Annotated in this window: 107 protein-coding genes, 2 tRNA genes and 1 other RNA gene (2 of these 110 only partly in view); 31 read left to right on the forward strand and 79 right to left on the reverse strand. The window is 58.6% G+C overall.

Annotation, left to right across the window (positions count from 1 at the left end; translation table 11 throughout):
• Together RYA97_RS12215 and RYA97_RS12220 are read left to right on the forward strand one after the other, a co-directional pair.
• Positions 1-804, forward strand: partial view of a sensor histidine kinase gene (locus RYA97_RS12215; RefSeq protein WP_005780979.1) — the 3' end only. 1,233 nt of this gene lie to the left of the window's left edge; the window shows 804 of its 2,037 coding nt (coding positions 1,234-2,037); its start codon lies off the left edge, out of view; the stop codon is at positions 802-804.
• Positions 805-819: 15 nt separating this feature from the next.
• The gene (locus RYA97_RS12220) at positions 820-1,398 is read left to right on the forward strand and encodes a cob(I)yrinic acid a,c-diamide adenosyltransferase (RefSeq protein ID WP_002555034.1); all 579 of its coding nucleotides are present in this window, start codon (positions 820-822) and stop codon (positions 1,396-1,398) included.
• Positions 1,399-1,580: 182 nt separating this feature from the next.
• On the opposite strand, the gene RYA97_RS12225 is transcribed toward RYA97_RS12220, so the two are convergent.
• From RYA97_RS12225 to secA, 4 genes are all read right to left on the reverse strand, one after another.
• Positions 1,581-2,531 (reverse strand): Nudix family hydrolase, encoded by a 951-nt coding sequence (locus tag RYA97_RS12225; RefSeq protein WP_316892354.1) that lies wholly within the window; start codon positions 2,529-2,531, stop codon positions 1,581-1,583.
• A gap of 2 nt (positions 2,532-2,533) precedes the next feature.
• Positions 2,534-3,160, reverse strand: coding sequence for a glutathione S-transferase family protein (locus RYA97_RS12230; protein ID WP_002555036.1), 627 nt, complete (start codon positions 3,158-3,160; stop codon positions 2,534-2,536).
• A 57-nt stretch (positions 3,161-3,217) separates the two neighbouring features.
• Entirely contained in the window at positions 3,218-4,435 is a 1,218-nt protein-coding gene (gene argJ, locus RYA97_RS12235; RefSeq protein ID WP_316892357.1) for a bifunctional glutamate N-acetyltransferase/amino-acid acetyltransferase ArgJ, read from the reverse strand.
• A 109-nt stretch (positions 4,436-4,544) separates the two neighbouring features.
• Entirely contained in the window at positions 4,545-7,286 is a 2,742-nt protein-coding gene (gene secA, locus RYA97_RS12240; protein ID WP_316892359.1) for a preprotein translocase subunit SecA, read from the reverse strand.
• Positions 7,287-7,590: 304 nt separating this feature from the next.
• Between secA and RYA97_RS12245 the strand changes: the two genes are divergently transcribed.
• Positions 7,591-8,046 (forward strand): DUF721 domain-containing protein, encoded by a 456-nt coding sequence (locus RYA97_RS12245; RefSeq protein WP_316892361.1) that lies wholly within the window; start codon positions 7,591-7,593, stop codon positions 8,044-8,046.
• 117 nt (positions 8,047-8,163) lie between these two features.
• Here the strand turns inward: RYA97_RS12245 and lpxC are convergent, their stop codons facing one another.
• The 18 genes from lpxC to rsmI all read right to left on the reverse strand — a co-directional run bounded on the left by lpxC (position 8,164) and on the right by rsmI (position 27,609).
• Complete coding sequence (gene lpxC, locus RYA97_RS12250; protein WP_002555040.1) at positions 8,164-9,075, reverse strand: UDP-3-O-acyl-N-acetylglucosamine deacetylase; 912 nt, start codon at positions 9,073-9,075, stop codon at positions 8,164-8,166.
• Positions 9,076-9,187: 112 nt separating this feature from the next.
• Positions 9,188-10,375 (reverse strand): cell division protein FtsZ, encoded by a 1,188-nt coding sequence (gene ftsZ / locus RYA97_RS12255; RefSeq protein ID WP_002555041.1) that lies wholly within the window; start codon positions 10,373-10,375, stop codon positions 9,188-9,190.
• A gap of 100 nt (positions 10,376-10,475) precedes the next feature.
• The gene (gene ftsA, locus RYA97_RS12260; RefSeq protein ID WP_002555042.1) at positions 10,476-11,732 is read right to left on the reverse strand and encodes a cell division protein FtsA; all 1,257 of its coding nucleotides are present in this window, start codon (positions 11,730-11,732) and stop codon (positions 10,476-10,478) included.
• Positions 11,733-11,746: 14 nt separating this feature from the next.
• Positions 11,747-12,616, reverse strand: coding sequence for a cell division protein FtsQ/DivIB (locus tag RYA97_RS12265; protein ID WP_004666180.1), 870 nt, complete (start codon positions 12,614-12,616; stop codon positions 11,747-11,749).
• Between the two features lie 3 nt (positions 12,617-12,619).
• Positions 12,620-13,579, reverse strand: coding sequence for a D-alanine--D-alanine ligase (locus RYA97_RS12270; RefSeq protein ID WP_004666181.1), 960 nt, complete (start codon positions 13,577-13,579; stop codon positions 12,620-12,622).
• Positions 13,576-15,036, reverse strand: coding sequence for a UDP-N-acetylmuramate--L-alanine ligase (gene murC / locus RYA97_RS12275; RefSeq protein ID WP_005745009.1), 1,461 nt, complete (start codon positions 15,034-15,036; stop codon positions 13,576-13,578). The genes RYA97_RS12270 and murC overlap by 4 nt, the downstream gene beginning before the upstream one ends.
• A complete protein-coding gene (gene murG, locus RYA97_RS12280) occupies positions 15,029-16,099 on the reverse strand; it encodes an undecaprenyldiphospho-muramoylpentapeptide beta-N-acetylglucosaminyltransferase (protein ID WP_004666182.1) in 1,071 nt (356 codons plus the stop codon). The genes murC and murG overlap by 8 nt, the downstream gene beginning before the upstream one ends.
• The gene (ftsW, locus tag RYA97_RS12285) at positions 16,089-17,303 is read right to left on the reverse strand and encodes a putative lipid II flippase FtsW (RefSeq protein WP_055006907.1); all 1,215 of its coding nucleotides are present in this window, start codon (positions 17,301-17,303) and stop codon (positions 16,089-16,091) included. The genes murG and ftsW overlap by 11 nt, the downstream gene beginning before the upstream one ends.
• Complete coding sequence (murD, locus tag RYA97_RS12290) at positions 17,300-18,646, reverse strand: UDP-N-acetylmuramoyl-L-alanine--D-glutamate ligase (RefSeq protein WP_117140067.1); 1,347 nt, start codon at positions 18,644-18,646, stop codon at positions 17,300-17,302. Before murD ends, ftsW begins: the two co-directional genes overlap by 4 nt.
• A 5-nt stretch (positions 18,647-18,651) precedes the next feature.
• Positions 18,652-19,734, reverse strand: a complete 1,083-nt coding sequence (gene mraY, locus RYA97_RS12295) for a phospho-N-acetylmuramoyl-pentapeptide-transferase (RefSeq protein ID WP_002555049.1) — start codon at positions 19,732-19,734, stop codon at positions 18,652-18,654.
• Positions 19,734-21,104: a UDP-N-acetylmuramoyl-tripeptide--D-alanyl-D-alanine ligase gene (locus tag RYA97_RS12300; RefSeq protein WP_005745005.1), complete on the reverse strand. Its 1,371-nt coding sequence runs from the start codon at positions 21,102-21,104 to the stop codon at positions 19,734-19,736. The genes mraY and RYA97_RS12300 overlap by 1 nt, the downstream gene beginning before the upstream one ends.
• On the reverse strand, positions 21,101-22,561 hold the full coding sequence (locus RYA97_RS12305; protein WP_005745004.1) for a UDP-N-acetylmuramoyl-L-alanyl-D-glutamate--2,6-diaminopimelate ligase: 1,461 nt from the start codon (positions 22,559-22,561) through the stop codon (positions 21,101-21,103). The genes RYA97_RS12300 and RYA97_RS12305 overlap by 4 nt, the downstream gene beginning before the upstream one ends.
• The gene (locus RYA97_RS12310; RefSeq protein WP_004666184.1) at positions 22,561-24,288 is read right to left on the reverse strand and encodes a peptidoglycan D,D-transpeptidase FtsI family protein; all 1,728 of its coding nucleotides are present in this window, start codon (positions 24,286-24,288) and stop codon (positions 22,561-22,563) included. Before RYA97_RS12310 ends, RYA97_RS12305 begins: the two co-directional genes overlap by 1 nt.
• The gene (gene ftsL / locus RYA97_RS12315; protein ID WP_002555053.1) at positions 24,288-24,581 is read right to left on the reverse strand and encodes a cell division protein FtsL; all 294 of its coding nucleotides are present in this window, start codon (positions 24,579-24,581) and stop codon (positions 24,288-24,290) included. The genes RYA97_RS12310 and ftsL overlap by 1 nt, the downstream gene beginning before the upstream one ends.
• A complete protein-coding gene (rsmH, locus tag RYA97_RS12320) occupies positions 24,578-25,519 on the reverse strand; it encodes a 16S rRNA (cytosine(1402)-N(4))-methyltransferase RsmH (RefSeq protein ID WP_002555054.1) in 942 nt (313 codons plus the stop codon). The genes ftsL and rsmH overlap by 4 nt, the downstream gene beginning before the upstream one ends.
• A 2-nt stretch (positions 25,520-25,521) precedes the next feature.
• Complete coding sequence (mraZ, locus tag RYA97_RS12325) at positions 25,522-25,977, reverse strand: division/cell wall cluster transcriptional repressor MraZ (protein WP_002555055.1); 456 nt, start codon at positions 25,975-25,977, stop codon at positions 25,522-25,524.
• 307 nt (positions 25,978-26,284) lie between these two features.
• An RNA gene (rnpB, locus tag RYA97_RS12330) (RNase P RNA component class A) lies at positions 26,285-26,642 on the reverse strand.
• Positions 26,643-26,739: 97 nt separating this feature from the next.
• Positions 26,740-27,609 (reverse strand): 16S rRNA (cytidine(1402)-2'-O)-methyltransferase, encoded by an 870-nt coding sequence (rsmI, locus tag RYA97_RS12335; RefSeq protein WP_162882964.1) that lies wholly within the window; start codon positions 27,607-27,609, stop codon positions 26,740-26,742.
• Between the two features lie 281 nt (positions 27,610-27,890).
• On the opposite strand from rsmI, the gene RYA97_RS12340 reads away from it, so the two are divergent.
• The 4 genes from RYA97_RS12340 (at position 27,891) to RYA97_RS12355 (ending at position 31,414) form a co-directional block, all read left to right on the forward strand.
• Positions 27,891-29,705: a penicillin-binding protein activator gene (locus tag RYA97_RS12340; RefSeq protein WP_004666185.1), complete on the forward strand. Its 1,815-nt coding sequence runs from the start codon at positions 27,891-27,893 to the stop codon at positions 29,703-29,705.
• Positions 29,705-30,076 (forward strand): YraN family protein, encoded by a 372-nt coding sequence (locus tag RYA97_RS12345; protein WP_005745001.1) that lies wholly within the window; start codon positions 29,705-29,707, stop codon positions 30,074-30,076. Before RYA97_RS12340 ends, RYA97_RS12345 begins: the two co-directional genes overlap by 1 nt.
• Positions 30,077-30,245: 169 nt before the next feature.
• Entirely contained in the window at positions 30,246-30,839 is a 594-nt protein-coding gene (locus tag RYA97_RS12350; protein WP_002555059.1) for a phosphoheptose isomerase, read from the forward strand.
• Positions 30,836-31,414, forward strand: a complete 579-nt coding sequence (locus RYA97_RS12355; RefSeq protein WP_002555060.1) for a BON domain-containing protein — start codon at positions 30,836-30,838, stop codon at positions 31,412-31,414. Before RYA97_RS12350 ends, RYA97_RS12355 begins: the two co-directional genes overlap by 4 nt.
• Before the next feature lie 60 nt (positions 31,415-31,474).
• Here RYA97_RS12355 and RYA97_RS12360 read toward each other — a convergent pair whose 3' ends face one another.
• From RYA97_RS12360 to rplM, 4 genes are all read right to left on the reverse strand, one after another.
• Positions 31,475-31,885: a ClpXP protease specificity-enhancing factor gene (locus RYA97_RS12360; protein ID WP_004656546.1), complete on the reverse strand. Its 411-nt coding sequence runs from the start codon at positions 31,883-31,885 to the stop codon at positions 31,475-31,477.
• Positions 31,886-31,902: 17 nt separating this feature from the next.
• Positions 31,903-32,520: a glutathione S-transferase N-terminal domain-containing protein gene (locus RYA97_RS12365; protein ID WP_004656548.1), complete on the reverse strand. Its 618-nt coding sequence runs from the start codon at positions 32,518-32,520 to the stop codon at positions 31,903-31,905.
• A 281-nt stretch (positions 32,521-32,801) separates the two neighbouring features.
• On the reverse strand, positions 32,802-33,194 hold the full coding sequence (gene rpsI / locus RYA97_RS12370) for a 30S ribosomal protein S9 (RefSeq protein ID WP_002555064.1): 393 nt from the start codon (positions 33,192-33,194) through the stop codon (positions 32,802-32,804).
• Between the two features lie 14 nt (positions 33,195-33,208).
• A complete protein-coding gene (gene rplM / locus RYA97_RS12375) occupies positions 33,209-33,637 on the reverse strand; it encodes a 50S ribosomal protein L13 (protein ID WP_002555065.1) in 429 nt (142 codons plus the stop codon).
• Positions 33,638-34,090: 453 nt separating this feature from the next.
• Here rplM and RYA97_RS12380 point away from each other — a divergent pair, with 453 nt between their 5' ends.
• Positions 34,091-35,038, forward strand: coding sequence for a GlxA family transcriptional regulator (locus tag RYA97_RS12380; protein ID WP_161937917.1), 948 nt, complete (start codon positions 34,091-34,093; stop codon positions 35,036-35,038).
• Between the two features lie 58 nt (positions 35,039-35,096).
• Here RYA97_RS12380 and zapE read toward each other — a convergent pair whose 3' ends face one another.
• The 3 genes from zapE to RYA97_RS12395 form a co-directional block, all read right to left on the reverse strand.
• A complete protein-coding gene (gene zapE, locus RYA97_RS12385) occupies positions 35,097-36,191 on the reverse strand; it encodes a cell division protein ZapE (protein WP_002555066.1) in 1,095 nt (364 codons plus the stop codon).
• A gap of 62 nt (positions 36,192-36,253) precedes the next feature.
• Complete coding sequence (locus RYA97_RS12390; protein WP_057405157.1) at positions 36,254-37,603, reverse strand: tryptophan--tRNA ligase; 1,350 nt, start codon at positions 37,601-37,603, stop codon at positions 36,254-36,256.
• Between the two features lie 39 nt (positions 37,604-37,642).
• Positions 37,643-38,272, reverse strand: a complete 630-nt coding sequence (locus tag RYA97_RS12395; protein ID WP_316882612.1) for an alpha/beta hydrolase — start codon at positions 38,270-38,272, stop codon at positions 37,643-37,645.
• 145 nt (positions 38,273-38,417) lie between these two features.
• Between RYA97_RS12395 and RYA97_RS12400 the strand changes: the two genes are divergently transcribed.
• Entirely contained in the window at positions 38,418-38,861 is a 444-nt protein-coding gene (locus RYA97_RS12400) for a YhcB family protein (protein ID WP_004656562.1), read from the forward strand.
• 202 nt (positions 38,862-39,063) lie between these two features.
• Here RYA97_RS12400 and cysN read toward each other — a convergent pair whose 3' ends face one another.
• The 3 genes from cysN to RYA97_RS12415 all read right to left on the reverse strand — a co-directional run bounded on the left by cysN (position 39,064) and on the right by RYA97_RS12415 (position 42,802).
• Positions 39,064-40,962, reverse strand: coding sequence for a sulfate adenylyltransferase subunit CysN (gene cysN, locus RYA97_RS12405; RefSeq protein WP_005744998.1), 1,899 nt, complete (start codon positions 40,960-40,962; stop codon positions 39,064-39,066).
• A 10-nt stretch (positions 40,963-40,972) separates the two neighbouring features.
• A complete protein-coding gene (gene cysD / locus RYA97_RS12410; RefSeq protein WP_002555071.1) occupies positions 40,973-41,890 on the reverse strand; it encodes a sulfate adenylyltransferase subunit CysD in 918 nt (305 codons plus the stop codon).
• 153 nt (positions 41,891-42,043) lie between these two features.
• Positions 42,044-42,802 carry a Nif3-like dinuclear metal center hexameric protein gene (locus RYA97_RS12415; protein WP_002555072.1) on the reverse strand — a complete coding sequence of 253 codons (759 nt, stop codon included), beginning with the start codon at positions 42,800-42,802 and terminating at the stop codon, positions 42,044-42,046.
• Between the two features lie 111 nt (positions 42,803-42,913).
• Here RYA97_RS12415 and algW point away from each other — a divergent pair, with 111 nt between their 5' ends.
• Positions 42,914-44,074 carry a Do family serine endopeptidase AlgW gene (algW, locus tag RYA97_RS12420; RefSeq protein ID WP_002555073.1) on the forward strand — a complete coding sequence of 387 codons (1,161 nt, stop codon included), beginning with the start codon at positions 42,914-42,916 and terminating at the stop codon, positions 44,072-44,074.
• 489 nt (positions 44,075-44,563) lie between these two features.
• On the opposite strand, the gene hisC is transcribed toward algW, so the two are convergent.
• The 10 genes from hisC to RYA97_RS12470 all read right to left on the reverse strand — a co-directional run bounded on the left by hisC (position 44,564) and on the right by RYA97_RS12470 (position 52,555).
• Positions 44,564-45,616 carry a histidinol-phosphate transaminase gene (gene hisC / locus RYA97_RS12425; protein ID WP_005780953.1) on the reverse strand — a complete coding sequence of 351 codons (1,053 nt, stop codon included), beginning with the start codon at positions 45,614-45,616 and terminating at the stop codon, positions 44,564-44,566.
• Positions 45,616-46,962, reverse strand: coding sequence for a histidinol dehydrogenase (gene hisD, locus RYA97_RS12430; protein WP_004666188.1), 1,347 nt, complete (start codon positions 46,960-46,962; stop codon positions 45,616-45,618). Before hisD ends, hisC begins: the two co-directional genes overlap by 1 nt.
• A 124-nt stretch (positions 46,963-47,086) precedes the next feature.
• Positions 47,087-47,722, reverse strand: a complete 636-nt coding sequence (hisG, locus tag RYA97_RS12435; RefSeq protein WP_002555077.1) for an ATP phosphoribosyltransferase — start codon at positions 47,720-47,722, stop codon at positions 47,087-47,089.
• 154 nt (positions 47,723-47,876) lie between these two features.
• Entirely contained in the window at positions 47,877-49,142 is a 1,266-nt protein-coding gene (gene murA / locus RYA97_RS12440) for a UDP-N-acetylglucosamine 1-carboxyvinyltransferase (protein WP_002555078.1), read from the reverse strand.
• Between the two features lie 22 nt (positions 49,143-49,164).
• On the reverse strand, positions 49,165-49,404 hold the full coding sequence (locus tag RYA97_RS12445; protein ID WP_002555079.1) for a BolA family protein: 240 nt from the start codon (positions 49,402-49,404) through the stop codon (positions 49,165-49,167).
• Between the two features lie 114 nt (positions 49,405-49,518).
• Entirely contained in the window at positions 49,519-49,824 is a 306-nt protein-coding gene (locus tag RYA97_RS12450) for a lipid asymmetry maintenance protein MlaB (protein WP_005744995.1), read from the reverse strand.
• Positions 49,821-50,471, reverse strand: a complete 651-nt coding sequence (locus RYA97_RS12455; RefSeq protein WP_005744994.1) for a phospholipid-binding protein MlaC — start codon at positions 50,469-50,471, stop codon at positions 49,821-49,823. Before RYA97_RS12455 ends, RYA97_RS12450 begins: the two co-directional genes overlap by 4 nt.
• 10 nt (positions 50,472-50,481) lie before the next feature.
• Positions 50,482-50,949, reverse strand: coding sequence for an outer membrane lipid asymmetry maintenance protein MlaD (mlaD, locus tag RYA97_RS12460; protein WP_003313587.1), 468 nt, complete (start codon positions 50,947-50,949; stop codon positions 50,482-50,484).
• The gene (mlaE, locus tag RYA97_RS12465; RefSeq protein ID WP_005734541.1) at positions 50,949-51,746 is read right to left on the reverse strand and encodes a lipid asymmetry maintenance ABC transporter permease subunit MlaE; all 798 of its coding nucleotides are present in this window, start codon (positions 51,744-51,746) and stop codon (positions 50,949-50,951) included. The genes mlaD and mlaE overlap by 1 nt, the downstream gene beginning before the upstream one ends.
• Positions 51,746-52,555, reverse strand: coding sequence for an ATP-binding cassette domain-containing protein (locus RYA97_RS12470; RefSeq protein WP_004656592.1), 810 nt, complete (start codon positions 52,553-52,555; stop codon positions 51,746-51,748). Before RYA97_RS12470 ends, mlaE begins: the two co-directional genes overlap by 1 nt.
• A 304-nt stretch (positions 52,556-52,859) precedes the next feature.
• Between RYA97_RS12470 and RYA97_RS12475 the strand changes: the two genes are divergently transcribed.
• The 10 genes from RYA97_RS12475 (at position 52,860) to RYA97_RS12520 (ending at position 59,900) form a co-directional block, all read left to right on the forward strand.
• Positions 52,860-53,834 carry a KpsF/GutQ family sugar-phosphate isomerase gene (locus tag RYA97_RS12475; RefSeq protein ID WP_002555085.1) on the forward strand — a complete coding sequence of 325 codons (975 nt, stop codon included), beginning with the start codon at positions 52,860-52,862 and terminating at the stop codon, positions 53,832-53,834.
• A complete protein-coding gene (locus tag RYA97_RS12480; protein ID WP_316892368.1) occupies positions 53,834-54,373 on the forward strand; it encodes an HAD family hydrolase in 540 nt (179 codons plus the stop codon). The genes RYA97_RS12475 and RYA97_RS12480 overlap by 1 nt, the downstream gene beginning before the upstream one ends.
• A gap of 8 nt (positions 54,374-54,381) precedes the next feature.
• Positions 54,382-54,954, forward strand: coding sequence for an LPS export ABC transporter periplasmic protein LptC (gene lptC / locus RYA97_RS12485; RefSeq protein ID WP_002555087.1), 573 nt, complete (start codon positions 54,382-54,384; stop codon positions 54,952-54,954).
• Positions 54,941-55,489 (forward strand): lipopolysaccharide transport periplasmic protein LptA, encoded by a 549-nt coding sequence (gene lptA, locus RYA97_RS12490; RefSeq protein ID WP_002555088.1) that lies wholly within the window; start codon positions 54,941-54,943, stop codon positions 55,487-55,489. Before lptC ends, lptA begins: the two co-directional genes overlap by 14 nt.
• Positions 55,490-56,215, forward strand: a complete 726-nt coding sequence (gene lptB, locus RYA97_RS12495; protein WP_002555089.1) for an LPS export ABC transporter ATP-binding protein — start codon at positions 55,490-55,492, stop codon at positions 56,213-56,215. It abuts the gene before it with no gap.
• A gap of 182 nt (positions 56,216-56,397) precedes the next feature.
• Positions 56,398-57,891, forward strand: coding sequence for an RNA polymerase factor sigma-54 (locus RYA97_RS12500; protein ID WP_004656600.1), 1,494 nt, complete (start codon positions 56,398-56,400; stop codon positions 57,889-57,891).
• Positions 57,892-57,966: 75 nt separating this feature from the next.
• Complete coding sequence (hpf, locus tag RYA97_RS12505) at positions 57,967-58,275, forward strand: ribosome hibernation-promoting factor, HPF/YfiA family (RefSeq protein ID WP_002555091.1); 309 nt, start codon at positions 57,967-57,969, stop codon at positions 58,273-58,275.
• Positions 58,276-58,286: 11 nt separating this feature from the next.
• The gene (ptsN, locus tag RYA97_RS12510) at positions 58,287-58,751 is read left to right on the forward strand and encodes a PTS IIA-like nitrogen regulatory protein PtsN (RefSeq protein WP_005744990.1); all 465 of its coding nucleotides are present in this window, start codon (positions 58,287-58,289) and stop codon (positions 58,749-58,751) included.
• Between the two features lie 2 nt (positions 58,752-58,753).
• Positions 58,754-59,611 (forward strand): RNase adapter RapZ, encoded by an 858-nt coding sequence (rapZ, locus tag RYA97_RS12515; RefSeq protein ID WP_002555093.1) that lies wholly within the window; start codon positions 58,754-58,756, stop codon positions 59,609-59,611.
• A 16-nt stretch (positions 59,612-59,627) separates the two neighbouring features.
• Positions 59,628-59,900, forward strand: a complete 273-nt coding sequence (locus RYA97_RS12520; RefSeq protein WP_002555094.1) for an HPr family phosphocarrier protein — start codon at positions 59,628-59,630, stop codon at positions 59,898-59,900.
• A gap of 184 nt (positions 59,901-60,084) precedes the next feature.
• Here the strand turns inward: RYA97_RS12520 and RYA97_RS12525 are convergent, their stop codons facing one another.
• The 5 genes from RYA97_RS12525 to pmbA form a co-directional block, all read right to left on the reverse strand.
• Complete coding sequence (locus tag RYA97_RS12525; RefSeq protein ID WP_005744989.1) at positions 60,085-60,696, reverse strand: superoxide dismutase; 612 nt, start codon at positions 60,694-60,696, stop codon at positions 60,085-60,087.
• Between the two features lies 1 nt (position 60,697).
• Positions 60,698-61,159, reverse strand: coding sequence for a tetratricopeptide repeat protein (locus RYA97_RS12530; protein ID WP_005744988.1), 462 nt, complete (start codon positions 61,157-61,159; stop codon positions 60,698-60,700).
• Between the two features lie 34 nt (positions 61,160-61,193).
• Positions 61,194-62,570 carry a class II fumarate hydratase gene (locus RYA97_RS12535; protein WP_005744987.1) on the reverse strand — a complete coding sequence of 459 codons (1,377 nt, stop codon included), beginning with the start codon at positions 62,568-62,570 and terminating at the stop codon, positions 61,194-61,196.
• Positions 62,563-62,958 carry a hypothetical protein gene (locus tag RYA97_RS12540; protein WP_005744985.1) on the reverse strand — a complete coding sequence of 132 codons (396 nt, stop codon included), beginning with the start codon at positions 62,956-62,958 and terminating at the stop codon, positions 62,563-62,565. The genes RYA97_RS12535 and RYA97_RS12540 overlap by 8 nt, the downstream gene beginning before the upstream one ends.
• Positions 62,959-64,116: 1,158 nt before the next feature.
• Positions 64,117-65,463, reverse strand: a complete 1,347-nt coding sequence (gene pmbA / locus RYA97_RS12545; RefSeq protein WP_005744984.1) for a metalloprotease PmbA — start codon at positions 65,461-65,463, stop codon at positions 64,117-64,119.
• Between the two features lie 107 nt (positions 65,464-65,570).
• On the opposite strand from pmbA, the gene yjgA reads away from it, so the two are divergent.
• The gene (gene yjgA, locus RYA97_RS12550; RefSeq protein ID WP_003364101.1) at positions 65,571-66,092 is read left to right on the forward strand and encodes a ribosome biogenesis factor YjgA; all 522 of its coding nucleotides are present in this window, start codon (positions 65,571-65,573) and stop codon (positions 66,090-66,092) included.
• 48 nt (positions 66,093-66,140) lie between these two features.
• On the opposite strand, the gene tldD is transcribed toward yjgA, so the two are convergent.
• From tldD to mreB, 8 genes are all read right to left on the reverse strand, one after another.
• Complete coding sequence (gene tldD, locus RYA97_RS12555) at positions 66,141-67,580, reverse strand: metalloprotease TldD (RefSeq protein WP_002555101.1); 1,440 nt, start codon at positions 67,578-67,580, stop codon at positions 66,141-66,143.
• 2 nt (positions 67,581-67,582) lie between these two features.
• Positions 67,583-68,428: a carbon-nitrogen hydrolase family protein gene (locus RYA97_RS12560; RefSeq protein ID WP_117140061.1), complete on the reverse strand. Its 846-nt coding sequence runs from the start codon at positions 68,426-68,428 to the stop codon at positions 67,583-67,585.
• 48 nt (positions 68,429-68,476) lie between these two features.
• The gene (locus RYA97_RS12565) at positions 68,477-72,292 is read right to left on the reverse strand and encodes a YhdP family protein (RefSeq protein WP_117140060.1); all 3,816 of its coding nucleotides are present in this window, start codon (positions 72,290-72,292) and stop codon (positions 68,477-68,479) included.
• Positions 72,293-72,473: 181 nt separating this feature from the next.
• On the reverse strand, positions 72,474-73,931 hold the full coding sequence (gene rng / locus RYA97_RS12570; RefSeq protein ID WP_004666200.1) for a ribonuclease G: 1,458 nt from the start codon (positions 73,929-73,931) through the stop codon (positions 72,474-72,476).
• Positions 73,928-74,530, reverse strand: a complete 603-nt coding sequence (locus tag RYA97_RS12575; RefSeq protein WP_002555105.1) for a Maf family protein — start codon at positions 74,528-74,530, stop codon at positions 73,928-73,930. Before RYA97_RS12575 ends, rng begins: the two co-directional genes overlap by 4 nt.
• 67 nt (positions 74,531-74,597) lie before the next feature.
• On the reverse strand, positions 74,598-75,089 hold the full coding sequence (gene mreD, locus RYA97_RS12580) for a rod shape-determining protein MreD (protein ID WP_003364106.1): 492 nt from the start codon (positions 75,087-75,089) through the stop codon (positions 74,598-74,600).
• Positions 75,082-76,149 carry a rod shape-determining protein MreC gene (gene mreC, locus RYA97_RS12585; protein ID WP_002555107.1) on the reverse strand — a complete coding sequence of 356 codons (1,068 nt, stop codon included), beginning with the start codon at positions 76,147-76,149 and terminating at the stop codon, positions 75,082-75,084. Before mreC ends, mreD begins: the two co-directional genes overlap by 8 nt.
• Positions 76,150-76,380: 231 nt before the next feature.
• Positions 76,381-77,418, reverse strand: coding sequence for a rod shape-determining protein MreB (mreB, locus tag RYA97_RS12590; protein ID WP_002555108.1), 1,038 nt, complete (start codon positions 77,416-77,418; stop codon positions 76,381-76,383).
• Positions 77,419-77,623: 205 nt separating this feature from the next.
• On the opposite strand from mreB, the gene gatC reads away from it, so the two are divergent.
• The 6 genes from gatC to RYA97_RS12620 all read left to right on the forward strand — a co-directional run bounded on the left by gatC (position 77,624) and on the right by RYA97_RS12620 (position 83,168).
• Positions 77,624-77,911, forward strand: a complete 288-nt coding sequence (gatC, locus tag RYA97_RS12595; RefSeq protein ID WP_002555109.1) for an Asp-tRNA(Asn)/Glu-tRNA(Gln) amidotransferase subunit GatC — start codon at positions 77,624-77,626, stop codon at positions 77,909-77,911.
• A gap of 14 nt (positions 77,912-77,925) precedes the next feature.
• Entirely contained in the window at positions 77,926-79,377 is a 1,452-nt protein-coding gene (gatA, locus tag RYA97_RS12600; protein ID WP_004666201.1) for an Asp-tRNA(Asn)/Glu-tRNA(Gln) amidotransferase subunit GatA, read from the forward strand.
• Between the two features lie 10 nt (positions 79,378-79,387).
• Positions 79,388-80,833: an Asp-tRNA(Asn)/Glu-tRNA(Gln) amidotransferase subunit GatB gene (gene gatB, locus RYA97_RS12605; protein ID WP_002555110.1), complete on the forward strand. Its 1,446-nt coding sequence runs from the start codon at positions 79,388-79,390 to the stop codon at positions 80,831-80,833.
• Between the two features lie 442 nt (positions 80,834-81,275).
• Entirely contained in the window at positions 81,276-81,644 is a 369-nt protein-coding gene (locus RYA97_RS12610) for a septal ring lytic transglycosylase RlpA family protein (RefSeq protein WP_002555111.1), read from the forward strand.
• A 77-nt stretch (positions 81,645-81,721) separates the two neighbouring features.
• Positions 81,722-82,753, forward strand: coding sequence for a calcium/sodium antiporter (locus tag RYA97_RS12615; protein WP_117140059.1), 1,032 nt, complete (start codon positions 81,722-81,724; stop codon positions 82,751-82,753).
• Positions 82,754-82,784: 31 nt separating this feature from the next.
• A complete protein-coding gene (locus RYA97_RS12620; protein ID WP_005733046.1) occupies positions 82,785-83,168 on the forward strand; it encodes a carboxymuconolactone decarboxylase family protein in 384 nt (127 codons plus the stop codon).
• Here the strand turns inward: RYA97_RS12620 and RYA97_RS12625 are convergent.
• Together RYA97_RS12625 and RYA97_RS12630 are read right to left on the reverse strand one after the other, a co-directional pair.
• Positions 83,165-84,106 carry an AEC family transporter gene (locus RYA97_RS12625; protein ID WP_004656635.1) on the reverse strand — a complete coding sequence of 314 codons (942 nt, stop codon included), beginning with the start codon at positions 84,104-84,106 and terminating at the stop codon, positions 83,165-83,167. The two genes, RYA97_RS12620 and RYA97_RS12625, sit on opposite strands and share 4 nt — an antisense overlap.
• Positions 84,107-84,211: 105 nt before the next feature.
• Positions 84,212-85,786, reverse strand: a complete 1,575-nt coding sequence (locus tag RYA97_RS12630) for an alkaline phosphatase D family protein (RefSeq protein ID WP_117140058.1) — start codon at positions 85,784-85,786, stop codon at positions 84,212-84,214.
• A gap of 157 nt (positions 85,787-85,943) precedes the next feature.
• Between RYA97_RS12630 and RYA97_RS12635 the strand changes: the two genes are divergently transcribed.
• The 3 genes from RYA97_RS12635 (at position 85,944) to RYA97_RS12645 (ending at position 90,390) form a co-directional block, all read left to right on the forward strand.
• The gene (locus RYA97_RS12635) at positions 85,944-86,960 is read left to right on the forward strand and encodes a class I SAM-dependent rRNA methyltransferase (RefSeq protein WP_005780930.1); all 1,017 of its coding nucleotides are present in this window, start codon (positions 85,944-85,946) and stop codon (positions 86,958-86,960) included.
• Between the two features lie 123 nt (positions 86,961-87,083).
• Positions 87,084-90,056 (forward strand): DUF748 domain-containing protein, encoded by a 2,973-nt coding sequence (locus RYA97_RS12640; protein ID WP_316892372.1) that lies wholly within the window; start codon positions 87,084-87,086, stop codon positions 90,054-90,056.
• The gene (locus RYA97_RS12645; protein ID WP_057402165.1) at positions 90,016-90,390 is read left to right on the forward strand and encodes a DUF2845 domain-containing protein; all 375 of its coding nucleotides are present in this window, start codon (positions 90,016-90,018) and stop codon (positions 90,388-90,390) included. The genes RYA97_RS12640 and RYA97_RS12645 overlap by 41 nt, the downstream gene beginning before the upstream one ends.
• 138 nt (positions 90,391-90,528) lie before the next feature.
• Here RYA97_RS12645 and RYA97_RS12650 read toward each other — a convergent pair whose 3' ends face one another.
• From RYA97_RS12650 to rlmE, 16 genes are all read right to left on the reverse strand, one after another.
• On the reverse strand, positions 90,529-90,882 hold the full coding sequence (locus tag RYA97_RS12650; RefSeq protein WP_004656644.1) for a BON domain-containing protein: 354 nt from the start codon (positions 90,880-90,882) through the stop codon (positions 90,529-90,531).
• A 288-nt stretch (positions 90,883-91,170) separates the two neighbouring features.
• Entirely contained in the window at positions 91,171-93,276 is a 2,106-nt protein-coding gene (pnp, locus tag RYA97_RS12655; RefSeq protein ID WP_005733040.1) for a polyribonucleotide nucleotidyltransferase, read from the reverse strand.
• Between the two features lie 175 nt (positions 93,277-93,451).
• Complete coding sequence (gene rpsO, locus RYA97_RS12660; protein ID WP_002555121.1) at positions 93,452-93,721, reverse strand: 30S ribosomal protein S15; 270 nt, start codon at positions 93,719-93,721, stop codon at positions 93,452-93,454.
• Positions 93,722-93,880: 159 nt separating this feature from the next.
• Positions 93,881-94,798 carry a tRNA pseudouridine(55) synthase TruB gene (truB, locus tag RYA97_RS12665; protein ID WP_004656648.1) on the reverse strand — a complete coding sequence of 306 codons (918 nt, stop codon included), beginning with the start codon at positions 94,796-94,798 and terminating at the stop codon, positions 93,881-93,883.
• A gap of 3 nt (positions 94,799-94,801) precedes the next feature.
• Positions 94,802-95,218, reverse strand: a complete 417-nt coding sequence (gene rbfA, locus RYA97_RS12670; RefSeq protein WP_057453249.1) for a 30S ribosome-binding factor RbfA — start codon at positions 95,216-95,218, stop codon at positions 94,802-94,804.
• Positions 95,219-95,377: 159 nt separating this feature from the next.
• Entirely contained in the window at positions 95,378-97,909 is a 2,532-nt protein-coding gene (gene infB, locus RYA97_RS12675; RefSeq protein ID WP_005733039.1) for a translation initiation factor IF-2, read from the reverse strand.
• Between the two features lie 27 nt (positions 97,910-97,936).
• Positions 97,937-99,418, reverse strand: a complete 1,482-nt coding sequence (gene nusA / locus RYA97_RS12680; RefSeq protein ID WP_002555125.1) for a transcription termination factor NusA — start codon at positions 99,416-99,418, stop codon at positions 97,937-97,939.
• A 59-nt stretch (positions 99,419-99,477) separates the two neighbouring features.
• A complete protein-coding gene (gene rimP, locus RYA97_RS12685; RefSeq protein WP_002555126.1) occupies positions 99,478-99,936 on the reverse strand; it encodes a ribosome maturation factor RimP in 459 nt (152 codons plus the stop codon).
• Between the two features lie 130 nt (positions 99,937-100,066).
• Positions 100,067-100,143, reverse strand: a tRNA-Met gene (locus RYA97_RS12690).
• Positions 100,144-100,238: 95 nt separating this feature from the next.
• Positions 100,239-100,324: transfer RNA gene (locus RYA97_RS12695), tRNA-Leu, on the reverse strand.
• Between the two features lie 45 nt (positions 100,325-100,369).
• Positions 100,370-100,750 carry a preprotein translocase subunit SecG gene (gene secG / locus RYA97_RS12700; protein ID WP_003313628.1) on the reverse strand — a complete coding sequence of 127 codons (381 nt, stop codon included), beginning with the start codon at positions 100,748-100,750 and terminating at the stop codon, positions 100,370-100,372.
• A gap of 4 nt (positions 100,751-100,754) precedes the next feature.
• Entirely contained in the window at positions 100,755-101,510 is a 756-nt protein-coding gene (gene tpiA / locus RYA97_RS12705) for a triose-phosphate isomerase (protein WP_316892378.1), read from the reverse strand.
• A gap of 66 nt (positions 101,511-101,576) precedes the next feature.
• On the reverse strand, positions 101,577-102,920 hold the full coding sequence (gene glmM, locus RYA97_RS12710; protein ID WP_005744973.1) for a phosphoglucosamine mutase: 1,344 nt from the start codon (positions 102,918-102,920) through the stop codon (positions 101,577-101,579).
• A gap of 16 nt (positions 102,921-102,936) precedes the next feature.
• Positions 102,937-103,788, reverse strand: a complete 852-nt coding sequence (folP, locus tag RYA97_RS12715; RefSeq protein WP_057404296.1) for a dihydropteroate synthase — start codon at positions 103,786-103,788, stop codon at positions 102,937-102,939.
• An 8-nt stretch (positions 103,789-103,796) separates the two neighbouring features.
• Positions 103,797-105,701 carry an ATP-dependent zinc metalloprotease FtsH gene (ftsH, locus tag RYA97_RS12720; RefSeq protein WP_316892382.1) on the reverse strand — a complete coding sequence of 635 codons (1,905 nt, stop codon included), beginning with the start codon at positions 105,699-105,701 and terminating at the stop codon, positions 103,797-103,799.
• 193 nt (positions 105,702-105,894) lie between these two features.
• A complete protein-coding gene (rlmE, locus tag RYA97_RS12725; RefSeq protein WP_004666214.1) occupies positions 105,895-106,545 on the reverse strand; it encodes a 23S rRNA (uridine(2552)-2'-O)-methyltransferase RlmE in 651 nt (216 codons plus the stop codon).
• Between the two features lie 103 nt (positions 106,546-106,648).
• On the opposite strand from rlmE, the gene RYA97_RS12730 reads away from it, so the two are divergent.
• Positions 106,649-106,960, forward strand: coding sequence for a YhbY family RNA-binding protein (locus RYA97_RS12730; protein ID WP_002555133.1), 312 nt, complete (start codon positions 106,649-106,651; stop codon positions 106,958-106,960).
• An 81-nt stretch (positions 106,961-107,041) separates the two neighbouring features.
• Here the strand turns inward: RYA97_RS12730 and greA are convergent, their stop codons facing one another.
• The 6 genes from greA to dnaK all read right to left on the reverse strand — a co-directional run.
• Entirely contained in the window at positions 107,042-107,518 is a 477-nt protein-coding gene (gene greA / locus RYA97_RS12735) for a transcription elongation factor GreA (RefSeq protein ID WP_002555134.1), read from the reverse strand.
• Positions 107,515-110,736 carry a carbamoyl-phosphate synthase large subunit gene (gene carB, locus RYA97_RS12740; protein WP_316892384.1) on the reverse strand — a complete coding sequence of 1,074 codons (3,222 nt, stop codon included), beginning with the start codon at positions 110,734-110,736 and terminating at the stop codon, positions 107,515-107,517. Before carB ends, greA begins: the two co-directional genes overlap by 4 nt.
• Before the next feature lie 136 nt (positions 110,737-110,872).
• A complete protein-coding gene (carA, locus tag RYA97_RS12745; protein WP_005733031.1) occupies positions 110,873-112,009 on the reverse strand; it encodes a glutamine-hydrolyzing carbamoyl-phosphate synthase small subunit in 1,137 nt (378 codons plus the stop codon).
• 216 nt (positions 112,010-112,225) lie between these two features.
• The gene (gene dapB / locus RYA97_RS12750) at positions 112,226-113,029 is read right to left on the reverse strand and encodes a 4-hydroxy-tetrahydrodipicolinate reductase (protein ID WP_054098148.1); all 804 of its coding nucleotides are present in this window, start codon (positions 113,027-113,029) and stop codon (positions 112,226-112,228) included.
• A 21-nt stretch (positions 113,030-113,050) separates the two neighbouring features.
• Entirely contained in the window at positions 113,051-114,193 is a 1,143-nt protein-coding gene (gene dnaJ / locus RYA97_RS12755; protein WP_002555138.1) for a molecular chaperone DnaJ, read from the reverse strand.
• 326 nt (positions 114,194-114,519) lie between these two features.
• Positions 114,520-115,343 carry the end of a molecular chaperone DnaK gene (dnaK, locus tag RYA97_RS12760; protein ID WP_005733029.1) on the reverse strand. It continues 1,093 nt past the right edge of the window, so the window shows 824 of its 1,917 coding nt (coding positions 1,094-1,917); the start codon falls outside the window, past its right edge; its stop codon occupies positions 114,520-114,522.

Below are 115,343 nucleotides of genomic sequence, written 5' to 3' on the forward strand. Positions count from 1 at the left end.
TCTGTCGGCGGTCTGGCAGCGGGCATGGCCCACGAGATCAACAACCCGTTGGGCGCCATTCTGCACAATGTGCAGAACATCAGGCGGCGTCTGTCCCCGGAACTGCCGAAGAACATTGAGCAGGCCGAAGCCGACGGTATCGATCTGGCGCAGGTCAATCATTATCTGGAAAGCCGCGAAGTACCAAAACTGCTCGATGGCATCCAGCAAGCGGGTGCCAGGGCAGCAAAGATTGTCAGCCACATGCTCAATTTCAGCCGCTTGAGCAGTCGTCAGCTGTCAGCCTGCGACTTACCGGCATTGATCGATCAGGCAGTGGAAATTGCCAGCAACGATTTTGACCTGACAGTCGGTTTCGACTTCAAGGGCCAGCACATCATCCGTCAGTTCGACCCGGAACTGGGTCCGGTACCGTGCATCGCCAACGAACTGGAGCAGGTGCTGCTGAACCTGCTGAAGAACGCCGCCCAGGCCATTCACCAGCGCCCGGAGAGCGAGGAGCCTGGACGCATCATCCTGCGTACCCGTCTCAACCCGCCCTGGGCCGAAATTCAGGTGGAGGACAACGGCATCGGCATGTCCGAAAACGTCCGAAAACGTACTTTCGAACCGTTCTTTACCACCAAGGAAATCGGCCAGGGCACCGGGCTGGGTCTGTCGGTGTCGTATTTCATTGTTACCAATAATCATAAAGGCCAGATGGAGGTGCATTCCTCTCTCGGCACAGGCACCTGCTTTACGCTGCGTCTACCGTTGGTGGCCAACCAGGTAAGCGTTCAGCAGCAGGTTATTTCCAAGTCTTGATCAGGAATCGCAGCAATGGGCTTTCGTTTGTCGAAGATTTACACACGCACCGGTGATGCCGGAGAGACCGGTCTGGGCGACGGTCGACGGGTGTCCAAGGATCATCCGCGCGTCGAGGCCATTGGTGAGGTCGATACGCTCAACAGCCAGCTCGGCCTGTTGCTGGCCGGACTGATTGATGAGGCCAAAAGCGTGCCGGCTCTCAACGAAGTGATCGAGGTGCTCGCGCCTTGCCAGCATCGGCTGTTCGATCTGGGCGGTGAACTGGCGATGCCAACTTACAAAGCGCTGAAGGACGCTGAGGTCGAGCGGCTGGAAGCGGCAATCGATGTGTGGAATGAAGAGCTGGGGCCGTTGGAAAATTTCATCTTGCCAGGCGGCTCATCGCTTATCGCTCAAGCGCACATCTGCCGCAGCCTGGCGCGCAGTGCCGAACGCCGTTGCCAGCATCTGAATGCGGTCGAGCCACTGGAAGGCGCCGGGCTGGCGTACATCAACAGGTTGTCGGATTTGCTGTTCGTCGCTGCTCGATTGATCGCCAGAAGACAGGGCATTGCGGAAATACTCTGGCAGCCCGCGCCCAAGCCGGTTTGATGAGCATCCGAATGGCTGCGCGGCGCAGATTTGTGACGCGGAGCGTTTTCACGTTGAAGCGTAGGGGCATTTGTGGGGAGCGGACCGGGCGACGCTTCGCGGACAAGTCCGCTCCCACGGCCTTCGGCCATAGTCAAAAGCGGACGTGTATAACGATGAGTGCTCTGGGTCAGCTGTGCGACTCAGACGATTTCGTCAGGCCAGAACGCGCGGATCCCGGCCACGCCCTGTGCGCCGCTTTCCCAGGCCTGCTGACGCTCGGAAGGGCCAACGCCGCCCAGCAGAAAAACCGGTTTGTTAAAGCCTGCAATCAGTTGCGCCGCCTGCTGCCAGCCCAGCGGCTGTGCATCGGGATGAGTCAGGGTGGGCTGAACCGGTGACAGGGTGACGAAATCCACGCCCATCTGCTCTGCCAGGGCCAGCTCTTCGGCGTTATGGCACGACGCCGCCAGCCAGCGGTTCTCAGGGAACGGACGTCCACGACTGGCGTACTTGCGCAGTTGCTCCGCCGTCAGGTGCCAACCGGCGGACGGAAAGTCGCCCAGCCACTCCAGAGGCCCTTTGAGCATAAGCTGCGCCTTGCCCGCACACAGCCCGGCCGCATCCACGGCCAGATCGCGATACTTCGGGTCATAGCCACCCGGGGCCCGCAACTGGACCAGCTTGATACCGCCTGCGATGGCTTTCTGCATACCGCGCAACAGCTCGATATTGTCCAGCCCGTCAGGCGTGATCAGATACTCGCCGGGCAAACGTGCCGCAGCGACAATCGGCTGGTTGGCGGCCGGAAAGTCGTAGTCAGGCAGCTCTCGCGGAGCCGCCCAGACCAGTGGCTGCCCTTCTGCACCATGCGGCTCGCCGGTAAATGCCGAGACTTCCCAGACGTCCAGCAGCACCTGCTTGTCCGGATAGTCGTGACAAACCTTGATCAGCGGACGTGCCGCCGTCACCAGGATGCCCAACTCTTCCTGAAGCTCACGTGCGAGCGCGGCCTGAACGGTCTCACCCTCTTCGACCTTGCCGCCGGGAAACTCCCAGAGGCCACCTTGATGCTGAGTGTCGGCACGTCGGGCAATCAATACACTGCCGTCAGCGCCACGAATGACGGCGGCAGCCACATGAACTCGTTTCACGATCAGGACTCCTGCAGGCCTGCCTGCTGCCAGCGCTTGAAGGCGGGCCACTGGTAGATGGTTTCGATATACGCCAGTGCCTCTGCCGGCAACTGGACGTGATAGCCGCGCAGACGAATAGCCACCGGTGCGAAGAACGCATCAGCAATGCTCGGCTTGCCAAACAGAAAAGGACCACTTTCGGCAGCAGCAGCGCGACATTCGGCCCACAGCTCGACGATACGGTCGATATCGTTCTGGGTATCGACGGTGATCACTTCCAGCGCCTTATCCTGACGCAGGTCCATTGGCATGTTCGAGCGCAGATTGACGAAACCGCTGTGCATCTGCGCACACGCCGAACGGGCCTGGGCACGGGCAGCGATATCACGCGGCCACAGCTCGACGTCCGGGAAGCGCTCGACCAGATATTCACAGATCGCCAGCGAATCGATGATCGTGCCGTGCTCACACTGAAGCGCAGGCACCTTGCCGGTCGGCGAATACTTGAGAATATTCTCGCGGGTGTCCGGCAGGTTCAGGCGGATGACTTGATCGGTGAACGCAGCACCGGTCATTTCCAGCACCAGCCAGGGACGCAGCGACCAGGAGGAATAGCGTTTGTCGCCGATAATCAGATGCAGGCTCATGGTTCAGCTCCATTGAGCCCGGCGCGAGGGCAGGATGCCCGCGCGCCGGGCATTGAATCAGGTGCGATATTCCGCGTTGATCTTCACGTATTCGTGAGAAAGGTCGGTGGTCCAGATGGTTTCGCTGCAATCACCGCGACCCAGCTCGATACGAATGGTGATCTCTTCTTCGGCCATTACCGCCGAGCCCTGCTCTTCGGTGTAGGTCGTGGCGCGGCAGCCCTGGCTGGCAATGCATACGCCGCCTAGGAATACGTCGATCTTGCTCACGTCCAGGTTCGGCACGCCAGCGCGGCCGACAGCCGCCAGAATACGTCCCCAGTTCGGATCGGAGGCGAACAGCGCGGTCTTGATCAGCGGCGAGTGGGCCACGGCATAACCGACGTCCAGGCACTCCTGATGATTGCCGCCACCGTTGACTTCTACCGTCACGAACTTGGTCGCACCTTCGCCATCACGCACGATGGCCTGAGCGACATCCATGCACACGTCGAACACGGCTTTCTTCAACGCGTCGAACAACGGGCCCTTGGCCTCGGTGATCTCGGGCAGATCAGCCTGACCGGTGGCAATCAGCATGCAGCAATCGTTGGTCGAAGTATCGCCATCGATAGTGATGCGATTGAAGGATTTGTTGGCTCCGTCGCGAATCAGGTCCTGCAGTACGCTCTGCGACACTTTGGCGTCGGTAGCGATGTAGCCAAGCATGGTCGCCATGTTCGGGCGAATCATGCCTGCGCCTTTGCTGATGCCGGTTACTGTGATGGTTACGCCATCGTGGGTGAACTGACGGCTCGCGCCTTTGGGCAGGGTGTCGGTGGTCATGATGCCGGTCGCCGCAGCGGCCCAGTTATCCACAGACAGATCATCAAGCGCGGCTTGCAACGCGCCTTCGATTTTTTCCACAGGCAACGGCTCGCCGATCACGCCCGTTGAGTAAGGCAGCACTGCTGATGCATCGACGCCGGTCAGTTGCGCCAGCTTTTCGCAAGTACGTCGCGCAGCAACCAGACCTGGTTCGCCCGTGCCCGCGTTGGCATTGCCGGTGTTGGTCAGCAAATAACGCACCGTCCCCTGAACACGCTGTTTGGCCAGAATGACCGGCGCGGCGCAGAACGCATTCAAGGTGAATACACCGGCAACGCTGGAGCCTTCGGCACAGCGCATGACCACAACATCCTTGCGCCCCGGGCGTTTGATGCCGGCAGAAGAAATGCCAAGTTCAAAACCGGGAACCGGGTGCAACGCAGGCAAAGGACCAAGACCAACAGCCATCGGGGTGCTCCTCAAGGAGTATGGCGCCGTCCGCATCGGTACGGCGATCAATGAAAAAACGCCGCGACGGGCAAGCCGGTCGCGGCGCAGGTATTACACAGTCAAAGGCTTAGTTGATCTGGCCGTGACAGTGTTTGAATTTCTTGCCCGAACCACACCAGCACAGCTCGTTGCGACCCAGTTTCTGGTCGTTGCGGACCGGCTCGGATACGACGGCTACAGGCGCTTCGCCACCCTCTTCATCCGGCAGCGGCTGGTCGATGCCCGGCGCAGGAGCGTGTTCGAACTGCATGCGGCTGGCCAGTTCTTCGGCTTCCTGACGCAGGCGCGCCTCTTCTTCCTCTGGATCTTCGCGACGAACCTGAACATGCGAAAGTACACGGATGGTGTCGCGCTTGATCGAATCGAGCAGCTCCTGGAACAGCGTGAAGGACTCGCGCTTGTATTCCTGCTTCGGGTTCTTCTGAGCGTAGCCGCGCAGGTGGATACCGTGACGCAGGTGGTCCATGGTCGACAGGTGATCTTTCCACAGGTCGTCCAGCACGCGCAGGAGGATCTGCTTCTCGAAGGAACGCAGGGCTTCGGCGCTGGCCTGGTCTTCCTTCTCGTTGTACGCCACCAACAACTGCGCCATGATTTTTTCGCGCAGGCTGTCTTCGTGCAGGTTGTCGTCTTCGTCCAGCCACTGCTGGACGGGCAGTTTGACGGCAAAGTCGGTGTTCAGCGCGGCTTCCAGACCGGCAACGTTCCACTGCTCCGGCAGGGATTGCGGCGGAATATGCTGACTGATGAGATTGTTGAGCACTTCCTCACGGAAGTCAGCGATGGTCTCACCAATGTTCTCGGCAGCCAGCAGCGTGTTACGCATGTGATAGATCACTTTGCGCTGCTCGTTGGCCACGTCATCGAACTCGAGCAATTGCTTGCGGATGTCGAAGTTGCGACCTTCCACTTTGCGCTGCGCTTTTTCGATGGCGTTGGTCACCATGCGGTGCTCGATAGCCTCACCGGACTGCATGCCCAGCGCCTTCATGAAATTCTTCACGCGGTCCGAGGCGAAGATACGCATCAGGCTGTCTTCGAGCGACAGGTAGAAACGGCTGGAACCGGTGTCACCCTGGCGGCCGGCACGGCCACGCAGCTGGTTGTCAATACGGCGCGATTCGTGGCGCTCGGAGGCAATAACGTGCAGGCCGCCCGCCTCGATCACCTGCTGATGGCGTTTCTGCCAGTCAGCCTTGATCTGTGCGATTTGCTCAGGGGTTGGGTCTTCCAGATTGGCGACTTCAACTTCCCAGTTACCACCCAACAGGATGTCGGTACCGCGACCGGCCATGTTGGTAGCAATGGTCAAAGCCCCCGGACGACCGGCCTGCGCGATGATTTCTGCTTCTTTCTCGTGGAACTTGGCGTTCAGAACCTTGTGATCGATGCCTTCCTGCTTGAGCAGATTGGACATGTGTTCCGAGGTTTCGATGGTCGCCGTACCTACCAGCACCGGGCGGTTTTCTGCAATGCAGGCCTTGATGTCGGTAACGATGGCTGCGTACTTCTCTTCCGCCGTCAGATAGACGAGGTCGTTGAAGTCTTTACGCGCCAACGGCTTGTTCGGCGGGATGACCATGACGGCCAGGTTGTAGATCTGGTGGAATTCGAACGCTTCGGTGTCAGCCGTACCGGTCATGCCGGACAGTTTGTTGTACAGACGGAAGTAGTTCTGGAACGTGGTCGATGCCAGGGTCTGGCTTTCGGCCTGAATGTTCAGGTTTTCCTTGGCTTCGATGGCCTGATGCAGGCCCTCGGACAAGCGACGGCCCGGCATGGTGCGGCCGGTATGCTCGTCGACCAGCAGAACCTGGCCGTCTGCAACGATGTACTCGACGTTGCGGTTGAACAGTTTGTGCGCACGCAGACCGGCATAAACGTGAGTCAGCAGGCCCAGGTTGTGAGCCGAGTACAGGCTCTCGCCTTCAGCCAGCAAGCCGACTTCGGTGAGCATTTCCTCGATGAACTGGTGACCGGCTTCGTTCAGCTCAACCTGACGGGTTTTCTCGTCAACGGTGAAGTGGCCCGGTTTGGTGACTTCGCCTTCCACTTCCTCGATATGCTGCTCGAGCTTGGGGATCAGGCGGTTGATTTCGGTGTACAGCTTGGAGCTGTCTTCGGCCTGACCGGAGATGATCAGCGGCGTACGCGCTTCGTCGATCAGAATCGAATCGACTTCGTCGATTACGGCGAAATTGAGTTCGCGCTGGAACTTGTCGTCCATGCTGAACGCCATGTTGTCGCGCAGGTAATCGAAGCCGTATTCGTTATTGGTGCCGTAGGTGATGTCGGCAGCATAAGCAGCGCGTTTTTCTTCCGGCGGCTGGAATGGTGTGACGATGCCTACGGTCAGACCGAGGAATTCGTACAACGGACGCATCCAGTTGGCATCTCGGCGAGCGAGATAGTCGTTCACGGTGACTACGTGAACGCCCTTGCCGGAAAGCGCATTTAGGTACACAGCCAACGTACCGACCAGGGTTTTACCTTCACCGGTACGCATTTCCGCGATCTGACCTTCGTGCAGGGTCATACCGCCGATCAACTGAACGTCGAAGTGGCGCATGCCCATGACGCGCTTGCCCGCTTCACGAGCGACAGCAAAGGCTTCCGGCAGTAATTGATCGAGGGTCTCGCCTTTGGCTATGCGGGCCTTGAACTCTTCGGTCTTGGCGCGCAATTGCTCGTCCGAAAGGGCCACCATTTGCTCTTCGAAGGCATTGACGATCTGTACCGTCTTGAGCATGCGTTTTACTTCACGCTCGTTCTTGCTTCCAAAAAGTTTTTTCAACAAAGGCGCAAACATATCGACAGGATCTTCCACACATAGGAATGGAGGGCGGCCCCGTGAGTCGCCCGTGCAGCCCAGATGGCCGCATGCGAACGAGCATTCTACCCGGAAACGATGGTGAGGAAAGTGGCGTTATTCCACGATGCTGGCACAGCGCTGTTATGGGGCAGGTTTACAATGGGGCCAATTTCAAGCACTTCAACCCATAATCCGGGGAAGTTACTCATTGATTTGCATATGAAAGCACGGAAATGCCCTGAAAAGCAGCCGTTAGAACGCTTTCTGTTAAGATGTTCATCTTGTTACCAGGCACTCCACCATGGCCTTTCGTCCTCTGAACGCCCGCCCGCCCGCGGTTCTGCTGCGTGAAGCCAAGCCTCTGAAGGCTATCTTTCGTCACGCCGAACGCCTTAGCCATTTGCAGCGCCTGCTCGAAAGTCAGCTGCAACCAGCCGCGCGCGAGCACTGTCGTGTGGCCTCGTGGCGCGAAGGCACCTTGTTGCTGATCGTGACGGATGGTCACTGGGCCACGCGCCTGCGCTATCAGCAGAAGCGCCTGCACCGGCAACTGATGGCCTTCGACGAATTCATCAACCTGATGCGCATTGTCTTCAGGGTGCAGCCACCTGAAGCCCCGCGCGGAGCGGCCACGCACACCATCGACCTGTCTTCGATTGCCGCCGAGAACATTCAGGCCACCGCCGAGGGCATCACTGATCCCAAGCTGCGGGCAGCACTTGAGCGGCTGGCCAGCCATGCCAAGGACAAGGAATGACGTCTGAGTGATTTTCGCCAGATCCTCTGCGCAACTGGCTTTGCCCAATGAAGCGGATAAAAAAAGGCCACCCGAGGGCAGCCTTTAAAGAACAAAAGGAAAGAGAGTAAAGCTTGCCTACACGGCCGCGACAGGGCGCATGTAGGAAATAGGTGCCGTACTGGCATCCTCGAAAGTCACCACTTCCCAAGCGTCTTTCTGCTCGATCAACGTGCGCAGGAGACGATTGTTCAGTGCATGCCCCGATTTGAAGCCACGGAACTCACCGATCAGGCTATTGCCCAGCAGGTAAAGGTCACCGATGGCGTCGAGGATTTTGTGTTTGACGAATTCGTCCTCGTAACGCAGGCCGTCTTCGTTCAGTACGCCGTCCTTGTCGACCACGATGGCGTTTTCCACACTGCCGCCGAGTGCGAGGTTGTGCTTGCGCAGGTACTCGATGTCACTCATGAACCCGAAGGTCCGGGCACGGCTGACTTCCTTCACGAAGGAAGTGCTGGAAAAGTCCACGCTTGCACTTTGGGTGCGATCACGGAAGACGGGGTGATCGAAATCGATCTCGAAACTGACCTTGAACCCTTCGAAAGGCACGAAAGTAGCGCGTTTACCGCCCTCCTCCACTGTGACTTCACGCAGGATGCGGATGAATTTCTTCGGCGCGTCCTGTTCTTCCAGGCCAGCCGATTGAATCAGGAATACGAAAGGGCCTGCGCTGCCGTCCATGATAGGAACTTCGGAGGCAGAGAGCTCGACGTAGGCGTTATCGATGCCAAGGCCAGCCATGGCCGAGAGCAGGTGTTCTACCGTGTCAACTTTGACATCACCATTGACCAAAGTGGTCGACAGAGTGGTGTCGCCGACGTTTTCCGCACGCGCAGGGATCTGCACGACGGGGTCAAGGTCAGCTCGGCAAAACACAATGCCGGTATTCACAGGTGCGGGCTTGAGGGTCAGGTAAACCTTCTCCCCGGAGTGCAGGCCTACACCTGTGGCACGGATAATATTTTTCAGGGTGCGTTGTTTAATCATGGCATGGGCCGCTTCAGCGCAAGTTGCGAACTGGTATCAACAAAGGCTGGCGATGATAGCAGACCATGCCTTTGCTGAACACCAATCACCCTAATACCCCTGATACATTTCATCAATCGGCCTGACGACGCAGGAAAGCCGGGATATCCAGGTAATCCAGATCATCGTTAGGGTTCATCTTCGCCGCTGCCGTAGCGCCTGCGTGTGCCTGATTGCGCATCACGGTAGGACGGTCCAGATCGCGGTAGTTGACCGAAGGTGCTTCCTGGCGCGACGCCTGCTGGGCAGGAGCCTGCTGGGTGGTCTGCAGCGTGTTGTCGATGACCTTGACCGGCTTCTCGATTTTCGCGCCCAGGCCGGTGGCAACCACAGTCACGTGCAACTCGTCACGCATGTCCGGATCGATAACCGTACCGACCTTGACCATCGCGTGCTCGGAAGCGAACGCTTCGATGATGCTACCCACGTCCGAGTACTCACCCAGCGACAGGTCAGGACCGGCAGTGATGTTGACCAGGATGCCGCGAGCGCCCTGCAGGTTGACGTCTTCGAGCAACGGGTTGCGAATGGCCGCTTCGGTGGCTTCACGCGCACGGTTAGGACCGCTGGCGCAGCCAGTACCCATCATCGCCATGCCCATTTCGCTCATCACGGTGCGGACGTCGGCGAAGTCGACGTTGATCATGCCCGGACGCTTGATGATGTCGGAGATACCGCGAACGGCACCGGCCAGTACATCGTCAGCCTTGGCGAAAGCCGACAGCAGGCTGGCGTCCTTGCCCAGGATGGTCAGCAGCTTCTCGTTGGGGATGGTGATCAACGAGTCGACGCTTTCGGACAGCATGCGGATGCCTTCATCGGCGATCTGCATACGCTTGCGACCTTCGAACGGGAACGGACGGGTCACGACTGCGACCGTCAGAATGCCCATTTCCTTGGCCACTTCAGCAATGATCGGTGCTGCACCGGTACCGGTACCGCCGCCCATGCCAGTGGTGATGAAAACCATGTTGGTGCCCTGCAGAACTTCTGCAATGCGCTCACGATCTTCCAGTGCGGCCTGACGACCGACTTCAGGGTTGGCGCCAGCGCCAAGGCCTTTGGTCACGCCGGTGCCCAGTTGCAGAATGGTCCGCGCGCCAATGTTTTTCAGCGCTTGAGCATCTGTGTTGGCGCAGATGAATTCCACGCCTTCGATGTTGCTCTTGACCATGTGATTGACAGCGTTTCCGCCACCACCGCCTACACCGATAACTTTGATAACCGGGCTTTGCGGGACGTTGTCTACGAGTTCGAACATTTCTCTCTCCTTCCGCTTTCTAGTTAGTTTTGCCTACTGCCTGCCGATATTGCTTTTGAAGCCCTGAATCTGAAGCTGTGAAACTTTTAAACGTTGAAACTTAGAAATTGCCCTGCACCCAACGCTTGATACGCTCAAGCACCGGTGCCTTGGTTTCGTCGCTGTAACTGCTGTTGCCGACCATCCCGGACAGTGAAATGCCGTCCGACTGTTTTTGCAGCCCGTACATCAACAGGCCTACGCCGGTCGAGTAGATAGGGTTGCGCACGACATCAGCGAGCCCTTTGACGCTGTGCGGCACGCCAAGGCGCACCGGCATGTGGAAGATTTCCTCGGCCAGTTCGACCGCACCTTCCATTTTCGCTGTGCCCCCGGTCAGCACGATGCCAGCCGGGATCAGGTCTTCGTAACCGCTGCGGCGCAGCTCGGCCTGGATCAGGGTGAACAGCTCGTCGTAACGAGGCTCTACCACTTCGGCCAGGGCCTGACGCGACAGCTCGCGAGGTGGACGGTCGCCCACACTCGGTACTTTGATGGTTTCACCGGCACCGGCCAGTTTGGCCAGGGCGCAGGCGTAGCGAATCTTGATTTCTTCGGCGTACTGGGTCGGGGTACGCAACGCCATGGCGATGTCGTTGGTGACCTGATCGCCCGCAATCGGGATAACCGCCGTGTGACGAATGGCGCCTTCGGTGAAGATCGCGATGTCGGTCGTACCGCCACCGATATCCACCAGGCACACGCCCAGCTCTTTCTCGTCATCGGTCAGTACGGAATACGCCGACGCCAGTTGTTCCAGAATGATGTCGTCGACTTCCAGGCCGCAGCGACGCACGCACTTCTCGATGTTCTGCGCGGCATTCACTGCGCAGGTCACGACGTGAACCTTGGCTTCCAGACGTACACCGGACATGCCCAAAGGCTCACGCACGCCTTCCTGGTTATCGATCACGTAATCCTGAGGGAGGGTGTGCAGCACGCGCTGGTCGGCAGGAATGGCCACCGCCTGAGCAGCATCGAGCACACGCTCCAGGTCCGCAGAACTGACTTCGCGATCACGAATCGCCACGATGCCGTGCGAATTCAGGCTGCGAATGTGGCTGCCTGCAACGCCGACAAATGCCGAGTGGATACGGCAACCCGCCATCAGCTGCGCTTCTTCGATTGCACGCTGGATCGACTGCACAGTCGACTCGATATTCACTACCACGCCCTTCTTCAGGCCGCGGGAGGGATGGGTACCGATACCCACGATTTCCAGCGAGCCATCGGCCGCGACTTCGCCTACCAGTGCCACCACCTTGGAGGTACCGATATCCAGCCCGACGATCATTTTGCCGCTTTGCACGTTTGCCATGGTCCTGCCTCTTATCAATTCTTCGCGACGGCGGGTTTGTCCGTCGTTGCCGCTGCCTGTTCGCGCCAACCGACCGCAAGGCCGTTGGAGTAACGCAAGTCGACGCGCGCGATATTCGTGATTTGTTCTTTCAGCGTTTTGTCGTAAATCGCGATGAAACGGCGCATTTTTTCGACGAGATGGTCGCGTCCAAGCAACAATTCGATTCCCGGGCCAGCACTACCGGCGCCTGTCGTCAGGAACCAGCTGCCGCGCTCGCGCAGCTCCAGGCGCACGATGGAGAAGCCCAGCGGGCGCAACATCTGACTCAACACCTGATACTGCTGCATCACCTGCTGCTGGGCCCGCTGCGGGCCGAACAACTGGGGAAGATGTTCGTAATTGGACAGTTCACGCGGCGTGAAAGCCTGCCCCTGGTTATTCAACAGCGCTTCATCACCCCAACGGGCAACCGGCAACTGCTCTTCAAGACGAATCACAACCTGATCCGGCCATACACGACGAACTTCGGCGTGGGCGATCCAGGGCATCTGCTCAAGCTCGGTGCGCATGCCGGTCAGATCGATCTTGAAAAAGCTCGACGCCACATAAGGCGCAATCCGCTGTTGCACAGCCTGCTGGCTGATGTAACTCAAATCGCCCTGCACATTGATGCGGGTAATCGGGCGGTCGGCGTACGGCAGCAGACGTTGTGCGGCCTCATAGGTGCCGAAGCCCAGAACCACCAGCAACACAGGCCAGAGCAGACGCTTCAGAACACTGAAGTTAGCCTTGGGCAGGCGCGCCGACAGAGGCTCCTTGGCCACCATTCGGCTGGCGCCACGCGGCACCGGCTTGTTGCGGCCGGGTGCAGGTGGCTGAGGACGTGCCGACGCGCCGTACATGCCTTACCCTCTCGCCTGAACACTGTCGGCCAGAATCGCCAACACCAGTTGTTGAAAATCCAGACCTGCAGCACGCGCAGCCATTGGCACCAGACTGTGATCGGTCATGCCGGGCACGGTATTCACTTCCAGTAACCAGAACTTGCCTTGTGCGTCCTGCATGACATCCGTGCGCGCCCACCCTGCAATACCGATGGCGTCGCAAGCGCGTGCTGCAAGTTGTTTGAGTTCCTGTTCCTGCGCATCGCCAAGCCCGCAAGGGATCCGGTACTGAGTATCGGACGCCAGGTACTTGGCATCGTAATCATAAAAACTGTGAGGAGTGCCCAGGCCAATGGGAGGCAACACCTGGCCACGCAGAGACGCCACAGTGAACTCAGGTCCCTGAATCCACTGTTCGACTAATACTTGCGAATCGTAGGTACTGGCGGCTTTCCAGGCGGCGATCAATTCATCGACGCTGTTCACCTTTGCCATACCGATACTTGAACCTTCATGGGCCGGTTTGACGATCAAAGGGAAGCCCAGTTCCGTCGCTGCGCAAATACAATCGCTCTCGTTTCCAAGAACAGCATGCAAGGGCGTTGCAAGGCCGAGACTCTGCCAGACCTGCTTGGTACGCAACTTGTCCATCGCCAGCGCGGAAGCCAGTACACCACTACCGGTATAAGGGATTTCCAGGCATTCCAACAGGCCTTGCATGGTGCCGTCTTCGCCGCCTCGCCCATGCAGAACAATGAAGGCACGGTCGATCTTTTCACTGACCAGTCGCTGCAGGAAGTCATCGCCCACGTCAATGCCGAACGCATCCACGCCAGCATCGAGCAGTGCCTTGAGCACGGCATTACCCGAGTTCAGGGAGACTGCACGCTCGGCACTCTTGCCACCAAAGAGCACGGCGACACGACCGAAGCTTTTCGGCTCGAGTGTCGAGCGCAGGGAAGACAGGGTGACGGCTGTCATTTCAGCTTCCCTTCGGTAGGGGCCGCTTTTGCGCCAGCGAACAGCGGGCTTTTCAGTAGTTGTGGAGCAAGACCGCCGATATCGCCAGCGCCCTGGCACAGCAGAATGTCGCCAGCGCGCAGCAGCGGCTTGACCAGCGGTGCCAGCTCGACGCCGCGCTCGATGTAGATCGGGTCCAGCTGACCGCGCTGACGAATGCTGTGGCACAGATTGCGGCTGTCGGCGCCGGGAATAGGCTCTTCACCCGCCGGGTAGACTTCCATCAGCAGCAACACATTGGCGTCGGCCAGAACCTGTACGAAATCGTCGTACAGGTCACGGGTGCGGCTGAAGCGGTGCGGCTGGTAGACCATCACCAGACGACGATCCGGCCAGCCGCCACGTACGGCGCTGATCACAGCAGCCACTTCACGCGGATGGTGACCGTAGTCATCGACCAGCATCACATTACCGCCTTCGACCGGCAGCTCGCCGTACACCTGGAAGCGACGACCGACGCCCTGGAACCCCGAAAGGCCCTGCACGATCGCCTCATCGCTGACACCTTCGTCGGTAGCGATAGCGATGGTCGCCAGCGAGTTGAGTACGTTGTGATTGCCGGGCATGTTCACCGACACATCCAGCGGCTCGCGGTCGCGGCGCAGTACGGTAAAGAATGTCAGCATGCCGTCCTGACGCACGTTGATCGCACGTATGTCGGCAGACTCGCTGAAGCCGTAGGTCAGCGTCGGGCGCTTGACCTGCGGGAGAATTTCACGCACCACCGGATCGTCGATGCACATGACCGCCAGGCCATAGAACGGCAGGTTATGCAGGAACTCGACAAAGGTCTTCTTCAGTTTGTTGAAGTCGCCTTCGTAGGTCGCCATGTGATCGGCGTCGATATTGGTGACCACCGCCACAAGAGGCTGAAGGTGCAGGAAGCTGGCGTCGCTTTCATCGGCTTCGGCGATCAGGTAACGGCTGGTGCCCAGCTGGGCGTTGGTGCCCGCGGCGTTCAAACGGCCGCCAATCACAAAGGTAGGGTCCAGGCCACCAGCAGCGAACACCGAAGCGATCAGGCTGGTGGTGGTGGTCTTGCCATGCGTACCGGCGACAGCGATGCCGTGGCGATAGCGCATCAGTTCGGCGAGCATCTCGGCACGAGGCACGACTGGAATACGGCGTTCCAGCGCGGTAGCGACTTCCGGGTTGGAAGTATTCACAGCGCTGGACACCACCAGTACGTCGGCACCCACAGTGTTCTCGGCACGATGGCCGACAAAAATCTGCGCGCCGAACGATTCCAGACGCTCGGTCACGGCCGAGCCCTTGAGGTCGGAGCCCGAGACTTCGTAGCCCAGGTTCAACAATACTTCGGCAATCCCGCACATACCGACGCCGCCGATACCGACGAAGTGGATGCGACGGATACGGCGCATTTCAGGTTGTGGCATGGCGCGTTGATTCTCAACCATGGGCCACCTCCACGCAGACGTTGACGACGGTGTTGGTTGCATCAGGCTTGGCCAGGCTACGTGCAGTGCGGGCCATGCTGTTCAATTGTTCGGGTTGCATCAAAACCTCTTTCAGGCGTGCTGCCATCTCGGCGGCGCCAGTTGTCGCTTGCGGCATGACGAAGGCTGCGCCTTCGCGAGCCAGATAGTCAGCGTTACGTGACTGATGGTCATCAATCGCGTGGGGCAGCGGTATCAGCAACGACGGCAGACCGGCGGCGGCCAGTTCGCTGATGGTCAATGCGCCTGCGCGGCAGACCACCAGATCGGCCCAGCTATAGGCTTGGGCCATGTTCTGGATAAACGGCGCAACCTGCGCCTCGACGCCCACGTTGCGATAACGCTCGGCGGTGACTGCGTCGTGATTCTTGCCCGACTGATGAAACACTTCGGGCTGGATGTCCTGAGGCAACCGGGCCAGCGCCTCGGGCAGCAATTTGTTCAATGGCTCCGCGCCCAGGCTGCCGCCCAGTACCAGCAGACGCGCCTTGCGTCCGGCCAGCGCCTGACGCGGTGTTTCCAGAAACAGCTCGACACGCACCGGGTTGCCGGTGGTGCGGCGTTTGGACGAGGCCGCAAAGGTGTTCGGGAACGCCTCGCACACGCGGCTGGCGAACGACGCCAGGCTGCGATTGGCTGTACCGGCGACGGCATTCTGCTCGTGAATGATCAAAGGTACGCCTGCCAGCTTCGCCGCCAGGCCGCCAGGGCCGGTGACATAGCCACCAAAGCCAACCACGCAGACCGGTTTCACCTGACGCACAACCTTGCGCGCCTGCATCAGGGCCTTGAGCAACATGAAAGGCGCCTTGAGCAGTGACAGCCGGCCTTTGCCACGCAGCCCGGTGACATTGATAAGGTGCAGCGTCAGACCGGCCTGAGGGACCAGTTCGTTTTCGATTCCGCGTGGCGTGCCCAGCCAGTGGACCTTATAGCCACGAGCCTGAAACTCGCGTGCACAAGCCAGCGCCGGGAATACATGCCCGCCGGTGCCGCCAGCCATGATCAGCACATTAGCGTCCATGGGGCGTCTCCTCGGCGAAGTCGCTTTCCTTGAACTCGGCTTCTTCACTGCCCATGTTGTTGCGCGATTCCCACTCGATGCGCAGCAGCAGGCCAAGACTCGCGCAGCAGATCACCAGCGAGCTGCCGCCGTAGCTGAGGAACGGCAGAGTCAGTCCCTTGGTTGGCAGCAGACCGACGTTCACACCGATATTGATCAGGAACTGGCCGATCCACAGGAACGACAGACCGTAGGCCACATAGGCACCGAAGAACTGCTTGGCACGTTCGGCCCACATGCCGATGTACATGCCGCGAATACTGACAAACAGAAACAGTGCGACGGTGATCAGCGAACCGATGACGCCCAGCTCTTCTGCAAGCACCGAGAACACGAAGTCGGTGTGCGCTTCCGGCAGATAGAACTGCTTCTGCACACTGTTGCCCAGCCCGACACCGAACCATTCGCCACGACCGAAGGCGATCAGCGCCTGGGTCAATTGATAACCGGAACCGAACTGGTCGGCCCACGGGTCGGTAAAGTTGGTCAGACGCGCCATCCGGTAAGGCTGTGCCTGGACCAGAACAACGACCGACGCCACAGCCAGAACCACCATCAGCGAGAAGCGGAATAGGCCGACACCACCGAGAAACAGCATGGCTGCGGCCGAGCCCATCATTACTACGGTCGCACCGAAGTCAGGCTCCATCAACAGCAGACCTGCCATCGGCAACAGCACAATGAACGGCTTGAAAAAGCCCATCCAGCTTTCGCGAACTTCCTGCTGCTGACGGATCAGGTAGCCGGCAAGGAAGATCACAACGAATACCTTGGCGATTTCCGACGGCTGCACGTTGAACGCGCCGAAACCGATCCAGCGCATCGAACCGTTTACCTCGCGCCCGATTCCCGGCACCAGTACCAGCAGCAACAGGCCGAACGCGCCAAGCAGCATCATCCAGCCCAGGCGTTGCCAGGTGGCGACCGGAATCATCATGGTCACGCCGCAGGCACCCAGACCGATCAGCAGATAAACCAGGTGACGGGTCATCATGTACAGCGTGTTACCGGACTGTACGGCGGCAACTTCCGACGAGGCGGAAGTAATCATTACCAGCCCAAGGCCCAGCAGCGCCAGGCAGCCGACCAGCATCGGGAAGTCGAGGTCAATGCCGCGCCCGCTGATCAGTGGCGATGGATAAGGCTTGATCACACCGAAGATCATGACAAGCACTCCACTGCCTGCGCGAACACACGTCCGCGCTCTTCATAATTCTTGAACATGTCCAAACTGGCGCATGCAGGCGAAAGCAGTACCGCATCGCCACGCTGAGCCAGTCGGGCACTTTGCTCGACAGCGGCCTGCACGGTATCGACACGAACCAGCGTAACGGCGTCGCCCAATGCCTGAGCAATCAGCTCGGCGTCGCGGCCCAGTAACACCGCAGCGCGGCAATGCTCAGCGACTGGCGCACGCAATGCGTTGAAGTCAGCGCCTTTGCCATCGCCACCAGCGATCAGCACCAGCTTGCCGTCGATATCCGAACCCAGGCCTTCGATGGCAGCCAGTGCGGCACCAACGTTGGTGGCCTTGGAGTCGTTGTAGTAATGAACGCCGTCATGCTCACGCAGCCACTGGCAGCGATGCTCCAGCCCGGTGAATTCGCGCAGGCTGGCGAGCATCGCATCGAACGGCAGGCCGACCGCATGCCCAAGCGCCAATGCAGCAAGGGCGTTGGCCTGATTGTGAGCACCACGAACTTTCAGCTCACGTACCGGCATCAGGTTTTCGAACTGGAACGCCAGGTATTTTTCGCCGTTTTCTTCACGCAGACCAAAGCCGTGGAAATCAGGCTTGTTGAGACCAAACGTCCAGCAAGGCAGGCCTTCACCGATCAGCGGACGGGACAGCGCATCCTGACGATTGACCACCACTTGCCGCGCGCCACGGAAAATCCGGTGCTTGGCCAGGTGATAAGCCGGCAGGCCGCTGTAGCGGTCCATATGGTCTTCGCTGATGTTCAGCACGGTTGCCACTTCAGCGTTGAGCTGGTCGGTGGTTTCGAGCTGAAAGCTGGACAGCTCCATTACGTACAGTTCGACATCGTCGCTGAGCAGGTCCAGCGCCGGAGTGCCAAGGTTGCCCCCAACCGCAACGCGTTTTCCGGCAGCGACGGCCATTTCTCCCACCAGCGTTGTCACCGTGCTTTTCGCATTCGAACCGGTAATGGCAATGACCGGCGCCTTCGCGTAACGCGCGAACAGCTCGATGTCACCGGACAGCTTGACGCCGCGCGCGTGCGCCTGCTGCAAGGCCGGCGTGGCAAGCGCCAGACCGGGGCTGACGTACAACTCGTCGGCACGGCAGAGGAAATCCACGTCCAGCTCGCCACAACGCACTTCCACCTGCGGATAGTCACGACGCAAGGTCGCCAGCTCAGGAGGATTCTCCCGCGTGTCGGCCACGGCAAAGGACACGCCCCGGTTCGCCAGGAAGCGAACCAGGGACATGCCACTTTTGCCAAGCCCCACAACAATGCGGAAGCGGTCGGAAACGATCAGGGACACTCGTTCTACCTCAGTTTCAGTGTGGCAAGGCCAATGAGCACCAGAATCACGGTGATGATCCAGAAACGGACGATCACGCGCGGCTCAGGCCAGCCTTTGAGTTCAAAGTGGTGGTGAATCGGCGCCATGCGGAACACGCGGCGACCGGTGAGTTTGAAAGACGCAACCTGAATGACCACTGAAAGGGTTTCCATCACGAACACGCCGCCCATGATGAACAGGACAATTTCCTGACGCACGATCACAGCCATGGTGCCCAGTGCAGCGCCCAGCGCCAGCGCACCGACGTCGCCCATGAATACCTGCGCCGGATAGGTGTTGAACCAGAGAAACCCGAGCCCCGCACCAATCAGCGCACCAGAGAAGACAATCAGCTCGCCGGCCCCCGGTACGTAGGGAATCAGCAGGTATTCAGCAAACTTCACGTTACCCGACAGGTAGCAGAAGATGCCCAGCGCACCGCCGACCATCACCGTCGGCATGATCGCCAGACCGTCCAGGCCGTCAGTCAGGTTGACTGCGTTACTGGAGCCGACGATCACGAAATAGGTCAGCACGATGAAACCGATACCCAACGGAATGCGCACATCCTTGAGCATCGGCACGATCAGCGTGGTTTCGGTAGCCGACGGTGCAGTCGTATAAAGGAAGATCGCTGCACAGAGGCCGAATACCGACTGCCAGAAATACTTCCAGCGGCTCGGCAGGCCACGCGAGTTCTTTTCGATCACTTTGCGGTAGTCATCGACCCAGCCGATGGCTCCGAACAGCAGTGTCACCAGCAACACAACCCAAACGTAACGATTGCTCAGGTCAGCCCACAACAGCGTACTGATACCGATGGAAGAGAGGATCAGCGCGCCGCCCATGGTCGGCGTACCCGATTTGGACAAGTGCGACTGCGGGCCGTCGTTGCGGACAGACTGGCCGATCTGGCGCATCTGCAAGGTACGAATCATCCAGGGGCCCAGGCACAGCGACAGTGTCAGCGCAGTGAGCACACCAAGGATCCCGCGCAAGGACAGGTACTGAAAGACCGCGAAGCCTTTGTAGAACTGTTGTAAGAACTCGGCCAACAGCAGCAGCATTAATGTTTCTCCAGGCTAGAACCGCACAAGGCAGCCACGACGTTTTCCATCGCAGCGCTACGCGAGCCCTTGATCAGTAAAGTGGTATTAGGGTCCTGCTCGGCGCCCAGCGCCGCGATCAGCTCTGCCTGACTGGCAAAGTGGTACGCATGTTCACCAAAGGCGCTGACGGCATGAGTCATCAACGGGCCGACGGCATACAGCGCCGAGACCTTGCCAGCGGCATAGGCCCCTACGTCGCGATGGCCTTGTTCGGCCCACTCGCCCAGCTCGCCGATATCGCCCAGCACCAGCACGGTACGACCGCTAAAACCGGTAAGGATGTCGACGGCGGCGTTGATCGAGGCAGGGTTGGCGTTGTAGGTGTCATCAATGACGCGCGTGCCGTTGCTGGCGATTTGCACAACCGCACGGCCCTTGACCGGCTGCACGTTGTTCAGGCCCGCGACAATGCCTTCCAGCGTCACGCCCAGTGCGCAGGCTGCAGCCGCGGCCGCCAGGGCGTTGGTCACGTTATGCGCGCCCAACAGATTCAACTGAACCTGGGCGACGCCGAGCGGGCTGTTGATGGTGAAGCCCGGGCAGCCGCGGGCATCATTACTAAGGTCGCTGGCGTGCAGATCCGCCGCAGGGTCAGCCAGTGCGAAGGTCAGAATGTTGCGATTGCCGGCACGCTTGCGCCAGACGGGGAAAGCCTTGTCCTCCAGATTCAGCACCGCGGTGCCGCTGGCATTGAGTCCTTCCAGAATCTCGCCCTTGGCCTCGACAATTTTGTCCGGTCCGCCAAACTCGCCGACGTGGGCGGTTCCAGCGTTGGTAATGATGGCAACGTGTGGCTTGGTCAGGCTCACGGTGAAGGCAATTTCGCCCACCCGCGATGCACCCAGTTCGATGACCGCCGCACTGTGCTCGGGAGCCAGCTCCAGTAACGTCAATGGCACGCCCAGCTCGTTGTTCAGATTGCCACGAGTGGCCAGCACAGTGCCGCGCGTACGCAGGATGCTCGCGAGCATTTCCTTGACCGTGGTCTTGCCGCTGGAACCGGTCATCGCTGCAACCGGCTTGTCGATGAACGCATTGCGGTTCATTGCGCCCAATTGCGCGAGCGCCTTGCGGGTATCGAGCACGACCAGTTGCGGCAGGCTTGCGCCCTGCACTTCGCGCTCGACCAGAGCACCGACCGCACCTTTGGCAGCCACCTGCTCAAGGTACTCATGGCCGTCGAAGCGCGGCCCGGTCAGGGCCACAAACAGCTGGCCCGGCTGGATACCACGGCTGTCGGTGCTCACACCGTCAAAGCTGCAGTCGCCAGCGACCAGACGGGCGTCAAGCGGCACGACCAGTTCGCTGAATGTCATTGACTTAATCATTCGCAGGCCCCCCACGCAGCAAGCGCCTTGGCAGCTTCTTGCAGGTCAGAGAACGGATGGCGCTGACCGTCGATCTCCTGATAATCCTCATGCCCTTTACCGGCCAGGACTACGACATCATCGGCATTGGCGCTGGCAATCAACTGGGCAATGGCCTGGCCGCGACCTTCGATGAAGCGCACCTTGTCAGCAGCAGCGAAGCCAGGGCGGATATCGTCAAAAATACTGGCTGGCGATTCGGAGCGCGGGTTGTCGTCGGTGACCCACACACCGTCGGCCAGGCGTTCGACCACTTCAGCCATCAGCGGACGCTTGCCGCGATCACGATCACCGCCACAGCCGAACAGGCACAACAGGCGACCTTTGGCGTGCGGGCGCAGTGCTTCGAGGACTTTTTCCAGCGCATCCGGAGTATGCGCATAGTCGACAACCACCAGCGGCTTGTCGGCACCGCCCAGACGCTGCATGCGCCCGACCGGGCCTTCGAGTTTCGGCAACACCTTGAGAATTTCGTCCAGCGCGTAATCCAGGCCCAGCAAAGCGCCGACCGCAGACAGCACGTTGCTCAGGTTGAAGCGACCCAGCAGGCTGCTGCGCAGGAAGTGCTCGCCCTGAGGCGTGACCAGCGTAGCGCGCACGCCATCGTCATCGAATTTCGCATCGCGGCAATACAGGTAGGCCGAGCTGTCCAGCTGGCTATAGGTGATCAACCGCGACTCTTGCTTGATACCGGCCAGTTCACGACCGAAAGCATCATCCAGATTGATTACCCGGCATTTCAGGTTGGACCACGCAAACAGCTTGGCCTTGGCGGCAGCGTACGCTTCCATGGTGCCGTGATAATCCAGGTGATCACGGGACAGATTGGTCAGCACCGCCACATCAAACGCCAGCGCCGTCGCCCGCCCTTGATCCAGCCCATGAGACGACACTTCCATTGCCACTGCGCGCGCACCGGCCTTTTTCAGGTCGGTCAGCGTCGCCTGAACGGCTATCGGGTCGGGCGTGGTATGACGGCCGCTTTGCAACGCGCCGTAGAAGCCTGTGCCCAGCGTGCCGACGATGCCGCAGTGCTGACCCAGTGCATCAAGCGCCTGGGCAACCAATTGAGTGACGCTGGTCTTGCCGTTGGTGCCGGTAACGCCTACCAGATTCAGGCTGCGGCTCGGATCGCCGTAGAAGCGGCCGGCAATATCGGACAACTGCGCGGCGAGCCCCTTGACCGGGATCAGCGGCACGTCAGTGATCGGCAGAACGGTCGAGCCTTCTACTTCGTAAGCCACAGCCGCAGCGCCACGCTTGAGCGCGTCGGCAATATGCGCACGGCCATCGACCTTGATACCCGGAACGGCCAGAAACAGATCACCCGGACGGACATTGCGGCTGTCGAGAGTCAACTCGCGAATCAAGGGGTCGCGGTCGGTGTGAGCGAAAATCTTGCTCAGATTAAAGGCCATCAACCACGCCCTCCTTTGGCTGCCGGTGCTGCATTGACTTGTTCCGGTGGGGCAAGGTTGTCAGGCGTGACGTTCATCAGACGCAACGTACCGGACATGACCTTGCTGAATACCGGAGCCGAAACCAGACCACCGTAGTAACCGCCCTTGCTCGGCTCGTCGATGACCACGACGATGGCATAACGCGGGTTACTCATCGGGCCGAAACCGGCGAACAGGGAGCGGTAGGAGTTCTCCGCATAGCCCTTGGTGCCGATGGACGTCTTACGCGCCGTACCGCTCTTGCCGCCGACATGATAGGACGGCACACGGGCGCGATAAACGCCGCGCGGGTCTTCGATAACCTGCTGCAACATGCCCTGCAGCGTCTTGGCGGTTTTCTCGGGAATGGCCTGGGTCGATTCCGGTTCTTTATCTGTTTTCAGAATGGTCAGTGGCACGATGCGGCCGTTATTGGCCAGCGCGCCATAGGCGTGTACCAATTGCAAAGCGGTAACTGACAGACCGTAGCCATAGGACAGCGTGGCGGTCTCGGCCTTGCGCCACTCGCGATAGTTGGGCAGGTTGCCAACGCGCTCGCCAGGGAAGCCGAGGCCGGTGTACTGACCGAAACCAACGCGTTGCATGGCACGGAAGATCGCTTCGCCGCCCACATCGAACGCGACCTTGCTCATGCCAACGTTACTGGAGTTGATCAGGATGCCGGTCAGATCGAGGATCGGGCCCTCGGTCTTGGTCACGTCACGAATCGTGTACTTACCGATCTGCAGTGTGCCTGGATAAACCTCGACCTTATCGGTGGGCTTCCAGCGGCCACTGTCCAGCGCTGCAGTCATGGAGATCGGTTTCATGGTCGAGCCCGGCTCGAACACGTCAATGATTGCCCGGTTGCGCATGGCAGCAGGCACCATGGTGCGGCGATTGTTCGGGTTATAGGTCGGCTGATTGACCATCGCCAGAACTTCACCGGTCTTGACGTCCATGATCACCATGCTGCCTGCCTTGGCCTCGTTTTCCACGATGGCGTTGCGCAGTTCACGGGTTGCCAGGTATTGCAGACGCAGGTCAATAGACAAAGCCAAGGTCTTTCCGGCCTTGGCATTCTTGGTCACCTGAACATCCTTGATCAGTCGGCCGCGCCGGTCCTTGATAACCTGACGCTTGCCGGGCACTCCCGCAAGCCAGTCGTCATAAGCCAACTCGACACCTTCGCGACCGTGGTCATCAAGGTCGGTAAAACCAACCATGTGCGCGGTAACATCCCCTGCCGGGTAGAAACGGCGGAACTCTTCGATGCCGTAAACGCCAGGGACTTTCAGATCCAGTGCTGCCTGGCCCTGCTCCGGCGTCATGCCACGAACAAGGTAGATAAATTCCTTGGTGGATTGCGATTCCAGGCGATCAGTCAACGCTTTCAGATCCTGCCCGGTAGCCGCTGCGAGCATCGGCCACTTGGACTTGTCCTGCTGCATTTCGCGCGGATTGGCCCACAGCGTCGTCACCGGAGTACTCACGGCAAGCGGCTCGCCGTTGCGGTCGGTGATCAGGCCACGGTGAGCCGGAATCGGAATATGCCGCAGGCTGCGGGCATCGCCCTGCTCCTTGAGAAAGGTGTGGTCGATAACCTGCAGGTCAACGATGCGCCAGCAAATGGCGAGCACAAGGGACACCAGCAGCCCCACGACCACGCGAAAACGCCACGGATAAAGCGCGCCTTCAAGTTTCATCATGGCGCCACCATCCGCACTTCGGCAGCGCTTGGAATGCGCATTTTCAGCTGTTCGGTGGCCAGATTCTCGATGCGGCTGTGTGCAGTCCAGGTGCTCTGTTCAAGGATCAGCCGGCCCCACTCTGCCTGCGCCTTGTCGCGCACGCTCATTTCCGAGTACAGCGAGTTGAGCAGTTGACGATTCCAATGTGCGCTATAGGAAACGCCAATCGCTGAAATCAGGACAGCAATGAACAGCAGCAGCATAATGAAGCTGCCGCCGGGCAAAGGTTTCAGAAACAGACGGCTCACCTGAGCTTCTCCGCTACGCGCATGACAGCGCTGCGCGAACGCGGGTTGGCTTTGGTTTCGGTATCCGAGGCGAATTGAGCCTTGCCGTGAATTTTGATTTTCGGTTCGAACGGTTTGAACTGGATCGGAAGATTGCGTGGCATGTTGTCGGCTTCGCCCTTGGCGAGCTTGCGCATGAACAATTTGACGATACGGTCTTCCAGCGAGTGAAAACTGATGACGACGAGGCGACCACCGACTTCAAGGGCATCCAGTGCAGCTTCAAGACCGGCTTCCAGATCACCCAGCTCGTTGTTCACGTGAATACGCAGCCCTTGAAAGGCTCGCGTTGCAGGATTCTTGCCCTTCTCCCAGGCAGGGTTGGCGACCTTGAGCACTTCTGCCAGATCAGCGGTACGCTCGAAAGGCTGGACTTCACGGCGCGCGACGACGGCATTAGCCATGCGCTTGGCAAACCGCTCTTCGCCGTATTCCTTGAATACGCGGGCAATTTCTTCAGCGGGTGCAGTCGCGATGAACTCGGCAGCGCTCACGCCACGGGTTGGGTCCATGCGCATGTCCAGCGGGCCGTCGTTCATGAAGCTGAAGCCGCGCTCGGGGTCATCCAGCTGCGGGGACGAAACGCCCAGATCCAGCAGAATACCGCTGACCTTGCCCGCCAAACCGCGTTCCTGAGCCTCGGATCCCAATTCGGCAAAGCTGCGCTGCACAATGACAAAGCGGCCGTCTTCGGCCGCTAGCGCTTGCCCTGTGGCAATCGCTTGAGGGTCCTTGTCGAACCCAAGAAGCCGACCATCAGGGCCAAGCTGGCTCAATATCAGACGACTATGCCCGCCACGTCCGAACGTGCCGTCCAGATAGCAGCCATCGGCACGCACCGCGAGAGCCTCCACGGCTTCTTCAAGCAGCACGGTGATGTGGGTAAAGCCGCTGTTCATAGTCACAGGATCAAATCACGTAATTCGTCGGGCATAGCGCCAGGTTTTTGAATGGCAGCCAGGTCAGCATCAGCAAGAGCGTTCCAGGCGTCCTCGTCCCACAGTTGAAACTTGTTGAGCTGGCCCACCAGCATTACGCGCTTGTCCAGCCTGGCGTATTCGCGCAAGCGTGGCGGCACCAGAAAACGCCCGCTGCCATCGAGTTCCAGATCGACAGCATTACCAATCAAAAGCCTTTGCAGACGACGGTTCTCTTCACGAAACGTCGCCAGATCACGAAGTTTTGCCTCTATCAGCTCCCATTCGGAAAGCGGGTACAGGCAAAGACAGGGATCAACGGCATCAATGGTCACGATAAGTTGCCCGGCACTACGCGAATCCAACTCGTCACGGTACCGGCTCGGCATAGCGAGACGGCCCTTGGCATCGAGATTGATCGCGTTGGCACCACGGAACACAGGCGCATTCTCCGAATTTTAGCTTTTTGCGCTGAAAAAACCCACTTCGTGCCACTTTCTGCCACTTGTGCACACTATAGGAACGCGCCCACCACACCGTCAAGGCACGGTCTTAAGGAAAACCCTTACATTTCGGAGATTTAGGAGAGGTACTGGGTATAAAAGGGTAATTTTACGAACGATCTGACAGATAAATCCCACACAACTCAAATCGTTGCGATTCAAAGTTAATGTGATTTATGAGCTGTAAGATTTTTTTGGTATTACGAGAGGGTTTTGCTGCTTGAAACGAAGGGTGAGAAAAAAGGTGGAGAGTCGATCTGTAAGCCGGGTTCTGTCGAGAACAGTCATTCCTCTACGACGGCCATCACTGGACGTCTTTAGCAACCTACCCGGTTCCAGCGCGGGCCACGCCTAGGAACCCTATTTGGTCTTGCTCCGAGTGGGGTTTACCTTGCCACGAGCTGTTACCAGACGTGCGGTGCGCTCTTACCGCACCTTTTCACCCTTACCGGCACCGAAGTGCTTAGGCGGTTATTTTCTGTGGCACTTTCCGTAGGCTCACGCCTCCCAGGCGTTACCTGGCACTCCGCCCTATGGAGCCCGGACTTTCCTCCCCCCCCTGTTGCGGAACAACAAGAGGCAGCGACTGTCCAATCGACTCTCCGCCGCCAAGGTTAGCGGCACATGCCTTCAAGAACAAGCTTTAATAGCACGTGGGGCGCACTTGTCCCCGTTATCCACCCCTTTAAAGGCAACCCATCATTCCTTCTGTTTCTCCAGTGCCACCTGATAAAGCAGGTTCTTGCGCACGCCGGTTATTTCGGCTGCCAAGGCTGCGGCGCGCTTGAGAGGCATCTCTGCAAGCAGTAAATCCAGTATGCGGCGCGCCTCCTCACCAATGACATCCTCGTCCTCGGGTGGCGTCCAGCCGGCTATCAGCACCACGCATTCGCCACGCTGCTGATTACTGTCAGCCTCGACAAAAGCCCGCAGCTCACCCAAAGGCAGACCCTTGAGCGTTTCAAAAGTTTTGGTTATTTCACGTGCCAGCAAGGCCTGACGGTCGGCACCGAAGACTTGCTCCATGTCTTGCAGACACTCAAGAATCCGGTGCGGCGCTTCATAATAAATAAGCGTGCGCAGCTCTTCCTTTACTCGCTCAAGCTTTGCCTTGCGCCCTGCAGCCTTGGCAGGAAGAAAGCCCTCGAAAATGAATCGGTCCGAAGGCAGCCCGGCCGCAGAAAGAGCGGCGATCAGGGCGCAAGCGCCCGGCACAGGCACAACCGGTACACCTACAGCACGCGCCTGGCGTACCAGGTGATAACCGGGATCAGAGATCAGCGGCGTGCCCGCGTCGGAAATCAGCGCCACATCATCGCCAGCCAGCAGACGCGTTATGAACCGACTACCCTCATCACGTTCGTTATGCTCGTGACAGGCGGCCAGCGGAGTGGATATCCCGAAGTGCTGCATCAGCCGTGCAGAATGGCGCGTGTCTTCAGCCGCAATCAGCGCGACTTCACGCAACACCTTCAATGCCCGCACGCTCATGTCGTCCAGATTGCCGATAGGAGTCGCCACTACATAAAGCGAGCCCGGAGTGGAATTCGAAACAACCGGAACAGTCAAAACGCAAACCTCACAGGTTAAAGCTGATACTTGGAAAGAATGCATTGTACAGGCTGAAGCACGGCCGAGCGGTTCGCGCATCAGGGATGCCGATAAAAAAGGAATAAATACATGATCAAGGCCGGACACAACACAACGCTGCCTTCTCGAATTGAACGATTTGGCCGCCAGATGACACTAACGCGACCAATATCACGGCTTTAAACACCTTCGACATCGCACCCCGGCCAGCGCTTGGGTACAATTCCCCGTTAATTCGCTCGAGTTTCAGGAACATACCAATGATCGCTTGTCTGCGGCTGCTCTCTGCCCTCTGCCTCGCTGCCCTTCTCGCAGCCTGTGCCAGCTCGCCCTCGTCCAGCCTTGGCGAGCTGCCTCGAACCCCTGACGCCAGCATCGAGCAGTTGCTTGATCAGGCCGCCACAGCCAAAACACCCGAGCAGGCTGCAACGCTGCGCTTGAGTGCAGCCGACCTGGCCGCCCGCCAGAATGACGCCGGACGCGCTGCGCAGATCCTCGGACAGGTGCAAATCGATCAACTCAAACCCGGACTGCAGGTTTTCGCCAGCACATTGTCCGCAGAGCTGGCGATGGGCCGCAATCAGCCCAAGGCAGCACTGACCGCACTGAACCACCCGAGCATGCAACGCCTGGGCGAACTGTCGGTCGAGCAGCAGGTTCGCACCCACATGGTCAAGGCGCGCGCCCTGGAGGCCGATGGCCAGGCCCTGGCGGCCGTCAATGAGCGAGTATTCGCCGGCCCTCTGCTGCAAGGCGCAGAGGCCAGCGCCAACAATGATGCAATCTGGACGCTGGTCTCCGCTCTGCCGGCCGAGCAGCTGCAAAGTACCGCCAGCGGCGATATGGGCGGCTGGCTGAATCTGGCCCGCTCGATCAAAGGCGCAGGCACACTTGAGCAACAACAGGCGGCCATCGACAACTGGAAAGCCCAGAACCCGAAACACCCGGCAGCGCTGCAACTGCCTACCGCCCTCGCCCAACTGCGCGCCCTGACCAGCGAGCCGATTACCAAAATCGCTCTGCTGCTGCCGCAGGATGGTCAACTGGCCGCCGTTGCCAAAGCGTTGCGCGAAGGCTTCATGGCCGCGCACTTTCAGGCGCAACAAGCAGGACAGAATCCACCCGCCATCCAGGTGTTCGACAGCTCGCGCGTTACCTCGATGGATGAGTTCTACCGTCAGGCCCAGGCCGCTGGCGTACAGCTGGTCGTAGGTCCGCTGGAGAAGAACCTCGTCAAACAGTTGAACAGCCGTCAGCAGCTTCCGATCACTACCCTGGCGCTGAACTACAGCGACACCAGCAACGAAGGCCCCGCTCAGCTGTATCAGTTTGGTCTAGCTGCCGAAGACGAAGCCCGCGAAGTTGCACGTCGCGCCTGGGCCGATGGCAAGCGCAGCGCTGTAGCAATGGTGCCGAAAGGCGAATGGGGCGACCGCGTACTGGATGCCTTCCGCAAGAGCTGGCAGGCCAAGGGCGGTACGCTGATCGCAGCCGAGCACGTTGACCAGCCCGTAGAACTGGCACAACAGGTCGCCGATCTGTTCCAGTTGCGCAACAGTGAAGGCCGCGCCCAGCGCCTGCAGAGCACTGCCGGCACTCAGGTAGCCGCGCAGCCAAGCCGTCGCCAGGACATTGACTTCATGTTCCTCGCCGCGACGCCGCAACAAGCGCAGCAGATCAAGCCAACCATGGTTTTCCAGTACGCAGGCGATGTTCCGGTCTACGCCACCTCGCACCTGTTCACCAACAGCAACGATCATGCGCAGTACATGGACCTCAACGGCGTGCGCTTCTGCGAGACGCCATGGCTGTTGAACGCTGAAGACCCACTGCGCCAGCAAGTCACCGCGCAATGGCCACAAGCTGCTGGCAGCCTTGGCCGCCTGTACGCAATGGGCATCGACGCCTACCGCCTGGCCCCACGCCTTGCGCAACTCAAGGCGATGCCTGACAGCCGCATCGATGGCCTGTCGGGCAGCCTGAGCATCAACCCTGGCCGTCGCGTCGAGCGCCAGTTGCCATGGGCGGAGTTCGTCGACGGCAAGATCCAACGCCTGCCGGACACAGCGCCTTGATGCCACGCAGCAGCCGCCAACAAGCAGGGCGCGAGGCTGAAGCCTTCGCCCTGCAGTTTTTGCAACAACAGGGGCTGCACCTGATTGAACAAAACTGGTTATGCAAACGCGGCGAGCTTGATCTAGTCATGCTTGACGGCGATACAGTAGTATTCGTCGAAGTTCGCTACCGGCGCCATTCAGGCTGGGGTGGCGCTACGGAAAGCGTTGATTTTCGCAAGCAGGCAAAACTTGTCACTGCCGCACAGCTTTTTCTGCAGCAAGCAACAGACTGGGCCAGTCACCCCTGCCGTTTCGACGTGATCGCCATTGAAGGCCAGCCTGGCAACGCTGCACCGCTGAACTGGATCAAAAGTGCTTTTGACAGCTGACCTTGTGCTCGAGCAAAGCAGCTCCGCCGTGCTGATGATCTGCAATAGCTTCTACGCTCACCGATTACGCTATTTGTTTTGCCGGCTGCACACCTTGTGTGCCGGATAGCTCCCGGGAGAACCCGGCGCATCCGTCCCGCCGCCGTACGCTCTAATTAAGGTCACATTGATGGACATGCAATCCCGAATTCGCCGGCTGTTCCAGGCCAGCATCGAAACCAAGCAACAGTCGATGGAAGTCCTTGCACCCTATATCGAGCAAGCCAGTCAGGTCATGGTCAATGCCCTGCTCAACGAGGGCAAGATGCTCGCGTGTGGCAACGGCGGATCGGCTGGCGATGCACAGCACTTTTCCTCGGAACTGCTCAACCGTTTCGAGCGCGAGCGGCCGAGCCTGCCAGCCATCGCCCTGACAACCGACAGCTCGACGATCACCTCGATCGCCAACGATTACAGCTACAACGAAATCTTTTCCAAGCAGATCCGCGCACTGGGCCAGCCAGGTGATGTGCTGCTGGCCATTTCCACCAGCGGTAACTCGGCAAATATTATTCAGGCCATCCAGGCCGCACATGATCGCGAAATGATTGTCGTAGCATTGACGGGACGCGACGGTGGCGGCATGGCTTCCCTGCTATTGCCCGAGGACGTGGAGATCCGCGTACCTGCCAATGTCACGGCACGCATACAAGAAGTCCATCTGCTGGCGATCCATTGCCTTTGCGATTTGATCGACAGCCAACTGTTCGGGAGTGAAGAATGACCCCTAATCGTCTCAGCCTATTGGTTCTGACACTGTGCCTGAGTGTCACCGGATGCAGCTCGGTGATCACGGCCACTCGCGACAAGCCGATCGAAGATGATCGAGGCACCCGCACCTTCGGCAGCAAGATCGATGACTCGCTGATCGAGACCAAGGCAGCCGTCAACATTTCCAAAGCCAACCCTGATCTCGCAGAAGGCTCGCACATCGTTGTGACCAGCTTCAACGGCATCGTGCTGCTGGCTGGCCAGACACCCCGCGCCGACCTCAAGGCAATTGCCGAACAGGCCGCCAGCTCGGTCCAGCGCGTCAAGAAGGTCAACAACGAGTTGCAGGTCATGGCGCCTTCTTCGCTGCTGGCGCGTAACAACGATGCCTGGCTGACCACCAAGATCAAAAGCCAGATGATTGCCGACGCATCCATCCCCGGCTCGCGCATCAAGGTGGTGACCGAGAATGGTATTGTGTTCCTGCTGGGTCTGGTGACTCAGGATGAAGCCAATCGCGCCACCAACCTGGTACAGGGCGTTTCCGGCGTGCAGAAGATCGTCAAACTGTTTGAGTACATCGACTGACGGGTAACTGGCAGGCGAAAAAAAGGCGATCCGGAGATCGCCTTTTTTATTGCGCATTTTTTACTTCACGACCTTCAGACTCGGCCGGCCGCTTGGGCGCGGTGGCTCGCTGTCGGGCGGAGTATCATCTTCGATCTCGATTTCCTCACCCTCATCCATGGAAGGCTCCAGATCGAAAACCATACCCTGGCCGTTCTCACGGGCATAAATGCCCAGGATGGCAGCTACAGGCACATAAAGCGTGTGTGGCACACCGCCGAAGCGGCCTTCGAAGCTGACGGCCTCGTTATCCATATGCAGATGACGCACCGCACTTGGCGAAACATTCAGGACAATCTGCCCATCATTGGCAAACCCTTGTGGGACCTGCACCGAGGGGTAATCCGCATTGACCAGCACGTGCGGGGTGCAATCGTTATCGACGATCCACTCATAGAGAGCGCGAACAAGATAAGGGCGACTGGAGTTCATTAACGGCTCCTTAAGCCTTAGCGCATTTCACGTTCGGCAGCAGACAGACTCGCCTGAAAAGCCTCACGCGCAAATTGGCGCTCCATGTAATCAAGCAACGGCTTGGCAGGCCGCGGCAATTCAATACCCAAAATTGGCAAACGCCAGAGTATGGGGAGTAGACAGCAGTCAACAAGACTTAGCTCGTCGCTCATGAAAAAAGCTTTTTCCGCGAACAACGGTGAAACCCCGGTCAGACTTTCACGAAGCTCCTTGCGCGCCTGAACACGAGCAGGCTCTTTGCTGCGCGTATCAAGGATCAGGTCCACAAGGCCACACCAGTCTCGCTGGATACGATGGATCAGCAGACGGCTGTTGGCGCGCGCCACTGGATAGACAGGCAACAAGGGCGGATGCGGATAGCGCTCATCCAGGTATTCCATCACCACCGTCGACTCGTACAACGCCAGGTCACGATCAACAAGAGTCGGCAAGCTGCCATACGGATTTACTTCAATCAGCTGCGGCGGATGACGACCTGCCACAACCTCAATGATTTCGGCGCTGACACCCTTCTCGGCGAGCACAATTCGCACGCGATGAGAATAGTGGTCGGCGGGGTCGGAGTAGCAGGCCAACCGGTTGGTCACGCCCATGGCGATCCTCCTCGCTTGTTAAATTTTATCGGACAGACGAACGAATACGCCTTAAGGGCGCATCCGATAATGAACGCAACAGGACAGGTGTTCGTCGCGGGCCACAAGATAGCTCATTTACGCGATGTAAATTCTGTAATCTTCGCCGACAGGCTTATAAATCTCGCAATATCGACGTGACACGCCCAACTTGAAAACACCTCGACCGCAAAAATCACACCCATAAAAAAACGCCCAGCCCCGCGAGGGGATGGACGTTCTTTCTTTGAACGAAGAACGAATTAACGCTTCGAGTACTGCGGACGCTTACGCGCTTTACGCAGACCGACTTTCTTACGTTCAACTTCACGAGCATCGCGAGTCACGAAGCCTGCTTTACGCAGAGCGCCACGCAGAGTCTCGTCGTATTGCATCAGAGCGCGAGTGATACCGTGGCGGATTGCGCCAGCCTGACCACTTACACCGCCACCGATAACGGTGACGTAGATGTCGAACTTTTCAACTGTCTCGGTCAGTTCCAGCGGCTGACGAACTACCATGCGGGCAGTTTCGCGGCCGAAGAAATTGTCCAGGGAGCGGTTGTTGATCGAGATGTTACCAGTACCCGGACGCAGGAAAACGCGAGCGGTTGCGGTCTTGCGACGGCCAGTGCCGTAATTTTGAGTCGCCGACATAATGAACTATTCCGTTAAAACTTCAGTTCTTGGGGCTGCTGAGCAGTATGAGGGTGTACAGCGCCCGCATAGACTTTCAGCTTACGATACATGTCGCGACCCAGCGGGTTCTTAGGCAGCATGCCTTTGACCGCGGTCTCGATCACGCGCTCAGGAGCTTTGGCGATCAGCTTTTCGAAGTTGATCGACTTGATCCCGCCCGGAAAACCGGAGTGTGAGTAGTAGATCTTGTCGGTGGTTTTGGCACCAGTAACGCGGATCTGCTCGGCATTGATCACGACGATGTAGTCGCCGGTATCAACGTGCGGAGTGTATTCCGGTTTGTGCTTGCCACGCAGACGGCTCGCGATTTCGGTGGCCAGACGACCCAGGGTCTGACCAGCAGCGTCGACGACGAACCAGTCGCGCTTAACTGTTTCCGGTTTAGCAGTAAAAGTTTTCATTCTTTATAGCCTCAGGGGCCGCCCTGAAAATTAGACGGCGGATCTTACTGAATAGTGCGTACTTTGACAAGTCAAAGGCAGCCGGAAACAGACGCTATCGGGGGCTCGGGTCAGCGCGTCCGTTATACGGCAAGATTCTTCGGCAGACGGCGCATCACTTCCACTGCAAAGAGCTGGCGGATTATACAGACTGTAAAAATAACCTCAACCGGATTTTTTGTTCACATTCTGTTTATTGCCTGCGAGGCGTGGATTGGCGGATATTTACCCGCTTAGCACAAAGCCATCATGCGCACCTCTCGCAGAGATCCTGGCATGAGGAGGCTGGACACACCCGACAAAAAATAAGACGATCCAGCCGTTGCTTGACCATTTACCCATATAAGAATAACGATTATGCCGATCCAACACGCCACTCTGCTGCGCCGCGTAAGCATTCTGACCACCGACAAGATGTTTGCCTCGACGGTCATGCAGGCCAAAGACTTCTTCCACTTAGCCAGCCTGCGCTACAGCAAACAACTGGGACATGGCCTGGTCCCCGCTTTCGAAACCCGCCTCGTCAGCCCGGACGGACTCTCCGTCAGCAGCTTCAGCGACGTCACATTGCCAGTCGACGGCGCGCTGTGCCAAAGCGACATCATCGTTATCCCGGCCTTTTGGGATGATTTTGAAACACTGTGCGAACGCTACCCGCAGATCCTGCCCTGGCTGCGTGAGCAACACGCCAACGGTGCCGTACTCTGCGCCGAAGCCACCGGGGTCTACTGGCTTGCCGAGGCAGGATTGCTCGACGGCAAGGAAGCGACTACCTACTGGCGCTTCTTCGGTGCATTTGCCGAACGCTACCCCAAGGTGCTGCTCAACCAGGAAAAGCACCTGACTGACGCCGATAACGTGTACTGCGCAGGGGGCACGACGTCAGCGTGCGACCTCTACATCTACCTGATCGAGCGGTTCTGCGGTGCCAACGTCGCGCAGGCCGTGGCCCGCGATATTCTTTACGAGGTACGCCGCACCTACTCACCGGGCCGCATAGGCTTTGGCGGACAGAAACTGCATCAGGACGTGGTGATCCTGCAGATTCAGCACTGGCTGGAAGAGCACTTTGCCGACAAGTTCCGCTTTGAAGATGTGGCCCGAGAGCACGGTATGAGCATTCGCAATTTCATGCGCCGCTTTCAGACCGCAACCGGTGACAAGCCGCTGCATTACCTGCAACGGCTGCGGATCGAAACGGCAAAGGGATTGCTGTCAGGGTCTCGCAAAAGCATCAAGACCATCAGCTACGAGGTGGGCTATGACGACGCCAGCTTCTTCGCCCGGCTGTTTCGCCAACACACAGAGCTGTCGCCCAACCAGTACCGGCAGCAGTTCGAGAGCCAGAAGGAAAAGCTGTGAGCTGCAGCATGGGCGAGTTTCAAGCGTGTAGCTTGAAACTCGCCGCTTGCAGTCGCTGCTAGGGCTTGTGCGCCCGCGAGAGGAATTCGTGGGATTGCATTTCCAGCAGACGGCTCAGGGTGCGTTGAAACTCGAACATCAACCGGCCACCGGTGTACAGGTCCTTCAACTCAACCTCGGCTGAAATGATCAGCTTGACGTTGCGATCGTAGAACTCGTCGACCATGTTGATAAAACGTCGGGCGATGTCGTCGGTAGAAACGTCCATCTGCTCGACGCCACTGATCAGCACAGCATGAAATATCTTGCCCAGCTCGATGTAGTCGTTCTGGCTGCGTGGCCCGTCGCACAGCTCGCGGAAGTCGAACCAGGCCACATCATCACAGGTACGCAGGGCACGGATCTCGCGGTTTTCGATCATCAACACATCGTTTTCGATGGTTTCGGCGCAATCCGGGGTCAGGGCCTTGAAGCTTTTGCGCAGGCTTTCCTGCGCAACTTCGTTGAGCGGGAAGTGAAACAGCTCAGCCTGTTCCAGGTGACGCAGACGGTAATCGACGCCGCTGTCGACGTTGACGATGTCGGTGTTCTGTTTGATCAGCGCAATTGCAGGCAGGAAACGCGCGCGTTGCAGGCCGTCCTTGTACAAACCGTCCGGAACGATGTTGGAGGTTGCCACCAGCGTTACGCCATTTTTGAACAGTTCTTCCATCAGCGTGCCCAGAATCATGGCATCGGTGATGTCGGAAACAAAGAACTCGTCGAAACAGATAACCCGTGCCTCGTCGGAAAAACGCTTGGCGATGATCGTCAGCGGATTTCGTTCGCCCTTGAGGGTCTTCATCTCTTCGTGCACGCGCTTCATGAAGCGGTGGAAGTGCGTACGGACCTTGTCCTGAAACGGCAGCGCGTCAAAGAACGTGTCGACCAGGTAGGTCTTGCCACGGCCCACGCCCCCCCAGAAGTACAAACCCTTGACCAGGGTCGGCTCTTTCTTGCCGAACAGCTTGCCGAACAGGCCGGGCTTGCTGTCGTGAGCGGCAACCAGATCGTCATACAGGCGCTGCAAATGGCGCACAGCGTTTTCCTGCGCGGCATCGTGAAAGAAGTCCGGGCGTTTCAGATCAGATTGATATCGTTCTAGGGGCGTCATAATTCGTTAGCAAGGCAACAAAAACGGGTCGTCACTGTAGCGACGCCCCCGGGGATTGGCAATCAGTCCTGTTGAGGAGCAAGTGCCAGCTTAAGGGTTTGAATCGCGTTGTCGCGCGCGATGGCATCGGCGAACTCCGGGCTATCGGCTACACACTCGCCGTCCAGCCACAGCGTGAAACCATTGGCTTCACTGCGCAGATCCAGCTCACCACCCTGCTGCAACTGCTTGCTGGCGATGCCGGCCGCCTTGCCGTCGGCAAAATTGCGCGACAACAGCAGCTGCTCGCCATCGGCGGCCAGCAGGCGGAAACGGAAGCTGCCGTCGTCTTCACGGAAACTAACGAAACGCGCGCCCTTGGTGGCCTTTTTCTTGCCGGTATCGGCGTTTTGCACCGTGGCGTGGAACGAGCGCAGACCCACCGCCTCACGCAGTTCCTCCAGAAACGGCGTGGCAACCCGACGTGCCTTCTGCGCGCCGGCGAGCAGGATATCTTCGAGATCGGCAGGACGCTCGATCAGCCTCAGATATTTTTCACGGGGCTCGCTCAATTGCGCATCCAGCAAGGTGAACAGACGATTCTTCGCTTCGCCCCAGCCCAGACCCTGCAATAGATCGGAACGGAATTCAGCGCACTGCTCTGCCGTCGAAAACGCTTGATACAGGGTGAACAGGTGCGAGGTGTCCGGATCCTTCGCTTCACCCGGCGCGCGCGAGTCGGTGACGATGCGCGATATGGCGCTTTTCATCTCCTTGGCGCTGCTGAACAACGGAATGGTGTTGTCGTAGCTTTTCGACATCTTGCGCCCGTCCAGACCGGGTAGCGTGGCGACGCTCTCTTCGATCAAGGCCTCGGGCATGACAAAGAATTCCTTGCCATTGCCAAACAGGTGATTGAACCGCTGGCCGATGTCGCGGGCCATTTCAACGTGCTGGATCTGGTCGCGCCCCACAGGAACCTGATGCGCATTGAACATCAGAATGTCAGCAGCCATCAGTACCGGATAGCTGTACAGTCCCATGGTGATGCCCGCATCCGGGTCCTCGCCACCTTCGACGTTCTTGTCCACTGATGCCTTGTAGGCGTGCGCGCGATTAAGCAGGCCCTTGGCCGCCACGCAGGTGAGCAGCCAGGTCAGTTCCGGGATCTCTGGAATGTCCGACTGGCGATAGAAGGTCACACGATCAACGTCCAGGCCAGCTGCCAGCCAGGTCGCAGCGATTTCCAGACGCGAGCGCTGAATGCGCAGCGGGTCATCGCATTTGATCAACGCGTGGTAGTCGGCCAGAAAGTAGAACGAGTCGAAATCGCTCTGACGGCTGGCGACAATGGCCGGGCGAATCGCGCCCGCGTAGTTACCCAGATGGGGAGTGCCGGTGGTCGTGATACCGGTCAGGATACGAGTGGTCATGGCAGGTCGCTTATCTAAAGGATGCAATACGGGCTGCAATCAGTTGGAAAGTCGCGGCAGAAGCAGATCTTTCAGATCGGTCAGCTTGCCGTGAAAAAAGTGTCCGCATTCTGCCACTTTCAGCAGCTCATGGGGGCGTTGCAGCGCGGCCGACCACGCATAGACCGTTTCAGGATCGATCACTTCATCGTCTTCTGGCTGAATGATCGTCAGCGGGCAGGCTTGCGGCAAGACGCTTTGATCCTTGAGCCGCGAGGCCGCTGCAGCAATCAGAAACAAATGCGTCAGTTTTTCGCCCTGCCCTTCAAGGCGACCACCCAGGTTGGCGGCAACGTAGCCACCGAAAGAAAAACCGAACAGGGTCATGGGCAGATCAGGATGTTGCGCACGCAGCCACTTGGCGGCAGCCTGGGCATCATCGATCTCACCTGGCCCGGCGACCGACGTACCGGCACTGGCACCGACACCGCGATAATTGAAGCGTAAGGTGATCAGACCTTGATCCCTTGCGGTACGCTGCAACGTCGAAACGACTTTATTGAGCATCGTTCCGCCCTGTATCGGGTTAGGATGGCAGATCAGTGCAACGCCTCGGGCGTCGGGTACATCCTGATACAGCGCTTCGAGCTGGCCTTCTGGGCCATCGATAAATAATGGGGTTTCACGCATGAGCAAAACAGAACTCCGTGACCTCGAAATGGGTCGACTCGTCTAGCTGATTGTCTGCGGCTTGCATATCAACGATACGTCGCGGGTATACAGCGCAGGTTCCAGCCGTTAACGTAAAGCAAAGCCGTTTATAGAGGAAGGACTCGTGGAACACTCGCTCTTAGTCTGGTTGTTGCCGACGCTCGCCCTGGTGGCCGGTGTCGTCATTGGTTTTCTGGTAGCACGCCTGCTGCCCAACACCGTTCCGAACAGCACCCAGCGCCAGCTGGACAACATTCAGGAGCGCTTCGACACCTATCAGAACGAGGTAGTCACGCACTTCAACAGCACGGCCAATCTGGTACAGAAGCTTTCGCAGAGCTATCAGGATGTTCAGGAACACCTTGCCGAGGGCGCCAACCGTCTGGCTCTCGACGAGCTGACCCGCCAACGCTTGCTGGCCGCCCTGCACCCTGAGGCCAATCATGCGCACCGCGATCATCGCGACCGCCTGACCCCTCCGCGCGACACCGAAACACCCAAGGACTACGCCCCCAAGTCGCCCAACACGCCTGGAATGCTGGATGAGCATTACGGCCTGAAAAGGTAAGGATTCACAGCCACACAAAAGCCCGCTGGCGAGAAAATCTCCAGCGGGCTTTTTTGTGCCGTACCCCTTCGCGAGCAATGCGGATTGCCACGCCGGTCGCTCCCACAAGATCGTGCGTGCGCACCATTGTGGGAGCGAGCTTGCTCGCGAAGAGGCCAATGCAGGCGCTGAAAACCATTGGGCTTTCACGCCTGCATGCGTATCAGATCGCGCCGCGGCTGCGCAGCAGATCCAGCACCTGTTTAACGCTTTCTTCCAGGTTGAGTGTCTGCGTGTCGATCACCAGATCGGCATTCAGCGGCACGTCATACGGAAAGGACTCGCCAGGAATGTTGTCGCCATCAGCGGCATACAGGCCTTGCGGGTCACGCTCGCGGCAGACTGCTGGCGACGCCTGAACATAGACGGTCAGCAGACGATCCTTGCCGATCAGCGCCTTGGCGCGCTCACGGCCCTCGGCATCCGGCGCCACAAAGGCAGCCAGGGTCAGCAGGCCCGCTTCGTTGAACTGGCGCGCCACGTGGGCAGCACGGCTCCAGTTCTCGGTACGCCCGGCACGGTCCTGTGGCAAGCCCTTGTTCAGGTCATGACGCAGGTTCTGACCGTCCAGCACATAGACCGCACGGCCCATGTCGAACAACTTACGCTCGACCGCATACGCCAACGTACTTTTGCCTGCGCCGGACAGGCCGCTGAACAATACGGTAGCCGGCTGCTGACCGAAACGCTGCGCACGCTCTTCAGTAGAGACGTGGGCCAGCTCGCCATGATGCTGCGAGCCACCGCCTGAAACCGGCTTGGCAATGATCATGCCCGCTGCCACAGTGCCATTGGTCAGACGATCGATGACGATGAACGAGCCAGTGGTGGGGTTTCTGTCATAGCCGTCCAGCGCGATGGGCGCATCGAGGCTGACTTTGACGCGTCCGATCTCGTTCAACTGCAACGAGCTGGCAGGGCCTTCCTGCAGCGTGTTCACATCGACCCGATGAGTAATGCTGGCAATAGAGCCCGGCACATAGCTGGTAGCGCGCTTGATGTCGTACTTCTTGCCCGGCAGCATGGGCTCTTCGGCCATCCACACCAGCATCGCGTCGAACGCATCGCTGACCTGTGGGACGTTGTCGGCATGCACCAGCAGATCACCGCGGGAAATGTCGATCTCGTCTTCCATGGTCAGCGTCACGGCCTGCCCCGGACCGGCCTGCTCCAGCTCGCCTTCAAAAGTGACGATGGACTTCACACGGCTGCTCTTGCCCGACGGCAGCACGACGATCTCGTCGCCCTTGTGCACGATACCGCTGGCCAGCGTACCGGCGAAACCGCGGAAGTTCAGGTTGGGACGGTTGACGTACTGCACCGGGAATCGCAGGTCCGCATAGTTGCGGTCGCTGGCAATTTCGACGGTCTCGAGAATTTCCATCAGCGACTGGCCGGTGTACCAGGGCGAACGCTCGCTCTTGTTCACCACGTTGTCGCCCTTGAGCGCCGACATTGGAACAAACGCCATGGTGGTCGGCTTGAACGCGATACCCTCGGCGAACTTCAGGTAATCGGCCTTGATCGACTCGAACACGCCCTCATCGAAGCCGTTGAGGTCCATCTTGTTGATGGCGACGACGATGTGCTTGATACCCAGCAGAGAGGCGATATAGCTGTGACGACGGGTCTGGGTCTGCACGCCATAGCGCGCGTCCACCAGAATGATCGCCAGGTCACAGGTCGAAGCGCCGGTGGCCATGTTACGGGTGTACTGCTCATGGCCCGGCGTATCGGCAATGATGAACTTGCGCTTGGCCGTGGAGAAATAGCGATAGGCAACATCGATAGTGATGCCCTGCTCCCGCTCGGCCTGCAGACCATCCACCAGCAACGCCAGATCGACGTCATCGCCGGTGGTGCCGGACTTCTTCGAGTCCCGGGTGATGGCTTCAAGATGATCTTCATAGATCATCTTCGAGTCATGCAGCAGACGCCCGATCAGCGTGCTCTTGCCGTCATCGACGTTGCCACAGGTAAGAAAGCGCAGCATTTCCTTGCGTTCGTGCTGGCCCAGATAGGCGAGGATGTCCTCGCTGATCAAATCAGATTGATGCGACATGTGACACCCCTTAGAAATAACCCTGACGTTTCTTTTCTTCCATCGAGCCGGCACCGTCATGGTCAATGACCCGGCCCTGGCGTTCGGAAGTTCGTGTCAGCAGCATTTCCTGAATGATGTCGGTCAGGCTGGTCGCTTCGGACTCGACAGCACCGGTCAGCGGGTAGCAACCCAGCGTGCGGAAACGGACCTTTTTCTTGACGATGCGCGACTTCTCTTCATCGGTGAGATGCTCGAGGATGCGCTCGTCGTCGATCATGATCAGCGTACCGTTCTTCTCGATCACGTCGCGCTCGGCGGCGAAGTACAGCGGCACGATAGGGATGCCTTCAAGGTAGATGTACTGCCAGATGTCCAGCTCGGTCCAGTTGGAGAGCGGGAACACCCGGATAGACTCGCCTTTGTTGACGTTGCCGTTATAGACATTCCACAGCTCGGGGCGCTGGTTTTTAGGGTCCCACCGATGTTTGCTGTCGCGGAACGAATAGACGCGTTCCTTGGCCCGGGACTTTTCTTCGTCGCGCCGGGCACCGCCGAAAGCGGCATCAAAACCATGCTTGTCGAGCGCCTGCTTCAGGCCCTCGGTCTTCATGATGTCGGTATGTTTGGCGCTGCCGTGGGTGAAGGGGTTGATGCCCTGCGCCACACCATCGGGGTTGATGTGAGTGATCAGGTCCAGGCCCATTTCCTCGACCATCTTGTCGCGAAAACGATACATCTCCTGGAATTTCCAGCGAGTATCGACGTGCATGACCGGAAACGGCAATTTACCGGGGAAGAATGCCTTGCGCGCCAGGTGCAGCATCACGGCCGAATCCTTGCCGATCGAGTACAGCATCACCGGGTTATCGAACTCGGCGGCGACCTCGCGGATGATGTGGATGCTTTCCGCCTCCAGCTGTTTCAGATGCGTCAGTTTGTCAACCATGGCTACTCACGGATTGCGTTCGTTATGGACCGGGAAACCCCGGGGCGGCCTGCGGGCCGTATTCGAGCCGAGCACTTTAACATGCGTGATATCGCTAATCAGCGATGCAGCTAGATCGAAACGATCTATGCATATGCCCTGCTGTTTGATCGTTCAAATCGGGTTCGGGCAGTCGATGAAGATATGCTCGAGCGCAAAGCGTCGGGCCAGGTAATCACCCAGGGCCTGAACGCCATATCGCTCGGTGGCGTGATGACCGGCCGCGATGAAGCTGATGTCGTTCTCCCGTGCGCTGTGGAATGTCTGCTCCGACGCTTCGCCACTGAGGAACAGATCGACGCCTTCCAGCACTGCCTGATCAATGTAGTTCTGACCACCGCCCGTGCACCAGCCGACACGGCGAATCATCTGACTGCCTTCGATGAGCAATGGCTCACGCCCCAGCGCATCCTGCACGCGACGGGCAAAATCCCGCGGCGTCATGGGTTCGGACAACGAACCGATCAAGCCGACCACTCGCGAATTTTCGGGGTCCAGCGGGCCTTCGACAGTGATGTCCAACTGACGTGCCAGCTGCACGTTATTGCCCACTTCAGGGTGCACGTCCAGCGGCAGGTGGTAGGCAAGCAGGCTGATGTCGTGCTTGAGCAGAGTTTTCAGGCGACGCTGCTTCATGCCGACAACACAGGGGTTTTCGCCTTTCCAGAAATAACCGTGATGGACCAGAATCAGATCAGCCTGAGCCTCTACGGCAGCGTCCAGCAATGCCTGGCTGGCCGTCACGCCGCTGACGATGCGCATCACTTGAGGCCGACCCTCGACCTGAAGGCCATTAGGGCAATAATCCTGAATCCGGGCACTGTTCAGATAGCGGTCGGCTTCTTCGACCAGGGTGCTCAGGGCAACAGCCATAAAAGACTCCTAAATATGCAGTTCAGAGCTGCGTTGTACTCGTATAATGCCCGCCATTATGGCGCACCCGTGGCAAAACTTTCTGCGCCCGCAACCATCAGGACTTGTTAAATGTTCAAGGCACTGCGTTTTTTCGGCTGGCCATTGCTGGCTGGCGTGCTTATCGCCATGCTGATTATTCAGCGCTATCCGCAGTGGGTAGGCCTGCCGAGCCTGGATGTCAATCTGCAACAGGCTCCGCAGACCACCAACGTCATGCAAGGTCCGTCGTCCTATGCCGATGCGGTCATTGCCGCAGCGCCCGCGGTGGTCAACCTCTACACCACCAAGATGGTCAACAAGGGCAACAACCCGCTTTTCGAAGACCCGCAGTTCCGGCGCTTCTTCGGCGACAACACGCCCAAGCAGAAGCGCATGGAGTCGAGCCTTGGCTCTGGCGTCATGATGAGCCCCGAAGGCTACATACTGACCAATAACCACGTCACCACAGGCGCGGACCAGATCGTGGTGGCGCTAAAAGACGGCCGCGAAACCATTGCCCGGGTCATCGGCAATGACCCGGAAACCGATCTGGCGGTGCTCAAGATCGATTTGAAAAACCTGCCCGCGATTACTATCGCGCGCTCTGACAGCATCCGCATCGGCGATGTTGCGCTGGCGATCGGCAACCCGTTCGGGGTCGGCCAGACCGTGACCATGGGGATCATCAGTGCCACCGGGCGCAATCAATTGGGCCTCAACACTTATGAAGACTTCATTCAGACCGATGCGGCCATCAACCCGGGTAACTCGGGCGGTGCGCTGGTAGACGCCAGCGGCAATCTGATCGGTATCAATACCGCGATTTTTTCCAAGTCCGGCGGCTCCCAGGGCATCGGCTTCGCTATTCCGACCAAATTGGCAATGGATGTCATGAAGTCGATCATCGAGCACGGTCAGGTCATTCGTGGCTGGCTGGGCATCGAAGTTCAACCGCTGACCCAGGAACTGGCCGAGTCATTCGGGCTGAAGGATCGTCCCGGAATCGTTGTGGCGGGTATCTTCCGCGATGGACCGGCGCAGAAAGCCGGGCTGCAACTGGGTGATGTGATTCTGAGCATCAATGGCGAACCCGCTGGCGACGGTCGTCGCTCGATGAACCAGGTGGCGCGCACCAAACCTAAGGACAAGATTGCTATCGACGTGATGCGCAACGGCAAGGAGATGCGCTTGAGCGCCGAGGTCGGCCTGCGCCCCCCACCTGCACCGACACCTGCCGCAGCGCCGGAGTGATGCGCCATTACCTGAAAGTGCGGTACAGCACAGATCTGTGACGCCGGGAATAAAGGGCATCCGGGCTTCTGCCCGAAGGGCGTGGGGGGCGAGCTTGCTCGCGAAGAAAGTGTTTCAATCGATGCATTTTCGGCGCTTGTGCAGGCCCTTTCGCGAGCAAGCTCGCTCCCACAGGTCCGGAGTGTTTCAAGCCATGCGAGACACTCACACAGGTCCGGGTTGTTTCAAGCCATGTGGATGCTCTGCGGCAGCGATGATCTTGTGGGAGCGAGCTTGCTCGCGAAGGCGGATTACCTGATCAATGGAGTTTCAGCGGCTGCACGGGCTTCTTCGCGAGCAAGCTCGCTCCCACGGACCCGGAATGTTTTCGAGCCATTTGGATTACTCACATAGGTCGGCGGTGTTTCCAGGCCATGCGGATGCTCTGCGGCATCAATGATCCTGTGGCAGCGCAAGGTCAGCCCGTTTTCGGGCTGACCGATCCGCGTCTCAGATATCGCTCAACCCTTCCAGCAACGCCTGATGCTGCTCTGGCGTGCCGATGCTGATGCGCAGGAACTGGGCGATTCGCTGCTGTTTGAAGTGGCGAACGATGACGCCCTGCTCGCGCAGTTTCGCAGCCAGGGCTGCAGCATCGTGTTGCGGGTGGCGGGCGAAGATGAAGTTCGCTGCCGAAGGCAGCACTTCGAAGCCTTTGCCCTGCAACTGTTCGACCAGCGCCTCGCGACTTTCGATGACCTTGTTGCGGGTCGACTCGAAGTGCTCGCGGTCCTCGAAAGCTGCCGCACCACCCACATTGGCCATACGGTCCAGCGGATAGGAGTTGAAGCTGTTCTTGACCCGCTCCAGCGCTTCGATCAGATCAGAATGCCCCACCGCCAGGCCGACACGCAGACCGGCCAGCGAGCGCGACTTTGACAAGGTCTGAGTGACCAGCAGGTTCGGGTAGCGATCAACCAGCGTGATCGCGGTCTCGCCACCAAAGTCGATGTACGCTTCGTCAACGACGACCACTGAATCCGGGCTGGCCTTGATAATCTGCTCGACCTTGTCCAGACCGAGCAGGCAACCGGTCGGTGCATTCGGGTTAGGGAAAATGATCCCGGCATTGGGTCTGGCGTAGTCTTCGGCACGAATCTGGAACTGATCATCCAGCGCGATCATTTCGTAATCGATCCCGTACAGACCGCAGTAGACCGGATAGAAGCTGTAGCTGATGTCCGGAAACAGCAGCGGAGCATCGTGCTGAAACAAGGCGTGAAAGATGTGCGCCAGCACTTCGTCTGAACCGTTGCCCAGGAACACCTGATTGGGCTGCACCTTGTAGTAATCGGCGACAGCATGCTTGAGCAGGTCGCTGTTGGGGTCCGGGTACAGACGCAAGTCGTCGGTCAGCGCGGCACGCATGGCCTCGACAGCCTTGGGCGACGGGCCATACGGGTTTTCATTGGTATTGAGCTTGACCAGCCGGGTCAGCTTCGGCTGCTCGCCCGGCACATAAGGCACCAGATCGCTGACGAAAGGACTCCAGAATTTGCTCATTATTTGCCGTCCTCTGTATTGCCTGCTTTCCAGTCGGGATCAGTAATTCGATATTCAGCACTGCGGGCATGGCCGCTCAGGGATTCGCCACGAGCCAGCACCGACGCTGTCTTGCCCAGCTCGGACGCACCCTGCGGCGAGCAGTAGATGATAGACGAGCGCTTCTGAAAATCGTACACGCCCAGCGGCGAGGAAAAACGCGCCGTGCCGGAGGTCGGCAGTACGTGGTTGGGACCTGCGCAGTAGTCGCCCAGTGCTTCGGAGGTGTGGCGCCCCATGAAGATCGCACCCGCATGGCGGATCTGCGGCAGCCAGGCTTCCGGATCGGCGACCGACAATTCAAGGTGCTCAGGCGCAATGCGATTGGCAACTTCGATGGCTTGCGCCATGTCTGCCACTTTTATCAATGCGCCGCGACCGTTGATCGACGTTTCGACGATAGCCGCGCGCTCCATGGTTGGCAGCAGACGCGTGATACTGGCGGCAACCTTGTCGAGAAAATCGGCATCCGGGCTGACCAGAATGGCCTGGGCATCTTCGTCGTGCTCGGCCTGGGAAAACAGGTCCATGGCAATCCAGTCAGGATCGGTCTGACCGTCACACACCACCAGAATCTCGGAAGGACCGGCGATCATGTCGATCCCGACCTGGCCGAATACGTGGCGCTTGGCGGTGGCCACATAAATATTCCCGGGGCCGACAACCTTATCGACCTTTGGCACGCTTTCAGTGCCGTAGGCCAGCGCTGCCACAGCTTGCGCACCACCGATGGTGAACACCCGGTCGACACCCGCAATACAGGCAGCGGCCAGCACCAGTTCGTTGATTTCGCCACGCGGCGTCGGCACGACCATGACCACTTCGGTCACGCCTGCCACTTTGGCCGGAATGGCATTCATCAATACCGAAGACGGGTACGAGGCTTTGCCACCGGGCACATACAGGCCTGCGCGGTCCAGCGGCGTGACCTTCTGGCCCAGCACCGTGCCATCGGCCTCGGTGTAGCTCCAGGAATCCTGTTTCTGCTTTTCGTGGTAGCTGCGCACACGCTCGGCGGCTTTTTCCAGCGCCTCGCGCTGGACCGGCGTGATGCGGGTCAATGCCAGTTCCAAGCGCTCGCGAGGCAGAATCAGGTCGGCCATCGACGCGACCTGCAGCCCGTCAAACTTCTGGGTGAACTCGACCAACGCCTCGTCGCCGCGCTCACGTACCGCCTTGATGATGTCGAGCACGCGCTGGTTGACCGAGTCGTCAGACACGCTTTCCCAGCTCAGCAGGTGATCCAGATGTCGTGCGAAATCCGGGTCAGCAGCGTCGAGTCGGCGAATTGCAGTGGGCGTGGTCATAGCGGGGGCCTCAATAATTGGCGGATGCTCAGGAGCCTAAAGCTACCAAGCTATCCGCGCAGGCACCTGAGAAATTTGGCTATGACACGGATAGCTGGACGCAACTCAACGTTGCGTGAGTGAATCAGCTACGGTGTCGCGACTCCACTGCCTTGCGCAGGGTGTCGATGAGGGCCTGAATGCGTGCGTGCTGCATCTTCATGGAAGCCTTGTTGACTACCAGACGCGAGCTGATGGTAGCGATCAGTTCCTGAGGCTCAAGGCCATTGGCTCGCAAGGTATTACCGGTGTCGACTACGTCGATTATTTTGTCAGCCAGACCAATCAGCGGTGCCAGCTCCATGGAACCGTACAGCTTGATGATATCGACCTGACGACCCTGTTCGGCGTAGTAACGCTTGGCAACGTTGACGAACTTGGTCGCCACGCGCAGACGGCCCTTGGGCTCGACCGCACCGATGGCACCGGCAGTCATCAGCTTGCACTTGGCAATTTGCAGGTCCAGAGGCTCGTAAAGGCCCTGGCCGGTATATTCCATCAACACATCCTTGCCCGCGACGCCCAGATCGGCGGCACCATGCTCGACATAGGTCGGCACATCGGTGGCACGCACGATCAGCAGGCGCACGTCAGCCTGAGTCGTGGGGATGATGAGCTTGCGGCTCTTGTCCGGATTCTCGGTCGGCACGATGCCCGCTTCAGCGAGAAGCGGCAGGGTGTCGTCAAGAATGCGGCCCTTGGACAGTGCGATGGTCAACATGGGAAACGTAAGTCCTTATCAGGAAACTTTTGTCACGACGCAAGCGGCGCATGACAACCCTCAAGCGTGTTCGGCCTGAAGTGAAACGAATCAGAAATCACACCCGCGACAGAACAGGCGGCCCCGATGCCAGTGGCATCAGGGCCACGCGCTACTAGCCCGGAACGCGGCGGATCTTAGCGCCCAGCATTTGCAGCTTCTCTTCGATGCACTCGTAACCACGGTCGATGTGGTAGATGCGGTCGATCAGCGTGTCGCCCTGGGCAACCAGCGCAGAGATCACCAGACTGGCCGATGCACGCAGGTCGGTCGCCATGACTGGCGCGCCCTTGAGCACTTCGGTGCCGGTGACAATAGCAGTGTTGCCTTCAACCTGGATCTGAGCGCCCATGCGGTGCATTTCATACACGTGCATGAAGCGGTTTTCAAAGATGGTCTCGATGACCGCACCCGTACCTTCGGCAATCGCATTGAGCGAGATGAACTGCGCCTGCATGTCGGTCGGAAACGCTGGATACGGCGCGGTACGCACGTTGACAGCCTTTGGACGCTTGCCGTGCATGTTCAACTCGATCCAGTCTTCACCGGTCGTGACTTCGGCACCGGCTTCCTGAAGCTTGAGCAGCACCGCTTCAAGGATGGTCGGATCAGTGTCCTTGACCTTGACGCGACCACCGGTAACGGCAGCGGCTACCAGATAGGTGCCGGTCTCGATACGGTCAGGCATGACCTTGTAGGTGGCCGGGCCCAGACGCTTGACGCCATCGATAGTGATGGTGTCGGTGCCTGCGCCGTGAATTTTTGCGCCCATCGCGATCAGGAAGTTGGCCAGATCGACAACCTCGGGCTCGCGAGCAGCGTTCTGCAGAACGCTGCGGCCGTTGGCGAGGCTGGCGGCCATCATGATGTTTTCAGTACCGGTCACACTCACGGTATCGAAGAAGAAGTTGGCACCACGCAGGCCACCCTCGGGTGCCTTGGCCTTGATGTAGCCACCCTCGACATCGATGATCGCGCCCATGGCCTCAAGACCACGAATATGCAGATCAACCGGACGCGAACCAATGGCGCAGCCGCCTGGCAGCGCCACTTCGGCCTCGCCGAAGCGAGCGACCATCGGGCCCAATACCAGAATCGACGCACGCATGGTTTTCACCAGTTCGTACGGGGCGACCAGAGTCTTGATGGTGCGCGGGTCGATCTCGACGCTGAGCTTTTCATCGATCACAGGCTCGATGCCCATGCGACCGAACAGCTCGATCATGGTGGTGATGTCGTGCAGGTGGGGCAGGTTCTGAACAGTAACCGGCCCGTCAGCCAGCAACGTGGCGGCAAGGATCGGCAAGGCAGAGTTCTTTGCCCCGGAGATGCGAATTTCGCCATCAAGACGAACGCCGCCGGTAATAATCAATTTATCCATTAGAGTCTCGACACCAATTGGCTCAGGAACGCTCGGCCCATGCAGCGCGGCTGAAAAATTTCATGGTCACCGCGTGGATGCTGCCATCGGCAATCCAGGGGTTCAGATGGGTATAAATCTGTTGCTGACGCTTGACCGGACTCAGGCCGGCCAACTCGTCGCTGATAATATTCAGCTGGAAGTTGCAGCCTTCGCCTTCGACTTCCACTTTGATTTCCGGCAGCTTTCCTTCAAGGAAGCTTTTAACTTCTACGGCCTGCATGCTTAACCTCGATCGGCGCTGTACGCGCGCGGGTCGGCCATCATACAAAAAAGCCCATGTTATGCGAAGCCCGACAAGCAGGTCCCGGATAAAGGGCTTTTTCGATGACGCCTGTCAGTGGGTGTCCAGTAGCTCGGTCAGACCTGATACACGGGCTATCTGACGCATGTCTTCAGGCAGCGAGCGGACAGTGATCGACTTGCCTGCCTCCTGTGCATCACGCATGAAAGCCAGCAGCAAGGCGAGGCCTACGCTGCTGGATTTCTCGACGCCCGAGCAATCAAGTGTCAGATCGGCCAGATCACCCGACTTGATCAGCGCCGCACCCTGCTTGCGCAGCTGTGGCCCGGTGCGGTAATCCAGCACACCAATCAGCCTGAGCTCGCCAGGCCCGACGAGGCGGACGGCGGACTCTGTCATTGTGCAGGCTTCTGCGCAGCGTCTACGGTGGACTTGGTCTTGGCCACTTCGCCAGCCCAGTTGTTGATGGTGGTGTCCAGGTTGTTGCCGTTGCGCTGCATGGCATCGGCGAACTGATCACGGAACAGCTTGCCGATATTGATACCGTTGATGACAACGTTACGCACTTTCCACTCGCCGTTCAGCTTGACCAGCGTGTAGGAAACCGGATAGATCGCGCCGTTATTGCCCTTGACCTGCATGTCAACGCTGGTGCGGTCATCGCCTTCGTCCTTGGCAGGTGCTACGGTGATGCCCTGGTTGTTGAATTCAAGCAAGGCATTGCCGTAGAACTGCATCAGGCTGCGCTTGAAGTTTTCCTCGAAACGCTTCACCTGTTCAGGGCTCGCCTTGCGGGAGTACTTCACGGTCATGATGCTTTTGGAAATGCCATCGGCATCCACGACAGGACCGACAATGCGGTTCAGTGCGTCATAGAACGCGCTTGGGTTGGCTTTGTACTGCTCGCGATTGGTCGCCAGGTCACTCAACAGTTCCTTGGTGGTGCGCTCCACCAGGTCATGAGCCGACGGGGTCGCCGCGGCATTCGCCAGCATTGGCAGAGCGGCCAGCAATACCAGCAGGCCACGGCGCAGAATAGAGATCATTTGAAGCTCCTCACTTGGCGTCTTTACTAACAGTATTGAGCAGGAATTTTCCGATCAGGTCTTCCAGCACCAGCGACGACTGCGTGTCATGGATAGTCCCGCCATCCTTGAGCAGCTTGTCATCGCCACCGACGCTGAGACCGATGTATTTTTCACCCAGCAAACCGGCAGTCAGAATCGACGCAGTCGAGTCCGAAGGCAGGTTATCGACCTTCTTCTGAATCTCCAGCGTGACGCGACCGGTAAAGGTATCGCGATCCAGATCGATCGCCGTCACCTTGCCGATCGTGACGCCAGCCATGCTTACCTTGGCTCTGACAGTCAAACCGGCAATATTGTCGAAGTAGGCATAAAGTTTATAAGTGTCGGTGCTCGCGCTCGTGCTCAGACCACTGACTCGCAGGGCCAGCAGGAGCAGAGCCAGTATCCCCGCCAGCAGGAACAGACCGACTCCGGTTTCGATGGCACGGTTTTGCATCAGAAATCTCCAAACATCAAAGCGGTCAAAATAAAGTCCAGTCCCAGCACGGCCAACGAGGCGTATACGACGGTTCTGGTCGTCGCGCGACTGATCCCCTCGGAAGTAGGCTCGCAATCGTAACCCTGGAAAACGGCAATCCATGTCACCACGAAGGCAAATACGACGCTTTTGATCACCCCATTGAGCACATCGTTCGTGAAAGAAACGCTGTTCTGCATGTTTGACCAGAAAGAACCGTCATAGACACCCAGCCAATCGATCGCTACCCAGGAAGCGCCCCAGATACCGACCACACTGAAAATCATCGCCAGAATCGGCATCGAGATGAAACCTGCCCACAGGCGTGGCGCAACGATGTACTTGAGTGGATCGACACCGATCATCTCAAGGCTCGACAGCTGCTCGGTGGATTTCATGTTGCCGATCTCGGCGGTCAGCGCAGAACCTGCACGCCCGGCGAACAGCAGGGCTGTAACCACAGGCCCCAGCTCACGCAGCAGGGTCAGTGCGACCATCTGGCCAACGGCCTGCTCGGAGCCGTACTTGGTCAGAATGCTGAAGCCCTGCAGCGCCAGCACCATGCCGATGAACATGCCGGACACCACGATGATGACCAGCGACATGACACCGACCGAATACAGCTGCCTCACCAGCAGTTGAAAACTGCTGCCCGCACCGCCGCGGCCAAGCAGGGCGTTTACCAGAAACAGACCGGAACGACCCAGAACAGTAACAATATCAATGGCCGAACGCCCCAACAGGCGTACCCGGTCCATCAGTGACTTATTGCGCATCAGCGCTTCCCCAATAGATCTTCGCGAAAATCCGGCGCCGGATAGTGGAACGGAACAGGGCCATCAGGCTCGCCGGTCATGAATTGACGAATGCGTGGGTTGTCCGAGGACATCAGTTCCTCAGGCGTGCCCTGCCCCAGCACCTGCCCGTCACCCACTACATAGAGATAGTCGGCAATGCTCGCTGTCTCGCTGAGGTCATGGGACACCACGATACTGGTGATGCCCAATGCGTCGTTGAGCAAGCGGATCAGGCGTACCAGCACGCCCATCGCAATCGGGTCCTGCCCTACGAAGGGCTCGTCATACATGAGAATCTGCGGATCGAGAGCGATGGCCCGGGCCAGCGCGACACGACGCTTCATACCACCCGACAGTTCATCGGGCATCAGTTCGACCGCACCGCGCAGGCCCACAGCCTGAAGCTTGAGCAGCACGATGTCGCGGATCATTTCTTCCGGCAGTTCAGTGTGCACGCGCAAGGGAAAAGCGACGTTTTCGAAAACGTCCAGATCGGTAAACAGTGCTCCGCTCTGAAACAACACGCCCATCTGCTTGCGAGCATCGAACAGATCACTGCGCGACAGCTCAGGCAGGTTCTGACCATTGACCCACACCTGCCCTTCGCTTGGACGCAACTGAGCCCCCATCAAGCGCAGCAAGGTAGTCTTGCCACAACCGGACGGCCCCATGATCCCGGTGACCTTGCCCCGCGGAATACGAATATCAACGTTATTGAAAATGCTGCGCGTACCGCGTTTGAAAGACACACCTTTCAACTCGACCGCATAGGCGTCATCAGGACTCATCTAAACTCCTTGCGATACAGCCTCCGCCCTCAGCCGTCGGTTCTTGGAGGCCGACCAGCTGTCCAGGCGCGCCGAACAGGCCGCGAACTATACCACCGCCGCCACCCGCCCCCAAGAAGAGAACCGAGCGGTTCAGGTAATCGTTGAATTATTCTGTACCACAATGTTATGGCATCAGGCGTGGATACAGACCCTCAAGTGCGTAGGAAATTCGTTTAAAAACAACACAACGACGATCAGACGTGAGGGAATCGTTCATTACCGCTATAATCGCCGCCTTTCAGCAGGCTGACCCTTTCCAGACATGAACCAATCCAGTGACCTGATCCAATCGGCGCAACGCACCATTCGCCTTGAGATAGAAGCCATACAAGGCTTGCTTGAACGTCTTGACGGCGATTTCGTGCGCGCGTGCGAAATGATCCTCGCCAGCAAAGGCCGAGTTGTTGTGGTCGGCATGGGCAAGTCCGGACACATCGGCAACAAGATTGCCGCCACACTGGCGAGCACGGGCACTACCTCTTTTTTCGTGCATCCAGCTGAAGCCAGTCATGGCGACATGGGCATGATCACCCGCGATGACATCATCCTGGCCCTGTCGAACTCCGGCAGCACCCACGAGATCGTGACCCTGCTGCCGCTGATCAAGCGCCTGGGCATAAAGATGATCAGCCTGACCGGCGACCCCGAGTCCATTCTGGCCAAGGCTGCCGATATCAATCTCAACGCCCACGTCGTGCATGAGGCCTGCCCGCTCAATCTGGCACCGACCTCTTCGACCACCGCGGCACTGGTCATGGGCGACGCGCTGGCCGTGGCGCTGCTGGACGCACGGGGTTTCACCGCCGAAGATTTTGCATTCTCCCATCCGGGTGGCGCGCTGGGCCGTCGCCTGTTGCTCAAGGTCGAGAATGTCATGCACTCCGGCGACGCACTGCCCAGCGTTCAACGCGGCACGCTGCTCAGGGATGCGCTGCTGGAAATGACCCGCAAGGGCCTGGGCATGACCGCGATTGTCGAAGCTGACGGCACACTGGCCGGTATCTTCACCGACGGCGATTTGCGCAGAACGCTGGACCGCCCCGTCGATATTCGCCAGACCATCATTGATGAAGTCATGACCCTTCACGGCAAGACGGCCCATGCAGAAATGCTGGCCGCCGAAGCGCTGAAAATCATGGAGGACAACAAAATCAGTGCGCTTGTTGTCGTAGACCAGTACGACCGGCCGGTTGGCGCGTTCAACTTGCAGGATCTTTTGCGCGCAGGCGTCATGTAATGGAAACCGAAACGATGACCCAGGACCTCATGCAACGCGGCAAGGCTATCAAGCTGGCCGTTTTCGACGTCGATGGCGTACTGACCGACGGCCGCCTTTACTTCATGGAAGATGGCAGCGAGATCAAGACATTTAACACTCTCGACGGCCAAGGCATAAAAATGCTGATAGCCTCAGGCGTCACAACAGCCATTATCAGCGGCCGCAAGACTGCGATAGTCGAGCGCCGGGCAAAGAGCCTGGGCATTGGACACCTGTTTCAGGGACGTGAAGACAAGTTGGTAGTACTGGACAAACTGCTCGCAGAACTCCAGCTTGGTTACGAACAAGTCGCCTATCTGGGTGATGATCTGCCAGACTTGCCAGTCATCAGGCGCGTCGGTCTGGGCATGGCGGTTGCCAATGCCGCGAGTTTTGTACGCGAGCATGCACACGGAATAACCAGAGCGCGGGGCGGCGAAGGTGCGGCACGCGAATTCTGCGAACTGATTCTGAGTGCGCAAGGCAACCTTGAAGCGGCTCACTCCGTCTATTTATAGAAGCCATTATGTTCACTAAAAAAATTCGCAAGTTCCTGCTGCTCGGGGTACTGGCGCTGCTGCTGGCAGCGGTCGGTTACTGGAACATCAGCCCGGAAAGTTTTATGGATCAGCCGGTGTCGACGGTCGACGACACGGTCATCGACTACTATGCAATCAACGCCCACAGCGTTCAGTACCTGCCCGACGGCACGCTTCAGTACGACATGACCTCCGACAAGGTGGAGCATGTGAAAGCCACTGACGTGACCCTGTTGACCACGCCCGACCTGCACATGTACCGCGGTGGCGAGTTTCCATGGCACGTACAGAGCAAGAAAGGCGAAGTTTCGTCCGGCGGCGATCAGGTCGAGCTGATCGATTCCGTTCGTGTCGAGCGTACCGATGAAAAACAACGTACGACTATTATCACTACCAGTCGAATGACCGTATTCCCTCAGAAGCAATATGCGCAGACCGAGCAAGACGTTAGAATCGACGGCGCCGGCGGTGTGACTACGGCCAAGGGAATGAAAGCATATTTGAAAGACAGCAGGATGGACCTGCTGTCCAACGTAAGAGGACAGTATGAGGCTCGTTAAAACTCTTCCTTTATTGCTCGGCCTGGGCGCAGCACTGGGAAGCGCGAGCGCCTGGTCCCTGCCAACCGACCGCGATCAGCCGATCCACATCCAGTCTGACGATGCTCAGCTCGATGACAAGAAAGGCGTAGCAACCTACAAGGGCAACGTCATCATCACCCAGGGCTCGATGAAGATCACCGGTAACACTGTGACGATCACGCGTAATGCCCAGGGCGAAGTGGATGTGTTCACCTCTGTCGGCAATCTGGCCTATTACGAGCAGAAGCCTGCCGTAGACAAACCGATTGTGCAGGCCTATGCCGTCACTATTCAGTACTACGCCGGGCAGGACCGTATCGTCCTCATTGACAAGGCCAAGGTCATCAATGATGGCAATACTTCCGAAGGCGAGAAAATCGTTTATGACACGGTCAGACAGGTCGTCAGCGCCGGTCGGGCCAATGGCGGTGCCAAGGTGACCACACCACGTCCGCGTATCGACATGGTCATCCAGCCGAAAAAGAAAACCGACCAACCTCAGAAGGCCCAGTAAATGGCGACGCTCAAAGCCCAGCATCTGGCTAAAAGCTACAAAAGCCGGCAGGTCGTGCGCGATGTGAGCATTTCCATCGACAGCGGCCAGATCGTCGGCCTGCTGGGCCCCAACGGTGCCGGCAAGACCACCTGCTTCTACATGATCGTAGGTCTGGTCCAGGCTGATCAGGGTCGCGTGCTGATTGACGATCTGGATGTCAGCCATCAACCCATGCACGGTCGCGCCCGAGCCGGCATCGGCTACCTGCCGCAGGAAGCCTCGATTTTCCGCAAGCTGTCAGTGTCCGACAACATCATGGCGATTCTCGAGACCCGTAAGGAACTCGATGCCGGAGCACGCCGCAAGGAGCTCGAAAGCCTCTTGCAGGAGTTTCACATCACCCACATTCGCGACAACCTGGGCATGAGCCTGTCGGGCGGCGAGCGCCGCCGTGTGGAAATTGCCCGCGCGCTGGCCACTGCGCCGAAATTCATCCTGCTGGATGAACCGTTCGCAGGCGTAGACCCTATTTCGGTAGGTGATATCAAGCAGATCATTCACCACCTCAAGGCCAAGGGTATCGGCGTGCTGATCACTGACCACAACGTCCGTGAAACGCTGGACATCTGCGAAACTGCCTACATCGTCAACGATGGACAGCTGATCGCAGAAGGCGATTCCGAGACCATTCTGGCGAATCAACTGGTGAAAGAGGTCTACCTCGGCCACGAATTCCGCCTTTAATCGACTGCCCTTTGCGCTTAGCGGCCGATTGATGCCAGTGCAGTGTGTTGACAATATTTTATTTGTCATATCACTCTAGGCAAAGGTACAGGTTTCAGGCATATAATTTGCTTAAGTTGGCGCTCAGGCGCCTGTAGTAGATGGCGCATGAGCGCCGGCGAATAAGGTGTTTAGCCCCTGCCATGAAACCATCGCTAGTCTTGAGAATGGGCCAGCAGCTGACGATGACACCGCAGCTGCAACAGGCAATCCGCTTACTCCAGCTTTCCACACTGGACCTCCAGCAGGAGATCCAGGAGGCGCTGGAATCGAACCCCATGCTGGAACGGCAGGAAGAAGGCGACGACTTCGACAACTCCGACCCGCTTGCCGACAACATCGAACAAAAGCCCAACCCCGACGTTCAGGAACCGACCTATCAGGAATCCGCGCCTACCGTGGATAATCTTGAAGACGGCGAATGGAACGAGCGCATTCCCAACGAACTGCCCGTCGATACCGCATGGGAAGACATCTACCAGACCAGCGCCAGCAGCCTGCCAAGCAACGATGATGACGAGTGGGACTTCACCACACGCACATCTGCAGGCGAAAGCCTGCAAAGCCACCTGCTGTGGCAATTGAACGTCGCCCCGATGTCCGACAAGGACCGCCTGGTGGCGGTTACGCTGATCGACTGCATCAACAACCAGGGCTATCTGGACGAAACCCTCGATGAGATTCTCGAGTCTTTCGATCCCGAGCTGGACATCGAACTCGACGAAATCGAAGCCGTACTGCACCGCATCCAGCAGTTTGAGCCGGCAGGCATCGGCGCCCGGAACCTGAGCGAATGCCTGCTCCTGCAGCTTCGCCAGTTGCCAGCCAAAACACCTTGGCTGATGGAAGCGCAACGGTTGGTCACCGACTACATCGACCTGCTGGGAAGTCGCGATTACGGCCAGTTGATGCGGCGCATGAAGCTCAAGGAAGACGAGCTGCGCCAGGTCATCGAGCTGGTCCAGAGCCTCAACCCGCGCCCTGGCTCACAAATCGAATCCACAGAAGCCGAGTACGTCATTCCCGATGTAATCGTGCGCAAGGACAACGAGCGCTGGCTGGTCGAGCTCAATCAGGAGTCCGTACCGCGCCTGCGCGTCAATCCGCAATACGCAGGTTTTGTACGCCGGGCCGATACCAGCGCGGACAACACCTTCATGCGCAATCAGTTGCAAGAGGCGCGCTGGTTCATCAAGAGCCTGCAAAGCCGCAACGAGACACTGATGAAGGTCGCCACCCAGATCGTCGAACATCAGCGCGGCTTTCTTGAATACGGCGACGAGGCGATGAAGCCGCTTGTCCTGCACGACATTGCCGAGGCAGTGGGCATGCATGAATCGACCATCTCGCGCGTGACCACCCAGAAGTTCATGCACACGCCACGCGGCATTTACGAGCTGAAATACTTCTTCTCGAGCCATGTGAGCACTTCCGAGGGCGGTGAATGCTCGTCCACGGCAATTCGCGCAATCATCAAAAAACTGGTTGCGGCGGAAAATCAGAAAAAGCCGTTGAGTGATAGCAAGATCGCTGGTTTACTGGAGGCACAAGGCATTCAAGTAGCCCGTCGCACAGTCGCCAAGTACCGCGAGTCACTCGGGATAGCGCCTTCCAGTGAGCGTAAGCGGCTGATGTGATGCAGGCCCAGCCACAGCGTCCCAGAGACAGGCGCCATGCCTGTCTCTTTATGCACTGGCAAAGGAGAAAGCTGTATGCAAGTCAACATCAGTGGACACCAACTGGAAGTGACCAAACCCCTTCGTGAATACGTTGAGCTCAAGCTCAAAAAGCTCGAGGGGCATTTTGACAAGATTACCAACGTGCAGGTCACGATGACGGTCGAAAAGCTCAAGCAGAAGATCGAAGCCACGTTGCACATCCATGGTGGAGAGGTCGTTGCCAATGCTGAACATGACGATATGTATGCTGCCATCGACCTGCTCACTGACAAGCTAGACCGACAATTGCTCAAGCATAAGGAAAAGCAGCAAAGCATCCTCAAAGGTGCGGCCGCTCGCTAACGCCCATTTAAATGATCCGAATCGAAAATATCCTGACCCCCGGCCGCTCCCTTGTGAACGTGCCGGGTGGCAGTAAAAAGCGCGTACTCGAAGAAATTGCCAACCTGATCGGTCGTGAAGTACCGGGCATGGTTCGGGACACAGTATTCGCAAGTCTTGTTGCCCGCGAAAAACTGGGTTCGACCGGTTTCGGCAACGGCATTGCCATCCCTCATTGCCGCCTTGCTGACTGCAGCGAGCCTGTCAGTGCAGTCATGCACCTCGCTACCCCCGTGGATTTCGACGCCATCGATGGCGCGCCGGTTGACCTGCTGTTTGTATTGCTGGTCCCGCAGGCTGCTACCGATGAGCACCTGGAGTTACTGCGCCAGATCGCCAGCATGCTTGATGACAAAGATGTGCGTAAGCGCCTGCGCAGTGCCGAAAGTGCTGAAGCGCTTTATCAAGTGGTGCTGGACGTGCAGAACGGAAACTGAACATGCGCATGATCATCGTCAGCGGCCGTTCCGGCTCGGGTAAAAGTACAGCCCTCGACGTGCTGGAAGACAACGGTTTTTACTGTGTCGACAACCTGCCTGCCGGACTGCTGCCGGAACTGGCCGAGCGAGCGCTGATCAATACTGAACTGGCCGAGCCCTTGCTGGCGGTGTCCATCGATGCGCGAAACCTGCCCAGTCACCTGACCCGCTTTCCGCAAATGCTGGATGAAGTCCGCTCACGCAACATCCAGTGCGACGTGCTTTACCTGGATGCGGATGAAGCAACCCTTCTCAAACGCTTCTCGGAAACCAGGCGTCGTCATCCTTTGAGCACGGCAGATCGTTCGCTGGCCGAGGCGATACGCGACGAGACAACGCTGCTGGGCCCGATCATCGATCTGGCCGACCTGAAAATCAACACCACCCACCTGAACCTCTATCAGTTGCGCGACGCACTCAAGCTTCGCCTGCTGAACAAGCCCGAGCCAGGCACTGCGTTTCTGATCGAATCCTTTGGTTTCAAGCGTGGCATGCCCGTCGACGCAGATCTGGTATTCGATGTGCGCTGCCTGCCCAACCCGTACTGGAAGCCTGAACTGCGCGACCATTCCGGGCTTGAACAACCGGTTATCGACTACCTGTCGGTGCAACCCGATGTTGAAGAGATGTTTCAGGACATCTTCGCTTATCTGAACAAATGGTTGCCCCGGTTTGCAGCCAGCAACCGTTCTTACGTTACCATTGCCATCGGCTGCACCGGCGGACATCACCGCTCCGTCTACCTGACCGAACGGCTCGGCCAGGTCTTGCAACAATCACTCAAGAACGTTCAGGTTCGCCACCGCGACCTTAGCTGAAAGGATTTTCACTGCGATGCCCGCTCGTCAAATCACCATCATCAACAAATTGGGCCTGCATGCCCGCGCTGCCGCCAAATTCGTCGGCGTCGCAGGCAAGTTCCCTTGCACGATCAGGGTTGGCCGCTCTGAGCAGACCATGGTCGATGGTAAAAGCATCATGGCCGTGATGATGCTGGCGGCAGGCAAAGGTACCGAAATCCATCTGAAAACCGAAGGCGAATTCGAGCAGGAAGCGCTCGATGGCCTGGTTGAACTGATCAACAACAAGTTTGATGAGGGCGAGTAAGCCCTCAAATACGCCCCTTCCAAGGTCACCAGCAGTGCATCCGCAACCAGCTCAAACCGTGAGCAATCAGTAACGCCATACCTGCCAACAGCAGCCCGGTGCCTACGACGAGCCGCAACAACCGCACACCGCTGAGAGCGAATATTCCTGAGCGCATAAGCTGCCTTGAGCCCGGTTACGGGAGTCAGGCCAGAGCGGCCTGATAACGTCGAGACACTTCATCCCAATTGATCACGTTGTAGAACGCGTTGATGTATTCGGGGCGACGGTTCTGATAGCGCAGGTAGTAAGCGTGCTCCCATACATCCAGACCCAGAATCGGCGTATTGCCATTCATCAACGGGCTGTCCTGATTACCGCTGCTTTCAACCACCAGCTTTTTGCCAGGGGTGACGCTCAGCCATGCCCAGCCGCTGCCGAAACGGGTCAATGCGGCTTTGGTAAACGCTTCCTTGAAGCTGTCATAGCCACCCAGCTGCTCGTCGATGGCCAAAGCGACAGCGCCTTTGGGCAAACCGCCTCCGCCTGGCACCATCACCTCCCAGAACAACGAATGATTCGCGTGACCGCCACCCTGGTTGATGACCGCCGGACGCAGGTTTTCAGGCAACTGCTTGATGCTGGCCACCAGCTTCTCGACGGACCAGTCAGCAAACTCGGTGCCTTCGATCGCAGCATTAAGGTTGTTGATGTAGGTCTGGTGATGCTTGGTGTAATGGATCTCCATGGTTTGCGCATCGATGTGCGGCTCCAGGGCATCGTATGCGTAAGGCAGTGCAGGCAAGGTATAAGGCATTTCAATGTGCTCCGTAGAAAAGTCCGGAAGTGGCTGCCGAGTGGCGCTGCAACGATGAGCGCGTGTGCTCGCTGCTGCTGTTCAACAACCGATGAGTGCGCGGGTATTCGCCGTGTTCACTGATAAAGCTCAGCAACTCGGCGTAGGTTTTGCTGCTGTGGCGCAAGGCTGCCTCACGGAGCGCCGGAGGAAGACGCTGATCCTGCATGGTCCGCAAAAGATGTTGATGAATGGCACACAGGTATTCAGCGCTTTCCTCAGGCTGACCGAGGCTCAGGTGCAGGTCCGCCAGGTTGTGGTGAGAAATCACACAGGCCGCGACGGCCTCGTCGACATCCGCCCAACGCTCGAACAGCACTTGCGCCAACGCCAGCGCCTGAAGGTAAAGCTCGCGGGCTTCCACCCACTCGCCCAGATTGAAACAGCGATTGGCCTGCTCGATAGTGCGTTTCCAATGCTGCATGGTCATACCTCCAGGGGACATTGGCTGGCTGGAATCAAATACCGCCAGCGGTGAGTTTTTCAGGGTTGAGCAACACTTCCAGTTCGCTACGTTGCAAATCAGTGTGCTCAAGGGCGACGTCAATGACCGGACGGCCCTGCTTGTAAGCGGTCTTGGCAATTTCGGCGGCTTTCTGATAGCCAATGATCGGGTTGAGGGCCGTCACCAGAATCGGATTACGCGACAGCGCTTCCTTGAGCTTGGATTCATTGACCTTGAAGCTCGCAATCGCTTTGTCAGCCAGCAGCCGACTGGAATTGGCCAGCAGCTCGATGCTGCTGAGCAGGTTCTGGGCGATGATCGGCAGCATCACGTTAAGTTCGAAGTTGCCAGACTGCCCCGCCACGGTAATCGTCGCGTCGTTGCCAATCACCTGCGCGGCAACCATGGCGGTGGCTTCCGGAATGACCGGGTTGACCTTGCCCGGCATGATCGATGAGCCCGGCTGCAAAGCCTCCAGCTCGATCTCACCCAGCCCTGCCAGTGGCCCCGAATTCATCCAGCGCAGGTCGTTGGCTATTTTCATCAGCGACACCGCCGTGGCTTTGAGCTGGCCGGATACCGCGACCGCGGTGTCCTGCGAACCGATCAACGCGAACAGGTTCTTGCCAGGTGCGAATTGCACACCGGTCAACGTGCTCAACTGACGACTGAAACGAGCCGAAAACTCAGGATGCGCGTTGATCCCGGTACCGACTGCGGTGCCGCCCTGTGCCAGTGACTGAAGGCTCGGCTGGAGACCTTGCAGATGCTCGACGTTGGCGCGAATCTGCTGTGACCAGCCGTTGAGCACCTGGCTCATGCGCACGGGCATGGCGTCCATCAGATGCGTACGACCAGTCTTGACGAAGGCATGGACCTGCTCGGCTTTGTGTTCGGTCACTTGCACCAGATGGGCCAGCGCAGGCAGCAGTTGTTCGTGCAGAGCCAGTGCAGCGCTCACATGAATCGTGGTCGGGATGATGTCGTTGCTGCTCTGCCCGCAGTTGACGTGGTCATTGGGGTTGACCTCTTCGCCCAGCACACGCGTGGCCAGCGTGGCGATCACCTCGTTGGCGTTCATGTTGGTACTGGTGCCGGAACCGGTCTGAAAGATATCGACCGGAAAATGCGCCATGTAGTCACTGGCCAGCAGGTCTTTCACGGCACTGACAATCGCCCTGCTCTGCCCTTCGCTGATCTGCTCCAGCTCCAGGTTCGCCTGCGCTGCAGCCGCCTTGGCCAGCAACAGGGCACGAATGAATTGCCGCGGCATACGTTGATGACTGATCGGAAAGTTTTCCACCGCACGCTGAGTCTGCGCGCCGTAAAGGGCCTCGGCCGGGACCTGTAGCTGGCCCATGCTGTCGCGTTCGATACGGGTATTACTCATCGCAATGTCCTTGCACCAGTTCAGAGAGGGAAATCGAGGGCTGTAGCACGCAGGTCGCCAGTTGATGAACACAGGCTTGCCAGCGCTGACGCCGCGCAGGCGTGGAGGCGATTGCCTGTAAATCACGCAGCGGACGCCAGGCCTGATCCAGACACAGGCAGCGCCAGTGCCACGGCAATGCCGTATCGCGTGCGGTGTCTATCAAAAGACGGAAAGTGGTTTCGGCAATCATCGGCTGGGGCGTGGCGGTAAAACGCGCCAGATAGCGCCCTTCGGCGAGGTAATGCTCGATCAGCCGAGGCTCGTCGGGCTCAAGGGCGCAACGAATCCGCAGACTCAATCCACGCCAGTTTTCCAGATAAGACAGCTCGTGCAGAACAGACCCCATGACCGCAGCCTATTTTAGAAATGATATTCATTATTAAATAATATAAAGAATCATTACAAGGGCGATCTTGAGCGAGTGCGTCATACACAGGTGCTGAGATGCCCGCTTTGTTGCCGGTTCCCGGCAGTTCGCGGACGAGTCCGCTCCTACAAAACCTGGATATCGCGGACCAGCGTAGGGCTGCTTCGGCCCGGAGGGCGTGGGAGCGGACTTGTCCGCGATGGGATGCAAAGCGGCCCTAAAACAGGCCACCTTGGCTGTATCTGGTGCACCGAGGCGCTTGGTTTTGCTGCCGGTTCCCGGCAGTTCGCGGACGAGTCCGCTCCTACAAAACCTGGATATCGCGGACCAGCGTAGGGCTGCTTCGGCCCGGAGGGCGTGGGAGCGGACTTGTCCGCGATGGGATGCAAAGCGGCCCTAAAACAGGCCACCTTGGCTGTATCTGGTGCACCGAGGCGCTTGGTTTTGCTGCCGGTTCCCGGCAGTTCGCGGACGAGTCCGCTCCTACAAAACCTGGATATCGCGGACAAGCGTAGGGCTGCTTCGGCCCGAAGGGCGTGGGAGCGGACGAGTCCGCTCCTACAAACCTGGATATCGCGAACAAGCGTAGGGCTGCTTCGGCCCGGAGGGCGTGGGAGCGGACTTGTCCGCGATGGGCTGCAAAGCGGACTTAAAACAGGCCACCTTGGCTGTATCTGGTGCACCGAGGCGCTTGGTTTTGCTGCCGGTTCCCGGCAGTTCGCGGACGAGTCCGCTCCTACAAAACCTGGATATCGCGGACCAGCGTAGGGCTGCTTCGGCCCGGAGGGCGTGGGAGCGGACTTGTCCGCGATGGGCTGCAAAGCGGCCCTAAAACAGGCCACCTTGGCTGTATCTGGTGCACCGAGGCGCTTGGTTTTGCTGCCGGTTCCCGACAGTTCGCGGACGAGTCCGCTCCTACAAAACCTGGATATCGCGGACCAGCGTAGGGCTGCTTCGGCCCGGAGGGCGTGGGAGCGGACTTGTCCGCGATGGGCTGCAAAGCGGCCCTAAAACAGGCCACCTTGGCTGTATCTGGTGCACCGAGGCGCTTGGTTTTGCTGCCGGTTCCCGGCAGTTAGCGGACGAGTCCGCTCCTACAAAACCTGGATATCGCGGACCAGCGAAGCGTCGCTAGGCTCAGCTACCCGCTACGGTCATACGCTCGATCAGCACCGAGCCTGTGCGGATGTTGCTGCGCAGTTCAAGATCGCTGCCAACGGCGACGATCTGCTTGAACATGTCACGCATGTTGCCGGCAATCGTCACTTCCTGAACCGGAAATTGTATTTCCCCGTTCTCGACCCAGAAACCTGCTGCGCCCCGCGAATAGTCACCGGTAACCATGTTCAGGCCGCTGCCCATCAATTCGGTTACCAGCAAGCCACGGCCCATACGTCGAATCAGCGCGGCCTGATCTTCCGAACCATGGGTGACGAACAGGTTATGCACCCCGCCCGCATTGGCAGTGCTCGGCATGCCCAGCTTGCGGCCGGAATAAGTACTCAGCACATAGGAAACCAGATCGCCGCCTTCCACGAACGGTTTGGCAAACGTCGCCAGACCGTCGCTGTCGAACGCCGAACTGCCCATTGCGTGCTTCAAGTGCGGACGCTCATCAATGGTCATCCACTCCGGGAACAGCCGCTGACCCAGGGCACCCTCCAGAAATGACGATTTACGGTACAGGTTGCCACCGGAAATGGCACCGAGAAAGCTGCCGAACAGGCCACCTGCCAGTTCTGCGGCAAACAGCACCGGCACTTCACAGGTCGGCACAGGACGCGCACCCAGACGGCTCGCCGCACGCAACGCAGCCTTGCGACCAATGCTCTGGGCATCGGCCAGCAACTCACCCTGGCGATTGACGTCGTACCAGTAATCACGCTGCATCTGGCCTTCGCCCTCGGCGATCATCACGCAACTGAGGCTGTGCCGCGTTGATGCATAACCACCGACGAAGCCATTACTGTTGCCATACACACGGCAGCCCTGATGGGTATTGAGCGTGGTGCCATCGGCGTTCTTGATCCGGCTGTCGGCGTCGAAGGCCGCGGCTTCGCAGGTCAGCGCTTTCTCGATGGCCTGCTCGGGCGTTATATCCCAGGTATGATAAAGATCGAAATCCATGACCTCTTTGGCCATCAGCGCAGCATCAGCCAGCCCGGAGCTTTCGTCTTCGGAGGTGTGCTCGGCAATCGCCAATGCAGCGGCGACGGTTTCACGAATGGCATCGGCCCCCGTGGCCGAGGTGCTGGCAGAGCCTTTACGCTGCCCGACATACAGGGTGATACCGAAACCCTGGTCGCGGTTGAACTCTACGGTTTCAACTTCACGCTGACGGACCGATGTCGACAGCCCCTGATCCACCGACACTGCGACTTCGCAGGCGCTGGCGCCCTGACGCCGGGCTTCGGCGATAATCTGCTCGACCTGTTCCTGCAGTTCGGGCAAGGCTTGCGGACCGACGCTTTGGGTTGCACTCATGACTTTCTCCATCAAATTCTTCTTTCAGCACAGGCCGAATACCGACCGGGCCGGACAAGCGGCCCACGACTGGTTATCATGGCGGCGTTTCTTTGCGGACTGCCCCCATGGTTGATTCTTACGACGACTCCCTCGACGGGGAGAAAAGCAAAACCCAGGTCAAACGAGAGCTGCATGCTCTGGTCGACCTCGGCGAGCGACTGACAACACTCAAAGCCGATGTGCTGGCCAAGCTGCCGCTGACCGACGCTTTGCGCAAGGCCCTGGCCGAAGCGCCCAAGCACACGGCGAACATCGCGCGAAAGCGGCATATTCTGTTCATTGGCAAGCTGATGCGCGATCAGGACCAGGAAGCCATTCTGGTGTTGCTGGACCAACTCGATGCCTCCACTCGCCAATACAACGAACGTTTTCACAATTTGGAGCGCTGGCGTGATCGCCTGATCGCGGGTGATGACGCCGACCTCGAGAAATTCGTTGTCGAATACCCCGATGCCGACCGTCAGCAGCTGCGCTCGCTGATTCGTCAGGCGCAACACGAAGTTGCACGTAACAAACCGCCGGCCACCAGCCGCAAAATCTTCAAATACATCCGTGAGCTGGACGAACTTCAACGCGGTCTGCGTTGATTTCAACCGCGGGGCCGGCAGCAGCAAGCGGCCAGCCCCGACTCACCTTCAGCTACCCGTACCACCTACCGTGATCGCATCGATTTTCAGCGTGGGCTGACCCACACCGACCGGCAGAGACTGGCCGTCCTTCCCGCACGTCCCCACGCCGCTGTCGAGCGACAGGTCGTTGCCCACCATCGATACCCTGCTCATGGCTTCCGGCCCGTTACCGATCAAGGTCGCACCCTTGACCGGCGCAGTGATTTTGCCGTCCTCGATCAAATAAGCCTCGCTGGTCGAAAACACGAATTTGCCGCTGGTGATATCCACCTGACCGCCACCCAGATTGGCGCAGTAAATACCGCGCTTCACCGAGGCGATGATTTCCTGCGGGTCGCTCTGCCCGCCCAGCATGTAGGTATTGGTCATACGTGGCATCGGCAGGTGAGCGTAGGACTCTCGACGACCGTTACCAGTGCGTGCGACACCCATCAAGCGAGCATTGAGCTTGTCCTGCATGTAGCCCTTGAGCACGCCGTTCTCAATCAGTGTGGTGCACTCGGTCGGTGTGCCTTCGTCATCGACACTCAGCGAGCCGCGACGCCCTGCAAGGGTACCGTCGTCAACAATCGTGCAAAGTTTCGATGCAACCATCTCGCCCATGCGCCCGCTGTAAGCCGAACTGCCCTTGCGATTGAAGTCACCTTCAAGGCCGTGACCAACCGCCTCGTGCAGCAGCACGCCTGACCAGCCGGAACCCAGCACCACCGGCAATGTGCCTGCCGGAGCAGGAATCGCTTCCAGATTGACCAGCGCCTGACGCAGCGCTTCACGCGCGTAGCCCATGGCACGATCATCGGTCAGGAAATAACGGTAGTCCGTACGCCCGCCACCGCCATGCCCGCCCCGCTCGCGGCGGCCGTTCTGCTCGACGATGACACTGACGTTAAACCGCACCAGCGGGCGCACATCGGCGGCCAGGCTGCCATCGGCTGCGGCCACCAGAATGCGCTCCCAGACACCGGCCATGCTCACCGACACCTGCTGGATACGCGAGTCCAGCGCGCGCGTCGCGACGTCAATGCGTTTGAGCAGTTCGACCTTCTCGGCGCGGCTCAGCACTTCCAGAGGATTATCCGGGGCGTACAACTGGGCCACATCCTGCGAGGTAAAAGCCTGCACCCGGCCATTCTGCCCAGCGCGGGAGATGGAACGGGCAGCACGGGCAGCGGTGCGCAGTGCGTCCTCAGTGATAGCGTTGCTGTAAGCGAAACCAGTCTTTTCGCCCGATTGAGCGCGCACGCCCACGCCTTGATCGAGATTGAAACTGCCTTCCTTGACGATGCCGTCTTCGAGCGACCAGGACTCGGAGATCATGCCCTGAAAATACAGATCAGCCGCGTCGATACCCGGCCCGGCAAGCTCTCCGAGCACCGATTGAAGGCTGTCGAGGCTCAGGCCACCAGGGGCCAGAAGATGTTCGCTGACTGAGGACAGATCACTCATATTCACTCCGAAGCAGGCCGCATGGCGTCCTGCGAAAAAAAGCGCCGGTGACTGGACACCGGCATCCGCGCCCGTATGGACGCCTGTTCTTCACTGTCGCGCTTGGCCAGCAGCACGGCTTCACCCTGTGCCTGCTCGGCCAGTACGCGGCCCCATGGATCAACGATGGCCGCGTGCCCGTAGGTCTCGCGAGGCCCCGAATGGACCCCGCCCTGTGCCGCCGCCAGCACGTAACACTGGGTTTCGATGGCGCGCGCCCGGATCAGAATGTCCCAGTGCGCAGCACCCGTTACCGCAGTAAAAGCTGACGGCGCGGTAATCAGTTCAGCACCGGCCTCCCGCAGCGCGGTGTACAGCTCGGGGAAGCGCAAGTCATAACAGACTGTCAGCCCCACGCGCCCTACAGGTGTATCGGCCACCACCACATTGTTTCCGTGAGCATAGTCATCGGATTCACGGTAGCGGCCCCGATTGTCAGCAACATCCACATCAAACAGATGCAGCTTGTCATACCGGGCCACCTGCTCACCGTGTTCATCGATCAGCAACGAACACGCCGTCACCTTGCCATCGGGTCGCTCATCCGGCGGCAGTGGCAAGGTTCCGGCAACAATCCATAACTTGAGGTCGCGAGCGGCCAGTTTCAACCATGGCAGGATCGGCCCATGCCCATGAGCTTCGGCACGACCGATGTCGGCCACGTCACGCCGCCCCATGGCAACAAAGTTTTCGGGCAGCACCGCGAGCCGCGCGCCACCTTCGGCTGCCTGCTCCAGCAAGCGGCGAGCGCTGACCAGATTAGCCTGGACATCGCTTTGGCTGACCATCTGAATCACAGCAAAGGACATGGCGACCCGCTCCTTGATGACCTGGCCACCACTGTACTCCATGCGGCGCTATTGGGGCTTTTCAAATGGCTTGTCGAACGTGATCTTCGGCTCTTTCCAGGGCCCTTCGACCTTGTATTGCACGCTGGCGAAGCGGGCAACCCTGTCGCCCAGCAGCTTGTCGACCAGGAACAGCGCGCCGCCAATGGCGGGCGCACCGACAATCAGTGCCGCGATCGGCAGGTTGTTGGTCACCGGCAAGGTCACCAGCAGCTTCGCATCAACGCGGTCGCGGACCATGTCCAGCGTACCGTTGAGCTCAAGATTACTCGACGGCCCGGTCAGGGTAATCGGGTTGCGCGTCACATAAACACCGTCACTGGCGACCAGCAGCCCTTTGACCCGGTCGTAACTGAGCCCTTTGCCCAGCAGGTCGGAGAAGTCCAGGCGCAAGCGACGGCCGATGGAGTTGAAATTCAACAATCCAAACACCCGCAGCGCCTGAGCACCGCCTTCTACCTCGACAAACTGGCCTCTGTTCAACGTCGCATCCAGGCTGCCGGAATAGCGCTTGAGGCCCACCCAGGCAGGCGAACCCGGCCAGCGTCCGTCGACATTCATTTCGAAACTTTCACTGGTGACCGTCGGCGCGAAGTTCCAGGCCTTGAGCACGTCGGCCAGATTCTTGCCTGCCACACGCCCCTTGAACGAGCTGCTGCTGGAGCCCGGAGTGCCCTCCCAGGCACCATCGCCCTCGAGCAAAATACCTTTGAGCCCCAGACTCAGGTCGGACATGCGCATACCGGTCGCCGTCGGGCGGGTTTTCAGCGACCAGGCACCCAGTAACTGGTCGCCCTGAAACAGCTGGGCAATCTTCACGTCCAGCGCAGGAATATTGTGCGGGTCGATATCCGCCAGAGGGTCAGGCGCGTTCTCGACGACCGCCGCATTCGGATCAGAGGCAGGCAGTCGCACGTAGAGCATGTTGATACCGATCGGCGCGGACTTCGCGTCGGGCAGCACGGCAGTGCCCTTGGCCAGCGCGCTGTCCAGCGACAAGGCCCAAGCCGCAGCATTGCGCTGCAATTGAACACGTACGTTATCCAGCGTGGTGCCCATCGCCGTCAGCTTGCCGATCTGCAGGTCGACGCTGTTGAGCAGTTGTTTTGCGCTGCCGCCCGGATCATTGCCGGTATATCGTCCAGCCAGCTCCTGCCAGGGCGCTACGTCCAGCTCAGACAATTCGCCACGAATCCGCAGCCCTTTGGCGTCCGGCACTATCGCCCCGCCGCGCCCCAGATATAGCTCGCCGCGACCGTCGGCAAACTTGCCATTCGGTGCGGCAAAAGCAAAGTTGGCCTGATCGTTATACGCCGCGCCAAGCCTGCGCTCCGTGCCTTGCAGGGTCATGCGGAACTCGCTGGGACGCTCCTCCTCGGCAATCTTGCCAAACGGTGCAGGCAGATCGATTGCCACGCCCTTGAGCGTGGAGTTGATCACCAGTGGGCAGTCCTTGCTGTCCAGAGTCAATTGCAGCTGATACGGTAAGTCACCCGACACCGGCAGTGGCTGGGTAACGCTCAGCCAGTCGGTCAGCCGCTTCACGGTGATCTGCCCGTTTGCCACAATGCGTGTCACGTTGTCGCCTGGCTTGCCTTCGGCAGCGATTTCTGCGGTCACGGGACGATCAAATGCTTGCGCCTTGATGCCCTTGCCGCTCAGCCCTTTAGCGCTGTCAAAGCGGAAATCGCCCTTGAGGCGAGTCAATTCCAGAACCGGGTCGACCAGCTTCAGCCGCGCATTGTCGGTACTGAAATCCACCACAACCTTTGGCTCGACGCCCTTGGCCAGCGGAATATCCAGCTTCAGCTTGCCATCCAGCGGACCTTCCCCGGTCCAGCCGGCAAACGTGCTGGCCGTGCCGATGGGCGCTTGCTGGAGAATCTTCAGGCCATCGATCAGATTGCCGGAGAAACTGCCATCGACCAGCAGGTGGCTGTCCTGACCTGCCGGGACGTGGGGAATATTGACCAGCACGTTGCTTACTTTGGTATCGAGCAACTGCCCTTTGCTTGCCTTGACTCGCACGCCGCTGTTTTCGACGTAAACCTTGCCGTCGACTCCGGTCAACGAAGGCCAGCCCGGCTGGAACGCCAGCGTTGCGTTGCTGACATCGAAAAACAGGCTGATGACGCGTGCGGTGTCGGGCGAACTCTTGTTCAGCGACCCTTGATACTGAAAGAAACCCTGCTTGACCGCACCACTCACCACGGCGGTGCGCAGCCAGTGATCAAGCTCGGGACTGAGGGCTGTAGGCAGATACTTGCTGGTGTAACGGCCATCGCCGTCGACCATGCCGACCCGCAGGTCCATGTAGTCTTCCTGCTCATGGCTGAGATGAATCCTGATCAGAAAGTCTGCCGCGATCTTGCCTTCGTCACCGAGCACCTTGATATACGGCGCGATCAGGGTAAATGCCTGATCATCGAGCTTCCAGGTCAGACGGGCATTGGCCTTCTGGTAGCGCCAGGGCTTGGCGAAGATAGGGTCCAGATGAAGCATAAAGTCATTGGTGTCGAGCCGCAGTTCGCCCTGGCCCAGATCGCCGCTGATGGCACCGGTGACATTTCCGGCCGCCGGGGCACCGTGATAGGCGTTGAACCCCACCTTGTCCAGATTGGCGGCAAAGCTCAGGCGCTTGTCGCCGGTTGCCTGTGGACGGTAATCCAGCAACACGTTACGCAGCCCGCCTGTCACCTTGAGACCGTCGACCACTGCCATGGCTTTCTCCGGCAACGGTGCGAGGGAATCAATAAGCGGCGTGAGCGGCGTCAGGTCCAGGCGATCGGCCTGCACATGCCAGAGTTCTTCGCTGTCGGGCGTCGCAGCGGTTTGTGTGAGTTGCAGGCGGCTTTCCCAGCGCTTTTCGCCCAGGCTCATCGCCAGTGAATCGAGGTTCAGGTCGAAACCTGTGTCAGTGCGCGCAAACCAGGCGTTGAGCGCGAGATTGTCGACAGTCGAGGGTTTGCGACCGGCATAAACGCCTTTGACATGCGGCGCATTAAGCCGCGCAGTCGCGCTTTGCACAGTGCCCTTGCCCCAGCTCATCCACAGCTCGCCACCGGCCTGCAGCTTCGACAGTGTCCATTCCCGCGTGAGGCTTTTTGGCAACCACTTGGCCCAGTCGCTTTGCGGCAGGCTGGCGTAGACATCTGCCTCGCCGTCCTTCCACTGACTGGCCTGGATACGTGAACGCACATTCAGGGCAAACGGCTGACCATCCGGCAGCGTCAGGCGTGCATCAAGGCGCTGGTGATAAATGCCTGTGGCCAGACTGAGGTTTACATAGGTCAGGGTCAGCGGCGCGGCGTCAAACGGTTGCACAGTGACCTGGCTGTCGAGCAGCGACAAGTGCGAGACCATCTGCATTTGCTCAAGCACTTGCCCGGGGTCGAACGGGCTGTCGTTGCGCACTGGCAAGCCCTGTACCGACCAGTTGCCCTCCTTGTCCTGCCTGAGCATGAACTGCAGGCCGTCCACCTCGAGATGAGCGATGCGCACTTGACGCGCCAGCAGGCTTTCCCAGAGGTCGGGAACAACCCTTACACGATCAAGACGCACAGCACTGGAACCCTCTCCGACCATGACGTCGTGAGCCAGAAAAACCGGGGCAAACCGGCTCCAGCTGCCTTCCAGACTGCCAATGCTCAACGGCATGCCAAGCGCGCTGCTGGCCCTGGTTTCCACATCCACACGGTATTCGGCAACCAGCGGCGTGAGCTGACGCCCGAGGCTTACGTACAACGCCGCGAGCACCAAAACCAGTGCGCACAGGCTCAGCCCCCAACGGGTCAGGGTTGCAACAAGGCGAGGAAGACGACCCATCTCAGGATGCCCTCCGCTGCGGGATACAAGCAGCGGAATCGGCGAATCGATTCCGGCTCAGGTGTGCAGGTGCGTTCAGGTACAGGTTTTGCTCATTTCCCACGCATCATTCTCGATAAAACGGCATACCTGCCAGAAACCCGAAGGGCACTTGTCATCATATTTCAAACGATCAGCACCCTCAGAGCAGCACCACGTCGTATTGTTCCTGCGAGTACATGGTTTCTACCTGAAAACGGATGGTCCGGCCAATGAAGCTCTCCAGTTCAGCCACATTGCCCGACTCCTCGTCGAGCAAGCGATCGACCACGCGCTGATTGGCCAGAACCCGATAACCCACCGCCTGATAGGCTCGGGCTTCTCGCAGGATCTCGCGAAAGATTTCATAGCAAATAGTCTCGGGGGTTTTCAGCTTGCCCCTACCCGCGCAGCAATGGCAGGGCTCGCAGAGCACTTGCTCAAGACTTTCACGGGTGCGCTTGCGGGTCATCTGCACCAGGCCAAGCTCGGTGATACCGATGATATTGGTTTTGGCGTGATCGCGCTCCAGCTGTTTCTCCAGCGTGCGTAACACCTGACGCTGGTGCTCACCGTCTTCCATGTCGATGAAATCGATAATGATGATGCCGCCCAGATTGCGCAGGCGCAGCTGCCGGGCAATGGCTGTCGCGGCTTCCAGGTTGGTCTTGAAGATGGTTTCTTCAAGGTTGCGATGCCCCACAAACGCGCCGGTATTGACGTCGATGGTGCTCATCGCCTCGGCCGGATCGACCACCAGATAACCACCGGACTTGAGCGGCACCTTGCGTTCGAGAGCTTTCTGGATTTCATCCTCGACCCCATAGAGGTCGAAGATCGGCCGTTCTCCCGGATAATGCTCCAGCCTGTCGGCAATCTCCGGCATCAATTCAGCCACGAACTGGGTGGTCTTCTGAAAGGTTTCCCGCGAGTCGATGCGGATTTTTTCGATACGCGGGCTCACCAGGTCACGCAAGGTACGCAGGGCCAGGCCCAGGTCCTCATAAATCACCGTAGGCGGGCTGACGGTCTTGATCTGCTCGCCGATCTGATCCCAGAGCCTGCGCAGATAGCGGATATCCATGAGGATTTCATCAGCACCGGCACCTTCGGCCGCGGTACGCAGAATAAAGCCTCCGGCCTCTTTGATACCTTCCAGGGCGACACAATCGCTGACAACTTTTTTCAGTCGTTCACGCTCTGCCTCGTCCTCGATTTTCAGGGAAATGCCTACATGCGCAGTGCGCGGCATGTACACCAGATACCGTGACGGAATGGAGAGCTGGGTAGTCAGCCGCGCGCCTTTGCTGCCGATGGGGTCCTTGGTGACTTGCACCACAAGGCTCTGGCCGTCATGCACCAGCGACGCAATGCTCTCGACGGCAGGCCCTTCACGCATGGATATTTCCGAGGCATGAATGAATGCAGCGCGGTCCAGACCGATATCGATGAACGCCGCCTGCATGCCGGGAAGCACCCGCACTACCTTGCCTTTGTAGATATTGCCGACGATGCCGCGGCGTTGGGTACGCTCGACGTGCACCTCTTGCAGAACACCGTTTTCTACCACTGCCACCCGTGATTCCATCGGGGTGATGTTGATCAGGATCTCTTCACTCATGACTCGTCACCTTCCAGGCATTGCCAGCAGGGTATGCCGAAATGGCCAAGCAGTTCTGCGGTTTCACACAGAGGCAGACCAACCACCCCAGAATAGCTGCCTTGCAGGCCCTCGACGAAAATCGCCGCCAGCCCTTGAATGGCATAGCCTCCGGCCTTGTCGGCAGGCTCGCCACTGGCCCAGTAGGCTTGGGCCTCGTGGGGTTGAATCGGGCGAAAGCGCACGCGACTGGTCACAATACGGGTTTCACTGCGATGCCGATCACTCAGCGCAACGGCAGTCATCACTTCGTGCTCGCGCCCGGACAGGGCCGTCAGCATGGCCAGAGCATCCGCCTCATCGGCCGGCTTGCCGAGAATGCGCCCATCAAGCACCACCGCCGTGTCAGCGCCCATCACGCAGGCCTGTTGTTCGGCCGCCAGCACAGACAGCCCGGCCTGGGCCTTGCCGAGCGCAAGACGCTCGACATAGGCAGCCGGGGTTTCGTGGTCGAAGGGAGTTTCGTCAATCTGAGCGTTCAGTACGGTAAAGGACACACCGATCTGAGTCAGAAGTTCGCGGCGGCGCGGCGAGCCAGAAGCCAGATAAAGCGAGGGCATAAGGACATCTCCGTGTCTGTTCGGGTGAGCGCCAGGGACGCAGCGGGGCGTCGCGCTCACCTTGCGCTTAATTGATTTTCAAACGTTTGCGCAATCCACGCAGGCCATAGCTGATCCAGGGCCACAACAGGGCACTGACCAGCGCGGGTAGAACCAGCGCCAGCGTAGGCTGACGGTTGCCGGTCAATGCACTCAGCCAGAGCTGCGCAAGCTGCGCCAGACCGAATACGACCAACAGCACCAGACATTGCTGCCACATGGGGAACATACGCAGACGCTGCTGCAGGGACATCACCAGAAACGTGATCAGGCTGAGGATCAGCGCATTCTGGCCAAGCAATGTGCCATACAGCACATCTTCCATCAGCCCCAGTATCCACGCAGTGGTCATACCGTATTTGTGCGGCAGCGCCAGAACCCAGAAGGTCAGCAACAGGGCCAGCCACAAGGGCCGGAAAATTTCCATGAATTGCGGCAGCGGCGAAACGCTCAGCAACAGACCGATCGCAAACGTCAGCCAGACCACCCAGCCATTGCGCCCGGAAACATGACTAACCATCGATAGGCTCCCGAGCAGTGGAAGGTCTTGAAGCAGGCGGCTGTGAAGCAGCAGGCCGGGCGGCAGGCCTTGCCGGTGTCACAGGCGCTGCAGCCGGCGCAGGCGTTGTCGATTGCGCAGCAGGCTTGTGCGTTGCAGTGCTGCCCGGGAATACCGGAACAGTTGCTTGCGGCCACATCGGGAAAGCAGGTGTCGGCGGCGGCAGGGTCGCCATCACTGAAGGCTCGATACCCTTGTCGATGGATTCCTGCGCTTGCGCCGCGTCGGCAGCCCGCTCTTCCGGCGAACGGCCGTCCGAGAACACCAGCAGCAGATAACGGCTGCGATTCAATGCGGCGGTTGGCACGGCACGCACGATTGCGAACGGCTGGCCGGAGTCGTGAATCACTTCCTTGACCGTAGCCACCGGGTAGCCAGCCGGGAAGCGCTGCCCCAGGCCGGAACTGACCAGCAGATCGCCCTCTTTGATGTCGGCAGTATCTGCCACATGCCGAAGCTCAAGCCGTTCAGGGTTGCCGGTGCCGCTGGCGATAGCACGCAGGCCGTTGCGATTCACCTGCACCGGAATGCTGTGGGTCGTATCAGTCAGCAGCAGGACCCGCGAGGTGTACGGCATCAGCTCGACAACCTGGCCCATCAGGCCACGCGCATCGAGCACCGGCTGGCCCAGCACAACGCCGTCGCGCTCGCCCTTGTTGATGATGATGCGATGGGTGAAGGGGTTCGGGTCCATGCCGATCAACTCGGCGACCTCGACCTTTTCGTTGACCAGCGCAGAAGAGTTCAGCAACTCACGCAAACGAACATTCTGCTCGGTCAGTGCCGCCAGCTTTTGCAGGCGACCTTGCAGGAGCAACGCTTCGGTCTTGAGTTTTTCGTTTTCGGCGATCAGCTCTGTGCGGCTGCCGAACTGACTGGCAACGCCTTGATACAAACGTTGTGGCAGATCAACGATCCAGTAGGACTGCATGAGCACCATCGACATCTGGCTGCGCACGGGCTTGAGGATCGTAAAGCGGGCGTCGACAACCATCAACGCAACCGACAGAACGGCCAGCACCAGCAGACGTACGCCCAGCGAAGGGCCTTTTGCGAAAAGCGGTTTAATAGGCCGCTCCTCCGGGGCATGCGATCGTTGGATCGAACTTCGATTGGCAATTATTCATGCGGTATGTAACCGGCCTGGACAAATGAAAGAGATAGGCACCCTGTTTCGGTGTCAGCACGATGCATACAGGTAGCACATACGCCACCTGCATACAAAAGACTCCGTGAAAGGCACTCCGGCGAATTACTCGCTGGAGAGCAGATCCATGGTGTGCTTATCCATCATTTCCAGCGCACGGCCACCGCCGCGGGCTACGCAGGTCAGCGGGTCTTCGGCAACGATCACCGGCAGACCTGTTTCCTGAGCCAGCAATTTGTCCAGATCACGCAGCAATGCACCGCCACCGGTCAGGACCAGACCACGCTCGGCGATGTCCGAGGCCAGTTCCGGAGGCGACTGCTCCAGAGCGCTCTTGACCGCCTGAACGATGGTCGCCAATGACTCCTGAAGCGCTTCAAGCACTTCGTTGGAGTTCAGGGTGAACGCACGTGGCACGCCTTCAGCCAGGTTGCGGCCGCGAACGTCGACTTCACGCACTTCACCGCCCGGGTAGGCCGTACCGATTTCCTGCTTGATGCGCTCGGCGGTGGATTCGCCGATCAGGCTGCCGTAGTTACGACGCACATAAGTGATGATCGCTTCATCGAAACGGTCGCCGCCTACACGTACGGACTCGGCATACACCACACCGTTCAGGGAAATCAGCGCGATCTCGGTGGTGCCGCCGCCGATGTCGACAACCATCGAACCGCGAGCTTCTTCCACCGGCAGACCGGCACCGATTGCAGCGGCCATTGGCTCTTCGATCAGGAATACTTCGCGTGCACCTGCACCCAGGGCAGATTCGCGAATGGCACGACGCTCAACCTGGGTGGATTTGCACGGAACGCAGATCAGCACACGAGGGCTGGGCTGCAGAAAGCTGTTTTCGTGGACCTTGTTGATGAAGTACTGCAACATTTTTTCGCAGACGCTGAAGTCGGCGATAACGCCGTCTTTCATTGGACGAATGGCTGCGATGTTGCCTGGAGTACGGCCCAGCATGCGCTTGGCTTCGGTACCGACGGCCACGACACTCTTCTGGTTGCCGTGAGTACGAATGGCAACGACAGAGGGTTCATTCAGAACGATACCGCGCTCACGCACGTAGATAAGGGTGTTGGCAGTGCCCAGGTCGATGGATAGATCACTGGAAAACATGCCACGCAGTTTCTTGAACATGGGAAAGGGACCCTAGGGAACGCGTGGTAAAAAAAGTGCGGCAAACTCTAACAACGACAGGGATTTTGGGCAAGGAGCCAATATGCTAAATTGGCGGTTTTCCGAACATGACCCTCGACGTTAGCGGCTTGAGACAGTAATAACGCGATAGTGTTCCGCAATTGGCAACAAAGCAAATCCATAAGCATTCCACTGGAGATACCCCATGGCGCTTGAACGCTCCGACGTGGAAAAGATCGCTCATCTGGCCCGACTGGGTCTCAATGACGCCGATATCCCGCGTACCACCGAAGCACTTAACAGCATTCTTGGGCTGGTCGATCAGATGCAAGCGGTCGACACCACTGGCATCGAACCTCTGGCCCACCCGCTGGAAGCCACCCAGCGCCTGCGCGAAGACGCCGTCACCGAGCGAAATCGTCGTGACACTTACCAAGCCATCGCACCAGCGGTCCAAGACGGCCTCTATCTGGTTCCGAAAGTCATCGAGTAAGGGAAAGCGCCTGCATGCATCAAATGACTCTGGCCGAGATCGCTCGCGGACTCGCCGAAAAAAAGTTTTCTTCTGAAGAGCTGACCCGCGTTCTGCTGTCGCGTATCGCGACGCTCGACCCGCAGCTCAACAGCTTCATCAGCCTCACCGAAGACCTGGCCATCACTCAGGCCCAGGCGGCAGACGCTCGGCGCGCCGCCGGTGAGAACGGCCCGCTGCTCGGCGCCCCGCTGGCGCACAAGGACCTGTTCTGCACTCAGGGAATTCGTACCAGTTGCGGCTCCCGGATGCTCGACAACTTCAAGGCGCCGTATGACGCCACGGTTGTGTCGAAACTGGCTTCGGCAGGCACGGTAACGCTGGGCAAGACCAACATGGACGAATTCGCCATGGGTTCGGCCAACGAATCCAGCCATTACGGCGCGGTGAAAAACCCGTGGAATCTGCAATGCGTGCCCGGAGGCTCTTCCGGTGGTTCGGCAGCGGCGGTTGCTGCACGCCTGCTGCCTGCCGCAACCGGCACCGACACCGGCGGCTCGATTCGCCAGCCTGCGGCACTGACCAACCTCACTGGCCTCAAGCCTACCTATGGTCGTGTGTCGCGCTGGGGCATGATTGCCTACGCTTCAAGCCTCGATCAGGCAGGGCCAATGGCGCGCACCGCCGAAGATTGCGCACTGCTGCTGCAAGGCATGGCCGGCTTCGACCCGCAGGACTCGACCAGCATCGACGAGCCGGTTCCGGACTACTCCGCCAGCCTCAATACCTCGCTCAAGGGGCTGCGTATTGGCGTACCGAAAGAGTATTTCAGCGCAGGCCTGGACCCGCGTATCGCGCAATTGGTGCATGAAAGCGTCAAGGAGCTGGAAAAACTCGGTGCGGTCGTCAAGGAAGTCAGCCTGCCAAACCTGCAACACGCAATCCCGGCCTACTACGTCATCGCGCCGGCTGAGGCCTCGTCCAACCTGTCGCGCTTCGACGGCGTGCGTTTCGGCTACCGCTGCGAAGACCCGAAAGACCTGACCGACCTGTACAAGCGTTCCCGCGCTGAAGGCTTTGGCCCGGAAGTCCAGCGCCGCATCATGGTGGGCGCCTATGCGCTGTCGGCGGGCTACTACGACGCTTATTACCTGCAAGCGCAGAAGATCCGTCGCCTGATCAAGAACGATTTCATGAGTGCATTTGCCGAAGTCGACGTAATCCTCGGCCCGACCACGCCCAACCCGGCCTGGAAAATCGGCGCCAAGACCAACGATCCGATTGCCGAATACCTGGAAGACTTCTACACCATCACCGCCAACCTGGCGGGCCTGCCCGGCTTGTCCATGCCCGCAGGCTTTGTCGATGGCCTGCCGGTCGGCGTGCAGTTGCTCGCTCCGTATTTCCAGGAAGGCCGTCTCTTGAATGTGGCGCATCAGTATCAGCAAGTCACCGACTGGCACACTCGCGCACCTGAAGGCTTCTGAGGAGAAACACATGCAATGGGAAGTCGTCATCGGGCTGGAGATTCATACCCAGCTTTCGACCCAATCAAAGATTTTTTCCGGTAGCGCCACCACGTTCGGCTCCGAGCCCAACACCCAGGCCAGCCTCGTCGATCTGGGCATGCCCGGCGTTCTGCCGGTGCTGAACAAGGAAGCCGTGCGCATGGCCGTCAAGTTCGGCCTGGCGGTGGATGCCGAAATCGGCCAGCACAACGTGTTTGCCCGCAAGAACTACTTCTACCCCGACCTGCCCAAGGGCTACCAGATCAGCCAGATGGAGCTGCCGATTGTCGGCAAGGGCCACCTGGACATCACTCTGGAAGACGGCACAGTCAAGCGCATCGGCATCACCCGCGCGCATCTTGAGGAAGATGCAGGCAAAAGCCTGCACGAAGACTTCCAGGGCATGACCGGTATCGACCTGAACCGTGCCGGCACGCCGCTGCTGGAAATCGTTTCCGAGCCGGACATGCGCAGTGCCAAGGAAGCCGTGGCCTATGTAAAAGCCATTCATGCGATCGTCCGTTATCTGGGCATCTGTGACGGCAACATGGCCGAAGGCTCGTTGCGTTGCGACTGCAACGTGTCGATTCGCCCGAAGGGCCAGGTCGAGTTCGGCACACGTTGCGAGATCAAGAACGTCAACTCGTTCCGCTTCATCGAGAAGGCGATCAACAGCGAGATCCAGCGCCAGATCGATCTGATCGAAGACGGCGGCAAGGTTATCCAGCAGACCCGCCTGTACGATCCGAACACCAACGAAACCCGCGCCATGCGCAGCAAGGAGGAAGCCAACGACTACCGTTACTTCCCCGACCCGGACCTGTTGCCGGTGATCATCGAGGATTCGTTCCTCGAAGAAACCCGCGCCACATTGCCGGAACTGCCGCCGCAGAAGCGCGAACGTTTCCAGAGCCAGTTCGGCCTGTCGACCTACGATGCCAGTGTGCTGGCCTCCAGCCGCGAGCAGGCCGACTACTTCGAGCAGGTGGTCAGCATCAGCGGTGACGCCAAGCTGGCCGCCAACTGGGTCATGGTCGAACTGGGCAGCCTGCTGAACAAACAGGGCCTGGAAATCGAACAGTCGCCAGTCAGTGCCGAGCAACTGGGTGGCATGCTCAAGCGCATCACCGACAACACCATTTCCGGCAAGATCGCGAAAATGGTTTTCGAGGCGATGGCCAATGGCGAAGGCAGTGCCGATGAAGTCATCGACAAGCGCGGCCTGAAGCAGGTAACCGACAGCGGTGCCATCGAATCGATGCTCGACGAGATGCTGGCTGCCAACGCGGAGCAGGTCGAACAATATCGCGCCGCTGATGAAGCCAAGCGCGGCAAGATGTTCGGTTTCTTCGTCGGTCAGGCAATGAAAGCCTCCAAAGGCAAGGCCAACCCGCAGCAGGTCAACGAGTTGCTGAAGGCCAAGCTGGAGGGCTGATCGCTCCAATGCCGAGTACACGGTGAAGCACCGTGTTATGACGCGGAGCGTCATGAAATGCATGCCAACGCGGAGCATTGGCACGATAGGTGTTCTCGCGCGCACCTATCGTTCTTCACGCTCCAGCGTGGGGGCACCGTTCTGGAAGCTTTGCGTCCACTGTTGGGTACGCGGTGCAACACGCGCACCTATCGTTCTTCACGCTCCAGCGTGGGGGCGCCGTTCTGGAAGCTCTGCGTCTACTGTTGGGTACGCGGTGCAACACGCGCACCTATCGTTCCTCACGCTCCGCGTGGGAATGCAGTTCTGGACGCTCTGCGTCCGCTGTTGCGTGCGCGCTGCGACATCGAGTTGCGACGCGGAGCGTCAGGAAATGCATGCCAGCATGGAGGATTGGCATGAGAGTCAACCACACCTACTCCGGCACTCAGGAACCCAACCCATGCGCCGCCTTATTTTTGCCTGCAGCCTGCTGACGTTACTGGCAGGCTGCGCCAATCACATCATCGACCCTCACGGTTATGACGAGACCGGCACAGCCGCTTATTACGGTGCCCGCCATCATGGCAATCGCACAGCCAGTGGCGAACCCTTCAATCAGAACGCCCTGACTGCCGCACACAGGCAGTTGCCATTCGGCACGCGCGTCAAGGTCACTAACCTGGACAACGACAGGTCAGTGGTCGTACGCATCAATGATCGCGGCCCTCACACGCGTGGTCGTTTGATCGATGTCTCTCGCGAAGCAGCCGAACAACTGGGTATGCTGCGTAGCGGCACCGCGCCAGTGCGTGTTCAGGCCCTCGATTAGCCTTAACCCCCATCAACACCAACAAGGACTCTCGTATTCTCCAGCTATCGACCCTGCCCGCCCCCGCGCTCATTCAAATGTTCAGCGGCCTGCTATTGCTGTTGATCGGGGCAGAACTTTCAGTGCGTGCGGCAGTGCATCTGGCGGCGATTTTCAAGGTCAGGCCATTGCTCATTGGCCTGACCGTGGTGGCGATGGGCACCAGCGCGCCGCAAATGGCGGTAAGCCTGCAAGCTGCGTTTGCCGATAACACCGACATCGCCGTAGGCAGCGTCATCGGTGGCAACATCTTCAATGTCCTGGTGATTCTTGGCCTATGCGCGCTGATCATCCCGTTACGCGTTGCCCGCCAGGTGCTGCACATCGATATTCCGCTGATGATCGGTGCCTGCCTGCTGGCCATCGGCCTGTCATGGAACGGCGAATTCAGCAAATTTGACGGTGCACTGCTGCTTGCAGGTTTGCTGGTCTGCCTGATTGTCATCATCCGCCAGGGCGGTCACACGCCGCGCCACGGCCATGCCGAAACAACAGAGAAACCACGCACCTTCACGCGCATCCTCATGCTTGCCGCAGGCTTGCTGCTGCTGACCGCTGGCGGGCACTTGCTGGTTGACGCGTCGGTCGTGATCGCCATCCATCTGGGGCTTTCGGAGCGCATTGTCGGCCTGACCATCATCGCCATCGGCACCTCATTGCCCGCCCTGATGACCTCGCTGATCGCGGCGTTTCGTGGCGAACGGGATATTGCAGTGGGGAATGTGATCGGCAGCAATCTGTTCAACCTGCTGGGGGTATTGGGAGTGACTGCACTGTTCGCCCCGGTGCCGCTGACGATCTCGCCGAATGCAATGGTGTTCGACCTGCCGATCATGCTCGGTGTTTCGCTGCTTTGTGTGCCGCTGTTCTATTCCGGCTACCGGATAGACCGCATGGAAGGGGTGTTTCTGCTGTCGCTGTACCTGACGTACGGGCTGCATATTCTGGCGATCAGCACTGGAATGGCACTGGCCGAAAGGCTCGAAACAAAAATGCTTACTCTGGTTCTGCCTGTGCTCGGCGTTATTGTTGCCTGGGGCACGATCCGCGCCTGGAGACGCCAGCACTGACCTCAATCCGCATCGATACAAGGGGAATGCCATGACAGACAAGACAATCAGCGAAGGCGAGCAGATCCGTCGTCAGGTAATGGGCGATGTCTACGTCGACCGTGCGCTGGGTAACGCAACCGAGTTCAGCCAGCCGCTGCAGGACTTCGTCAACGAACACGCCTGGGGCAGCGTCTGGAGTCGTGAGGGTTTGCCGCTGAAAACCCGCAGCCTGATCACCCTGGCCACCCTCACCGCCCTGAAATGCCCGCAAGAGCTAAAGGGCCATGTTCGTGGAGCACTGAACAACGGTTGCACGGTGGAGGAAATTCGCGAGGCGCTGCTGCACTGCGCGGTCTATGCCGGCGTGCCAGCAGCCATCGACGCGTTCCGTGCAGCACAGGAAGTCATCGACAGCTACGTAAAGCCGGACTAGATCCAGCCGCCCCATTGCAGAATGAAAATTCCCACGTTGGTAGTGACCGCGGCGGCCAGCGTGGTGATGACGATGATCGCGGCGGCCAGTTCGTAGTTGCCGTTGGCGGTGCGCGCCATGATGTAGCTGGCAGCGGCCGTCGGGCTCGCGAAGTACAGGAACAGAATGCCCAGTTCCGCGCCGCGAAAACCGACCAGCCAGGCGGCCAGCGTGCAGAGCAGCGGCAGCGTGATCATTTTCATGACGCTGGCACTGATCGCCAGACTGCCACTTTTACGCAGCGAGGCCAGCGACAGCGTGCCGCCGATGCAGATCAGCGCCAGCGGCAGGGTCATTTGCGCCAGATAACTGCCGGACGTCTCCAGCCACCTGGGCAGGCCTATGCTGAAGTAAGCGAAAGGCGATGCGATGATGACGCTGATGATCAACGGATTGGCCAGCACACTTTTGAACACGCTCCAGGGGTCGGACTTGATCACCGGGCTGTAAACCGCCAGCACAATTGTCGACAACGTGTTGTAGAAGACGATGACCAGCGCGGCCAGAATCGCCCCCAACGAAATGCCATAAGGGCCGTACATGCTCGCCGCCAGCGCCAGGCCGATTACCCCGTTGTTGCCACGGAACGCGCCCTGAACGTAAACGCCACGCTCTTCTTGCGGGCAGCGCCAGATCGCCCAGCCCCAGGCGAATGCGAAACTCAGCAGCGTCGCGACACTGAAAAAGATGAGCAATCTGGGTTGCAGAGCCGCGCGCAAATCAGCGTGAATGATGCCCAGAAACAGCAGCGCAGGCATCGTGACGTTGAACACCAGCCCGGAAGCCGCGACGATAAATCCGTCGTTGATAGCACCGATGCGTTTGAGCAATACGCCCAGAAACAGCATGGCAAACACCGGGGCGGTGATGTTCAGGGTTTGGAGAAAAATAGCCAGCATGCAACACACCCGGTCCCGTCGTTAGGTAGCTCATGATAGGCCACACACGACAAGCATGTTGCAAGGAATTTCCTAAAGGCTTACCTGAACAACCCCGATTCTCTGTCAGACAATGCGGCTAACCTCCACGGTCGGCTGCAATTTGCGCTCGAACACTGAAACGCCATCAAGATCGCGCAGGGCAACAGACATCTCGCCGGTCTGCCCGTCGATGTTCACTTCGCCAAAGAACTGATAACCCGCAAAAGGCGAGGTGTTCTGTGCAGGGGGCGCCTTCTGGAACACCAGTTCCGGACCGAACGTCTTGTCCAGTACATTGGGACCGAAGCTGCCCGCATTCAGCGGCCCGGCGACGAATTCCCAGAACGGGTCGAAGTCCTGAAACACGGCACGATCCGGCTGGTAATGATGCGCGGCGCAGTAATGGACATCGGCCGTCAGCCAGACACAGTCGCGAATCTTCTGCGCGCGCAGGTAGGCCAGCAATTCGGCAACCTCCAGCTCGCGGCCAAGCGCCGGTCCGTCATTGCCGTTGGCGATGGCTTCCCAGCGCGCCACACCGGGGCTCACCTCGCCATCCGGTACGCCAAGGCCGATGGGCATGTCAGCAGCAATGACCTTCCATTGCGCGCGCGACGCATTGAGTTCGCGCTTGAGCCAGTCAAGTTGCTCACGGTCAAGAAATGCAGTGGTAGGGCCCGGTTTTTCGGCCAGATTGGCATCATTGCCATCGCGGTAGCTGCGCATATCGAGGACAAAAACGTCGAGCATTGGACCGTAGGGAATCTTGCGATAAATGCGTCCGCCATTGTCGGCTTGCTGCAAGCGCAGCGGCGCGTACTCCAGATAAGCCTGGCGGGCACGCGAGGACAGCAGCTGGATATCCTTGACCTTGTAACGCTCATCAAGCTGCTTGCTGGGCGACCAGTTGTTGGTGACTTCGTGGTCATCCCATTGCCAGATCTGCGGCACTTCTGCGTTGAAGCGGCGCAGATTTTCATCCATCAGGTTATAGCGGTAATTGCCTCGGTACTCGTCGAGGGTCTCCGCCACCTTGCTTTTCGCCTCGGTGGTCAGGTTGCGCCAGATCCGCCCGCCTTCCGTGGTGATCTGCTCGGGCACTGGCCCGTCGGCGTAAATGGTGTCACCGCTGTGGATAAAAAAGTCCGGCAAACGCAAGCGCATCGCCTCATAGATACGCATGCCACCAATGTCAGGGTTGATACCGAAGCCCTGCCCCACCGTGTCGCCACTCCAGACGAAACGGATGTCACGACGCTGTTGGGGCGTGCTGCGCAGATGGCCGAACCAGGGCTCGCTGGCGACACCGCTTTGAGCATCCTCGAACGAGACGCGGTAGAAAATCGCCTGATCGACCGGCAGCCCGCTCAATTCGACCCGCGCGGTGAAGTCGGTACGCTGATCGGCGAGCGCCGAGACCACGCGCCGTGGCTGGGTAAACATACTGCGTGTGTCCCATTCGACCACCATCCGCGAAGGCCGGTCGCTGCGGCTCCAGACCATGGCCTTGTCGCCGAGCACATCTCCGGACTGCACACCATCGACCATTTTCGGGCGGTCCTGCACCGAAGCGATCACCGCAGGCGCAAGCCCCGGCAACAGCAAACCGGCCCCCACGGCCTGGATGACACGGCGACGCTTGAGATCGAACTGGCTCACGGTTATCCCCTCGCTGACAGGCAAAAAAGTACCGTAACAGGGGAATGTTGGCGCTGTATGACAGCACAGGACCTGAACAACGCGGCTGACGCTAAAAACCGTCAGCGCCCGCTAGCTGTTAAACTCCCGCGCCTTATTCCAGCCCGAGGCGCTTAGCATGTCTTCCTTGAATCAGGCGCTCAGCGTCGCCCTCGATAATCGTCAATCGTTGCTGGGCGAACTGCATCAGCAGGGCACGGACTGCTATCGGCTGTTTCACGGCAGTCAGGAAGGCGCCAGCGGGCTGACCATCGACCGCTACGGCCCGCAGTTGCTGGTACAAAGCTTCCACACCCGCCTGGATCGCGATGCATTGCTTGCGCTGCACGAGCAAGTCAACACACGACTGGGCCTGGAAACGCTGCTTGTCTATAACGATCGCTCGCAAGGCAACTCACGCGTGGATCGCCAGGATACGGTCTACAAGGCTGACGAAGCGGCGCTGGCCGACCATATCGGGCATGAGTGGGGGCTCAACTATCGGGTCCGTGGCCGACATGCGGGCCAAGACCCGTTGTTGTTTCTGGACCTGCGCAACACGCGTGGCTGGGTCAAACAGCACAGCGCCGGCAAAAGCGTGCTGAACCTGTTCGCCTATACCTGCGGCGTCGGTCTCAGCGCTGCGGCCGGTGGCGCGAGCGAGGTGTGCAATCTGGACTTCGCCGAGGGCAATCTGGCCGTGGGTCGAGAGAATGGTGCGCTTAACCCGCAACTGCCACCCATGCAGTTCATCCAGTCGGATTATTTTCCGGCAATCCGCCAACTGGCGGGGCTGCCGATTGCAGCGCGGCGTAGCCAGCAATTGCCCAGCTACGTAAAACTGCAACAGCGCCAGTATGATCTGGTCCTGCTTGACCCCCCTGCCTGGGCCAAAAGTGCGTTCGGCACCGTTGACCTGTTGCGCGACTATCAAAGCCTGCTCAAGCCGGCGCTGTTGACGACGGCAGACGGCGGCGTGCTGATCTGCTGCAACAACCTTGCGAAGGTCAGCATGCAGGACTGGCGTGAGCAGGTATTACGCTGTGCCACCAAGGCTGGACGCCCGGTACGCGACTGCCAGGAGATGCTTCCTGCCAAGGACTTCCCGTCTCTGGATAATCAGCCCCCCCTGAAAACGCTGATCCTGCAACTCTGATCCGGCGGCTGGTATCACAAAGCACTATCGGAAAGTTCCTACGAGCGGCGACGGCAGTGCCTTGGGAACCGAACAGGCATGCCATACTCCAAGGGCTTCCAAAAGAGAGAGACGCCGCTGCCCATGTCCAGAGGATTGAAACGCACACTTGGCTCCTTGCTGACTGTGATCGTGCTCTACAGCTTGCTGGGGTTCTTCATTCTTCCCGGTGTCGCTCTGCGGATCGCCAATCAGCAATTGGCCAATTACGCCACCGTGCTGGCGAAGCTTGAACGCCTGGAATTCAATCCCTACACGCTGGAGCTGACGCTCTGGGGCCTGAACATCGGCACGCCGGGCAAGGAACAGGTCGCGTTTGAAAAGCTTTATGCCAACCTGCAAATCGACAGCCTGTGGACACGGGCCCTGCACCTACAACGCATCGAGCTGATCAAACCCAAGACCGAGCTGTTGTTCGACAAGCAAGGCAAGCTCAATCTGGCGCAACTGTTCAAGCTGCCAGCCAGCGAACCTGCCAAGGACGAACCACCCGGCAAGCCGTTCCCGCTGCGTATCGACGAAATAAAACTGGCCGATGGCTATGTTCACTTTCAGGATATGCGCCCAAGTCAGCCCATCGAATTTCTCTACGACACACTCAATTTCGAACTCAAGAACCTCAGCACATTACCCGAAGACAATGCCGACATGACGCTGGTCGCGGCAGGTCCGGATGGCGGGCAGATCGACTGGGTCGGGCGTATCAGCCTGATACCGATCACCTCGGAAGGGACGCTGAAAGTCACCGACAGCAAGATGAAGCTGTGGTGGCCTTACGTGCGTGATGCGTTGCCGCTGGCGCTTGAGGACGGCGTGCTGAATTTCAGCACCGCCTACACACTCAATCTGGCCAAGGAAACCGAGCTGAAGCTGACCAATGTGTCGGCCAGTGTCGCGCCCTTCGCGTTGAACACGCCAGACGGTCGCCCTCTGGTACGCCTGCAACGCCTGGACGTGAGCGAAACATCAGTCGATCTGGCAAAGCAGCTGGTGACCGTAGGCAAGATCCGCAGCCAGAAACTGGAAACCTGGGCAGCGCGCGAAGCCGACGGGCAACTGGACTGGCAGAAACTATTCGCCAGCCAACCGGGCAAGCCAGCGGCAGCGCAAACACCGGCCGTGGACGACAAGGCGGCTGAACCGGCACCCACGACCGACGCCTCTGTCAAAGCCAGCGCCAAGCCCGCCACGCAAAGCACGCCATGGCAGGTGCTGCTGCGAGATGTGCAGCTGCGCAATTACATGGTCCACCTGGCAGATCGCGTACCTCAAGAGCCTGTTGCTCTGGATGTTGGCCCGCTGAATCTGGACATCCAGAATTTCGACAGCCTGAACAAATCCCCCTTCACGCTTAAGCTTGATACCGGGCTGGGCAAACAGGGCAACCTCACTGCAGCCGGCGATGTGAACCTCAACCCAGTCAGTGCACAACTTAACGTAACTACCCGCGACATCGACCTGCGCCTCGCCCAAGCCTACATCAGCCCGTTCATTCGTCTGGAAATGCGCAGCGGCATGCTGGGCAGCGATCTGGCGGTCAACCTGAAAAGCACCGAACCGCTGGCGTTCAGCGTTACCGGCAAAGCGCAGGTCAATCAGCTTCACACACTCGACACGCTCAAACAGCGCGACTTCCTGAAGTGGCAGCAACTGCAACTCGAAGGGCTGGACTACCAGCACGGCACGGGCCTTTCGATTGCCAAAGTCAACATGGATCAGCCTTACGCACGCTTCATGATCAATGAAGACCGGACCACCAATGTCGACGATCTGCTGATTCCACAACCTGATGACAAGACCGCATCGCAGCCAAAAACAGCCAGAACACAGCCCAAGGCCAAGGCAGAGAACCCTCTGGCGATCTACGTCGGCGAAGTGAATATCAAGGATGGCTCGGCAAACTTTGCCGACATGACCCTGACCCCCAACTTTGCCACCGCCGTCCAGCAGCTCAATGGTCGTATCGGCACCATCGACAACCGCAAGGCGACACCGGCACCCGTGGACATCCAGGGCAAGGTCGACCGCTACGCGCCTGTGACCATCAAAGGCAGCCTCAACCCGTTCGACCCGATGGCCAGCCTGGATATCACTACCAGTTTCAAGCGTGTCGAGCTGACCAATCTGACCCCCTATTCCGGCAAGTTCGCCGGTTTCAGGATCCGCAAGGGCAGGCTCAATCTCGACCTGCACTACCTGATCACCAAAGGTCAGCTCAAGGCGCAGAACAAGGTGCTGGTTGAGCAGTTGCAACTGGGTGAGCGTGTCGACAGCCCGGATGCGCTGGACCTGCCTATCCGTCTGGCGGTCGCGCTGCTCAAGGATACGCAGGGACGAATTTCTCTGGAGCTGCCGATCGAGGGCGACCTGAACAACCCGCAGTTCAGCGTCATGCCGATTGTCTGGCAGACCCTGCGCAATCTTGTGCTGCGTGCTGCGCAGGCTCCGTTCAAGATGCTCGGCGGGCTGGTCGCCGGTGGAAGCTCCGAGGATCTCGGCAGCGTGAGTTTCGCGCCGGGCTCCAGTGATTTGTCGGCCGAGGCGCAAAGCGCCCTGGACAAGCTCTCGGTGGCGCTCAAGGAGCGCCCGGACCTGAAGCTGGAGATCGAAGGCACCAGCGCTGCCAGCAGTGACGGTCCTCTGATCGCCCAACAGCGGCTGGAGCGGGAATACCAGTACACCTATTACAAGATCCTCCAGCGACGCGGCGACAAGGTTCCGGCCAGGGCCGGGTTGATACAGGTCCCGGAGGAGGAGAAGGCGCCCATGCTCGAAGGTATCTACCGCACGCGCCTGAAACAGCAACCGCCTGCCGAATGGGCAAACCTGGGCAAGGAACAACGTGCAAACCAGATGCGTGCCGCCGTGCTCAAGTTCTGGAGCAGCAATGAGGTATTGCTGCGTGAGCTGGGCCAGGGCAGAGCCAGCAGCATCAAGGACTACCTGGTAGACAAGGGCAAGCTGGAAGACGCTCGTGTGTACTTCGTCGATGCCCGCCTGGGTCAGGCCCAGCCAGATGGTAAAGTCATCAGCCCCCTCCACCTCGACAGTGAATGAAGCCTTGGCACGTACCCGAATCAAACTGCTGATCAACCTGACCCTTGCCGCTATGGCCGTGTCAGTTGCTGCCTCTTCATATGCCACGTCAACGCTGCGCTGCGGCAACCAGCTGGTCAGCACGGGGGACCGGGCATTCGAAGTGCAGCAGAAATGCGGAGAGCCCGTAAGCCAGGAAGTGCTGGGCACTCAGGAGACCTTCAATAGTAACTACCGAAGGTCCGAAGCCGTGAGAATCGAGGAATGGATCTACGGACCTGATAACGGCATGTATCAGTATCTGCGCTTCGAAGGGGGTCGCCTGGTGAGGATTGAAAGCAAGCGTCGCACCTGACTCTCCCAAGCGTCTGTTTGTCACCGTCATAGAAAAGGCCCCGACTCTTCAGTCGGGGCCTTTAATGGCTACATCCTTGTAGCCTCGCATGAACTTTCCATCAATCAATGACTGCGGCTGTTCATGAGCAGTATTCGATTACTCGGCTTTCAGGCCAGCAGCCGATACGTCTTTAACACCTTTGATTTTCTTGGTGATAGCGACGGCGATTTTCTTCTGAGCATCAGTTACAGCTACGGTGGAAGAAAGGGAAACCACGCCTTTGTTGGTCTCAACCTTGATGTCCGAACCTGGGATGCCTTTCTCGGTCAGCAGGTCAGCTTTGACTTTGGTGGTGATCCAAGTGTCAGAAGTATCTTCTTTGACTTCTTGAGTAGTGGTGTTGGCTGCCAGAACCATTGGCGCTTGGGCCGAGGTCTGTGCGAAAGCAGCGTTGGCCATGGTCAGAGTCAGGGCAGTAGCGGTAGCAGCGGCAATAGCGAACTTCTTCATACGATAACTCCTGTTTTTCTCGAAATCTGCACCAGCGTGTGGTGGCAGGGTTAACAGGTATATCGCAAGCGGTGTGCCAAAAACGAAAAACACTAAAAACCCTTTAAAATCATAAGGTTGTGTTTTTTTGTTTTCCACCAGGTCGTGCAGTTTGCCCGTTCGTCACTAATCGGGCTTGCAAGATGCATGTTTGCACCGAGCAGTTTGCATGCCCCGTTTGTAACCCTCTAATTGCGCTCATAAAAAAAGGACTCCGAAGAGTCCTTTTTCACACGCCGCTCAGATCAATCAGACGCCCGACGCTTTCGCTGCCGCTACGTCTTTGATCGACAGCTTGATACGACCGCGGTTGTCCACGTCCAGTACCAGCACTTCGACTTCCTGACCTTCCTTGAGGATATCGGTCACTTTCTCTACGCGAGCATCGCTCAGCATCGAGATGTGAACCAGACCGTCCTTGCCCGGCAGGATGTTGACGAACGCGCCGAAATCGACGATGCGCTCAACCTTACCGACGTAGATCTTGCCGATCTCGGCTTCTGCGGTAATGCCCAGAACGCGCTGACGTGCTGCCTCAGCCGCTTCCTTGGACTCGCCGAAGATCTTGATCGAGCCGTCGTCTTCGATGTCGATCGAAGCCTTGGTCTCTTCGCAGATAGCACGGATGGTTGCGCCACCCTTGCCGATCACGTCACGGATCTTGTCGGTGTCGATCTTCATCGCGATCATGGTCGGAGCGTTGGCCGACAGTTCGTTACGCGACTGACCGATGATCTGGTTCATCTGACCGAGGATGTTCAGACGAGCTTCCAGGGCCTGACCCAGGGCGATCTCCATGATTTCTTCGGTGATGCCTTTGATCTTGATGTCCATCTGCAGCGCGGTAACACCTTTGGAGGTACCGGCTACCTTGAAGTCCATGTCGCCCAGGTGATCTTCGTCACCCAGGATGTCGGTCAGAATGGCGAACTTCTCGCCTTCCTTGACCAGACCCATGGCGATACCGGCAACCGGTGCCTTCATCGGAACACCAGCGTCCATCAGTGCCAGGGAAGCGCCGCAGACCGAAGCCATGGAGCTGGAACCGTTGGACTCGGTGATTTCCGACACGACACGGATGGTATACGGGAACACGTCGGCGCCTGGCAGCATGGCCTGAACGCTGCGACGGGCCAGACGGCCGTGACCGATTTCACGACGGCCCGCGCCGCCCATGCGACCGCACTCGCCCACCGAGAACGGAGGGAAGTTGTAGTGCAGCATGAAGGGGTCTTTTTTCTCGCCTTCAAGGGTGTCGAGCAGCTGTGCGTCGCGCGCGGTACCCAGCGTTGCAACAACCAGCGCCTGAGTTTCGCCACGGGTGAACAGTGCCGAACCGTGAGTCTTCGGCAGAACGCCGACTTCGATATTCAGAGGGCGAACGGTGCGAGTATCGCGACCATCGATACGCGGCTTGCCGTTGACGATGTTTTCGCGAACGGTGCGGTATTCGATTTCACCGAAAGCAGCTTTGACTTCGCTGGCAGACGGGCTGCCTTCTTCAACAGCCAGCTTGGCAACGACCTGATCTTTCAGCTCGCCCAGGCGCGCATAGCGGTCGGCTTTGACAGTGATGGTGTAAGCCTGGGAGATCGCGTCGCCGAACTCGGCACGGATAGCGCCCAGCAGTGCGGTGGCTTCAGGCTTTGGCTGCCAGTCCCAGACAGGCTTGGCGGCTTCTGCAGCCAGTTCCTTGATGGCGTTGATCACCACCTGGAATTCGTCATGGGCGAACAGCACAGCGCCCAGCATCTGGTCTTCGGTCAGCTCTTTGGCTTCGGATTCAACCATCAGAACGGCTTCGGAAGTACCGGCTACGACCATGTCCAGGCTCGAAGCCTGCAGTTGCTCGTAAGTCGGGTTCAGCAGGTAGCCGGTGCTTTCGTGGAAAGCAACGCGCGCAGCACCGACCGGACCGTCGAACGGAATACCGGAGATGGCCAGTGCAGCCGAAGTACCGATCATCGCAGCGATGTCCGGATCGATTTTCTTGCTGGTGGAGACGACGGTGCAGACAACCTGCACTTCGTTCATGAAGCCTTCTGGAAACAACGGGCGGATCGGACGGTCGATCAGGCGCGAGGTCAGGGTTTCTTTCTCGGAAGGACGGCCTTCACGCTTGAAGAAACCACCAGGAATCTTGCCGGCAGCGTAGGTTTTTTCCTGATAGTGCACGGACAGAGGGAAGAAGCCTTTGCCAGCGTCAGCCTGTTTGGCGCCGACCACAGTCACGAGTACGCTGACGTCGTCGTCAACGGTGACCAATACTGCGCCAGAGGCTTGACGGGCGATACGGCCTGTCTCGAGGGTTACGGTCGATTGACCGAACTGAAACTTTTTGATTACCGGGTTCACGGTTTCCTACCTTTCTTTGTGGCTCTTGGGGAACTGGTTTCTTGCGAATTCTTGGGCAGCGTGGGGAATCGGCCCCTTCCACAGTCCAGATAAAACTTGAGGCTGGGAGCCTGCCAGAACCACCGGGAAAACCCGACGGATCGTGACAGACAACCAACCTCTAGCAACGTCGTTATTAGCGACGCAGACCCAGACGACCGATCAGGGCGCTGTAACGGCTAACGTCCTTACCTTTCAGGTAATCCAGCAGCTTGCGACGCTGGTTTACCATACGGATCAGACCACGACGCGAGTGGTGGTCCTTACCGTTGGCCTTGAAGTGGCCTTGCAGTTTGTTGATGTTGGCGGTCAGCAGTGCAACTTGCACTTCTGGCGAACCAGTATCACCAACAGCTTGCTGGTAGTCGGTTACGATCTGAGCTTTTTCTTCAACGCTGAGTGCCATGTGGGCAATCCTTTTGTTCAAGGAAGCGCTTCCGGAGAAACGTTTCCAACAGGCCGAGGACAGATCCTCGTATTAAAAAAGGAGGTATGACCGTGCCTGTTGACAGCCATCCTCGTTCCACCCCGCTCGCAGGCTAGCCTGCGGACGGACTGGTTCCGGTCACTCTGACCGAATCAATCGACGCGGCGCAATACGCCCGTCTTCGCCGACTTCACCGATACCGATGAAGCGACCTTCGTGATCCTGCACACGAACCATACCGAATTTCGGTGCGTCCGGCGCGCGCACTGGCTGCCCGTGCAACCAGTAAAACGAACTGTGCTCCGAAAACTTCAGCAGCGGCCAGTCCAGCAGACCGCTGTCCGATGGCATCAGGAAGCGGTCAACCGCCTCATTGCCGCCGTCGGCATGCACTTGCTCCAGCTCTTCCAGCGTAACCGTCTGAGCCAGCGTGAAAGGCCCCGCCTGAGTACGGCGCAGCTCTGCGACGTAAGCACCACAACCGAGCTTTTCACCAATATCCTCGACCAGCGTACGGATATAGGTGCCTTTGCTGCAATCGACGGACAGACGTGCTGTGTCGCCTTCGCAAGCAAGTAATTCCAGGCGCGCAATAGTAACAGAACGGGGCTCGCGCTCCACTACTTCCCCTGCACGTGCCAGCTTGTAAAGTGGCTGGCCATCACGCTTGAGGGCCGAGTACATGGGAGGTATCTGGCTGATTTGCCCACGAAAATGCGGCAACACCGCTTCAATATCGTCGCGACCAACGGTCACCGGACGCGTGAGCAAAACCTCGCCCTCAGAGTCGGCGGTCGTGGTGGTTTTGCCCAACTGCGCCAGAGTCTCGTAGGACTTGTCCGAATCGAGCAGGTATTGGGAAAACTTGGTCGCTTCGCCAAAGCACAACGGCAAAACACCCGTTGCCAGAGGATCAAGACTGCCCGTATGCCCGGCTTTCTCGGCATTGAGCAGCCAGCGAACCTTTTGCAAAGCGGCGTTGGAAGTGAAACCCAGTGGCTTGTCGAGCAGGATGATCCCGCTGACGTTGCGGCGTATACGCTTGACCTGAGCCACTCTTTATTCCTCGGTACTTTCAGGCTTTGCATCTGGCGGTGCCGAGCCTTCCTGATGCTGACCGTCTTGCGCTACCGCACGCTCGATCAGTGCCGAGAGATGCGCGCCACGCACGACGCTTTCGTCGTAGTGGAAATGCAGTTGAGGCACACTGCGCAGCTTCATTTCGCGTGCCAGCTGCATGCGCAGGAAGCCTGCGGCAGAGTTGAGCACCTTGATGGTCTGTGCGATCTCTTCCGCGCTGTCCTGGCCCATGACGGTCATGAAAATCTTCGCATGACCCACGTCACGGCTGACGTCTACGGCGGTGATAGTGACCAGACCCACGCGTGGGTCCTTGATTTCGCGACGGATCAGTTGCGCCAGTTCGCGCTGCATCTGATCGCCAATGCGTTGGGTACGGCTGTATTCTTTTGCCATGCTTGTTACCTGTTACTGATCCGGGACCAAACCCTGACAGTCTGAAAGCGGCAAACGCCCGGCCTGACAATTGCCAGACCGGGCGTTGCGTTTAGAGCCCATGGGAGAAGCAGGGCATTTGCATGCGAAGCTCCCACCATGACTCCTGAAGCTCGCGATTTAGAGGCTGCGAGCCACTTGGACCTTCTCGAAGACTTCGATCTTGTCACCGACCTTGACGTCGTTGTAGCTCTTGACGCCGATACCGCATTCCATGCCTGCACGTACTTCGGCAGCGTCGTCCTTGAAGCGGCGCAGGGATTCCAGCTCGCCTTCAAAGATAACGATGTCTTCGCGCAGAACACGAATCGGACGGTTACGGTAGACAGTGCCTTCCAGAACCATACAGCCTGCGATCGCGCCGAATTTCGGCGAACGGAACACATCGCGGACTTCGGCGATACCCAGGATATTCTCCCGAACGTCGCTGCCAAGCATACCGGTGAGGGCTTTCTTGACGTCTTCGATGATGTCGTAGATCACGTTGTAGTAACGCATATCCAGACCTTCCTGCTCGACAATCTTGCGCGCGCCAGCATCGGCACGCACGTTGAAGCCAAACAGTACAGCGTTGGAGGCCAGTGCCAGGTTGGCGTCGCTCTCGGTGATACCACCGACACCGCCACCGACTACGCGCACTTGCACTTCGTCGTTACCCAGGCCGCCCAGGGCGCCCTGCAATGCTTCCAGAGAACCGCGGACGTCGGATTTGAGGACGATGTTAAGCGTCTTCTTCTCTTCCTGACCCATGTTCTCGAAGATGTTCTCCAGCTTGCCGGCATGAGCGCGAGCCAGTTTGACCTCGCGGAACTTGCCTTGGCGGAACAGAGCGACTTCGCGGGCTTTCTTCTCGTCAGCCAGCACCGACATCTCGTCGCCAGCATCCGGAGTACCGTCAAGACCCAGGATTTCGACCGGGATCGAAGGACCTGCTTCTTTGACCGGCTTGCCGTTCTCGTCGAGCATGGCGCGGATGCGGCCGAAGTTCGAACCGACCAGAACCATGTCGCCCTGACGCAGCGTACCGTCCTGAACCAGAACAGTAGCGACCGGACCACGGCCCTTGTCCAGACGGGACTCGACAACAACACCACGACCCGGGGCCGAAGGAGTTGCCTTGAGTTCCAGAACTTCGGCTTGCAGCAGAACAGCTTCCAGCAGCTCGTCGACGCCAGTACCCATTTTCGCGGATACCGAAACGAAAGGCGTATCACCGCCCCACTCTTCGGACGTCACGCCATGGACCGACAGCTCGCTGCGGATACGATCGAGGTCAGCACCAGGCTTGTCGATCTTGTTCACCGCAACAACCAGCGGAACGCCAGCCGCAACAGCATGCTGAACAGCTTCGATGGTCTGCGGCATCACGCCGTCGTCAGCTGCAACCACCAGAATCACGATATCCGTTGCCTTGGCACCACGGGCACGCATGGCGGTAAACGCGGCGTGGCCAGGGGTGTCGAGGAACGTGACCATGCCGCGTTCGGTTTCAACGTGGTAGGCACCGATGTGCTGGGTGATGCCGCCAGCTTCGCCAGCTGCAACCTTGGCACGACGGATGTAGTCGAGCAGCGAGGTCTTACCGTGGTCGACGTGGCCCATTACGGTCACAACCGGTGCACGGGAGAACGACTCACCTTCGAACTTCAGCGATTCGGCCAGGGAATCTTCCAGGGCGTTGTCGCTGACCAGCGTGACCTTGTGGCCCAGCTCTTCGGCGATCAACTGGGCAGTTTCCTGATCCAGTACCTGGTTGATGGTCACCGGAGTGCCCATCTTGAACATGAACTTGATGACTTCAGCAGCCTTGACCGACATCTGTGCCGACAATTCGCCGACAGTGATGGTCTCGCCGATGGCAACGTCACGGATCACAGGGCCGGTAGGGCTCTGGAAACCATGTGCATTGCGCTTCTTCAGCTTGGACTTGCCGCGACCACCACGACGGAAGCTGTCGCTTTCTTCGTCGGTAGTACGAGGAGCAACGCGAGGGGCCGGAGCCTTCTCCTTGACCGAAGCGCGATGCGGAGCGTTTTTACGCTCCCCGTCGCCGCCGCGGGCATTGCGGTCGTCAGCACGAGGCTTGTCAGGGCGACGCTGTTCGTCACGCTTGCGAGCGTCAGCAGACGGCGCTGCGCTGGCAGGTGCCGGAGCAGCCGCTGCTGGTGCTGGCGCTTCACGCACAGGCTCAGCTGCAGCAACAGGTTGCGCGGGTGCCGAAGCAGGCTGGCCGGCGGCAGGCTGATTGCGCGCATCTTCTTCAGCGCGACGCTTGGCTTCTTCTTCAGCCTTTTGACGAGCGGCATTTTCTACCGCACGGCGTTCGTCCATCTCGCGCTTGCGCTCGGCTTCGATCTCTTCCGGGCTACGCTGCACAAAGACTTTCTTTTTGCGCACTTCAACGCTGATGCTCTTGCTGCCAGCAACGCGCAGGGTGCTGGTGGTCTTGCGCTGCAAGGTAATCTTGCGAGGCTCTTCCACCTTGGCCTTGTGACCGCTTTTCAGGTGCGTCAACAAGGCTTGTTTTTCGTTATCGGTCACAACTTGCTCGGCGGCGGTGTGCGGCAGACCTGCCTCACGCATCTGCTGTAACAGGCGCTCTACCGGTGTGTCGACCACTTTGGCCAGTTCTTTCACCGTGACTTGCGTCATGCACTTCTCTCCTCAGGCCGCGCCCAATTACTCGAACCAGTGGGCTCGGGCGGCCATGATCAACTTGCCGGCACGATCATCGTCAATGCCGTCGATGTCGAGCAGGTCATCTATAGACTGCTCGGCCAGGTCTTCGCGGGTAATTACGCCGCGCACCGCCAGTTCCATCGCCAAATCCTTGTCCATACCCTCAAGCGAGAGCAGGTCTTCGGCCGGATGGGCGTCTGCCAGCTTTTCCTCTGTAGCGATGGCTTTAGTCAACAAACGATCCTTGGCACGAGCGCGAAGCTCGTTGACGATTTCTTCGTCAAAGCCGTCGATGTTGAGCATTTCTTCCAACGGTACGTAGGCAATCTCTTCCAGGCTGGTGAAGCCTTCATCAACCAGCACCTGTGCCAATTCTTCATCGACTTCGAGTTCTTCGATGAAATTGCGCAGGATGTCACCGGTTTCAGCTTGCTGCTTGGCCTGGATGTCCGATTCGGTCATTACGTTCAGGGTCCAGCCAGTCAGCTGACTTGCCAGACGCACGTTCTGACCGCCACGACCAATAGCCTGGGCCAGGTTGTCCGCTCCCACTGCGATATCCATTGCATGCGCGTCTTCATCTACGATGATTGCCGCTACTTCTGCAGGAGACATTGCATTGATCACGAACTGCGCCGGGTTATCGTCCCAAAGAACGATATCCACACGCTCGCCACCCAGCTCGCCGGAAACAGCCTGAACTCGCGAACCGCGCATGCCGATACAGGCACCTTGCGGATCGATTCGTTTATCCTTGGAGCGAACAGCGATTTTCGCACGAGAACCCGGGTCACGGGAGGCAGCCATCACCTCGATGAGACCTTCGGCAATTTCCGGCACTTCAATGCGGAAAAGCTCGATCAGCATTTCTGGCGCAGTACGCGACAGGATCAGCTGAGGACCACGGTTTTCGGTACGAATTTCCTTCAGCAAAGCACGGACGCGAACACCGACCCGGAAAGTTTCCCGGGAAATGATGTCTTCACGAGCCAGCAAGGCTTCGGCATTGTTACCCAGGTCAACGATGACATTGTCACGTGTAACCTTTTTAACAGTACCAGAAATGATTTCACCCAGACGCTCACGGTAGGCATCGACTACCTGAGCACGCTCGGCTTCACGAACTTTCTGCACAATGACTTGCTTGGCGGTCTGTGCGGCGATACGACCGAATTCGATGGAATCGATTTTCTCTTCGATCAGGTCGCCCGCAACGGCACCTGGCTTCTTGACTTGAGCCTGGTCTACGGCCAATTCGTACGCAGGATCGTCCAGATCTTCGTCTTCGACAACCGTCCAGCGACGGAAAGTCTCGTAGTTGCCTGTCTGGCGATTGATCTCTACACGCAGTTCTACTTCATCTTCAAAACGTTTCTTGGTAGCGGTGGCAAGAGCCAGCTCCAGCGCTTCAAAAATTACACTTGCCGGAACGCCCTTTTCATTGGACACCGACTCAACAACCAGCAGTACTTCTTTGCTCATCGTACGCCTCGCCTTTCGCAAGCCATTGGATCCGCGGGATCCGCAGTAACCGGCACGTCTCAGTCAAACGTGGGAATAATGTTGGCCTTGTCGATCATGTCGATCGGCAACAGGAATTCATGGTCTTCAACCTGCACCACGACATCCTGCTCCTCCACCCCGCGGAGAAGGCCTTGAAAGTTGCGTCGACCTTCGAAAGGTGAACGCAGCTTTATTTTCACTTGTTCCCCGGCGTACGAAGCAAACTGCTCAATAGTGAACAGCGGGCGCTCCATGCCAGGAGACGATACTTCAAGGGTGTATTCAGTGCTGATCGGATCTTCTACGTCCAATACACCGCTGATCTGGCGACTTACGATTGCGCAGTCGTCGACCAGCACACCACCTTCCTTGTCAATATAAATGCGCAGCACCGAATGCTTGCCCTGGGAACTGAAATCGATCCCCCAGCATTGATAGCCAAGGGCCACGACCACCGGGGCCAACAAGTCCTGCAACTGTTCTAGCTTGCTCGACACCTGAACCCCCTCGTGCATGCTTTAGAAATAAAAAAATGGGCAAAAGCCCATCCCTGAAAACGCCGCTGAACATCGACGTCATGTACTGTCCAGCTAACAAAAAGCCCCTTAAAAGGGGCTCCGCTAAAACTGGTTGCGGGGGCTGGATTTGAACCAACGACCTTCGGGTTATGAGCCCGACGAGCTACCAAACTGCTCCACCCCGCGACAAAGCTGGGGCGGAAGTATACGACCGATCCATTGCTGGGTCAATCCAACATCCACCTACAAGAAAGCCCGCTAATGCGGGCTCCCTTGTTAATTGGTACCGAGAAGGGGACTCGAACCCCTACACCCATTGGGCACAACCACCTCAAGGTTGCGTGTCTACCAATTCCACCACCTCGGCATTACAACTCTTTGGCGACCTCACGAAACATCGCCGAATTCTTTTTTACTTCTTCTCTGGAGCTTGAGGTACGTCAGCTGGAACAGCGGCTGGCTTTTGCCCTTCGAGAACCGGTACATCATCTGCTGCCGGCTTTTGCTTCACTTCCAGTACTGCGGGATCTGGCAAACCTACCTGAGTCAGCTGTTGAGCTTTCTCTTTAGCAAAGTAACCTAACCCCAAGCTGGTTATGAAAAAACATGCTGCGAGTATAGCAGTAAACTTACTGAGAAAGGTAGAGGTTCCTTGACCTCCGAAGACAGTATTTGATGCACCTGCTCCGAACGACGCACCGGCGTCAGCACCTTTACCCTGTTGCAGCAATACCAGAGCAACAACGCCCAGAGCACCCAACAGGTGAAAAACGATTACGACTGTTTCCAGCATTTTTTCAGTTTCCCGCGGCGCGACAGATCGCACCGAACTCATCTGCATTCAGGGAAGCTCCACCAATGAGCCCCCCATCGATATCCGGCATGCTGAAGAGCTCGACCGCATTGGCCGCCTTCACGCTGCCGCCATAGAGAAGTCGCACGCCTTGTGCGACTTCGGCATTCTCTTTTGCCAGCTGCGCACGGATTGCTGCGTGCACTTCCTGCGCCTCTTGAGGCGAAGCAGTCAATCCGGTGCCAATGGCCCAGACCGGCTCGTAGGCAATTACGGCATTGACCAGCGCACTGATGCCAAACTCGGCGATGACACTGTCCAGCTGACGCCCGACAACTTCAAGCGTCTGCCCTGCCTTACGCTCTTCAAGCGTTTCGCCTATGCAAAGCACAGGTGTCAGCCCGCTTGCCTGGATCGCCGCAAACTTCTTGTTAAGCACATCATCCTGCTCGCCAATCAGCTGACGACGTTCGGAGTGCCCGACAAGTACCAGTTTGCAACCTGCATCAGCCAGCTGACTCGACGCGATCTCACCGGTCAGCGCGCCCTGCTCAGCCTGAATGGCTGCATCCTGCGCACCGACAATGATCGACGTTGCCTGAAGCCCTTCGATCACCTGATTGGTAAACAGACTTGCAGGCATTACGGCGATATCGACGCTGCCTGGCAACACCTGCTTGCCCAAACCCTCGATCAGCTCAGCGACGCTGGCGCGGGTACCGTGCATTTTCCAGTTACCAGCTACCATTGGGCGACGCATGCTACACCTCGTGGGTCAAAGTGGGCGCAGATGTTACCCAACACTTCCGACACTGGCAAGCCGAAATCAGGCGCAAACTTCAGCAACCAGTTTTGCGAGCTCTTCGGCGTACGATCTGACCTGGGTTTCATCCTCACCTTCGACCATCACGCGCACCAAAGGCTCTGTGCCCGACTTGCGCAGCAGTACCCTGCCCCGTCCGGCCATCTGCTCGGTAACACGCGCACAAGCTTGCTGGACCGAAGGGTGCGAAACGGGATCTACACCTGAACCTGCAAAGCGCACATTGATCAGGATCTGCGGGCATTTGCGCAGCTTCAAGCGCGCTTCGGCGAGGCTGATGCCGCTACGACGCAGGGCCAGTATCACCTGCAACGAAGCAATGATCGCATCACCGGTGGTGGCGTGCTGGAAGCACACGATGTGGCCAGAGTTTTCACCGCCGATCTGCCAGTTGCGCTCAAGCAACTCGGCGATCACATAACGGTCACCGACGTTGGCGCGAACAAACGGGATGTTCTGTTCGGCCAGAGCCAGTTCAAGCCCGAGATTACTCATCAACGTGCCGACGACACCACCCTGCAAGCGTCCACGTTCATGCAGATCACGGGCAATGATGTAAAGCAGCTCGTCGCCATCGACGATGGTCCCGGTATGGTCAACCATCAACACGCGATCGCCGTCACCGTCGAAGCCAATGCCCATGTCGGCATGCTCTGCGACCACTGCCGCCTGCAAGGCCTCCATGTGAGTGGAACCGCAATTCTTGTTGATATTGAGCCCGTCAGGCTGCGCAGAAAGTACGACAACCTGCGCTCCGAGCTCACGAAAGACGTTGGGCGCTACTTTGTAGGTCGCACCATGCGCGCAGTCGATAACCACCTTGAGGCCGGCGAAATCGGTGCTGGTCGGCACGCTGCTTTTGCAGAATTCGATATAACGCCCTGCGGCATCGTTAATTCGCGAAACCTTGCCAAGATTCTCGGACTCCGCCACGGTCATCGGCGCATCGAGCAGCTCTTCGATCATCATTTCGATCTCGTCAGGCAGTTTGGTGCCCTGACCGGAGAAGAACTTGATGCCGTTGTCATAGTGAGGATTATGCGAAGCACTGATGACGATGCCTGCTTCGGCATGAAACGTACGCGTCAGGTAGGCAATCGCAGGTGTCGGCATAGGCCCCAGCAGGAGCACGTCAGCACCGGCCGCAGAGAGCCCGGCCTCAAGGGCGGATTCGAACATGTAGCCAGAGATGCGCGTGTCCTTGCCGACGAGAATCCGGCAGGCGCCCATCTTGCGAAATGCCATGCCTGCAGCCCAACCTAGTTTCAGCATGAACTCGGGCGTAATCGGAAATTGCCCTACACGACCGCGAATGCCGTCGGTTCCGAAATATTTTCTGGTAGTCATGGATGCCCCACTGTTGTTATTCAGCTGCCTGGACAGCTGCGATCATGCGCACCACGTCAGCCGTTTCGGCGACATCGTGCACACGTAGAATTCGGGCCCCCTTGGTCATAGCCAAAGCAGCCAGGGCCAGCCCACCGGACAGACGCTGATCGACAGGTCGTCCCAGCACAGCACCGATCATACTCTTGCGCGAAACGCCCACCAGCAAAGGTTGACCGAGCGCATGCAGCGCTTCCATGTGCTTGAACAGGCTCAGATTGTGCTCCAGTGTCTTGGCAAAACCAAAGCCCGGATCAAGAATGATCTTTTGCTGATCGATTCCCGCTGCAGCACACTGCTTCATACGCTCAGCGAGGAAGGCACAGACCTCACCCACGAGGTCATCGTAGTACGGGTCATTCTGCATGGTTCCGGGTTCGCCCAGCATGTGCATGAGACACACCGGCAAACCAGTGCTTGCAGCCGCCTCAAGCGCGCCTGGCCGCTGAAGCGAGCGAACATCGTTGATAAGCCCGGCACCCAGGCCAGCTGTCGCCAGCATGACCTCAGGTGTCGACGTATCCACAGAGATGATCACATCCAGCTCGCGCGCGATGACCTCAACCACCGGCGCCACACGCTCGACCTCTTCTGACGCAGACACCGGACGCGCACCCGGGCGCGTCGACTCGCCGCCGACGTCGATCAGTGTGGCACCGGCCTGCACCATTGCTTCGGCATGACGCAAGGCAGCATCAAGCTGGCTGTAGCGGCCGCCATCGGAAAAGGAGTCCGGGGTTGCGTTGAGGATACCCATCACGTGTGTATGGGCCAAATCAAGAACCCGGTTGCCGCAAGGCAACCGGGTTGGGTACAGCGCAGCTGTCATGTCAGACCTTAGTGCTCGGCAGCAGGGCCGCCAATCGGAGTTTCCGGACGAGGGCCAGGTGTGATCGGAGTACCGTTGGTACCCGAACCACCGCCCCAGTCACGCGGTTCACGAGGCACGCGACCGGTCATGATGTCGTCGATCTGATCGGCATCAATGGTTTCATACTTCATCAGCGCATCGGCCATCGCTTCAAGCTTGTCACGATTGTCCGTGAGCAACTGCTTGGCAGTGCCGTAGCAGTGATCGATGATGCTGCGCACTTCGGAATCGATAAGCTTGGCAGTATCGCCGGAAACACTGGAGTTCTGGCTGCTGCCGCGACCCAGGTAACCCGCATCTTCGTCTTCGGAGTACATCAACGGGCCGAGCTTTTCAGACAAGCCCCATTTGGTGACCATGTTCCGGGCGATCTGACTGGCGCGCATGATGTCGTTGGATGCACCCGTTGTGACGCCATCGAAGCCCAGAGTCATTTCTTCCGCGATACGACCACCATAAAGCGAGCAGATCTGGCTGATTAACGCACGCTTGGACAGGCTGTAACGGTCTTCTTCAGGAAGAAACATGGTTACACCCAGCGCGCGACCGCGAGGAATGATCGAGACCTTGTAGACCGGATCATGCTCAGGCACCAGACGCCCTACGATAGCGTGACCCGCTTCGTGGTAGGCCGTGTTGCGCTTTTCCTTTTCGGACATGACCATCGATTTGCGCTCGGCGCCCATCATGATCTTGTCCTTGGCCAGTTCGAACTCTTTCATCTCTACGACGCGCTTGCCGGAGCGAGCAGCGAACAGCGACGCTTCGTTGACCAGGTTAGCCAGATCGGCACCGGAGAAGCCCGGTGTACCGCGAGCGATAACGCCTGCATTGACGTCTTCGCCCATCGGAACCTTGCGCATGTGAACCTTGAGGATCTGCTCGCGGCCACGAATGTCCGGCAGACCTACAACCACCTGACGGTCGAAGCGGCCCGGACGCAGCAACGCCGGGTCGAGCACGTCAGGACGGTTGGTAGCGGCAATGACGATGATGCCGTCATTCATTTCAAAACCGTCCATCTCGACCAGCAACTGGTTGAGAGTTTGCTCACGCTCGTCGTGACCACCACCCATGCCAGCGCCACGATGGCGACCGACCGCATCGATTTCGTCGATGAAGATGATGCAAGGAGCATGTTTCTTGGCCTGCTCGAACATGTCACGGACGCGGCTTGCACCAACACCCACGAACATCTCGACAAAATCAGAACCGGAAATGGTGAAGAACGGCACTTTCGCCTCGCCGGCAATGGCCTTGGCGATCAGCGTCTTACCGGTACCCGGAGGACCGACCATCAGCACACCACGCGGGATGCGGCCGCCCAGACGCTGGAACTTGCCCGGATCACGGAGGAACTCGACAAGCTCGCCGACTTCTTCCTTGGCTTCGTCACAACCGGCAACATCGGCCAGAGTGGTCTTGACCTGATCTTCAGACAGCAGACGCGCCTTGCTCTTGCCGAAACTCATCGGACCGCCCTTGCCGCCCGCCCCGCCCTGCATCTGGCGCATGAAGAACATGAACACCGCAATGATCACCAGGATAGGGAAGCTGGCCACCAGTAACTGAGTCCAGATGCTCTGCTGCTCAGGCTGCTTGCCTTCGATCACGACGTTGTTGCTGACCAGATCACCGATCAGACCGTTGTCCGGAATGTTCGGGCGGATGGTCTTGAAGGTGTCGCCATCACTGCGCTTGCCCGTAATGACGTAGCCATCGACGGAAACCTTCTCGACCTTGCCATCCTTGACCTGCTGGATGAACTCGGAATAGTTGAGGTTCTGCGGCTCGTTAGGGCTGGAGAAGTTGTTCATCACCGTCACCAGGACAGCCGCGATGATCAACCACAGGATCAAATTCTTTGCCATATCGTTCAATTAGCTACCCTCTGAAGCAAGCTCCACGCAGCAAGCGTGCCTCGCATGATATTCACCGGCCTAACTTACTACAGAACCTACAGATACGGCAGACACCGTCTGTAACCCTTTGTGAAACTTTGACAACACAATGTTCAGTCATGCTGCATCGGTAACGCCATTTGAAAAAAGCTATCGTGCCCCTTCAAAAACGCTCGATGCTGGCTGCCCCGTCGATTCCACGAAAGCCGCGAGCCAGCAGGTATTGCTCGCGTGACCTGTCGCGGGATGACGAAGGCTTGCGCATCTGCACCTTGTCAAACAGCTTGCGAATATCCTTGTGGTAGACATCGAAGCCTTCACCTTGGAAGACCTTGATCAGAAAATCGCCACCGGGACGTAGTACCCGACCGGCCAGATCGAGCGCCAATTCACAGAGAAACATCGCACGCGGCATATCTACAGCGCTCAATCCACTCATATTGGGGGCCATATCGGAAATCACAAGGTCTACCTGCGTATTACCGACTGCCTCAAGGATCTGCTCGAGAATCTTGTCCTCGGTAAAATCCCCCTGAATGAAGGTCACATCAGGGATGCTGTCCATTTCAAGGATGTCGGAAGCAATCAGACGACCTTGACCGCCGATCAGACGACTGGTCACCTGCGACCAGCCTCCGGGCGCAGCACCGAGGTCGATAACGGTCATGCCCGGACGGATGAGTTTGTCCTTTTCCTGAATCTCGAGCAGCTTGTAGCTGGCACGCGAACGGTAGCCGTCCTTCTGCGCCATTTTGACGTACTTGTCGTCGAAGTGTTCTTTGAGCCAGTTATGGCTTGTCTTGGAACGGGCCACGGGGCACCTCAAAAATAAACGAGTCGTGATTAACTGGGCGGTCCCGGACTCGCTCGGGTAAACTGGCCGCCGCTTTTAAAAGATCAGACGCAGAGGTCAGATTATGCCGCTCACTCCAGAGCAGAAGAAACAATACAAATCCATTGGCCACCATCTGAAACCGGTGTTGATCGTGGCTGACAATGGTTTGACTGAAGGTGTACTTGCAGAGCTTGAACGCGCATTGAGCGATCACGAGCTGATCAAGATCAAGCTCAACATCCTTGATCGCGAGAGCCGCCTGGGCGCCGTTGCAGAACTGTGCAAAGCAGGTTCGGCGGATCTTGTACAGGTCATCGGCAAAATGGCGCTGATCTACCGCAAGAACCCAAAGGTAAACAAGCAGCTCTCCAACGTCCACCGCGCGCACGGATAAAAACAGAAGTCAGGGCCGCCAAAAGGCGTGCCCTGACTCTTTTTTGCTGCTGACTGCGCCCGCCAAAGCGGGCGACAGGCATCAGATGTGACGCACTTCGATGATTTCGTATTCGATAACGCCGCTAGGCGTTTTCACGACGACGACATCGCCCTCTTCCTTGGCAATCAAGGCGCGAGCAATGGGCGAACCCACTGAAATCTTGCCCTTCTTGATATCCGCCTCGTCCTCACCAACGATCTGGTAGACAACGCTTTCGTCGGTTTCGACGTTGGCGATTTCGACTGTCGTGCCGAAAATCACCTTGCCAGTGTGCGGAATAGTCGTAACGTCGATCACCACAGCGTTCTGCATGCGGCCTTCAATATCACGAATACGCGCCTCGACCATACCCTGCTGCTCGCGGGCAGCGTGGTATTCGGCGTTTTCCTTGAGGTCGCCCAGTTCGCGCGCAGTACCGATGTCCTGGCTCAACTTGGGACGGATCACCTTGGTCAGGTGAGTCAGCTCTTCTTCCAGGGCGCGAGCGCCCTGAACAGTCATTGGGTATTTGATCATGCCTTCAATCCTGCATGGAGATCCTGCAAGCGACGTACGGTCTTCTCGGGACCGAATTTGAGCGCTTCACAGATCGCTTCGCCTGCTGCAATGGTAGTGGTGCAGTAGATCTTGTGCTGCAAGGCGTTGCGACGGATGGAATAGGAATCTGCGATCGACTGACGACCTTCGGTGGTGTTGATGATCAGGGTGACTTCGTCATTCTTGATCATGTCGACCACGTGTGGGCGCCCTTCGGTCACCTTGTTCACGCGACGTACTTTCAGGCCTGCCGCTTCGATCAGCTTGGCAGTACCTGCGGTAGCAACGATTTCGAAACCCAGATTGATCAGGTCACGGGCGACTGCTTCAACCAGAGGCTTGTCATCGTCACGCACACTGATGAAAGCAGTACCGCCAGTCGGCAGCACTTCGCTCGCGCCCATCTGAGCCTTGGCGAACGCTTCACCGAAAGTATCGCCCACGCCCATCACTTCGCCGGTCGATTTCATTTCCGGGCCGAGGATCGGGTCAACGCCAGGGAATTTGGCAAACGGGAACACTGCCTCCTTCACGCTGTAGAAGTTCGGGATAATTTCCTTGGTGAAGTTCAGCTCTTTCAGGGTTTTACCTGCCATCACACGAGCCGCGATCATGGCCAGAGAAACACCGATGCACTTGGAAACGAACGGCACGGTACGCGATGCACGCGGGTTGACTTCAATGACGTAGATATCTTCGCCCTGAAGTGCCAGCTGTACGTTCATCAGGCCGACAACGCCCAGCTCCAGAGCCATTTTCTTGACCTGTTCACGCATCTCGTCCTGGATGTGTGCAGGCAGCGAGTACGGCGGCAGCGAGCATGCGGAGTCACCGGAGTGAACGCCCGCCTGCTCGATGTGCTGCATGATCGCGCCAATCACCACGTCAGTCCCGTCGCAGACCGCATCGACGTCCATCTCGATGGCACAGTTCAGGAAGTGGTCCAGCAGCACCGGGCTGTCGTTGGACACTTGAACCGCTTCACGCAGGTAACGCTTGAGCTCGTCTTCCTGATAAACGATTTCCATCGCGCGGCCGCCCAGTACATAGGACGGACGCACCACCAGCGGATAACCGATCTTCGCCGCAGCACGAATGGCTTCGTCTTCGCTACGCACAGTGGCGTTTGGCGGCTGACGCAGGTTGAGGCGCTCGACCATTTGCTGGAAGCGCTCACGGTCTTCGGCACGGTCAATGGCGTCAGGGCTGGTGCCGATAATCGGCACACCGGCTGCTTCAAGGGCACGTGCCAGTTTCAGCGGCGTCTGGCCACCGTACTGGACGATCACACCTTTCGGCTTCTCGACCCGCACGATTTCCAGCACGTCTTCCAGGGTGACAGGCTCGAAGTACAGACGGTCAGAGGTGTCGTAATCGGTGGAAACGGTTTCCGGGTTGCAGTTGACCATGATGGTCTCGTACCCGTCTTCACGTAGCGCCAGGGCCGCGTGTACACAGCAGTAGTCGAACTCGATACCCTGGCCGATACGGTTAGGGCCACCGCCGAGGATCATGATCTTGTCGCGCGTCGAAGGGTTGGCTTCGCACTCTTCTTCGTACGTCGAGTACAGGTACGCGGTGTCGGTTGCGAACTCGGCGGCGCAGGTGTCGACGCGCTTGTAGACCGGGAACACGTCCAGCTTGTGACGATGCGTACGCAGGTTCTTTTCGGTGACGCCGACCAGCTTGGCCAGACGCGCATCGGAGAAGCCCTTGCGCTTGAGGCGGAACATCAGGTCACGATCGATTGCCGACAGGCCCAACGTCTTGACCTTCTCTTCGTCCTTTACCAGATCTTCGATCTGCACCAGGAACCAGGGGTCAATCATGTTCATGGCGAAGATTTCTTCAACCGTCATGCCTGCGCGGAAGGCGTCGGCGACGTACCAGATACGCTCGGCACCCGGCACAGTCAGCTCGCGCTTGAGCGTGCTCATGCTTTCAGGGTGGCTCAGGTCCAGCTTCGGATCGAGACCGCAAACGCCGACCTCCAGGCCGCGCAAGGCTTTCTGCAGGGACTCCTGGAAGGTGCGGCCGATAGCCATGACTTCACCGACCGACTTCATCTGAGTGGTCAGACGCGCATCCGCCTTGGCGAATTTCTCGAAAGCAAAGCGCGGCAGCTTGGTGACGACGTAGTCGATCGACGGTTCGAACGAAGCCGGGGTCTTGCCGCCGGTGATTTCGTTCGACAACTCGTCAAGGGTGTAGCCCACTGCCAGCTTGGCGGCAAAGCGTGCAATCGGGAACCCGGTCGCCTTGGAGGCCAGCGCCGAGGAACGCGATACGCGCGGGTTCATCTCGATCACGACCATACGGCCGGTGTCCGGGCAGATGCCGAACTGAACGTTGGAGCCACCGGTTTCAACGCCGATCTCGCGCAGCACTGCCAGCGAGGCGTTACGCAGGATCTGGTATTCCTTGTCGGTCAGGGTCTGTGCCGGAGCAACGGTGATGGAGTCACCGGTGTGCACGCCCATCGGGTCGAAGTTTTCAATCGAGCAGACGATGATGCAGTTGTCCTTTTTGTCGCGGACAACTTCCATTTCGTACTCTTTCCAGCCGATCAGCGATTCGTCGATCAGCAGCTCTTTGGTCGGCGACAGGTCCAGACCGCGAGCGCAGATTTCTTCGAATTCTTCACGGTTGTATGCGATACCGCCGCCCGTGCCGCCCATGGTGAACGATGGGCGAATGATGCACGGGAAGCCGAGCTTTTCGAGAACCGCGTTGGCTTCTTCCATGCTGTGCGCGATACCGGAACGCGGGCACGCCAGGCCGATAGACTTCATGGCCTTGTCGAAACGCGAGCGGTCTTCAGCCTTGTCGATGGTATCGGCGTTGGCACCGATCATCTCCACGCCGAACTTCTCCAGAACGCCTTCGCGCTCCAGGTCCAGTGCGCAGTTCAGAGCCGTCTGGCCGCCCATGGTTGGCAGCAGTGCGTCAGGACGCTCTTTTTCGATGATCTTGGCAACGGTCTGCCACTTGATCGGCTCGATGTAGGTCGCGTCGGCCATGGCCGGGTCGGTCATGATGGTGGCCGGGTTGGAGTTCACCAGGATGACGCGGTAACCCTCTTCGCGCAGAGCCTTGCAGGCCTGGGCGCCGGAGTAGTCGAATTCACAGGCCTGGCCGATCACGATGGGGCCGGCGCCGAGAATCAGGATGCTTTTAATATCTGTACGTTTTGGCATGGGTTGTCACTCAAATCCGCAGGTCAGTCGGCAAGCCGTCTTGAACATTTCTTTGAGGTGGCCTGGGCGGCAGCAACCGGACATTGAGTCCGGGGCCGCCCAGGGCACCTGCGTATTACAGTCTCAAGGCAACCGGTCAGCGTCGCTTGGCCATGGCTTCGATAAAGCGATCAAACAGAGGCGCGACGTCATTCGGGCCCGGGCTCGCCTCAGGGTGACCCTGGAAGCTGAATGCGCTCTTGTCGGTCAGCTCGATACCCTGAAGGGTGCCGTCGAACAACGACTTGTGAATGGCGCGAACATTGCCCGGCAGCGTGGCCTCATCAACAGCAAAACCGTGGTTCTGGCTGGTGATCATGACCACACCGGTGTCCAGATCCTGAACGGGGTGGTTTGCACCGTGGTGGCCATGGCCCATTTTCACGGTCTTGGCACCGGCAGCCAAGGCCAGAAGCTGGTGACCCAGGCAGATACCGAATACCGGCACTTCGGTTTGCAGCACTTCCCTGATCGCCTTGATGGCGTAGTCGCACGGCTCGGGGTCGCCAGGGCCGTTGGACAGGAAAACACCGTCGGGTTTGTAGGCAAGCACATCGCTGGCAGGCGTTTGCGCAGGCACCACAGTCACCCGGCAACCGCGCTCGACCAGCATGCGCAGAATGTTGACCTTGACGCCGTAGTCGTAAGCGACCACATGATAGGGCAGCTCGGAAGCAGCGATTTCAGGGTGGCTGTCGGTCTTCAGGTTCCAGACGCTGGAACGCCACTCGTAGGTGTCCTTGGTACTGACTTCCTTTGCCAGGTCCATGCCCTTGAGGCCGGGGAACCCGCGAGCAGCAGCGATGGCTGCTTCTTCGGAAATGTTGTCGCCAGCCATGATGCAGCCGTTCTGGGCGCCTTTCTCACGCAGGATGCGGGTCAGGCGACGCGTATCGATGCCGGCGATGGCAACGACATTATTGGCTTTCAGGTAATCACCGAGGGACAGCTTGTTACGCCAGTTGCTGGCGACCAGCGGCAGGTCACGGATGACCAAGCCAGCGGACCAGACACGATCGGACTCTGCGTCTTCAGGCGTTGTACCGGTATTGCCGATGTGCGGGTAAGTCAGGGTAACGATTTGCTGGGCGTAGGAAGGATCGGTAAGAATTTCCTGATAGCCTGTCATTGCGGTGTTGAACACCACCTCACCAACGGTCTGACCGTCGGCTCCAATGGCTTCGCCGCGAAAAATGCTGCCATCAGCAAGGGCGAGTATGGCTGGCTTAGTCAAGAAGACCTCCCGTAAATAAAACCTGAAAGGGCGATCGCAGGCTGCAAAAAAGCGGAATGACGTAGTTACGTCACCCCGCTTTCTTATGGAATCATCTGCGCGCTTTTAGTGGACACACTAAAGCTGTAGCTTACAGAAAAGGCCCTTTTTGGTCTACCACCAATGAGCCTGAAATGCGGGAAAATGCGACAGGGCCACGAATGGCCCTGTATGAAATCAATGCAGACCCAGTACATCCTGCATGTCGTAAAGCCCTGGCGCCTTGCCGTCGAGCCACATTGCAGCCCGCACGGCACCCTTGGCAAAGGTCATGCGACTGGATGCCTTGTGGGTGATCTCGACCCGCTCGCCGTCTGCTGCGAACAGCACGGTATGGTCGCCGACAACGTCACCGGCACGAATGGTCGCAAACCCGATGGTCTGACGATCACGCGCGCCGGTCTGGCCTTCACGGCCGTAGACAGCGACTTTTTCCAGGTCGCGCCCCAGCGCATTGGCAACCACTTCACCCATGCGCAAGGCGGTGCCGGACGGCGCATCGACCTTGTGCCGGTGGTGCGCCTCGGTGATTTCGATATCGACCTCATCACCCAGAACACGCGCGGCGGTGTCCAGCAACTTCAAGCAAAGGTTTACACCAATGCTGAAGTTGGCAGCGAAAACAATCGGGATGTCTTTACCCGCTTCGACCAGACGCTGCTTCTCTTCGGCACTGAAGCCAGTCGTGCCGATAATCATGGCCTTGCCGGCCTTACGGCAGAACGCCAGATTTTTCAGCGTTACTGAAGGGTGGGTGAAGTCGATCAAAACGTCGAACTCATCCGCCACTTTTGCCAGGTCGCCCGACAACGGCACACCGATACGCCCCAGCGCAGCCAGCTCGCCTGCATCCGCACCCACCAGCGTGCTGTCAGGACGATCGATAGCGGCGGTCAACCCGGCACCCGGTGCCTGCTGAACCGCCTCGATCAAGGTCTTGCCCATGCGCCCGGCGGCGCCCACTACAGCAATACGTCGCATGCCCTGCTCCCGTTGATAGCCTTACAGATCGCCGAAGAAACGCTTCACACCCTCGAACCAGCCACTGGCCTTGGGAGAGTGGGACTCGTCGTTTTCAAGCGAAGTGCGGAACTCTTCAAGCAGCTCGCGCTGACGCTTGCTCAGGTTGACCGGGGTCTCGACCGCTACACGGCACATCAAGTCACCAGCACCGCCGCCACGCACCGGAGCGACACCCTTGCCGCGCAAGCGGAACTGCTTGCCGGTCTGGGTACCTTCGGGGATTTTCAGTTTGACGCGACCATCAAGGGTCGGTACTTCAAGCTCGCCACCCAGCGCGGCATCGGTAAAGCTGATCGGCACTTCGCAGAACAGGTGCTTGCCGTCACGCTGGAAGATCGCGTGTTCGCGCACATTGATCACGACATACAGGTCACCGGTAGGCCCACCCTGAGTACCCGCCTCGCCCTCGCCAGACAGACGAATGCGGTCACCGGTATCAACACCTGGCGGCACCTTGACCGAAAGCGTCTTGGACTCTTCGACACGACCTTCACCGTGGCACGAATCGCACGGGTCGGAAATGATCTTGCCGTGGCCATGGCAGCGTGGGCAGGTTTGCTGCACCGAGAAGAAACCCTGCTGCATGCGGACCTGACCGATACCACCGCACGTAGGGCAGGTAACGGGCGACGAGCCTTTCTTGGCACCGCTGCCATCGCACGGCTTGCAGTTGACCAGTGTCGGAACGCGGATATTCACGTTAGTACCGCGAACCGCTTCTTCCAGATTCAGCTCCAGCGTATAGCGCAGATCGCTGCCGCGCTGGGCACCACCACGACCACCGCCGCCACCGCCGCGGCCACCGCCAAAGAAATCACTGAACACATCACCGAAGATGTCGGAGAAATTGGCACCACCGGCACCACCACCAAAACCGCCGCCGCCACCCATGCTCGGGTCGACACCAGCATGGCCATACTGATCGTACGCAGCGCGCTTGCTGGCATCGGACAGCACTTCATAGGCCTCGTTGGCCTCTTTGAACAGCTCTTCCGAGGCTTTGTCATCAGGGTTGCGGTCGGGGTGATGCTTCATCGCCAGACGGCGATAAGCCTTTTTCAGGTCCGCCTCGCTGGAGCCTCGCTCCACTCCCAACACTTCGTAATAATCACGCTTTGCCATAGTTCTTCCGCACTCTTGAGGACGTTCGGCAAGACCCTCCTGAACCCTGCCAAACTCGTTGAGCCCCATACAGGCCCTGGACCCAACTCACGTCAATTCAACGATCCTGGTCTTCGTTCAACAACCAGATAGGTCTGGCCGAGAAAGCGGCAGAATGATTCGCTACGCAGGAGCGTAGCGATCTTGCCACATGGCTTGCGGAGCAAATCCGCACGCCGAAATTTTGCTTGTTCCAGACACGCCAACGCGGGAGCAAGCTCCCGCGCGGCGACATCCTACCAGTCAGCGCTCGAAAGAGGTCAACCGGCGTTCAAGTGAGCCTGCGCTTACTTGTGGTCTTTCACTTCTTCGAACTCGGCATCGACAACGTCATCAGCCTTGGCATTTTCTTCAGCAGGCTTGGCCGCTGCTTCAGGGTTTTCGGCCTGCTCGGCGTACATCTTCTGAGCGATTGGCGCGGAAACCTTCGACAGCTCTTCAACCTTCGCTTCAATGGCTGCCTTGTCGTCGCCCTTGATAGCAGCTTCCAGAGCAACCAGTGCAGCCTCGACAGCCGTTTTCTCTTCAGCAGTGACCTTGTCACCCGCATCGGCGATCATTTTGCGAGTCGAGTGGACCAGCGCATCACCCTGGTTACGGGCAGAGGCCAGCTCTTCGAACTTGCGATCTTCTTCGGAGTTGACCTCAGCATCACGGACCATTTGCTGAATTTCTTCCTCGGACAGACCGGAGTTGGCCTTGATCACGATGGACTGCTGCTTGCCGGTCGCCTTGTCTTTCGCGCCAACATGCAGAATGCCGTTTGCGTCGATGTCGAAGGTTACTTCGATCTGTGGCACGCCACGTGGAGCAGGTGGAATCTCGGCCAGGTCGAACTTGCCCAAGGACTTGTTCTGACCGGCTTGCTTGCGCTCACCCTGCAGTACGTGAATGGTTACCGCGTTCTGGTTGTCATCGGCAGTCGAGAACACCTGGGATTTCTTGGTAGGAATCGTGGTGTTTTTCTCGATCAGCGCAGTCATCACGCCGCCCATGGTTTCGATACCCAGAGTCAGCGGGCTGACGTCGAGCAGCAGAACGTCTTTGACATCGCCGGCCAACACAGCGCCCTGGATGGCAGCACCCATTGCAACGGCTTCGTCAGGGTTGA

It is taken from the genome of Pseudomonas syringae group sp. 26L6 (assembly GCF_032587815.1).
GTDB lineage: Bacteria > Pseudomonadota > Gammaproteobacteria > Pseudomonadales > Pseudomonadaceae > Aquipseudomonas > Aquipseudomonas amygdali.

Coding starts and splice junctions, on each gene's coding strand:
- RYA97_RS12220 (WP_002555034.1), top strand. CDS start 820: ATGGGCTTTCGTTTGTCGAAGATTTACACACGCACCGGTGATGCCGGA.
- RYA97_RS12230 (WP_002555036.1), bottom strand. CDS start 3,160: ATGAGCCTGCATCTGATTATCGGCGACAAACGCTATTCCTCCTGGTCG.
- argJ (WP_316892357.1), bottom strand. CDS start 4,435: ATGGCTGTTGGTCTTGGTCCTTTGCCTGCGTTGCACCCGGTTCCCGGT.
- secA (WP_316892359.1), bottom strand. CDS start 7,286: ATGTTTGCGCCTTTGTTGAAAAAACTTTTTGGAAGCAAGAACGAGCGT.
- RYA97_RS12245 (WP_316892361.1), top strand. CDS start 7,591: ATGGCCTTTCGTCCTCTGAACGCCCGCCCGCCCGCGGTTCTGCTGCGT.
- lpxC (WP_002555040.1), bottom strand. CDS start 9,075: ATGATTAAACAACGCACCCTGAAAAATATTATCCGTGCCACAGGTGTA.
- ftsZ (WP_002555041.1), bottom strand. CDS start 10,375: ATGTTCGAACTCGTAGACAACGTCCCGCAAAGCCCGGTTATCAAAGTT.
- ftsA (WP_002555042.1), bottom strand. CDS start 11,732: ATGGCAAACGTGCAAAGCGGCAAAATGATCGTCGGGCTGGATATCGGT.
- RYA97_RS12265 (WP_004666180.1), bottom strand. CDS start 12,616: ATGTACGGCGCGTCGGCACGTCCTCAGCCACCTGCACCCGGCCGCAAC.
- RYA97_RS12270 (WP_004666181.1), bottom strand. CDS start 13,579: ATGACAGCCGTCACCCTGTCTTCCCTGCGCTCGACACTCGAGCCGAAA.
- murC (WP_005745009.1), bottom strand. CDS start 15,036: ATGGTTGAGAATCAACGCGCCATGCCACAACCTGAAATGCGCCGTATC.
- murG (WP_004666182.1), bottom strand. CDS start 16,099: ATGGACGCTAATGTGCTGATCATGGCTGGCGGCACCGGCGGGCATGTA.
- ftsW (WP_055006907.1), bottom strand. CDS start 17,303: ATGATCTTCGGTGTGATCAAGCCTTATCCATCGCCACTGATCAGCGGG.
- mraY (WP_002555049.1), bottom strand. CDS start 19,734: ATGCTGCTGCTGTTGGCCGAGTTCTTACAACAGTTCTACAAAGGCTTC.
- RYA97_RS12300 (WP_005745005.1), bottom strand. CDS start 21,104: ATGATTAAGTCAATGACATTCAGCGAACTGGTCGTGCCGCTTGACGCC.
- RYA97_RS12305 (WP_005745004.1), bottom strand. CDS start 22,561: ATGGCCTTTAATCTGAGCAAGATTTTCGCTCACACCGACCGCGACCCC.
- RYA97_RS12310 (WP_004666184.1), bottom strand. CDS start 24,288: ATGAAACTTGAAGGCGCGCTTTATCCGTGGCGTTTTCGCGTGGTCGTG.
- rsmH (WP_002555054.1), bottom strand. CDS start 25,519: ATGAACAGCGGCTTTACCCACATCACCGTGCTGCTTGAAGAAGCCGTG.
- RYA97_RS12340 (WP_004666185.1), top strand. CDS start 27,891: ATGATCGCTTGTCTGCGGCTGCTCTCTGCCCTCTGCCTCGCTGCCCTT.
- RYA97_RS12345 (WP_005745001.1), top strand. CDS start 29,705: ATGCCACGCAGCAGCCGCCAACAAGCAGGGCGCGAGGCTGAAGCCTTC.
- RYA97_RS12350 (WP_002555059.1), top strand. CDS start 30,246: ATGGACATGCAATCCCGAATTCGCCGGCTGTTCCAGGCCAGCATCGAA.
- RYA97_RS12355 (WP_002555060.1), top strand. CDS start 30,836: ATGACCCCTAATCGTCTCAGCCTATTGGTTCTGACACTGTGCCTGAGT.
- RYA97_RS12360 (WP_004656546.1), bottom strand. CDS start 31,885: ATGAACTCCAGTCGCCCTTATCTTGTTCGCGCTCTCTATGAGTGGATC.
- RYA97_RS12365 (WP_004656548.1), bottom strand. CDS start 32,520: ATGGGCGTGACCAACCGGTTGGCCTGCTACTCCGACCCCGCCGACCAC.
- rpsI (WP_002555064.1), bottom strand. CDS start 33,194: ATGTCGGCGACTCAAAATTACGGCACTGGCCGTCGCAAGACCGCAACC.
- rplM (WP_002555065.1), bottom strand. CDS start 33,637: ATGAAAACTTTTACTGCTAAACCGGAAACAGTTAAGCGCGACTGGTTC.
- RYA97_RS12380 (WP_161937917.1), top strand. CDS start 34,091: ATGTTTGCCTCGACGGTCATGCAGGCCAAAGACTTCTTCCACTTAGCC.
- zapE (WP_002555066.1), bottom strand. CDS start 36,191: ATGACGCCCCTAGAACGATATCAATCTGATCTGAAACGCCCGGACTTC.
- RYA97_RS12390 (WP_057405157.1), bottom strand. CDS start 37,603: ATGACCACTCGTATCCTGACCGGTATCACGACCACCGGCACTCCCCAT.
- RYA97_RS12395 (WP_316882612.1), bottom strand. CDS start 38,272: ATGCGTGAAACCCCATTATTTATCGATGGCCCAGAAGGCCAGCTCGAA.
- cysN (WP_005744998.1), bottom strand. CDS start 40,962: ATGTCGCATCAATCTGATTTGATCAGCGAGGACATCCTCGCCTATCTG.
- cysD (WP_002555071.1), bottom strand. CDS start 41,890: ATGGTTGACAAACTGACGCATCTGAAACAGCTGGAGGCGGAAAGCATC.
- RYA97_RS12415 (WP_002555072.1), bottom strand. CDS start 42,802: ATGGCTGTTGCCCTGAGCACCCTGGTCGAAGAAGCCGACCGCTATCTG.
- algW (WP_002555073.1), top strand. CDS start 42,914: ATGTTCAAGGCACTGCGTTTTTTCGGCTGGCCATTGCTGGCTGGCGTG.
- hisC (WP_005780953.1), bottom strand. CDS start 45,616: ATGAGCAAATTCTGGAGTCCTTTCGTCAGCGATCTGGTGCCTTATGTG.
- hisD (WP_004666188.1), bottom strand. CDS start 46,962: ATGACCACGCCCACTGCAATTCGCCGACTCGACGCTGCTGACCCGGAT.
- hisG (WP_002555077.1), bottom strand. CDS start 47,722: ATGTTGACCATCGCACTGTCCAAGGGCCGCATTCTTGACGACACCCTG.
- murA (WP_002555078.1), bottom strand. CDS start 49,142: ATGGATAAATTGATTATTACCGGCGGCGTTCGTCTTGATGGCGAAATT.
- RYA97_RS12445 (WP_002555079.1), bottom strand. CDS start 49,404: ATGCAGGCCGTAGAAGTTAAAAGCTTCCTTGAAGGAAAGCTGCCGGAA.
- RYA97_RS12450 (WP_005744995.1), bottom strand. CDS start 49,824: ATGACAGAGTCCGCCGTCCGCCTCGTCGGGCCTGGCGAGCTCAGGCTG.
- RYA97_RS12455 (WP_005744994.1), bottom strand. CDS start 50,471: ATGATCTCTATTCTGCGCCGTGGCCTGCTGGTATTGCTGGCCGCTCTG.
- mlaD (WP_003313587.1), bottom strand. CDS start 50,949: ATGCAAAACCGTGCCATCGAAACCGGAGTCGGTCTGTTCCTGCTGGCG.
- mlaE (WP_005734541.1), bottom strand. CDS start 51,746: ATGCGCAATAAGTCACTGATGGACCGGGTACGCCTGTTGGGGCGTTCG.
- RYA97_RS12470 (WP_004656592.1), bottom strand. CDS start 52,555: ATGAGTCCTGATGACGCCTATGCGGTCGAGTTGAAAGGTGTGTCTTTC.
- RYA97_RS12475 (WP_002555085.1), top strand. CDS start 52,860: ATGAACCAATCCAGTGACCTGATCCAATCGGCGCAACGCACCATTCGC.
- RYA97_RS12480 (WP_316892368.1), top strand. CDS start 53,834: ATGGAAACCGAAACGATGACCCAGGACCTCATGCAACGCGGCAAGGCT.
- lptC (WP_002555087.1), top strand. CDS start 54,382: ATGTTCACTAAAAAAATTCGCAAGTTCCTGCTGCTCGGGGTACTGGCG.
- lptA (WP_002555088.1), top strand. CDS start 54,941: ATGAGGCTCGTTAAAACTCTTCCTTTATTGCTCGGCCTGGGCGCAGCA.
- lptB (WP_002555089.1), top strand. CDS start 55,490: ATGGCGACGCTCAAAGCCCAGCATCTGGCTAAAAGCTACAAAAGCCGG.
- RYA97_RS12500 (WP_004656600.1), top strand. CDS start 56,398: ATGAAACCATCGCTAGTCTTGAGAATGGGCCAGCAGCTGACGATGACA.
- hpf (WP_002555091.1), top strand. CDS start 57,967: ATGCAAGTCAACATCAGTGGACACCAACTGGAAGTGACCAAACCCCTT.
- ptsN (WP_005744990.1), top strand. CDS start 58,287: ATGATCCGAATCGAAAATATCCTGACCCCCGGCCGCTCCCTTGTGAAC.
- rapZ (WP_002555093.1), top strand. CDS start 58,754: ATGCGCATGATCATCGTCAGCGGCCGTTCCGGCTCGGGTAAAAGTACA.
- RYA97_RS12520 (WP_002555094.1), top strand. CDS start 59,628: ATGCCCGCTCGTCAAATCACCATCATCAACAAATTGGGCCTGCATGCC.
- RYA97_RS12525 (WP_005744989.1), bottom strand. CDS start 60,696: ATGCCTTATACCTTGCCTGCACTGCCTTACGCATACGATGCCCTGGAG.
- RYA97_RS12530 (WP_005744988.1), bottom strand. CDS start 61,159: ATGCAGCATTGGAAACGCACTATCGAGCAGGCCAATCGCTGTTTCAAT.
- RYA97_RS12535 (WP_005744987.1), bottom strand. CDS start 62,570: ATGAGTAATACCCGTATCGAACGCGACAGCATGGGCCAGCTACAGGTC.
- RYA97_RS12540 (WP_005744985.1), bottom strand. CDS start 62,958: ATGGGGTCTGTTCTGCACGAGCTGTCTTATCTGGAAAACTGGCGTGGA.
- pmbA (WP_005744984.1), bottom strand. CDS start 65,463: ATGAGTGCAACCCAAAGCGTCGGTCCGCAAGCCTTGCCCGAACTGCAG.
- yjgA (WP_003364101.1), top strand. CDS start 65,571: ATGGTTGATTCTTACGACGACTCCCTCGACGGGGAGAAAAGCAAAACC.
- tldD (WP_002555101.1), bottom strand. CDS start 67,580: ATGAGTGATCTGTCCTCAGTCAGCGAACATCTTCTGGCCCCTGGTGGC.
- RYA97_RS12560 (WP_117140061.1), bottom strand. CDS start 68,428: ATGTCCTTTGCTGTGATTCAGATGGTCAGCCAAAGCGATGTCCAGGCT.
- RYA97_RS12565 (WP_117140060.1), bottom strand. CDS start 72,292: ATGGGTCGTCTTCCTCGCCTTGTTGCAACCCTGACCCGTTGGGGGCTG.
- rng (WP_004666200.1), bottom strand. CDS start 73,931: ATGAGTGAAGAGATCCTGATCAACATCACCCCGATGGAATCACGGGTG.
- RYA97_RS12575 (WP_002555105.1), bottom strand. CDS start 74,530: ATGCCCTCGCTTTATCTGGCTTCTGGCTCGCCGCGCCGCCGCGAACTT.
- mreD (WP_003364106.1), bottom strand. CDS start 75,089: ATGGTTAGTCATGTTTCCGGGCGCAATGGCTGGGTGGTCTGGCTGACG.
- mreB (WP_002555108.1), bottom strand. CDS start 77,418: ATGTTCAAGAAACTGCGTGGCATGTTTTCCAGTGATCTATCCATCGAC.
- gatC (WP_002555109.1), top strand. CDS start 77,624: ATGGCGCTTGAACGCTCCGACGTGGAAAAGATCGCTCATCTGGCCCGA.
- gatA (WP_004666201.1), top strand. CDS start 77,926: ATGCATCAAATGACTCTGGCCGAGATCGCTCGCGGACTCGCCGAAAAA.
- gatB (WP_002555110.1), top strand. CDS start 79,388: ATGCAATGGGAAGTCGTCATCGGGCTGGAGATTCATACCCAGCTTTCG.
- RYA97_RS12610 (WP_002555111.1), top strand. CDS start 81,276: ATGCGCCGCCTTATTTTTGCCTGCAGCCTGCTGACGTTACTGGCAGGC.
- RYA97_RS12615 (WP_117140059.1), top strand. CDS start 81,722: ATGTTCAGCGGCCTGCTATTGCTGTTGATCGGGGCAGAACTTTCAGTG.
- RYA97_RS12620 (WP_005733046.1), top strand. CDS start 82,785: ATGACAGACAAGACAATCAGCGAAGGCGAGCAGATCCGTCGTCAGGTA.
- RYA97_RS12625 (WP_004656635.1), bottom strand. CDS start 84,106: ATGCTGGCTATTTTTCTCCAAACCCTGAACATCACCGCCCCGGTGTTT.
- RYA97_RS12635 (WP_005780930.1), top strand. CDS start 85,944: ATGTCTTCCTTGAATCAGGCGCTCAGCGTCGCCCTCGATAATCGTCAA.
- RYA97_RS12640 (WP_316892372.1), top strand. CDS start 87,084: ATGTCCAGAGGATTGAAACGCACACTTGGCTCCTTGCTGACTGTGATC.
- RYA97_RS12645 (WP_057402165.1), top strand. CDS start 90,016: ATGGTAAAGTCATCAGCCCCCTCCACCTCGACAGTGAATGAAGCCTTG.
- RYA97_RS12650 (WP_004656644.1), bottom strand. CDS start 90,882: ATGAAGAAGTTCGCTATTGCCGCTGCTACCGCTACTGCCCTGACTCTG.
- rpsO (WP_002555121.1), bottom strand. CDS start 93,721: ATGGCACTCAGCGTTGAAGAAAAAGCTCAGATCGTAACCGACTACCAG.
- rbfA (WP_057453249.1), bottom strand. CDS start 95,218: ATGGCAAAAGAATACAGCCGTACCCAACGCATTGGCGATCAGATGCAG.
- infB (WP_005733039.1), bottom strand. CDS start 97,909: ATGACGCAAGTCACGGTGAAAGAACTGGCCAAAGTGGTCGACACACCG.
- nusA (WP_002555125.1), bottom strand. CDS start 99,418: ATGAGCAAAGAAGTACTGCTGGTTGTTGAGTCGGTGTCCAATGAAAAG.
- secG (WP_003313628.1), bottom strand. CDS start 100,750: ATGCTGGAAACAGTCGTAATCGTTTTTCACCTGTTGGGTGCTCTGGGC.
- tpiA (WP_316892378.1), bottom strand. CDS start 101,510: ATGCGTCGCCCAATGGTAGCTGGTAACTGGAAAATGCACGGTACCCGC.
- glmM (WP_005744973.1), bottom strand. CDS start 102,920: ATGACTACCAGAAAATATTTCGGAACCGACGGCATTCGCGGTCGTGTA.
- folP (WP_057404296.1), bottom strand. CDS start 103,788: ATGACAGCTGCGCTGTACCCAACCCGGTTGCCTTGCGGCAACCGGGTT.
- ftsH (WP_316892382.1), bottom strand. CDS start 105,701: ATGGCAAAGAATTTGATCCTGTGGTTGATCATCGCGGCTGTCCTGGTG.
- RYA97_RS12730 (WP_002555133.1), top strand. CDS start 106,649: ATGCCGCTCACTCCAGAGCAGAAGAAACAATACAAATCCATTGGCCAC.
- greA (WP_002555134.1), bottom strand. CDS start 107,518: ATGATCAAATACCCAATGACTGTTCAGGGCGCTCGCGCCCTGGAAGAA.
- carB (WP_316892384.1), bottom strand. CDS start 110,736: ATGCCAAAACGTACAGATATTAAAAGCATCCTGATTCTCGGCGCCGGC.
- dapB (WP_054098148.1), bottom strand. CDS start 113,029: ATGCGACGTATTGCTGTAGTGGGCGCCGCCGGGCGCATGGGCAAGACC.
- dnaJ (WP_002555138.1), bottom strand. CDS start 114,193: ATGGCAAAGCGTGATTATTACGAAGTGTTGGGAGTGGAGCGAGGCTCC.